The organism is Nocardia sp. NPDC005998 (assembly GCF_040614395.1).
Lineage (GTDB): Bacteria > Actinomycetota > Actinomycetes > Mycobacteriales > Mycobacteriaceae > Nocardia.
In genome coordinates this window covers 1-112833 of sequence record NZ_JBEXUI010000005.1, presented here as the reverse complement: position 1 = coordinate 112833, position 112833 = coordinate 1, and the positions used below count along the sequence as shown (strand labels likewise).

Annotated in this window: 111 protein-coding genes, 1 pseudogene and 1 riboswitch (1 of these 113 only partly in view); of the genes and pseudogenes, 60 read left to right on the top strand and 52 right to left on the bottom strand. The window is 65.7% G+C overall.

Annotated features, from left to right (window positions below; all coding sequences use genetic code 11):
* The 6 genes from urtA to ABZ293_RS10550 form a co-directional block, all read left to right on the top strand.
* A protein-coding gene (urtA, locus tag ABZ293_RS10575) for an urea ABC transporter substrate-binding protein (protein ID WP_354958811.1) crosses the window boundary here: on the top strand, positions 1 to 805 show its 3' portion. The gene continues 476 nt to the left of window position 1, outside the view; only the last 805 of its 1281 coding nucleotides appear in the window; its start codon lies beyond the left edge, outside the window; it ends in the stop codon at positions 803 to 805.
* Positions 806 to 874: 69 nt separating this feature from the next.
* Complete coding sequence (urtB, locus tag ABZ293_RS10570) at positions 875 to 1759, top strand: urea ABC transporter permease subunit UrtB (RefSeq protein ID WP_355179319.1); 885 nt, start codon at positions 875 to 877, stop codon at positions 1757 to 1759.
* Positions 1756 to 2910, top strand: a complete 1155-nt coding sequence (gene urtC, locus ABZ293_RS10565) for an urea ABC transporter permease subunit UrtC (protein WP_355179317.1) — start codon at positions 1756 to 1758, stop codon at positions 2908 to 2910. Before urtB ends, urtC begins: the two co-directional genes overlap by 4 nt.
* Entirely contained in the window at positions 2907 to 3761 is an 855-nt protein-coding gene (gene urtD, locus ABZ293_RS10560) for an urea ABC transporter ATP-binding protein UrtD (RefSeq protein ID WP_355179315.1), read from the top strand. Before urtC ends, urtD begins: the two co-directional genes overlap by 4 nt.
* Positions 3754 to 4446, top strand: a complete 693-nt coding sequence (gene urtE / locus ABZ293_RS10555) for an urea ABC transporter ATP-binding subunit UrtE (RefSeq protein ID WP_354958807.1) — start codon at positions 3754 to 3756, stop codon at positions 4444 to 4446. Before urtD ends, urtE begins: the two co-directional genes overlap by 8 nt.
* Before the next feature lie 10 nt (positions 4447 to 4456).
* Entirely contained in the window at positions 4457 to 5161 is a 705-nt protein-coding gene (locus ABZ293_RS10550; protein ID WP_355179313.1) for a GntR family transcriptional regulator, read from the top strand.
* A gap of 156 nt (positions 5162 to 5317) precedes the next feature.
* Here ABZ293_RS10550 and ABZ293_RS10545 read toward each other — a convergent pair whose 3' ends face one another.
* A complete protein-coding gene (locus ABZ293_RS10545; protein ID WP_355179311.1) occupies positions 5318 to 6199 on the bottom strand; it encodes a nuclease-related domain-containing protein in 882 nt (293 codons plus the stop codon).
* 388 nt (positions 6200 to 6587) lie between these two features.
* Here ABZ293_RS10545 and ABZ293_RS10540 point away from each other — a divergent pair, with 388 nt between their 5' ends.
* Together ABZ293_RS10540 and ABZ293_RS10535 are read left to right on the top strand one after the other, a co-directional pair.
* Positions 6588 to 7121 (top strand): carboxymuconolactone decarboxylase family protein, encoded by a 534-nt coding sequence (locus ABZ293_RS10540; RefSeq protein WP_355179616.1) that lies wholly within the window; start codon positions 6588 to 6590, stop codon positions 7119 to 7121.
* Between the two features lie 295 nt (positions 7122 to 7416).
* Positions 7417 to 7554, top strand: coding sequence for a hypothetical protein (locus tag ABZ293_RS10535; RefSeq protein WP_355179309.1), 138 nt, complete (start codon positions 7417 to 7419; stop codon positions 7552 to 7554).
* A 17-nt stretch (positions 7555 to 7571) separates the two neighbouring features.
* On the opposite strand, the gene ABZ293_RS10530 is transcribed toward ABZ293_RS10535, so the two are convergent.
* The gene (locus ABZ293_RS10530) at positions 7572 to 8345 is read right to left on the bottom strand and encodes a TetR/AcrR family transcriptional regulator C-terminal domain-containing protein (protein ID WP_355179307.1); all 774 of its coding nucleotides are present in this window, start codon (positions 8343 to 8345) and stop codon (positions 7572 to 7574) included.
* Between the two features lie 154 nt (positions 8346 to 8499).
* On the opposite strand from ABZ293_RS10530, the gene ABZ293_RS10525 reads away from it, so the two are divergent.
* Positions 8500 to 8877, top strand: coding sequence for a VOC family protein (locus ABZ293_RS10525; RefSeq protein ID WP_355179305.1), 378 nt, complete (start codon positions 8500 to 8502; stop codon positions 8875 to 8877).
* Positions 8878 to 9049: 172 nt separating this feature from the next.
* On the opposite strand, the gene ABZ293_RS10520 is transcribed toward ABZ293_RS10525, so the two are convergent.
* Positions 9050 to 9901 (bottom strand): SDR family oxidoreductase, encoded by an 852-nt coding sequence (locus ABZ293_RS10520; protein ID WP_355179303.1) that lies wholly within the window; start codon positions 9899 to 9901, stop codon positions 9050 to 9052.
* A 99-nt stretch (positions 9902 to 10000) separates the two neighbouring features.
* On the opposite strand from ABZ293_RS10520, the gene ABZ293_RS10515 reads away from it, so the two are divergent.
* From ABZ293_RS10515 to ABZ293_RS10505, 3 genes are all read left to right on the top strand, one after another.
* Positions 10001 to 10399 carry a helix-turn-helix domain-containing protein gene (locus tag ABZ293_RS10515; RefSeq protein WP_355179301.1) on the top strand — a complete coding sequence of 133 codons (399 nt, stop codon included), beginning with the start codon at positions 10001 to 10003 and terminating at the stop codon, positions 10397 to 10399.
* A 605-nt stretch (positions 10400 to 11004) separates the two neighbouring features.
* Entirely contained in the window at positions 11005 to 12159 is a 1155-nt protein-coding gene (locus ABZ293_RS10510) for a heparan-alpha-glucosaminide N-acetyltransferase domain-containing protein (RefSeq protein ID WP_355179299.1), read from the top strand.
* 113 nt (positions 12160 to 12272) lie between these two features.
* Positions 12273 to 12689 (top strand): PPOX class F420-dependent oxidoreductase, encoded by a 417-nt coding sequence (locus ABZ293_RS10505; RefSeq protein WP_355179297.1) that lies wholly within the window; start codon positions 12273 to 12275, stop codon positions 12687 to 12689.
* 145 nt (positions 12690 to 12834) lie between these two features.
* Here the strand turns inward: ABZ293_RS10505 and ABZ293_RS10500 are convergent, their stop codons facing one another.
* The 4 genes from ABZ293_RS10500 to ABZ293_RS10485 form a co-directional block, all read right to left on the bottom strand.
* A complete protein-coding gene (locus tag ABZ293_RS10500) occupies positions 12835 to 14205 on the bottom strand; it encodes a HEAT repeat domain-containing protein (protein WP_355179295.1) in 1371 nt (456 codons plus the stop codon).
* Positions 14206 to 14288: 83 nt separating this feature from the next.
* On the bottom strand, positions 14289 to 14993 hold the full coding sequence (locus ABZ293_RS10495) for a polysaccharide deacetylase family protein (protein WP_355179293.1): 705 nt from the start codon (positions 14991 to 14993) through the stop codon (positions 14289 to 14291).
* Between the two features lie 96 nt (positions 14994 to 15089).
* On the bottom strand, positions 15090 to 16490 hold the full coding sequence (gene lpdA, locus ABZ293_RS10490) for a dihydrolipoyl dehydrogenase (protein WP_355179291.1): 1401 nt from the start codon (positions 16488 to 16490) through the stop codon (positions 15090 to 15092).
* 622 nt (positions 16491 to 17112) lie between these two features.
* Positions 17113 to 18087 (bottom strand): membrane dipeptidase, encoded by a 975-nt coding sequence (locus ABZ293_RS10485; protein WP_355179290.1) that lies wholly within the window; start codon positions 18085 to 18087, stop codon positions 17113 to 17115.
* 169 nt (positions 18088 to 18256) lie between these two features.
* Between ABZ293_RS10485 and ABZ293_RS10480 the strand changes: the two genes are divergently transcribed.
* Entirely contained in the window at positions 18257 to 20314 is a 2058-nt protein-coding gene (locus ABZ293_RS10480) for a prolyl oligopeptidase family serine peptidase (RefSeq protein WP_355179288.1), read from the top strand.
* Between the two features lie 160 nt (positions 20315 to 20474).
* Here the strand turns inward: ABZ293_RS10480 and ABZ293_RS10475 are convergent, their stop codons facing one another.
* Positions 20475 to 20906: a nitroreductase family deazaflavin-dependent oxidoreductase gene (locus tag ABZ293_RS10475; RefSeq protein WP_355179286.1), complete on the bottom strand. Its 432-nt coding sequence runs from the start codon at positions 20904 to 20906 to the stop codon at positions 20475 to 20477.
* Positions 20907 to 20915: 9 nt separating this feature from the next.
* Complete coding sequence (locus ABZ293_RS10470) at positions 20916 to 21350, bottom strand: helix-turn-helix domain-containing protein (protein WP_355179284.1); 435 nt, start codon at positions 21348 to 21350, stop codon at positions 20916 to 20918.
* A 67-nt stretch (positions 21351 to 21417) separates the two neighbouring features.
* Here ABZ293_RS10470 and ABZ293_RS10465 point away from each other — a divergent pair, with 67 nt between their 5' ends.
* Together ABZ293_RS10465 and ABZ293_RS10460 are read left to right on the top strand one after the other, a co-directional pair.
* Positions 21418 to 21900, top strand: coding sequence for a luciferase family protein (locus tag ABZ293_RS10465; protein ID WP_355179282.1), 483 nt, complete (start codon positions 21418 to 21420; stop codon positions 21898 to 21900).
* Between the two features lie 16 nt (positions 21901 to 21916).
* On the top strand, positions 21917 to 22843 hold the full coding sequence (locus ABZ293_RS10460) for a zinc-binding dehydrogenase (RefSeq protein ID WP_355179280.1): 927 nt from the start codon (positions 21917 to 21919) through the stop codon (positions 22841 to 22843).
* Between the two features lie 5 nt (positions 22844 to 22848).
* Here the strand turns inward: ABZ293_RS10460 and ABZ293_RS10455 are convergent, their stop codons facing one another.
* The 4 genes from ABZ293_RS10455 to ABZ293_RS10440 all read right to left on the bottom strand — a co-directional run bounded on the left by ABZ293_RS10455 (position 22849) and on the right by ABZ293_RS10440 (position 25877).
* Positions 22849 to 23709, bottom strand: a complete 861-nt coding sequence (locus ABZ293_RS10455; RefSeq protein WP_355179278.1) for an alpha/beta fold hydrolase — start codon at positions 23707 to 23709, stop codon at positions 22849 to 22851.
* Positions 23710 to 23759: 50 nt separating this feature from the next.
* A complete protein-coding gene (locus tag ABZ293_RS10450; protein ID WP_354958787.1) occupies positions 23760 to 24392 on the bottom strand; it encodes a TetR/AcrR family transcriptional regulator in 633 nt (210 codons plus the stop codon).
* Between the two features lie 233 nt (positions 24393 to 24625).
* Positions 24626 to 25426 (bottom strand): HAD-IIA family hydrolase, encoded by an 801-nt coding sequence (locus tag ABZ293_RS10445; protein WP_355179276.1) that lies wholly within the window; start codon positions 25424 to 25426, stop codon positions 24626 to 24628.
* A 58-nt stretch (positions 25427 to 25484) separates the two neighbouring features.
* Complete coding sequence (locus tag ABZ293_RS10440; RefSeq protein ID WP_355179274.1) at positions 25485 to 25877, bottom strand: DUF2867 domain-containing protein; 393 nt, start codon at positions 25875 to 25877, stop codon at positions 25485 to 25487.
* 60 nt (positions 25878 to 25937) lie between these two features.
* On the opposite strand from ABZ293_RS10440, the gene ABZ293_RS10435 reads away from it, so the two are divergent.
* The gene (locus ABZ293_RS10435; RefSeq protein ID WP_355179272.1) at positions 25938 to 26546 is read left to right on the top strand and encodes a TetR/AcrR family transcriptional regulator; all 609 of its coding nucleotides are present in this window, start codon (positions 25938 to 25940) and stop codon (positions 26544 to 26546) included.
* Between the two features lie 479 nt (positions 26547 to 27025).
* Here ABZ293_RS10435 and ABZ293_RS10430 read toward each other — a convergent pair whose 3' ends face one another.
* Positions 27026 to 27346, bottom strand: a complete 321-nt coding sequence (locus ABZ293_RS10430) for a helix-turn-helix domain-containing protein (protein WP_355179270.1) — start codon at positions 27344 to 27346, stop codon at positions 27026 to 27028.
* A 46-nt stretch (positions 27347 to 27392) separates the two neighbouring features.
* Between ABZ293_RS10430 and ABZ293_RS10425 the strand changes: the two genes are divergently transcribed.
* Positions 27393 to 28574: an MFS transporter gene (locus ABZ293_RS10425; protein ID WP_355179268.1), complete on the top strand. Its 1182-nt coding sequence runs from the start codon at positions 27393 to 27395 to the stop codon at positions 28572 to 28574.
* 44 nt (positions 28575 to 28618) lie between these two features.
* On the opposite strand, the gene ABZ293_RS10420 is transcribed toward ABZ293_RS10425, so the two are convergent.
* Entirely contained in the window at positions 28619 to 29077 is a 459-nt protein-coding gene (locus tag ABZ293_RS10420) for a MarR family transcriptional regulator (protein WP_355179266.1), read from the bottom strand.
* 126 nt (positions 29078 to 29203) lie between these two features.
* Between ABZ293_RS10420 and ABZ293_RS10415 the strand changes: the two genes are divergently transcribed.
* Both ABZ293_RS10415 and ABZ293_RS10410 read left to right on the top strand, forming a co-directional pair.
* Positions 29204 to 30217: an SMP-30/gluconolactonase/LRE family protein gene (locus ABZ293_RS10415; protein ID WP_355179264.1), complete on the top strand. Its 1014-nt coding sequence runs from the start codon at positions 29204 to 29206 to the stop codon at positions 30215 to 30217.
* A 190-nt stretch (positions 30218 to 30407) separates the two neighbouring features.
* Positions 30408 to 31457: a DUF6585 family protein gene (locus ABZ293_RS10410; protein WP_355179262.1), complete on the top strand. Its 1050-nt coding sequence runs from the start codon at positions 30408 to 30410 to the stop codon at positions 31455 to 31457.
* A gap of 434 nt (positions 31458 to 31891) precedes the next feature.
* On the opposite strand, the gene ABZ293_RS10405 is transcribed toward ABZ293_RS10410, so the two are convergent.
* Positions 31892 to 32203 (bottom strand): hypothetical protein, encoded by a 312-nt coding sequence (locus tag ABZ293_RS10405; RefSeq protein WP_355179260.1) that lies wholly within the window; start codon positions 32201 to 32203, stop codon positions 31892 to 31894.
* A 468-nt stretch (positions 32204 to 32671) separates the two neighbouring features.
* On the opposite strand from ABZ293_RS10405, the gene ABZ293_RS10400 reads away from it, so the two are divergent.
* Both ABZ293_RS10400 and ABZ293_RS10395 read left to right on the top strand, forming a co-directional pair.
* Complete coding sequence (locus ABZ293_RS10400) at positions 32672 to 33676, top strand: hypothetical protein (RefSeq protein ID WP_355179258.1); 1005 nt, start codon at positions 32672 to 32674, stop codon at positions 33674 to 33676.
* A gap of 23 nt (positions 33677 to 33699) precedes the next feature.
* Positions 33700 to 34641, top strand: coding sequence for an inositol monophosphatase family protein (locus ABZ293_RS10395; protein WP_355179256.1), 942 nt, complete (start codon positions 33700 to 33702; stop codon positions 34639 to 34641).
* A 124-nt stretch (positions 34642 to 34765) separates the two neighbouring features.
* Here ABZ293_RS10395 and groL read toward each other — a convergent pair whose 3' ends face one another.
* Complete coding sequence (gene groL / locus ABZ293_RS10390; RefSeq protein ID WP_354955562.1) at positions 34766 to 36391, bottom strand: chaperonin GroEL; 1626 nt, start codon at positions 36389 to 36391, stop codon at positions 34766 to 34768.
* 209 nt (positions 36392 to 36600) lie between these two features.
* Positions 36601 to 36900 carry a DUF222 domain-containing protein gene (locus tag ABZ293_RS10385; RefSeq protein WP_355179254.1) on the bottom strand — a complete coding sequence of 100 codons (300 nt, stop codon included), beginning with the start codon at positions 36898 to 36900 and terminating at the stop codon, positions 36601 to 36603.
* A gap of 198 nt (positions 36901 to 37098) precedes the next feature.
* Between ABZ293_RS10385 and ABZ293_RS10380 the strand changes: the two genes are divergently transcribed.
* Positions 37099 to 37773: a suppressor of fused domain protein gene (locus ABZ293_RS10380; RefSeq protein ID WP_355179252.1), complete on the top strand. Its 675-nt coding sequence runs from the start codon at positions 37099 to 37101 to the stop codon at positions 37771 to 37773.
* Positions 37774 to 37814: 41 nt separating this feature from the next.
* Positions 37815 to 39872: an NAD(+) synthase gene (locus tag ABZ293_RS10375; RefSeq protein WP_355179250.1), complete on the top strand. Its 2058-nt coding sequence runs from the start codon at positions 37815 to 37817 to the stop codon at positions 39870 to 39872.
* 181 nt (positions 39873 to 40053) lie between these two features.
* Here ABZ293_RS10375 and ABZ293_RS10370 read toward each other — a convergent pair whose 3' ends face one another.
* The 6 genes from ABZ293_RS10370 to ABZ293_RS10345 form a co-directional block, all read right to left on the bottom strand.
* The gene (locus ABZ293_RS10370) at positions 40054 to 40791 is read right to left on the bottom strand and encodes a Clp protease N-terminal domain-containing protein (RefSeq protein ID WP_355179248.1); all 738 of its coding nucleotides are present in this window, start codon (positions 40789 to 40791) and stop codon (positions 40054 to 40056) included.
* A gap of 120 nt (positions 40792 to 40911) precedes the next feature.
* Entirely contained in the window at positions 40912 to 42003 is a 1092-nt protein-coding gene (locus ABZ293_RS10365) for an FAD-dependent oxidoreductase (RefSeq protein WP_355179246.1), read from the bottom strand.
* Between the two features lie 82 nt (positions 42004 to 42085).
* On the bottom strand, positions 42086 to 43144 hold the full coding sequence (locus tag ABZ293_RS10360) for an RNA polymerase sigma-70 factor (protein ID WP_355179244.1): 1059 nt from the start codon (positions 43142 to 43144) through the stop codon (positions 42086 to 42088).
* Between the two features lie 71 nt (positions 43145 to 43215).
* Positions 43216 to 44133 carry a phosphatidylcholine/phosphatidylserine synthase gene (locus ABZ293_RS10355; protein ID WP_354955550.1) on the bottom strand — a complete coding sequence of 306 codons (918 nt, stop codon included), beginning with the start codon at positions 44131 to 44133 and terminating at the stop codon, positions 43216 to 43218.
* On the bottom strand, positions 44130 to 44852 hold the full coding sequence (locus ABZ293_RS10350; RefSeq protein WP_354955548.1) for a phosphatidylserine decarboxylase: 723 nt from the start codon (positions 44850 to 44852) through the stop codon (positions 44130 to 44132). The genes ABZ293_RS10355 and ABZ293_RS10350 overlap by 4 nt, the downstream gene beginning before the upstream one ends.
* 101 nt (positions 44853 to 44953) lie before the next feature.
* Entirely contained in the window at positions 44954 to 45226 is a 273-nt protein-coding gene (locus ABZ293_RS10345) for a GlsB/YeaQ/YmgE family stress response membrane protein (RefSeq protein WP_354955546.1), read from the bottom strand.
* Positions 45227 to 45449: 223 nt separating this feature from the next.
* Between ABZ293_RS10345 and ABZ293_RS10340 the strand changes: the two genes are divergently transcribed.
* The gene (locus tag ABZ293_RS10340; protein WP_355179242.1) at positions 45450 to 46478 is read left to right on the top strand and encodes a beta-ketoacyl-ACP synthase III; all 1029 of its coding nucleotides are present in this window, start codon (positions 45450 to 45452) and stop codon (positions 46476 to 46478) included.
* An 18-nt stretch (positions 46479 to 46496) separates the two neighbouring features.
* Here ABZ293_RS10340 and ABZ293_RS10335 read toward each other — a convergent pair whose 3' ends face one another.
* Both ABZ293_RS10335 and ABZ293_RS10330 read right to left on the bottom strand, forming a co-directional pair.
* A complete protein-coding gene (locus tag ABZ293_RS10335; protein WP_355179240.1) occupies positions 46497 to 47189 on the bottom strand; it encodes an SIMPL domain-containing protein in 693 nt (230 codons plus the stop codon).
* 54 nt (positions 47190 to 47243) lie between these two features.
* Complete coding sequence (locus tag ABZ293_RS10330) at positions 47244 to 47699, bottom strand: SRPBCC family protein (RefSeq protein ID WP_355179238.1); 456 nt, start codon at positions 47697 to 47699, stop codon at positions 47244 to 47246.
* A 190-nt stretch (positions 47700 to 47889) separates the two neighbouring features.
* Here ABZ293_RS10330 and ABZ293_RS10325 point away from each other — a divergent pair, with 190 nt between their 5' ends.
* From ABZ293_RS10325 to mnhG, 13 genes are all read left to right on the top strand, one after another.
* Positions 47890 to 48081: a hypothetical protein gene (locus ABZ293_RS10325; protein ID WP_354955537.1), complete on the top strand. Its 192-nt coding sequence runs from the start codon at positions 47890 to 47892 to the stop codon at positions 48079 to 48081.
* Between the two features lie 21 nt (positions 48082 to 48102).
* Entirely contained in the window at positions 48103 to 49770 is a 1668-nt protein-coding gene (locus tag ABZ293_RS10320) for an FAD-dependent oxidoreductase (protein WP_355179236.1), read from the top strand.
* A 14-nt stretch (positions 49771 to 49784) separates the two neighbouring features.
* Positions 49785 to 51290, top strand: a complete 1506-nt coding sequence (locus ABZ293_RS10315; RefSeq protein ID WP_355179234.1) for an ATP-binding protein — start codon at positions 49785 to 49787, stop codon at positions 51288 to 51290.
* On the top strand, positions 51287 to 51640 hold the full coding sequence (locus tag ABZ293_RS10310) for a UBP-type zinc finger domain-containing protein (RefSeq protein ID WP_355179232.1): 354 nt from the start codon (positions 51287 to 51289) through the stop codon (positions 51638 to 51640). Before ABZ293_RS10315 ends, ABZ293_RS10310 begins: the two co-directional genes overlap by 4 nt.
* A gap of 132 nt (positions 51641 to 51772) precedes the next feature.
* Positions 51773 to 52219 carry a hypothetical protein gene (locus tag ABZ293_RS10305; RefSeq protein WP_355179230.1) on the top strand — a complete coding sequence of 149 codons (447 nt, stop codon included), beginning with the start codon at positions 51773 to 51775 and terminating at the stop codon, positions 52217 to 52219.
* 133 nt (positions 52220 to 52352) lie between these two features.
* Positions 52353 to 54620, top strand: a complete 2268-nt coding sequence (locus ABZ293_RS10300; protein ID WP_355179228.1) for an AAA family ATPase — start codon at positions 52353 to 52355, stop codon at positions 54618 to 54620.
* A 100-nt stretch (positions 54621 to 54720) separates the two neighbouring features.
* Complete coding sequence (locus ABZ293_RS10295) at positions 54721 to 56052, top strand: hypothetical protein (RefSeq protein WP_355179226.1); 1332 nt, start codon at positions 54721 to 54723, stop codon at positions 56050 to 56052.
* A 110-nt stretch (positions 56053 to 56162) separates the two neighbouring features.
* Positions 56163 to 59015 carry a Na+/H+ antiporter subunit A gene (locus ABZ293_RS10290; protein ID WP_355179224.1) on the top strand — a complete coding sequence of 951 codons (2853 nt, stop codon included), beginning with the start codon at positions 56163 to 56165 and terminating at the stop codon, positions 59013 to 59015.
* Positions 59012 to 59395, top strand: a complete 384-nt coding sequence (locus ABZ293_RS10285; RefSeq protein WP_355179222.1) for a Na(+)/H(+) antiporter subunit C — start codon at positions 59012 to 59014, stop codon at positions 59393 to 59395. The genes ABZ293_RS10290 and ABZ293_RS10285 overlap by 4 nt, the downstream gene beginning before the upstream one ends.
* The gene (locus ABZ293_RS10280; protein ID WP_355179220.1) at positions 59392 to 61008 is read left to right on the top strand and encodes a Na+/H+ antiporter subunit D; all 1617 of its coding nucleotides are present in this window, start codon (positions 59392 to 59394) and stop codon (positions 61006 to 61008) included. The genes ABZ293_RS10285 and ABZ293_RS10280 overlap by 4 nt, the downstream gene beginning before the upstream one ends.
* Before the next feature lie 28 nt (positions 61009 to 61036).
* A complete protein-coding gene (locus ABZ293_RS10275) occupies positions 61037 to 61612 on the top strand; it encodes a Na+/H+ antiporter subunit E (protein ID WP_355179218.1) in 576 nt (191 codons plus the stop codon).
* Positions 61609 to 61869: a monovalent cation/H+ antiporter complex subunit F gene (locus ABZ293_RS10270; protein WP_355179216.1), complete on the top strand. Its 261-nt coding sequence runs from the start codon at positions 61609 to 61611 to the stop codon at positions 61867 to 61869. The genes ABZ293_RS10275 and ABZ293_RS10270 overlap by 4 nt, the downstream gene beginning before the upstream one ends.
* Positions 61866 to 62198, top strand: coding sequence for a monovalent cation/H(+) antiporter subunit G (mnhG, locus tag ABZ293_RS10265; protein WP_354955513.1), 333 nt, complete (start codon positions 61866 to 61868; stop codon positions 62196 to 62198). Before ABZ293_RS10270 ends, mnhG begins: the two co-directional genes overlap by 4 nt.
* Positions 62199 to 62204: 6 nt before the next feature.
* Here the strand turns inward: mnhG and ABZ293_RS10260 are convergent, their stop codons facing one another.
* The 5 genes from ABZ293_RS10260 to ABZ293_RS10240 all read right to left on the bottom strand — a co-directional run bounded on the left by ABZ293_RS10260 (position 62205) and on the right by ABZ293_RS10240 (position 66721).
* Entirely contained in the window at positions 62205 to 63509 is a 1305-nt protein-coding gene (locus tag ABZ293_RS10260) for a DUF5933 domain-containing protein (protein ID WP_355179614.1), read from the bottom strand.
* A 161-nt stretch (positions 63510 to 63670) separates the two neighbouring features.
* A complete protein-coding gene (locus ABZ293_RS10255; protein ID WP_355179214.1) occupies positions 63671 to 64816 on the bottom strand; it encodes a glutamate--cysteine ligase in 1146 nt (381 codons plus the stop codon).
* A gap of 14 nt (positions 64817 to 64830) precedes the next feature.
* A complete protein-coding gene (locus tag ABZ293_RS10250; RefSeq protein ID WP_355179212.1) occupies positions 64831 to 65517 on the bottom strand; it encodes a superoxide dismutase family protein in 687 nt (228 codons plus the stop codon).
* Positions 65518 to 65724: 207 nt separating this feature from the next.
* Positions 65725 to 66258: a LytR C-terminal domain-containing protein gene (locus ABZ293_RS10245; protein ID WP_355179612.1), complete on the bottom strand. Its 534-nt coding sequence runs from the start codon at positions 66256 to 66258 to the stop codon at positions 65725 to 65727.
* Between the two features lie 118 nt (positions 66259 to 66376).
* The gene (locus tag ABZ293_RS10240) at positions 66377 to 66721 is read right to left on the bottom strand and encodes a DUF3263 domain-containing protein (RefSeq protein ID WP_355179210.1); all 345 of its coding nucleotides are present in this window, start codon (positions 66719 to 66721) and stop codon (positions 66377 to 66379) included.
* 179 nt (positions 66722 to 66900) lie between these two features.
* Here ABZ293_RS10240 and ABZ293_RS10235 point away from each other — a divergent pair, with 179 nt between their 5' ends.
* From ABZ293_RS10235 to ABZ293_RS10225, 3 genes are read left to right on the top strand one after another with little or no spacing between them, the layout of a single operon-like run.
* Positions 66901 to 67491, top strand: a complete 591-nt coding sequence (locus ABZ293_RS10235; RefSeq protein ID WP_355179208.1) for a peptide deformylase — start codon at positions 66901 to 66903, stop codon at positions 67489 to 67491.
* Entirely contained in the window at positions 67484 to 68515 is a 1032-nt protein-coding gene (locus ABZ293_RS10230; protein WP_355179206.1) for a GNAT family N-acetyltransferase, read from the top strand. The genes ABZ293_RS10235 and ABZ293_RS10230 overlap by 8 nt, the downstream gene beginning before the upstream one ends.
* Before the next feature lie 54 nt (positions 68516 to 68569).
* Positions 68570 to 69385, top strand: a complete 816-nt coding sequence (locus ABZ293_RS10225) for an exodeoxyribonuclease III (protein WP_354955501.1) — start codon at positions 68570 to 68572, stop codon at positions 69383 to 69385.
* A gap of 156 nt (positions 69386 to 69541) precedes the next feature.
* On the opposite strand, the gene ABZ293_RS10220 is transcribed toward ABZ293_RS10225, so the two are convergent.
* On the bottom strand, positions 69542 to 70123 hold the full coding sequence (locus ABZ293_RS10220; protein ID WP_355179204.1) for a Uma2 family endonuclease: 582 nt from the start codon (positions 70121 to 70123) through the stop codon (positions 69542 to 69544).
* 343 nt (positions 70124 to 70466) lie between these two features.
* Here ABZ293_RS10220 and ABZ293_RS10215 point away from each other — a divergent pair, with 343 nt between their 5' ends.
* The 3 genes from ABZ293_RS10215 to fahA all read left to right on the top strand — a co-directional run bounded on the left by ABZ293_RS10215 (position 70467) and on the right by fahA (position 73719).
* Entirely contained in the window at positions 70467 to 71093 is a 627-nt protein-coding gene (locus ABZ293_RS10215; RefSeq protein ID WP_355179202.1) for a TetR/AcrR family transcriptional regulator, read from the top strand.
* 191 nt (positions 71094 to 71284) lie between these two features.
* Entirely contained in the window at positions 71285 to 72541 is a 1257-nt protein-coding gene (locus ABZ293_RS10210; RefSeq protein WP_355179200.1) for a homogentisate 1,2-dioxygenase domain-containing protein, read from the top strand.
* The gene (gene fahA / locus ABZ293_RS10205; RefSeq protein ID WP_355179198.1) at positions 72538 to 73719 is read left to right on the top strand and encodes a fumarylacetoacetase; all 1182 of its coding nucleotides are present in this window, start codon (positions 72538 to 72540) and stop codon (positions 73717 to 73719) included. The genes ABZ293_RS10210 and fahA overlap by 4 nt, the downstream gene beginning before the upstream one ends.
* Positions 73720 to 74144: 425 nt before the next feature.
* Here fahA and ABZ293_RS10200 read toward each other — a convergent pair whose 3' ends face one another.
* Together ABZ293_RS10200 and thiC are read right to left on the bottom strand one after the other, a co-directional pair.
* Positions 74145 to 74579 carry a VOC family protein gene (locus ABZ293_RS10200; RefSeq protein ID WP_355179196.1) on the bottom strand — a complete coding sequence of 145 codons (435 nt, stop codon included), beginning with the start codon at positions 74577 to 74579 and terminating at the stop codon, positions 74145 to 74147.
* A gap of 165 nt (positions 74580 to 74744) precedes the next feature.
* Positions 74745 to 76403, bottom strand: a complete 1659-nt coding sequence (gene thiC, locus ABZ293_RS10195) for a phosphomethylpyrimidine synthase ThiC (RefSeq protein ID WP_355179194.1) — start codon at positions 76401 to 76403, stop codon at positions 74745 to 74747.
* Positions 76396 to 76522: riboswitch (TPP riboswitch) on the bottom strand. (Overlaps the previous gene by 8 nt.)
* A 107-nt stretch (positions 76523 to 76629) precedes the next feature.
* Between thiC and ABZ293_RS10190 the strand changes: the two genes are divergently transcribed.
* Positions 76630 to 76824, top strand: coding sequence for a hypothetical protein (locus ABZ293_RS10190; protein ID WP_355179192.1), 195 nt, complete (start codon positions 76630 to 76632; stop codon positions 76822 to 76824).
* Positions 76825 to 76827: 3 nt separating this feature from the next.
* Here the strand turns inward: ABZ293_RS10190 and ABZ293_RS10185 are convergent, their stop codons facing one another.
* Positions 76828 to 77235 (bottom strand): VOC family protein, encoded by a 408-nt coding sequence (locus tag ABZ293_RS10185; RefSeq protein ID WP_354955488.1) that lies wholly within the window; start codon positions 77233 to 77235, stop codon positions 76828 to 76830.
* A gap of 58 nt (positions 77236 to 77293) precedes the next feature.
* On the opposite strand from ABZ293_RS10185, the gene ABZ293_RS10180 reads away from it, so the two are divergent.
* Positions 77294 to 77755 (top strand): MarR family transcriptional regulator, encoded by a 462-nt coding sequence (locus ABZ293_RS10180; protein WP_355179190.1) that lies wholly within the window; start codon positions 77294 to 77296, stop codon positions 77753 to 77755.
* Between the two features lie 162 nt (positions 77756 to 77917).
* Here the strand turns inward: ABZ293_RS10180 and ABZ293_RS10175 are convergent, their stop codons facing one another.
* Positions 77918 to 79408 carry an MDR family MFS transporter gene (locus tag ABZ293_RS10175; protein WP_355179189.1) on the bottom strand — a complete coding sequence of 497 codons (1491 nt, stop codon included), beginning with the start codon at positions 79406 to 79408 and terminating at the stop codon, positions 77918 to 77920.
* Between the two features lie 130 nt (positions 79409 to 79538).
* Here ABZ293_RS10175 and ABZ293_RS10170 point away from each other — a divergent pair, with 130 nt between their 5' ends.
* Positions 79539 to 80123 (top strand): helix-turn-helix domain-containing protein, encoded by a 585-nt coding sequence (locus tag ABZ293_RS10170; protein WP_355179188.1) that lies wholly within the window; start codon positions 79539 to 79541, stop codon positions 80121 to 80123.
* 522 nt (positions 80124 to 80645) lie between these two features.
* The gene (locus ABZ293_RS10165) at positions 80646 to 81122 is read left to right on the top strand and encodes a DUF1772 domain-containing protein (protein WP_355179187.1); all 477 of its coding nucleotides are present in this window, start codon (positions 80646 to 80648) and stop codon (positions 81120 to 81122) included.
* Positions 81123 to 81213: 91 nt separating this feature from the next.
* Here the strand turns inward: ABZ293_RS10165 and ABZ293_RS10160 are convergent, their stop codons facing one another.
* Positions 81214 to 81774 (bottom strand): TetR/AcrR family transcriptional regulator, encoded by a 561-nt coding sequence (locus ABZ293_RS10160; protein WP_355179186.1) that lies wholly within the window; start codon positions 81772 to 81774, stop codon positions 81214 to 81216.
* Between the two features lie 39 nt (positions 81775 to 81813).
* Between ABZ293_RS10160 and ABZ293_RS10155 the strand changes: the two genes are divergently transcribed.
* The 3 genes from ABZ293_RS10155 (at position 81814) to ABZ293_RS10145 (ending at position 85864) form a co-directional block, all read left to right on the top strand.
* Positions 81814 to 83058, top strand: a complete 1245-nt coding sequence (locus ABZ293_RS10155; protein WP_355179185.1) for a KasA/KasB family beta-ketoacyl-ACP synthase — start codon at positions 81814 to 81816, stop codon at positions 83056 to 83058.
* 90 nt (positions 83059 to 83148) lie between these two features.
* Complete coding sequence (locus tag ABZ293_RS10150) at positions 83149 to 83940, top strand: thioesterase family protein (protein ID WP_355179183.1); 792 nt, start codon at positions 83149 to 83151, stop codon at positions 83938 to 83940.
* Positions 83941 to 84352: 412 nt separating this feature from the next.
* Positions 84353 to 85864: an SH3 domain-containing protein gene (locus ABZ293_RS10145; protein WP_355179181.1), complete on the top strand. Its 1512-nt coding sequence runs from the start codon at positions 84353 to 84355 to the stop codon at positions 85862 to 85864.
* Between the two features lie 50 nt (positions 85865 to 85914).
* On the opposite strand, the gene ABZ293_RS10140 is transcribed toward ABZ293_RS10145, so the two are convergent.
* Positions 85915 to 86322, bottom strand: a complete 408-nt coding sequence (locus tag ABZ293_RS10140; RefSeq protein ID WP_355179179.1) for a VOC family protein — start codon at positions 86320 to 86322, stop codon at positions 85915 to 85917.
* 76 nt (positions 86323 to 86398) lie between these two features.
* The gene (locus ABZ293_RS10135; RefSeq protein ID WP_355179177.1) at positions 86399 to 87046 is read right to left on the bottom strand and encodes a TetR/AcrR family transcriptional regulator; all 648 of its coding nucleotides are present in this window, start codon (positions 87044 to 87046) and stop codon (positions 86399 to 86401) included.
* A gap of 85 nt (positions 87047 to 87131) precedes the next feature.
* Here ABZ293_RS10135 and ABZ293_RS10130 point away from each other — a divergent pair, with 85 nt between their 5' ends.
* Both ABZ293_RS10130 and ABZ293_RS10125 read left to right on the top strand, forming a co-directional pair.
* Positions 87132 to 88217 carry an epoxide hydrolase family protein gene (locus tag ABZ293_RS10130; RefSeq protein ID WP_355179175.1) on the top strand — a complete coding sequence of 362 codons (1086 nt, stop codon included), beginning with the start codon at positions 87132 to 87134 and terminating at the stop codon, positions 88215 to 88217.
* 288 nt (positions 88218 to 88505) lie between these two features.
* A complete protein-coding gene (locus tag ABZ293_RS10125; protein WP_355179173.1) occupies positions 88506 to 89129 on the top strand; it encodes an SDR family oxidoreductase in 624 nt (207 codons plus the stop codon).
* 82 nt (positions 89130 to 89211) lie between these two features.
* On the opposite strand, the gene ABZ293_RS10120 is transcribed toward ABZ293_RS10125, so the two are convergent.
* Both ABZ293_RS10120 and ABZ293_RS10115 read right to left on the bottom strand, forming a co-directional pair.
* Positions 89212 to 90360, bottom strand: coding sequence for a GTP-binding protein (locus tag ABZ293_RS10120; protein ID WP_355179171.1), 1149 nt, complete (start codon positions 90358 to 90360; stop codon positions 89212 to 89214).
* Positions 90361 to 90414: 54 nt separating this feature from the next.
* Positions 90415 to 91557 (bottom strand): LLM class flavin-dependent oxidoreductase, encoded by a 1143-nt coding sequence (locus tag ABZ293_RS10115; RefSeq protein ID WP_355179169.1) that lies wholly within the window; start codon positions 91555 to 91557, stop codon positions 90415 to 90417.
* Positions 91558 to 91760: 203 nt separating this feature from the next.
* On the opposite strand from ABZ293_RS10115, the gene thiD reads away from it, so the two are divergent.
* Complete coding sequence (gene thiD, locus ABZ293_RS10110) at positions 91761 to 92603, top strand: bifunctional hydroxymethylpyrimidine kinase/phosphomethylpyrimidine kinase (protein WP_355179167.1); 843 nt, start codon at positions 91761 to 91763, stop codon at positions 92601 to 92603.
* A 156-nt stretch (positions 92604 to 92759) separates the two neighbouring features.
* On the opposite strand, the gene ABZ293_RS10105 is transcribed toward thiD, so the two are convergent.
* The gene (locus tag ABZ293_RS10105) at positions 92760 to 93482 is read right to left on the bottom strand and encodes a TetR/AcrR family transcriptional regulator (RefSeq protein ID WP_355179610.1); all 723 of its coding nucleotides are present in this window, start codon (positions 93480 to 93482) and stop codon (positions 92760 to 92762) included.
* A 437-nt stretch (positions 93483 to 93919) separates the two neighbouring features.
* Between ABZ293_RS10105 and ABZ293_RS10100 the strand changes: the two genes are divergently transcribed.
* From ABZ293_RS10100 to ABZ293_RS10090, 3 genes are all read left to right on the top strand, one after another.
* On the top strand, positions 93920 to 94561 hold the full coding sequence (locus ABZ293_RS10100; RefSeq protein WP_355179165.1) for a class I SAM-dependent methyltransferase: 642 nt from the start codon (positions 93920 to 93922) through the stop codon (positions 94559 to 94561).
* A gap of 70 nt (positions 94562 to 94631) precedes the next feature.
* The gene (locus ABZ293_RS10095; RefSeq protein ID WP_355179163.1) at positions 94632 to 95939 is read left to right on the top strand and encodes a bifunctional glycosyltransferase family 2/GtrA family protein; all 1308 of its coding nucleotides are present in this window, start codon (positions 94632 to 94634) and stop codon (positions 95937 to 95939) included.
* Positions 95936 to 98005 (top strand): glycosyltransferase family 39 protein, encoded by a 2070-nt coding sequence (locus tag ABZ293_RS10090; protein ID WP_355179162.1) that lies wholly within the window; start codon positions 95936 to 95938, stop codon positions 98003 to 98005. The genes ABZ293_RS10095 and ABZ293_RS10090 overlap by 4 nt, the downstream gene beginning before the upstream one ends.
* Before the next feature lie 92 nt (positions 98006 to 98097).
* Here the strand turns inward: ABZ293_RS10090 and ABZ293_RS10085 are convergent, their stop codons facing one another.
* A complete protein-coding gene (locus ABZ293_RS10085; RefSeq protein WP_355179160.1) occupies positions 98098 to 98880 on the bottom strand; it encodes an NAD(P)H-binding protein in 783 nt (260 codons plus the stop codon).
* A 232-nt stretch (positions 98881 to 99112) separates the two neighbouring features.
* Here ABZ293_RS10085 and ABZ293_RS10080 point away from each other — a divergent pair, with 232 nt between their 5' ends.
* The 3 genes from ABZ293_RS10080 to ABZ293_RS10070 all read left to right on the top strand — a co-directional run bounded on the left by ABZ293_RS10080 (position 99113) and on the right by ABZ293_RS10070 (position 101362).
* The gene (locus tag ABZ293_RS10080; RefSeq protein ID WP_355179158.1) at positions 99113 to 99505 is read left to right on the top strand and encodes a hypothetical protein; all 393 of its coding nucleotides are present in this window, start codon (positions 99113 to 99115) and stop codon (positions 99503 to 99505) included.
* A 40-nt stretch (positions 99506 to 99545) separates the two neighbouring features.
* Positions 99546 to 100577, top strand: coding sequence for a hypothetical protein (locus ABZ293_RS10075; RefSeq protein WP_355179156.1), 1032 nt, complete (start codon positions 99546 to 99548; stop codon positions 100575 to 100577).
* A gap of 146 nt (positions 100578 to 100723) precedes the next feature.
* Complete coding sequence (locus tag ABZ293_RS10070; RefSeq protein ID WP_355179154.1) at positions 100724 to 101362, top strand: Uma2 family endonuclease; 639 nt, start codon at positions 100724 to 100726, stop codon at positions 101360 to 101362.
* 105 nt (positions 101363 to 101467) lie between these two features.
* On the opposite strand, the gene ABZ293_RS10065 is transcribed toward ABZ293_RS10070, so the two are convergent.
* From ABZ293_RS10065 to ABZ293_RS10035, 7 genes are all read right to left on the bottom strand, one after another.
* Positions 101468 to 102085 carry a TetR/AcrR family transcriptional regulator gene (locus ABZ293_RS10065; protein WP_355179152.1) on the bottom strand — a complete coding sequence of 206 codons (618 nt, stop codon included), beginning with the start codon at positions 102083 to 102085 and terminating at the stop codon, positions 101468 to 101470.
* A 4-nt stretch (positions 102086 to 102089) separates the two neighbouring features.
* Entirely contained in the window at positions 102090 to 102872 is a 783-nt protein-coding gene (locus tag ABZ293_RS10060; protein WP_355179150.1) for an enoyl-CoA hydratase family protein, read from the bottom strand.
* Positions 102873 to 102939: 67 nt separating this feature from the next.
* Complete coding sequence (locus tag ABZ293_RS10055) at positions 102940 to 104100, bottom strand: acyl-CoA dehydrogenase family protein (protein ID WP_355179148.1); 1161 nt, start codon at positions 104098 to 104100, stop codon at positions 102940 to 102942.
* The gene (locus ABZ293_RS10050; RefSeq protein WP_355179146.1) at positions 104097 to 106247 is read right to left on the bottom strand and encodes a biotin carboxylase N-terminal domain-containing protein; all 2151 of its coding nucleotides are present in this window, start codon (positions 106245 to 106247) and stop codon (positions 104097 to 104099) included. The genes ABZ293_RS10055 and ABZ293_RS10050 overlap by 4 nt, the downstream gene beginning before the upstream one ends.
* A 10-nt stretch (positions 106248 to 106257) precedes the next feature.
* Positions 106258 to 107856, bottom strand: a complete 1599-nt coding sequence (locus ABZ293_RS10045; protein ID WP_355179144.1) for a carboxyl transferase domain-containing protein — start codon at positions 107854 to 107856, stop codon at positions 106258 to 106260.
* Complete coding sequence (locus ABZ293_RS10040) at positions 107853 to 109031, bottom strand: acyl-CoA dehydrogenase family protein (protein ID WP_355179142.1); 1179 nt, start codon at positions 109029 to 109031, stop codon at positions 107853 to 107855. Before ABZ293_RS10040 ends, ABZ293_RS10045 begins: the two co-directional genes overlap by 4 nt.
* Positions 109028 to 110740, bottom strand: a complete 1713-nt coding sequence (locus tag ABZ293_RS10035; protein WP_355179140.1) for an acyclic terpene utilization AtuA family protein — start codon at positions 110738 to 110740, stop codon at positions 109028 to 109030. The genes ABZ293_RS10040 and ABZ293_RS10035 overlap by 4 nt, the downstream gene beginning before the upstream one ends.
* Before the next feature lie 470 nt (positions 110741 to 111210).
* Between ABZ293_RS10035 and ABZ293_RS10030 the strand changes: the two genes are divergently transcribed.
* Positions 111211 to 111354: a hypothetical protein gene (locus ABZ293_RS10030; RefSeq protein ID WP_355179138.1), complete on the top strand. Its 144-nt coding sequence runs from the start codon at positions 111211 to 111213 to the stop codon at positions 111352 to 111354.
* A 1-nt stretch (position 111355) separates the two neighbouring features.
* Here the strand turns inward: ABZ293_RS10030 and ABZ293_RS10025 are convergent, their stop codons facing one another.
* The gene (locus ABZ293_RS10025; protein WP_354957455.1) at positions 111356 to 112120 is read right to left on the bottom strand and encodes an adenylate/guanylate cyclase domain-containing protein; all 765 of its coding nucleotides are present in this window, start codon (positions 112118 to 112120) and stop codon (positions 111356 to 111358) included.
* 528 nt (positions 112121 to 112648) lie between these two features.
* Positions 112649 to 112833: pseudogene (locus tag ABZ293_RS10020) on the bottom strand (ABC transporter permease); the annotation flags it as partial.

Sequence of the window (112833 nt, the reverse complement as noted above, 5' to 3'; positions counted from 1 at the left end):
CGAGGGCCTGGAGGACAGCAAGAACATCTTCTACACCGGCGCGACCACCAACCAGCAGATCCTGCCCGCGCTGGACTATCTGAAGCAGAAGGGCATCAAATCCCTCTACCTGGTCGGCTCCGACTACGTCTTCCCACAGACCGCCAACCGCGAGATCAAGGCCTACGCCGCGGCGAACGGCATCGAGATCAAGGGTGAGGACTACACCCCGCTCGGCTCCACCGACTTCTCCACCATTGTGAACAAGGTCCGCAATGCCAAGGCGGGAGCGGTATTCAACACCCTCAATGGCGACTCGAATGTGGCCTTCTTCCGCGAGTACACCAATGCGGGCCTGAAAGCCGCCGATATGCCGGTGGTTTCGGTGTCCATCGCCGAGGAAGAGGTCGCGGGCATCGGCGCGCAGAACATCGCGGGCCAGCTCACCGCGTGGAACTACTACCAGACCGTGGACACCCCGGTGAACAAGAAGTTCGTCGCGGACTACAAGGCCGCATTCGGCGCCGACAAGCCGACCTCGGATCCGATGGAGGCCGCCTACGCCTCGGTCTTCCTGTGGAAGAACACCGTCGAGAAGGCAAAGTCGTTCAAGGTGGCCGATATTCAGGCCGCGGCCGACGGTGTGACCTTCGAGGCTCCCGAAGGGCTGGTGACCGTCGACGGCAGCAACCACCACATCACCAAGACCGCCCGCATCGGCGAGATCCGGCCGGACGGACTGATCTACACGGTGTGGGACTCGGGCAAGGCCGTGACGCCGGACCCGTACCTGAAGTCCTACGAGTGGGCCAAGGGCCTCAAGTAGTCGACTGGCGCCGGGTGCGGGCTTTGTGAGAGGGAGCCCGCACCCGGCCGACCCCGTTAGGAATCCAATATGGACGTGTTGATCGGCCAGCTCTTCACCGGGCTGAGTCTGGGATCCATTCTTCTGCTTGCGGCGCTGGGCCTTTCGCTGACCTTCGGTCAGATGGGCGTGATCAACATGGCGCACGGCGAATTCATCATGGCCGGGTGTTACACGACTTATGTTGTGCAGAAGGTCATCTCGTCGACCGGAGTATCGCTGGTGGTTTCGCTGCTGGTCGGCTTCCTGGTCGGCGGACTACTCGGCGCGGCCCTGGAAATGGGCCTGATCCGCTGGATGTACGACCGGCCGCTGGACACCCTGCTGGTTACCTTCGGTGTGGGACTGGTGCTGCAACAGGCGGCCCGTGACATCTTCGGCGCACCCGCCAAGAATGTGCTCGCCCCCGAATGGCTCAGTGGCGGTGTCACCATCCTCGGCGCGGTGGTGCCCAAGACCCGCATCTTCATTCTGGTACTCGCACTCGTCGCGGTGACCACGCTCGCCACCGTGCTAAAGACGACCTCGCTGGGTCGGCGCATCCGCGCGGTCGTACAGAACCGCGGGCTGGCCGAGACCAGCGGCGTTTCCAGCCGCATCACCGATATCAGCACGTTCTTCATCGGCTCCGGGCTGGCCGGGGTCGCTGGCGTCGCGCTCACCCTGATCGGTTCGACCAGCCCCACCATCGGGCAGAGCTATCTGATCGATGCCTTCCTGGTGGTCGTGATCGGCGGACTCGGCCAGATCAGGGGCACGGTGATCGCGGCCTTCGCACTCGGGCTGCTGAATTCCTATATCGAGTATTCGACGACGGCCTCGATCGCGAAGGTGATCGTCTTCGTCATCATCGTCATCTTCCTGCAGGTCCGTCCGCAGGGGCTGTTCACCGTTCGAACGAGGAGTTTGGCATGACCACACTCGGACAGCGTTGGCGCGCACATCCTTCGGTGACCGCATGGGGCGGCTTCATCCTCGCCGCGATCCTGCTGTTCGCGGTCGCACCCGCCGTGCTCAGCGATTTCCGGCTCAACCTGCTCGCCAAATTCCTGTGCTTCGCGATCGTGGCCGCTGGCATCGGATTGGCCTGGGGCCGTGGCGGCATGCTCACCCTCGGACAGGGCGTGTTCTTCGGCATCGGCGCCTACATCATGGCCATGCATATGCAGATGGCCGATGCGGCCCGGCTGCACAATGACGTGCCGGAGTTCATGGAGATCGCCGGTATCCGCGAATTGCCCTCGTTCTGGCGGCCTTTCGCCTCCGCGCCGGTCGCCCTGATCGGCATTCTGGTGCTGCCGGCGCTGGTGGCCGCGGCACTCGGCTACGGCGTCTTCAAGCGCCGGGTCAAGGGCACGTATTTCGCGATTCTGAGCCAGGCGCTGGCCGCGGCGCTGGCGATTCTGCTGACCGGTCAGCAGAAGATCGGCGGATTCACCGGACTGTCGGACTTCCGCGCCTTCTTCGGCTTCAAACTCTCGGATCCAGCGAACCGGCAGATGCTGTTCTTCATCGCGGCGGGCACCCTGCTGCTGGTGGTCGCGGCGGTGCGCCAACTCATGCGCAGCCGGTACGGCGAATTGCTCGTGGCCGTACGCGATCAGGAGGAGCGGGTGCGCTTCCTGGGCTACGATCCGGCCAATATCAAGATCGTGGCCTATGTCGTCGCAGCCTTCTTCGCTGGCATCGCCGGTGCGCTTTTCACACCGATCGTCGGCATTATTTCCCCTGCCGATATCGGTGTGGTGCCGTCCATCGCATTCATTATCGGTGTCGCGATCGGCGGACGAACCACCCTGCTCGGGCCGGTACTCGGCGCGATCGGCGTCGCCTGGGCGCAGACCGCACTATCGGAGGAGTTCCCGTCCAGCTGGACCTATCTGCAGGGTGTGCTGTTCATTGTGGTGGTCGGGTTCATTCCGGCGGGTCTGGCCGGGGTGTGGCCGATGCTGAAGGGGTTGCTGGACAGCAGGTTCGGCAAGACGGTCGAGCCGGTGCCGGTCGTCGTCGCCGAACTGCTGCCCGAGGTCGTACCGGTTGCCGAGGATAAGGTGGAATCCCTATGAATACGGTTGCGCCAGCGCATGATCCGAAAGCCGGTGGCAATGCGGGCATGTCGAGTGAGTACCTCGAAATTCGCGGCCTTTCGGTGAGTTTCGATGGCTTCAAGGCCGTCTCGGATGTGGATCTCACCGTGCTGCAGGGCGATCTGCGCTTCCTGATCGGCCCCAATGGCGCGGGTAAGACCACGCTCATCGATGCGATCACCGGTCTGGTGCCCGCCAGCGGATCGGCGCAGAAGTCCGGCGTGGAATTCCTCGGTAAGAAGGTGCATCAGATCGCCCGGCTCGGTATCGGCCGAACCTTCCAGACGGCAAGTGTTTTCGAGCAGTTGAGCGTTCTGCAGAACCTGGATATCGCGGCCGGGGCTGGTCGATCGGCATGGACGCTGCTGCGCGGCCGCAAGTCGGTATTGCCGAGTATCGAAGAGGCACTGGAGATCACCGGCCTCGGCGAGCTGCGCGATAAGCCCGCGGGCGTATTGGCGCACGGACAGAAGCAATGGCTGGAGATCGGCATGCTGCTGGTGCAGAACGCCTCGGTGCTCCTGCTCGACGAGCCGGTGGCGGGCATGAGTGCCGAAGAGCGTGAGGAGACCGGAAAGCTTTTGCGCCGCATCGGCGGTGAACGCATTGTCGTGGTGGTCGAGCACGATATGGACTTCATGCGATCGTTCGCGACCTCGGTCACCGTGCTGGCCGCGGGCAAGGTGCTCAGCGAGGGCACCGTCGAACAGGTACAGGCCGATCCCAAGGTGCAGGAGGTCTACCTCGGCACCGCCGCGGCCATCGGCACCGAACTCGAAGACGCGCAGACCGCGCAGGAGCTGACCGCGAAGGAGTCCGCCGATGCTTGAGCTCATCGACATTCATTCCGGTTACGGCCGGACCGAGGTGATCCACGGCGTCTCGATCACCGTTCCGGACGACAGCGTGGTGGCGATCATGGGACACAATGGCGCGGGCAAGACCACCCTGCTGCGCACCGCAGTCGGTCTGATCGGCACGAAATCCGGCCAGATCACCTTCAATGGTGAATCGATCACGAAGCTGTCACCGTCGCGCCGGGTCAAGCGCGGCATCGCCTATGTGCCACAGGGACAGCAGAGTTTCCCGCAGCTGACCACCGCCGAGAATCTGCAAGTGGTGGCCGATGGCCGCAAGCGCGGCAAGGCGCTGATCGATGAATCGCTCGATCTGTTTCCGGCGCTGCGGGAACTGCTGACGCGCAAGGCGGGCTTGCTCTCCGGCGGTCAGCGCCAGCAGCTGGCGATCGCGCGGGCGCTGATCACCGAGCCGAAGCTGCTCATTCTCGACGAACCCACCGAGGGCATTCAGCCCTCCGTTGTCGCCGAAATCGAGCGCACCATCATCGATCTGACCGGTCGCGGCGGACTCAGTGTGCTGCTGGTGGAACAGCACATCGGCTTCGCTTTACAAGCGGCACAACGCTATTACATCCTGCAGTCCGGACGGGTGACGTCCACGGGCGAGGGCGGTGCGGGCGCGGAGACCTCGGTCCGCTCGGCCATGGCGATCTGAGCTGGCCGCCATGACGCGCAGGGGGCGGGTTCCGCTCAGCGAGCGGGTGTACGAATCGCTGCGGCGGGACCTGGCCACCGGAGCGATCGTGCCCACCGAACGGCTCGGCGAGGAACGCCTGGCCGAGATATACGGGGTCTCACGCACCCCCGTGCGGGAGGCGCTGGCCCGGCTGCGGGCCGACGGGTTGGTGGAGCGCCACGCCGATGGGCTGTATCCGTTCCGGCCACGATTGGCTGAGCTGGACAATCTGTACGAGTTGCGGATTGTGCTGGAGGCCAGGGGATTTCAGCGGGTGATCGGTATCGTGGGCGAGCCAGCGCCCGCACACGATCTGGCGCTGGTGCGCGCGGAACTCGACACCTGGCGCGGCTTTCGCGACGATCCACCCGAACCCGGCCCCGCGCTGGTCGCCGCGGACGAGCAGTTCCATACGACGCTGCTCGCCGCGGCGGGCAATGCGGCGCTGGCGGATGCGCTCACCGGCGTGTACGTCCGGGTGCGCCCGGTCCGCACCCTCGACCTGCCGACGCCCGAGCGGATCGCCACCATGACCGCCGAGCACATCGCGATCGCCGAACAACTGCTCGACGGTGATCCCGATGCGGCACTGCGCACCCTCACCACACATATCGGCCGCTCCCGCACTCACGTGCTGGCTCGCGCGCAGCAGGCCATCGAATTCACGAAACTCTCACGCGCAGTGCGCGATTGACAGATGACCCGGTTCGACCGAACCGGGATCAGTCGGCCATCCATCGACCGTTCTCGAGGATGCCACGATAAACCGTCGGACACCGGGATTCCGTGGCCCACCCAGCGCGACTTCGACCCACCATGTGGGCGAACAAGACGGCACAGACCTTCGGAATCAGCACTTGGTCTGGAACGGCCAGCATTCGATCGGACGGTACGGCGGCGGCGACGGTGTCACGCTCGTTGTCGTCGTATCCGACTCGCGGGCCGGATGAGCCGAATCATGTGCGAGCGAATTCGCGATCACGATCAGCACGACCACCATGCCGAGCAGCGCAACGGCGAAGATCGCCCACCCTGTCGTCGTCTGCCGCCTACTCGGCGGCAGCGGTGTGGGGATGACGTGCTGTCGGAGGTCCCGCGCCGACGGCGTCGGCGCCTCGGGCTGCACCGCATCGAAGCCATCGGCGAGCAGTTCGGCGCGCGATGGCTTTTCGGCACCGAGCGCAGCGCAGGCGGCGGCGACCCGATCGGCGGTCCAGCTGCGCGGTCCGGCGGAAAAGCCGTCGAGGTAGATGCGCAGTTCGGCCGCGTCGCGGGCATTCGCAACGAGCACATCCATGCCGGGGCGCAGGTTGGTGCGCGCGGGCCGCACCGCGACCCCGCGGAACGGCACCAGCACGACGACGCCGCAGATATGACCCGGATCGATCAGCGCCCGCTCGAGGGTGATCTTCACGGCCTGCACGCTGTGTTCCAAGTGGTCGACGGGGTCGCCCGAGATCTCCTCATCGAATTCGGCGGGCTCCGCGCTGATCGTCCACGGACCGTCGCCCGGAAGGCTCAGTATCCCGTTCTGGCGGCGCCGGAAGCCCTTGACATCGGCCGTCGTAATGCCGCGCGGGGTCAGGATGACCGCATCGACCCGCCGGGACCCGTGGTCACCGACCGTCAGGTCGAGCAATGCGACACCGGTCGTCGGATACGACCGCAGGCATTCCACGAACTCCTGCTCCGCCCCGGAGAGATTCGCTCCGGTCTTGATCTTCACCAGCATCGCGTTTTCCCTGCCTCATCCGGTTCGCCCCGGCGTCCCGCATCCACCGCGCCGGTACTGATGATGACCCGCGGTCGCCGCGAAGACCACCGGAAAGCCAAGAAGGCCAGCACAATTGAGCCATAGAAAACCGGCCAGTCGGATTTAACTGGACCGGTAGGCCGGCACGGAGTCCCCCAGCAGCACCCCCATTGATGAGGTCACAAATTGCGCCCAACCGGGATACCGCGAGGTCCAGGAACCGCGCGCCGCGCAATAGAGTGCCGCCGACCCACCGATTGCCGACCTACCCGCTAGTACGCTCGGATTCGGTCCGACACCACGGACCCCGCGACGAGACTCCTCCGGTGCACACCGGAGAGCAGGAGGAAAAGGCATGGTTTCGGCGTTGCAACCACGCATTTCACCCGGACGGCTCCGCGAGCTCGGTCCGATCAACTGGGTTGTCTGGCAAATGCTTTCGCGCGCGGCGGGAACAGATGACGCACATCTGTTCAGCACACTCGGCCGGACAAAGGGCCTGTTCCGCGGCTGGCTGCACTTCTCGGGACGATTGATGCCGGGCGGCCGACTGCCCCGGCACGAATCCGAACTGGTCATCCTGCGCGTCGCCCGCCTGCGCGACTGCGCCTATGAAATGGACCATCACATCCGCCTCGGCAGGCGTGCCGGTGTCACGCCGGAAATCCTGGAGCGCTTGCGGACCGGCCCCTCCGCCGACGGGTGGTCGGATAAACACCGCGCCCTGCTCGCCGCCGTCGACGAATTGGTCGAAACCCGCGATATCGGCAATGCCACCTGGGCCGCCCTTGCCGAGCACTACGACGAGCGCAGCCTGATCGAAATCGTCCTGCTCATCAATCAATACGAGGGGTTGGCCGCGACGATTACCGCATTGCGGATCCAGCGCGACGGGCTCTGACGCTCGGGGCATTATCCAGGCGGCGCGCGGGCGATTCAATGGCCTGCGCGCCGCTTTCTCTATTTTGTAGCAACTCCAGGGCGATCATTGCCGAAGGCCGTCCAACTGGATAACAACTGCGGCGGGTCACTCACAGAATGATCACTTCCCGCCCACCAAATCCGCGCAAGCACCTATTCTGAAGCGCGTATCCGAACTGTGTCACACGCCATAGTGTGACGACACGACCATGGGAAACCCCTCCATCAAGCTTGCCGACAATTAGCTGTCAGCTCGACAGGAGAAAGGGGGCGTCATGACCGTCAGCCTCGTGTTGATCGTGGCGGGATTCATCCTTCTGGCAATCGTGATCACAAGTTTCATGCTGCCCGCCAATGCGGACTCCGCGCAGCATCAGGACCCACACAACGAAATCGGCCCCGGCGATCAGTAGCCGATACCGCATGCGACTCAACGGTTTTCGATGAGCCCCGCCAGGCCGTCGAGGACTCGCGCCAGGCCGAATTCATAGGCATGGTCGGCGCTATACGCGGAGTCGTGAGCCTGACCGGCGGCCGCCCCGACGCGGGCGGCCAGCGGATAGCGCTCGGCGTCGAAAACCTGGGCCAGCAGCGGAGCGGCGCGCTCCCACCACTGATGGTCGGACATCGCGCTGTCGGCGGCGGCGCGCTCGGTATCGATGGCGATGCGGGCGACCGAGGTGACGAAGCCGAGGACGAAGGTGAGGGCCGCGTCGATATCGATATCGTCGAGGCCGAGGCCGTCGAAGGCGCGCAATTCGTGTTCATATTTGGCCGCGATGCCGGGGCCGAGTGGCGGACGCGTGGTCGGCAGATAGGCGACCCACGGATGGCGGATCAGCATGGCGCGGTTCTCGGCGGCGATTGTCGCGACCCGATCGCGCCAGGGCAGCTCGCTCAGATCGGAGCGTGACATCTCCCGGTAGACCGCATCCAGCATGAGGTCTACCAGTTCGGCCTTGCCCGGCACATAGGTGTAGGTGGCCATGGGGGTCAGGCCGAGTTCGGTGGCTACGGCGCGCATAGTGAGCGCGCCGATCCCCTGCGCGTCCGCGATCTCGATTGCCGCCGCGACCACGGCATCCACACTGCTGCGCTGCTTCGGTCCGCGCTGTCGCTCGGATGCGCCGGGCACGCGCCACAGCAATTCCAAGGTGCGCACGGGATCACCCGCACTACTGCGATCCCGCGACTGCTCGGCCACGCCACCTCCTCACCTTGCGGGCCATCCCCGCTCGAACCATGCTCGAGCCGATCGTATCGGGGTGATTCACGTCACAGTGCGGCCGATCGGAAATTTCTGTACAAAGTACAGCGTACTTAGTACAGAGTTTATGGCTGCTCCAGAGGAGGACCCTTTGAACATCACCGCTTCCGCAATCTCCCTCAATGTCGCCAATCCGCAGGCCTCGGCCGAATTCGCCATCGATCATCTCGGCTTCACCGAGCAGAACTCGGCCGACGGCTTCGTCGCCATTGCCCGCCCCGACGCCGGTTTCAGCATCTGCTACCTGCGCACCGGCCTGGACAGCTTCAAACCGAAGAACAAAGCGGGCAGCGCAGGCGAGGGTCTACTGGTCGCCTTCGTCGTAGACGACATCGATGCCGAATACGACCGCCTCCAGCAGGCAGGCGTCCCAATCGTCACGCCGATCGAAACCGAGCCCTGGGGCGAACGCTACTTCCAGATCACCGACCCGAACGGCATCATCCTGCAACTGGTGCAATGGGTTTAGCCGCCGGGCCGGTTCCGAGGTTGTCGACCGCCGCATAGCTAGCGCGAACACGGCGGACAAAGCCAACTCATTCCGTTGACGCACAACGGGCTTGCACGCCGCATGGGCGGCGCGGATAGCGCGACCGCGAAATACGGTGTGCAAGCCCGTGGCTCGGATGACGGGGATGCGGTCAGGCGAGGGCGGCGCGGAAGATTTCGATGGCGGGGGTGGAGGGGCGGCCGATCAGTTTCTGGAGGTCGCCCGAGTCGACATCGAGGATGCCGTTGCCGATTCCGGCATCCGCGTCGGCGAGTGCCGCGGCGTAAGGGGCGGGGAGTCCGGCCTGTTCGAGCGCGGCGTTGTAGTCCTCCGTGGACAGGTTCTCGTAGCGCACCGGCTTACCCGATGCCTGCGAAATCACCTCGGCGAGTTCGGCATAGGTGAGGCTTTCGTTGCCGCCGAGCTCATAGACGCGACCCTCGTGTCCATCAGTGGTCAGCACCTTGGCGGCCGCCTCGGCGTAGTCGGCGCGCGCCGCGCCAGCGACACGGCCATCGCTCGCGGCCCCGTGCAGCACCCCGGTCTCGACGGCGTGGCCGAGTCCGCCCAGGTAGTTCTCCCAGTACCAGCCATTGCGCAGGATCGCGTACGGGACAGTGGATTCCGCGAGCACCGCCTCGGTGCCGATATGTTCCTGCGCCAGCATCAGCGGGTTCTCGGTGGCGCGCGGAATGCTGGTGTAGGCGAGCAGTTTCACACCTGCCCGCTCGGCGGCGCGAATCACATTGGTGTGCTGCGCGACTCGCGCACCGAACTCATTGCCGGAGACGAGCAGCACCCGGTCGACGCCAGCGAGCGCGCGGTCGAGCGCGTCCGGGTCATCGTAGGCGGCCTGGCGAACCTCGACACCCCGCTCGGCCAGATCGGCGACCTTCTGCGGATCACGCACGATCGCGACTACCGGCGTAGTGCCCTCGCGCAAAAGCGCCTCCACAACGAGACGACCCAACTGCCCACCGGCTGCGGTTACGGCGACGGTCATGACTACCTCCTAAGGTATGTACGGTTCATCAAGTACTAACTAATAGTAAGCACTATGCATTCCGTAGACACTTTGGTCAAGTTAGGTACCATCGACTGCATGACCATTCAGCGCCCGCCGTCGGCGAGCACCGACGATCCGACGCTGGAAGCCGACGTATTCGCTCGAAACTGCACGTCACGACCGGTGCTGCAGAATGTGGTCAGCCGCTGGGGCACCCTCGCCCTGGTGGCGCTGCGCGAGGGCCCGTATCGTTTCAGCGCCCTGCGCCGCCGCGTCGACGGCGTCAGCGAGCGCATGCTCTCCCAGACCCTGCAGGCCCTCGAACGCGACGGCATGGTGCACCGCGAAGTGCACGAAACCATCCCACCCCGAGTGGAATACACCCTGACCGACCTCGGCGCCGAGGTCGCCGAGCGCCTGGAAAGCCTCATCGTGGTCCTGGAAACGAATATGCCCCAAGTCCACGCAGCCCAAGCCGCATACCGCCGCGACTAACGGCCCCGCCCCGTATCTCCCCCACGCCCGCACAACACCGCAACTCGCGTACCACCATGATCGAGGCCCGCGCCCATATCCAGCCGCAACCCGACGGCCTACTCCGCGTACCACCGTGACCGACAAGCCGCGCCCCTATCCCCAGCTCACACGCACCCACCGCCACTAACAGCTCACACCCTGCATTCCCGGCCGACGCCCGCGCAACACCGCGATTTGGTGACAGCCGCATCCCCGCTCGCGCCGCGTACCACTGCCGCTAACGGCCCGCGCTCGCTTCTCGCCGCAATCGACGCCCCGGCTCGCATATCACCGCAACTCACAGCTCGCGCCCGCAGGTCGCCGAAGAACTCAGGGTCGCGGCCGAATTCACGATCGCATGGCCCAGCCCCTAGATTGCCGCCCACGTCCTCGGGGCCACACAGCGCTGCCCCGCCGAGCTACGGCTGTCGCATAAGCACGGGGCATCGCGCACAGGCTGCGACCTGCGAACTAACCACTGCCTATGCGACAGCTGGCCTTCCGGTTGCGCAACGATGCACAAGTGCCTGTTCACTCATGGTTTCTTAACGAAGCGTGCGGGAGGGTGGGCGCATGAAAAGCGATTGCCCGAATGTCAGGGCGAGGTCATGATCGGCGCGGGAAAGTTCGACCGCAATCGGATCGGTGCGGTGGATACTGCGCGGGGGCTGGCCGTGGTCGGCATGATCGCGGCACATACGCTGGCGTACGGCGAGCTGACCTGGTCGGATCCGGCACATTGGACCAACATCGCGTCGGGGCGGTCCTCGATTCTGTTCGCGGTGCTCGGCGGCGTCTCGCTGGCATTGATGACCGGGCGCGCGCATCCGTCGACCGGTTCGGACCTGGTCACGGCCCGGCTGCGCGTCATGGTGCGCGCCGCACTGCTCTTCCTGATCGGCGGGATATTGCAGGCCACCGGAACGACGGCTGCGGTGATCCTGGAGTACTACGCGGTCATGTTCGTCCTGGCCGTACCGTTCCTGGCCTGGCGACCGCGGCGACTGCTGATCACCGCCGCGGTTTGGGCGGTGATCACGCCCGTGCTGGTGTGGTGTCTGGTGTCGGTGCTGCCGACCAGCACGCTCGGCACCGGTGGGATCGTCACCCTGGCCATCTCCGGTTCCTATCCGGCGCTGATCTGGGTCGCGTTCGTCCTCATCGGACTCGCCATCGGCCGTAGCGATTTCACGGCCATCAGGACCCGTCTGCTGGGCTGGGGCTTCGCCGCCGCGGTGCTCGGTTACGGCATCGCCTGGGTCTGCACCAGGGTATTCGGTTCCGGTGCACCCGATCTCGGCGATCTCGATACGAAAGACGTTGATCCGGATACCATCCCCCGCCCTGGCTTCGTATCACTGCTGACCGCGCAACCGCATTCGGGCACTTTCTTCGAAATCCTGGCTTCCGGCGGACTGGCGGTCGCGCTGCTCGGACTGCTCCTGAGCTGCCCGCCGGTGCTCATGCGAATCCTGACCCCGCTCACGGCCATCGGCTACCTTCCGCTGACCGTATATGCCGCACATGTCATTTCGCTGGCATTCGTCGACGAGCGCGCCGACGGAAATCCGTCCTTCTTCCTCTGGTCGGTCGCCGTCGCCGCGGTCGGCTCGCTGCTATGGACCCGCTTCCTCGGTCGCGGCCCACTCGAACGGCTCGTCACCTGGATAACCCGAGCCGCCGTCCGCACCCGACACCCCGCGCCGGAACCCACTCCACGCCCGCAACCAGTCGCCTGAACCGGCACCCAACCAGTCCCGCTCAGCACAAACCGTCGGTCCTGGGGAATCGAAAGGCGGCCAGGTTGATGCCGCGCGGGAAGGGCCGAAGGCGGCGACCCGTTGACCTGGGTATGGAACTTTCCTCCGCGCTCGACTTCGCTCGCGCCCACCGGCGGTCGGTGCTGACCACGATTCGGCGCAATGGGCGGCCGCAACTGTCCAATGTGCTGCACGTCATCGGCGATGACGGGATCATTCGCATCTCCATCACCGCCGATCGGGCGAAATACCACAACCTGGTGCGTGACCCGTGGGCCGCGATCCATGTGACCCAGGATGATTTCTGGGCGTACGCCGTCCTCGAAGGGAACGTCGAAGTGACTCCCGTCGCCGCCGCTCCCGACGATGCCACGGTCGACGAACTAGTCGACTACTACCGCGCGGCCTCCGGCGAACACCCCGATTGGACCGAATACCGCGCGGCGATGGTCAAGGACCGCCGCGCGCTGGTCCGCATCACCCCCACCTACGCGTACGGAATGCTCTGATCGGCGACGATTCAGATCGGAATCGGCCGCGCTGCCCCTGCGCGGAATCCGCAGAGGTGGCGGAGCAGTTCGTCGTGGGCTGCATTCGTCCACTCAACGTCCATGCGCTGAATCCACGGGATCCCGAATTGCGCGCCGCGGCCGATCACACCCCGGGGGCGCACCCGAAGGCGCCACGGTGCCCGAGTCGTCGCCCGCAACCGGTTAGTGCCAGCACACCATGCCCCTGGATAGGGGTGTTCGCGCCGATCCGCGACGGATCGACCGAGGCCCGTGCGGCAATGAGCATCGGTGTCACGGTATCGGCAATCCCGTCCTGCTGCCGGAACCCGTTGCGGTCCACCGGATTCTCGATCTCGGTCGAATCGAACAGCAGGCCGGCCTCTGCCGCATGTCCCGACCCGACCCGAATCGGCTCGGCATACTCGCACCAGTCCCGGTAGTAGTAGCGCTGCACTTTTCCGTCGGCTGCCAGGCACCAGCCCCACCAGTCGTCACAGCCGCTTTCGTAGTTCTGGCCGTACCAGTGCGCCTGCCCGAACCGCTCGCTCAGTACCGCGCAGCGGGCCTGCCGTTCCTGGTGTTCGCGTCCGTCCGAGGTGTAGTCGTCATCGATGTCGAGCATCCGGCTCAACTCATGATCGTGGCGATCCAGTTCCCCAGCGGCGACGGGTGTGCCGAACACCAGGGTCCAACCGTCGAGTACGGGACTCACATACATCCGGGCGCAATCGGCATGCTCGCCGTAGGCGGTGCGGCTGTGTCCGGAGTCGTGGCCCCGCCAGATGTCGGTGCCCGTAGACCAGGTCACCGCGACCGGGTCGGACAGGTCGAACGCCTCGAGTACGGCGGCCCGGTCAGTGGTTCGGATGGCATACCAGCCATCTTGCGGGACAAAGGGTTCGGGAACATCGGCCGCGATCTTGGCCTGCATCCACCGGGCCAGCACCGCCAGGTCGCGTGGTTCGGGTGTGTCCCAGCCGATCTGAGCGAGCGCCGCCAGCGCATACCGCCGCTCTGGCGCCCGAGAAGCTCGGACCTGGCGCAGCAACGGCACCGCGGAACGACCAAGGCGGCCGAACGCGGCGATCACCTCCACACGCACCCGCTGCACCGGATCCGCCAACAGCGGCACCAGCAAGGGCGCGTACTCACGCCGGCGACGGTAACCGAGCACGAAAGCGCTGCCCGCCCGTACCTCGGGATCCTCGCTGCACATCTCGAGCGCATAATCCGCGGTATCCGAAGCCGGCTCGATACCCAGTGCCTGACAGCACAACTCGACGGCGTCCGAGGTCTCCGCGATCGCGAGTTGCACGATCAACGCGCGATAGGCGACAGGTCCGAACCGCCGCAGCACCGCAATACCGCCCGAACGGTCGATCCACGAATCCGGATCGACCAACTCGTCCAGCAACAGCTCGATCACATCAACACCCGCGGCCACTATCACCTCAACCGCCTCGTCTCGCAGAGACTCATCGGCCAGCGCGGCTGCCGCGGTGCGTAACTCCATGGATCCGTTCCTACCATCCGCCGCGACCAGGCTCGACAATCCAACCGCCCCGTAGCAGTGGTCGAACCACTTCGAAACAAGGCCTAATGGCCGATCAAATTCGAAACAGTGACGAAACTGTACCCCCTGGAACGCAATTCGCTGACGATCCGCGGTATCGCTGCCAGCGAAGCCGCCCCTTGATCGCTCCAGACATGCAGCAGCACAATGGAACCCGGCCGCACCTGGGCCACCGTTTCCGCGACGATCCCATCGGTGCTCGCCACCTTGCCGGAGTCGGGCTCCACATCCCAGGTCACCGTGGTCCGATCGTGATCCGACAGATACTTCGGCAATGCCCACAGCTTCTTGCCGAACGGCGGGCGGAAGGTGATCGGCCCCTGATAGCCGGTTTTGCGGATCTCGGCATCCGTGCGTTCCAGCTCGTCCCGAACGGTATCGGCCGAGACGAACACCATCCGCTGGTGGGTATAGCTGTGGTTGCCGAGTTCGTGCCCGGCCTGCGCGATCGCACGCCCGGCCTCCGGCCGCGCGGCCAGATTCTCGCCGATCAGATAGAACGTCACCGGAATCTGCACGTCCGCAAGGACTTTCAACACTTCGGGGTATTGCGCGGACGGCCCGTCATCGATGGTCAGCGCAACCATCTTGTCGTCCGTATCGACGTGGTGCACGATGCGTCCCGCGAGTTGATAGGTCCGCGAATTCATCAGGTAATAGGTGCCGACCCCGAGCAGCACCACGACGGCAACGAACAGCGCACCGGCGATCAGCAACCTACGCAGCATCAATCCGTGTATACCAGACCGCCTTCGACGACCGCGCCCACGAAAAACGCTGGCGCCCGGCCCTTCCGGACCGGACGCCACCGTCTCGTCGAATGATCAGAAGTTGATCATGTGGCCCGCGAGGCCGTGGAACGCTTCCTGCAGCGCTTCGCTCAACGTCGGGTGGGTGTGGACGTTGCGGATCAGCTCGTTGACGGTCAGGTCCCACTTCTGGGCCAGGGTCATCTCCGGCAGCAGTTCGGAGACGTCCGGACCGATGAGGTGGCCGCCGAGCAGTTCGCCGTACTTGGCGTCGGCGACCAGCTTGACGAAACCGGTCGGATCGCCGAGGCCGTGCGCCTTGCCGTTGGCGGTGAACGGGAAGGTGGCGACCTTCACGTCGTAGCCTTCGTCGCGGGCCTGCTGCTCGGTGAGGCCGAAGCTGGCGACCTGCGGCTGGCAGAAGGTGGCGCGCGGCATCATCCGGTAGTCGCCGAGGGTCACCGTCGGCGCACCGGCGATGGTTTCCGCGGCCACCACGCCCTGGGCCTCCGCGACGTGGGCGAGCTGCAGCTTCGCGGTCACATCGCCGATGGCGTAGATGTGCGGCACATTGGTGCGCATATTGTCGTCGATGACAATGGCGCCGCGCTCGAGCGCGACACCGGTGTTCTCCAGGCCGTAGCCCTCGACCCGGGGCGCGAAGCCGACGGCCTGCAGCACCTTGTCGACGGTCACCGTCTCCAGGTTGCCGGTCTTGTTGTCCTTGATCGACACGGTGACCTTCGAACCGTCGTCGTCGATCGTCTGCACGGCCGCACTGGTGGTGATGGTGATGCCGAGCTTCTTGTACTGCTTGGTGATCTCCTTGGAGACGTCGACGTCCTCGTTCGGCAGCGCGCGATCCAGGAACTCCACGATGCGCACGTCGACGCCGTAGTTCTTCAGGACGTAGCCGAACTCCATGCCGATTGCGCCGGCGCCGACGATGAGGATCGAGCCGGGCAGGTCGCGGGTGAGGATCTGCTCCTCGTAGGTCACCACATTCGCGCTGAGCGAGGTGCCCGGCAGCAGCTTGGTGACGGTGCCGGTGGCGATGATGACATTCGAGAAGGTGATCGTCTCGGTGCCGCCGCTGGAGAGCGCGACCGAGAGGGTGTTCGCGTCGGTGAAGGTGCCCGTGCCGTCGAACTCGTCGATCTTGTTCTTCTTCATCAGGAAGTGGACGCCCTTGACCCGGCCGTCGGCGACCTTGCGGCTGCGGTCGAATGCGGCGCCGAAGTCGAAGCTCACATCGCCCGAGATGCCGAAGGTCTTGGCTTCCTTGGTGAAGATGTGCGCCAGTTCCGCATTGCGCAGCAGCGCCTTGGAAGGGATGCAGCCCACATTGAGGCAGACACCACCCCAATACTTCTGCTCGACGATCGCGGTACGGAGGCCAAGTTGTGCCGCGCGGATGGCGGCGACATAACCGCCAGGACCGGCACCGAGAACGACAACGTCGTAATGGGAAGTCACGTGGTCGAGCCTAACTCCGTCGTGCACACTTCACCCACCTTCCCCCTGCAACTATGAGACGTGCGCCACATACCGCAGCCGCTTTTCGGTGCGCAGGCCGACATGGAGGCGCAATGCCACCCTGGCTGTCTGCTGCGCCACACTGCGGCGGTGAACTAAATCAGCTCGCACCGCCAGCAGGTTCGATAGCCGATAACTATTAGCTATCGAGTACGCCGATCGGCGTTCGCGGCGCATTACAAGCGGACTTCCGTGAACATTATTTACTCGACGCCGCGCACCGCCGGACATCCACGATCGGCCCTTTCGCCGGTGCCGATCGACCGGGACGAACCGAGGTTGGAGATACATCGGTCCCACTCACCTTTGATCCCGTTCAACAACCCCGCATCACCCCGCCTATCCGCCCAGTGCTCGGCGCGGTGGATGGACGGACGGACGTCGGCGCAGACCACACCCACCCCACCCCGGCAACACGGCGAACAGCCCTCAGCATGCTGGACAGACGAGCATCGGCGCAGACCACACCCACTCGCCCCGGCAGCGCGACACTGTCCAGCAAGCTCGATCGAATAACCCGACTCCCCGATCCGATCGTGGCGGACCGGTCGAGGGGCCGCTATCAGTCCCGCCAGACCTCCCGTGCGATCCGGGCGAAGTTGCCACCGAATACCGCCGCCCGGTCGGCCGCACTGAATCCACGCTCGGCGAGTGCCGCAGCCAACCCGGGCAACTCGTTCAGCCCCAATAGATCCTCCGGCGGAACCCATTGCAGCGGACCCCATTTCGTATACGCGTCGGAAAACGCGCTCGGATCCTGCATGAGCATGTCATTGAAATCCTCGGCGTCGAAGGAGTAATCGGAGCCGACGCCGATATGTTCGATGCCGACGAGCTCGGCACCATATTCGATATGCGCGGCCATGGCCCGCACCCGCGCGGCCCGACCATCGATCGCATTCTGCCCAAGGAAGATTCCCACCCCATTGATACCGATGACCCCACCGGTCGCCGCACAGGCCATTGCCTGCGCATCGGTGATATTGCGCGGATGCTCCCACAATGCCGCGAAATTGGAATGGCTGTAGATCATCGGGACCTCGGTGCACTCGGCCAGATCCAGTCCGGTCCGTGGCGAGCAGTGCGAACCATCGACGAATACGCCGACCTCGTTCTGCTTGCGCACCAGATCGCGGCCGTAGGCGGTCAGCCCGGTGTCGTCGGTGTCCAGGCAACCGCAACCGGCCGCATTGGCATGATTATAGGTCGGCAGCAGTGAGCGAACACCCAACTCGTAGAACATCTCGACGTTATCCAGATCACCACCGAGCGGCCCCGAATCCTCCAGATCGAAGGCCAACGCAATCGAATCGGACGCACCGATATCGGCAAATCGCTCGACCAGCCGGAATCGACCGTCGCCGAGCGCATCCCGACGGAACTTGTGCAGCAAGGCCAGCGAATCCTCGGTCGACTGCCGCGAATATCCCACGTTCACCGATAAATACGATCCGAGCGGATACCGCGCAAGGTCCGCGATCCGCGCCGAATGCAGTAGCGGCAGGCAGCAGTGCTGCTCCCAGAGAAACTGTGGCAAACCGGCCACCTCCCGGTCGGATCGGTCTCGGAGCAGCGATCCTACTGAGCCGACCGGTAGGTACGACAACCCCGGACCCGATGTCGAGCAATCCGTAACAGCGTGCCCGATATGCCCGATTTAGCGAGTGAAATCTCACCTTCCGAGGACCCTCGGCAACAATCTGGACATGACGGGCGTTGAGCTAACTGTGACCGATCCCTACCTGTGGCTCGAAGAAGTAACCGATGAACGGGCCCTCGACTTCGCCCGCGCGCACAACGACGTGGTCGTCGAGCGTTTTGCCAGTTCCGATCGGTTCACCGAACTCGAGCACCGCATCCTCGACATGCTCGATACCGATACCAAGATCGCCTACCCGGGCCGGCGCGGCCGGTGGCTCTACAACTTCTGGCGCGATGCCGACCATCCGCGCGGGTTGTGGCGGCGCACCACCTTCGCCGAATACGCCAAGGAGTCGCCGGACTGGGATGTCCTGATCGACCTGGACGCGCTCGGCACCGCGGAGCACGAGAATTGGGTATGGGGCGGCGCCGCGGTGCTGCGGCCGGAACAGTCGCGCGCGCTGATCAGCCTGTCCCGCGGCGGCGCCGATGCCAAGGTGGTGCGCGAATTCGATATCGAAACAAGGGAATTCATCGATCCGGCCGACGGCGGTTACTTCCTGCCCGAGGCGAAGTCAGAGATCCGCTGGATCGATATCGACTCGGTCTATGTCGGTACCGATTTCGGTCCCGGCTCGCTCACCGATTCCGGATATCCGCGCATTGCCAAGCGCTGGCGGCGCGGCACCCCGCTCACCGAGGCGGAGACGGTATTCGAGGGTGCGCCCGGCGATGTCGCGGTCTCCGCGGGCTACGACCGGACACCCGGCTACGAACGGCATTTCGTCGGCCGGGCCACCGACTTCTTCAATGAAGAGGTGTACCTGCTCGAAGGCGACGGCAGCCTGCGGCAGCTCGAGGTGCCGACCGATGCCAGCGAATCCTGGTACAAGGACTGGTTCCTGGTGCGCCTGAAGACGCCATGGACGATCGCCGACACCACCTACCCCGCCGGTGCGCTACTGGCCATCGACTTCGAGAAATTCCTCTCCGGTGCAAGGGAATTCGAGGTGGTCTTCACCCCGGACGCGCACACCTCGCTGCACGGCTACGGCTGGACCGAAAACCATCTGCTGCTCATCACCCTGGAGGATGTGCAGACCAAGCTCTACGTCCTCACCCCCGGACCGGACGGCTGGCACCGGGCACCGCTGGCCGACACCCCGCCGATGGCGACCACCAGTGTGATGAATCTGGACCCACTCGAGGGTGGCGACGAATTCATGCTGACCACAAGCGGATTCACCACTCCGGCCACCCTGCTCGCGAGCGCGGTCGGCGGCCGGACCGAACAACTCAAACAGGAACCGGGCTTCTTCGACGCCGATGGCGTCGAGACCGAGCAGTTCTTCGCCCGGTCCGATGACGGAACCATGGTGCCGTACTTCGTGATCCGGCATCGCGATCACAAGGGCACCCCCGGGCCGACGGTGATGTCGGGCTACGGCGGCTTCGAGGTTTCGCGCACCCCTGCCTACAGCGGCGCCTCCGGGATGGGCTGGCTGGAACGCGGCGGCACCTGGGTGATGACCAATATCCGCGGCGGCGGCGAATACGGCCCGCAGTGGCACACCTCGGTGCAGAAGGCCAACCGGCACAAGGTCTATGAGGACTTCTCCTCGATCGCCAAGGATCTGGTGGCCCGCGGCATCACCACTGCGGATCAACTCGGTGCCGTGGGCGGCAGCAATGGCGGCCTGCTCATGGGCGTCATGCTGACCCGCTACCCGGAACTGTTCGGCGCCATCGTCTGCCAGGTCCCGCTGCTCGATATGCAGCGCTACCACCTGCTGCTGGCCGGTGCGTCGTGGACGGCCGAATACGGCGATCCGGATAAGCCCGAGGAGTGGGAGTACATCAGCAAGTACTCGCCGTACCAGAATGTCCGCGCCGATGCGGCCTACCCGCCGATCCTGCTCACCACCTCCACCCGCGACGACCGAGTACACCCCGGTCACGCCCGCAAGATGGCCGCACTGCTCGAGGAACAGGGCCACACCGTCTGGTACCACGAGAATATCGAGGGCGGCCACGGCGGCGCGGCCGACAACAAACAGTCCGCATTCCAGGCCGGACTGATCTACGAATTCTTCACCCAGATGCTGATAGAACGGTCCGCCTGAGCCGATCCCCCGGCCCGGTGCAGCGTGCACCGGGCCGACTTTCTGCGCCGTCGGGCGCATCCTGAGCCATATGGGTGGCCGCCGTCGCGGCACAGCGCAGCCGCAAGCCCATGCCGGACGCACCGAACTACAGACATCGGGGCGAAAAGCCGAGCCGCGCTCAGGAAGTGCCGTTCGACCGGGTGAGCATCACGATCGGGATCTCCCAGGACACCTTGGCCTGAAAGTCGGCCAGGAACGGCGAGACCACCAACTGACGCTCCCAAAGCCGTTGCCGCTCGGCCCCTTCCGCAACCGATGCGACCACGGGCCACGACTCGTTCCCGACCTCGACGACGGCTTCGGGATGTGCGATCAGATTGTGATACCACCCCGGACGGTTCTCTCGACCGCCATTGGCGGCGAACACCACCACTCGGTCGCCGTCACGCTGATAGGCCAGCGGCCAGGTGAATACCGCGCCGGTGCGCGCACCGGTCGTGGTGAGGAGCAGCAGGGGTATGTTCGCGAACTGCCCGCCGACCACCCCCGCATTGGCGCGGAACTCCGCGACGATCTCCTGATTCAATTGCCGCCGTTGCTCATTCGACACGACACCAGCCTATGACGACTTGCCCGATTGCGCCTCGTCGTAGCGCAGGCGCGCGCTCGACACATATTCGCGATGCCCCTGCGCCCAATCGATGAGCGCGTTGACCTGCGTCGACAGCGTCGCGCCGACGGAGGTCAGCTGGTAATCCACCCGCGGCGGTGAGGTCGGCGTCACCGTGCGCGCGACCAGGCCGTCACGTTCGAGGCTGCGCAACGTGAGGGTGAGCATGCGCTGCGAGATCCCCTCGATCGAGCGCTGCAACTGCGAATACCGTTGCGGCCCATCGGTCAGCAAGGCCATGACCAGCACACTCCACTTGTCGCCGACCCGATCCAACACATCGCGGAGCTGACACAGCGCGGCCCCCTCGCCGATCGGTTCATCGCCGGTCGCCGCACGCACATCGGTGTTCGGTACGCAGGTCAAAGTGCCTTCTTCCGTCATCAGCCCATTGTCGACAGGATTTCAGTTGCACACAAGAAGTAACCAACGAACAGAAAGTGTGGTGAACGTGAATGTCGATCTAGCGGCCCCGCCGCGCCGGTCCGGCCCCCGGCCGACCACGACCGGCCGGGAGATACCGCACGACCAGCTCGACGGCTTCTCCCCGGCTGAGATCCGGGCCGCCCTGGTCGAATACGCCCAGGCGCTACCGGATGTATTCACCGGGCCGAGCCAGGTTTCGGAACCGAGTTCGCTCGCTCTCCGGTTGCGCGATGCACGCGGACCGTGGGAAGCCTTCCTGCACCCGAGCCGCGACGAATTCGGCCACATCCACCGGAGCGGATTTCTCCACCTCACCCTGCCCCGCGAGGTCATACCGCCGCTGACCGAGGCGGGCTGGATCGAACCGCATCCGATCAGCAGGCGGCCGGAATGGCCGGACACGATCGTGATGCTCTACGCGCCCCGCGATGAATCCGAACTCGACCTGGCCATCGCCGCACTGCACGCCTCATGGCAACAGGCTGCCAACCGCACCCCCACGAAATAGGAAGCGAGACATAGCAATGCGCGCAATCGCGTTCACCGGCTTCGACCAGCCCGCGACCATCACCGAATTGCCCGTGCCCGTGCCCGAACCCGACGAAGTACTGGTCCGGGTGCGGCACACCTCGATCAACGGCTTCGACCTCGGCGTGCTCGGCGGCTATATGCGCGGGGTGTTCGAGCACGAGTTCCCGGTCGTGCTCGGCAAGGATTTCGCGGGCACCATCGCCGCCATCGGCGCGCAGGTCACCGACCTGGCCGTGAACGAAAAGGTTTTCGGTGTCGTCATGCGGACAACGCTGGGTCAGGGCAGCCTCGCCGAATATGTGGCGGTGCCAGCGGGTTACGGCATTGCGCGGATCCCGTCCGGTCTCGACGACGCCGCGGCGGGCGCACTCGGCCTCGCCGGTACGGCCGCACTGACCGCACTCGACGCGCTCGAACCGAAACCCGATACACCCCTCTTGATTTCGGGTGCGACCGGCGGTGTCGGTGGCTATGCCATCCAACTGGCGACGGCGCGCGGCGCCGTCGTCATCGCCACGGCACGGCCCGGCGCGGAAACCGAGTTCGTCTCGGCACTCGGCGCCCACCATGCCGTCGACCCCGCGGACCTGGTGGACCGAGTTCGCGAGCTGGCCCCCGATGGCGTGCCAGCCGCACTACATCTGGCCGGGGACGGCGCGACCGTCGCCGGATTGGTCACGCGCGGTGGCCGATTCGCCTCCACGGTGCATTTCGTGCCGGTCGATGCCGCCGATCGCGATCTGGCCACCGTCGATGTCATGGCCGATCCGAGCCGAACCAAACTGGATCGCCTGGCCGCGGATGCCGCGGCGGGCAGACTGCGAATCCCGATCACCAGACGCTACGAACTGGCCGACGCCACAACCGCGATCGCCGATTTCACCGGAGGCACCCTCGGCAAGCTGGCGGTCACCCTCTAGCAGTGTCACCGGTCCCGCAGCCACTTCTCGATCTGGTCGACGGTACTGCTGTACTTGCGGATCCAGCCGTTGTGTCCCAGGGGTTCCGGCTGTACCCAGGTAGTCACGTCGGCCTTGGGCATCTTCGCCAGCAGATGCGCCGCCGAACTGCCGGGCACGAGATCGTCGTCGGTCATGGTGATGGACAGCACCGGCAGCTTCAGCCTGCCGATCCGCTCCTCATAGTCGATATCCGCGCCGACCGGCTGGAAGCGACCGGTGCGGGCCAGCCGGGCCCAGTCGGAGATCAGCACTTTCGACTGGCGCCCGAACCCGCCCACCGAGATCCGGTCACCGGGCCAGAAGCCCGCCAGGTTGGCCGTCATCGAGATGGCCGCACTGCCGACCAGCATGCCGGGGCCCGAAATCCCGCGGAAGCCACGGTGATACGGAGTACCGGAGGCGATCAGGATCAGTCCGCCGAGTCGGCCGCGGATGCGCGAGGCGTACAGCACGGCGAGCTGGCCGCCCATGCTGTGGCCGAGCAGGTACGGGGTGCTGTCCGGGAACCGGTCGCGCACCACCGAGAAGATCGCCGGGAAGTCGACCGAAACCAATTCGTGGTAACCGTAGGTGCTCGCGGCGCTCGGGCGCGGCCTACTGTCACCGGCACCGCGCAGTTCGCCGACGGCCGCGTCGAAACCACGGGCGGCCAATGCGGTGGCGAACAGTTCGTAGTACCCGGCCGGAACACCGAGACCGGGCACCAGCACCACCACCGGGCGGGGCGCGTCCGGCGTCACCGGGTGACGGTGCGTTCCGCTCGCCGGGAACAGCCGCACCGGCACGGTGCTGCCATCCGGCATCTGGATCGGAACCTTCTCCATGATGCGCACCGTACCGCGCGATGACCACCGGTCGTCCGGAGCGACCCGTGCTACGCGCCGACCGCACCCATGATCACTCGGCTCAGCACCCGGATCACATCGTCCAGTGGCGGCCGCGGATCCGAACCACTCCAGGAGTCGACCACATAGTTGACCGCGCCGATGATGGCGAGTACCCGCATCTCGTAGTCGCCCGTGGGGATTTCGCCGTGCATCGCCGCATCCTCGGCGGCGCTGGCTAGTAGCGAACCCCACACCCTGCGCAGTTCCAGCCGGAACTTCTCCACCTTCGGCCCGGCGCCGACGACCTCTACCAACGCCACGCGCGCCTTGCGCGGATCGGCGCCGATCGATTCGACGTAAGCGCGCACGGACGCGTCGATGATCTCCAGGGCGGTCGCATCCGACTTCTTGTCGAGGGCGGCGGTTACCGCTTCGCGCGATTCCCTATCGATCTGCTCGTAGAGCTCGAGTAGGAGAGACTCGCGGCCGGTGAACTCCTCATAGAACTGCCGTGAGGAGAGTCCGGCGTCCTTACAGATCGCGCCGACCGAACTATTTGCGTAGCCATCGCGCGCAAAGACCGTAAGGCCCGATTCCAGAAAACGCGCACGCCGTTGTCGTTGCCGGTCCTCTACGGGTTGCCCGGCATACATTCGTCCCGTATTCGCATCCTGTGACATTGGGGCAGACAATACCTAAGCGCCCGATGCCGTCGTCATGGATCGGCATGTTCGTCTCAACCTACGGCCGAGTTCGCGTTAGCCGAAAGTTGGCCGCGCGGTTGCTATTGCGCCGTAATCTCGCTTCTATACGATCTAGCTACGGCCACACACCTCGTCACTGGCAGTTTGCCGATGCGGACGATACCGAGAGGTTCGGCACACCGAAAGTGTTTTATAGGAGTTTTTTAGAATTATTTTCCGCGGTTCCGGAGACCTTTCAACAACGCGGGCAGATCCGCCACGGAATCAATGACGTGATCCGGCGCCGATGCCATCCCAGCTAACACTGCGGACCGGAATTTCCCGGTGCGCACCAGAACTCCGGTCATGCCGACCCGCTGGGCAGCGAGCACATCGGAGTGCAGATCGTCGCCGATCATCAACACCTCGGTCGGATCCAGGCCCATCAGGTCCGCACAAGTCCGAAATCCCGCCGGCTCGGGCTTGCCGATCACCGCGATCTCGGCATTGCCCGCGGCCGCCAAGCCCGGCAGATATGCGCCAGCATCGATGCGAAGTCCGTCATCGGTGGCCCAGGTCAGGCCGCTGTGCATGGCGACGACCGGCACACCGTCCAGCATCAGCTCGGCCACCCGGCTCAGCGCACGATGGGTGAATTCCGCACCGGCACCGCCGATTACGACGACATCGGGATGTTCGTCATCGAGGGTGAGAGCGGCGAGGTCGGGCCGGATATCGCCGTGGTTGAGCACCCAGACCCGCCCATCCGGATAGCGACGGCTCACATACTCGCCGGTGAGCCGGGCGGCGGTGACGATCTCGTCGGCGTCGACATCGAATCCGGCGCTCCGCAGCCGCTCGGCGATCTCGTCACAGGTGCGCGAGGTCGTATTGGTGAGAAACGCTCGGCACAAACCACTTTCGCGGATCCGGCGCACGGCGTCGGCGGCGCCTTCCAGCTCGCGCCATGAGGTCACCAGCACGCCGTCGATGTCGTAGAGGACACCGCCGATCCGAGTGTCGCCGGACATGGATTCAGCCTACGGCCGATGGCCCGGAGTCGTCGCGGCAACCGCTCGGCATGGCGTGTCAGCGGCCACCGCGGGCGAATTCACGGGCGGCACGTGCCAGCATCCACGGCACGAGCCGACGGTGGAATGGACGGACAACGGCGAAATACCGTCGGCCCCAATCATTTCGGTATTCGACCAAAGAGGTGACGGTGACCGCGTCATCGTCGATCAGAACCGAGACGACAAAATCGAGGACCGGCATCGCATCGGCGGTGACATGCTCGCGCTCGCCGCTTTCGCGATCGGGAAAGGGCCTGCCGAAGAATATCTTTCGGGTCCATTCGCGTGGATCGGTGGGAGCGCCCGGCGGCAATGCGATTTCGTAGGAATCGATGTAGTCCCAATTCGACCCGGATGCGCGAGCTAGGGCCGCCCGTTCGGGAATCTCGACTCGTCCATGAGTAGGCATCACATTCCTCCAGTAGCCCATACGGGAGCGTATGGAATGACCATACGATAGCGTATGGGCATGGCACAAGAGGGCAGGAGTGTGACCGCCAAAACGTCGGCGCCGCGGCGGCTCAGCGCCGACGACTGGGCCCAGGCCGCACTGGACGCACTGGCCGCGGGCGGCCTCGCGGCGGTCGCGGTGGAACCCATCGCCAAGCGGCTCGGCACCACCAAGGGCAGCTTCTATTGGCACTTCAAGGATCGCGCGGCTCTCATCGATGCGGTACTGGCCCGCTGGGAACAGCACAGCACCGACGATGTGATCACCGAGATCGGTGTCGAGACCGATCCGGCCGAGCGGTTGCATCGACTGTTCGCCCATGTCATCGATTACGCGGCCACCGGACGCATCGAATTGGCGCTCTTGGCCTCCGCGGACCAGGCCGCGGTCGCCGCGACATTGCGCCGAGTCGCGGACCGGCGCATCGAATACATTGCCGAATTGCTGCGCGAATTGGGTCTGACCGCTGCGCAGGCGCGGACCAGAGCGGTTGTCGCCGTGAGCATCTACCACGGCTTCAACCAACTGGCCCGCGTCTCCCCCGACGCACTCCCGAGCACCGATGCCCAGCGAAGGACATTGGTGGATACGGCATTTCAGAGTCTGCTGCCACCGAAACGGCACTGACGCAGCGGATCAGCTGCCGCCACCACCACAACCACCGCCTCCTCCACAGCCGGACCCGCCACCGCAACTCGAGCCACCGCCACAGCTTGACCCACCACCGCAACTCGAGCCACCGCCACAGCTTGACCCGCCGCCACCGCCACAGCCGTAGCTGGACCTGCTACCAATGTCGCCACCGCTGCCGCCCGCGCTCCATCGGTTGCTCCTGCGGCGATTTCGACTCCGCCGACCCGCAAGACTGATGAACGCGATCGTGCCGTACAGCAGCAGACCGGCGATGACCTGCACCCAGATTGTGTCCATCGTCGCCACCCCCCGAGTGACTTGCGAGGCTTACCCTCGTAACAAGTGCACCAGCTGCGGCCCCGGCAGTAAAGCCACTACTTTTGGGGCGTTTGAACAGGTCAACGGCATGCGTTCAGGCCGAGGAAGTTCCGATCGCTGAAACCGCCACTGTCGGAACCCAATTCGAAACCGAGTCAGCGTTGCGAGGCATTGATGATCGCGTCGAGCAGGCCGGGAAAGCGTTCCTCCAGAGCGTCACGACGCAGCTCGACGAGCCGGTTGCGGCCAGAGGCGTAGGTGGTCGTGACGCCCGCATCACGCAGCACCTTCCAATGATGCGATGCCGTCGCGGCGGTGATCTCCACATCGAACCCATCGATGCCGCAGCTGAGCGGCTCACGCACCCCGGCGAGCGCGCGGATCAGTTCCAGCCGAATGGGATCGGCGATGGCGCTGAGCACCCGGATCAGGTCCAGGTCACCGGTGCTCGGCTGCGGTAGCTGACGCACGTTCATCCTCCGATTGTTTGACAACCATCGAATTATATCGCAGCATCGTAAGATGCTTCGACAACCATCGAACAATCTCTATCGATCCTTGATTCCACTCGCCATCGGCACTTTCGTACTGGGCACCGACGGTTTCGTACTGAACGGCATGCTCCCGCTCATCGCCCGCGATCTGAATGTTTCGATAGCCACCGCGGGCCAGCTCACCACCACGTTCGCCTGGACCTACGCCATCGCCTCACCGGTCATCGCCGCCGCGACCGGACCGTGGGATCGGCGCTGGGTATTGGGCAGCGGTGCAGTACTTTTCGTCCTCGGCATGATCGGACAGGCTGCGGCTGAGGACTTTTCGGTAATGGCCGGAGCGCGTATCGTGGCCGCGATCGGCGCGGCGGCATTCCAGGCCAATGCCTTTGCCGTGGCCGGGGTCGTCGCCGATGATGCGCACCGGGGGCGGGCACTGTCGGTTGTCACCGCCGGGATCACGCTGTCCGCGGTCGCTGGCGTGCCGATCGGCATCTTCGTCGAGCGCTGGATCGGCTGGCGCGGAGTGCTCTGGGCGATCGCCGCGGGCGGTGCCATCGCGGCGGCGCTGGTGCTGCTGCTGCCGCGGGTCACCCTGCCGAGCAGCGGATTGCGTGATCGCGTCGGCGTACTCGCGCGGCCCGCGGTGCTGCGGGTACTGCTGGTGACGACGCTGCAGATGACCGCGGCCTACACCACCATCGTCTACCTGCCGGTCGTCGTCGCCCCATCGGTGCCGCAGGGACAGCTCGCCTGGCTGCTGCTGGTCATGGGCATGGGTCAGGTCATCGGCAATGCACAGGCGGGCCGGGCCGTCGACCGCTTCGGCCCGGCGCGCACGCTGACCGTCGGACTCGTCGGCAGCCTCATCGGACTGCTCCTGCTCGGCCCGGCCACCCACACCACCTGGGCCGTCTTCGCGGTACTCGGCCTGACCGGCCTCTTCGGGTCCGCGATCCTGATCCCGCAGCAATTCCGGCTCTTCGCCATTGCCCACGACGCGCCGACCGTCGCACTCGGCCTCAATGGCTCGGCGATCTACCTCGGCAGCGGCATCGGCTCGCTGCTCGGCGGCACGGTGCTGGATTCCTCGGGTGCGGGCTGGCTCCCCTGGACCTCGGCCGCGGTCGGCTTCGTCGCCCTCGCACTCGGCGTCGCCACCCTGCGCCGACCGGTACACACCGAAACGGCGGTAGTCGCTCCGGCGTGAAAATCCCCCCGCCCCAATGGTTCCCGGTCCGATCGGACCGGGAGCTACTTCTTTGGTGCGGATTCGGGGCGGATCGAGTCGAGCAGGTCGGCGCAGCGGGTGAGCAGTCCACACAGGGCGGCGTGCTCGGCTTCGGTGAATTCGGCGGCCAATGCGCGCTCCACGCGTACGGCGGCCGCATCCGCCTCCTTCGCGAGCGCCGCGCCTGCTTCGGTGAGCCGGGTCTCCAAGACGTTCTTATGCCAGGCGTGGGGCGTCCGCTCGATGAGGCCGCGGTCCTGGAGATTCGTCAGGATCGTATTCATGGTCGGCGGGGTCACCCCGCACAGGCGGGCCAGCGCCGCGGCGTTGATGCCCGGGTTTTCGATGAGGAACAGCAGGGCCCCGTACTGGGGAACGGTGAGGCCCGCCGGTTTGAGCGCCGCACTCTTCGCCGAGTTGAGAGCCTGTTCGGCGCGCTTGATGTAGGAGCCGAGGCGCTCGGAGGAGTGCATGGACGTCATGTCCGCATGGTATCTGCCCAACTTCTCATTAACCCCTTGACGTTAATTAGAGTTCTAATATAACTTCGTGCTCATTCCAAGATGTGAATGCATTCGGATGTTCGACCTCACTCAGGAGCTATGAGCATGTTCCGCACCATCTCGACCATCGCCACCGCCGTTGCCTGCACCGCCGTCGCGGCCTGCGCAGCGACGACGGAGGCACCGAAGGCCACGACCGTCAGCCAACCGGCCACGCGCATCAGCACCGCATACGAACTGCCCGGCGATCGCGTCTACCCCGAAGGCATAGCCGCCGACCCCCGCACCGGCGATATCTATGTCGGCTCCTACGCGAACGGCGCCATCTACCGAGCCGCCCCTGGCGCGAAGCGCGCCGAGACCTTCCTGCCCGAGGGGGCCGACGGCCGCAAGACCGCCAATGGGTTGAAAGTCGATGCGGCGGGGCGGCTGTGGGTGATCGACTCGACGGCCGGGGTCGCGGTCTACGACACCACCAGCCGTGCACTGATCGCCCGCTTCGATGTCACCGGCACCGGGCCGCGCATGGTGAACGATCTGGCCATCACGCCGGACGGCACCGCCTACCTCACCGACAGCCTGCGCCCGCTGGTCTACCGGATCACGCCGAACCAGGTCACCGACGCGGCGGCACATGGCGGGCGGGCTGATCTGACAACACAATTCGACCTGAGCAGCACCATCAGCGCGCACGCACCGGACGCGTTCACCTTGAACGGCATAGTCTCCGATGATTCCGGTCGCTATCTGCTGATCGTCGATATGAATTCCGGCGAGCTGTATCGCGTTGCAACCGCGCCGAATTCGCCGGATCCGATCCGCAAGGTCACCATGCGCGGCGCCGACCTGAAACATGGGGACGGACTAGAATTGCACGGGAATACGCTGTGGGCGGCCCAGAACGTCAGCAATACGATTACCCGCTGGAAGATCAGCGACGATGGGGCGAGCGTCGAACTGGAGCGCACGGTCACCGATGAATCCCTGCGCATCCCCACCACCCTGATCCGCAGCAATGATCGGACCCTGGTCGTGTCCTCCCAATTCGACAGGGGCGGGCCGATGGGACCCGGCACCCCGGTCACTCCGTTCGCCGTACTGAGCGTCGACGGCATCTGATCCGGCCGCACGGCCGGTTCGCCGAACGGACCGGCCGTCGGGTTTCCCGGCGAAACGCCCGTGCGGTCCGCGGCTGCGCCACCGCCATGACGTAAGCTCGATCGACCGTACGCGAGCGGACTGGGGTGGCGGCCTCCGGTCGAGTGACATACGCTTCGCCGCGGAGAAAAACCGCCTCATGGAGGGACAATTGACCACTCCGAGCCATGGCGATGTCGGAACCGGCGGGCCACAAAAGGTTCCACTGTCGCAGCTGATCCACCTGATGTCCGAATATCAGAAGCTCGGCCCACACCGGCAGACGTTTCTACCGGCGCCTGCGAGTGACACTTTTGTGCGCGGCTGCGGGATCGTCGCGGGCGGATTCGCGGCAGTTGGTGTCATCTGCGCAACGGTCGGCGCATATTCCGGTGCACTCGCGGTCGGTCTGCTCGCCCTGATCCCCGCCTCGCTGGCCTTCTTCCGCGGACGCCGCAATCGTCGGCACCGCGCCGCGCGGCTCGACCTGTTCGACTACGGCATGACCGTGTACCGCTCCGGTGAACAGATCGCCGGATTCCGATGGGACAGCGCCGAAGTGCGCCAGCAGGTCATCCCGTTCCAGAATTCCGGGCCCACCGAATATTCATTCCACATGACCGGTCCCGACGGCGCCGAGGCCGCATTCGACGACACCCTGTTCGCGGATGGTCGCGATTGGGGCAAGGCCATCCAGTCGGCCATCACCCTGGCCCAGCTCCCCCGCGCCGTCACCGCCATCGACGACTGCGCGACCGTCTATTTCGGCGAGATCGCCCTCGATCTGACCGCACTCTATTTCCGCAGCAAGGCCTTCGCCTGGGAACAGATCCAATTGATCGACGCCCGAAGCGGATTGGTTCGCATGAAGGTGGACGGCCACTGGGTATCCCTCACCCCCGTCGGCCAGATCCCCAATTTCTACATCTTCAACGAACTCGCCGAACGGCTGCGCGTCGCCGCTGCCGCGGAACTCGAACCGAACACCGACGCGCCGTTCGCCGAACTCGAACCCGACTCGACTTCGGTCGAAACGCCGGTTGCCGAGACCGAAATCGAACCGCCCACAGTCACGGCGACGGTTGTCGACGCCGAACCCGGAACATCCATTATCGCGCCGACGGCAGAAGACGCCGAAGCCGAAGCGCCGGTTGCGAAGGTCGGCCCGAACGGCCAACCTACCGAACGCACAGCGGACAACCTGACCATCGCGTCGAATTAGCCCACACCCCAACACCTTCCGACCGGATCAATAGCTACCGAGCTAGACCCACTCGCTCGGCCCACGAGCTCGGCGAACGGAATCTCCATACAAAAGGCTGAAGGCCGGTCCACCTGGTAGGTGGACCGGCCTTCAGCTGCGCGTTGCGACGTCACCAGAAGCCCGGCCTAGTGCCGCGTTCAGCCCTGGGGCCGGGGTCTGTCGAACGTAGCCGAACGGTGGCCGCGCAGGGCATATTCGACCGCCACATGACTACGCTCGGCGAGCAGTCGGAGTGGGTAGTGCAGCAATTTGTCTGGGCGGGGCACTAGCTCCCAGCGGCACGGTCGACACGTGGGCGGCTGAGCATGGGGGCGGAGCATTATTGGGGCGGTCAGGGACTTCGGTGGTGCCATCCCCCGCGCATCCGAGTGGGCTACCGTGGACGAAAGTCATCAGTACTCCCGCGAAGCGTCCGGCTTCATCCGGCCCGCGTTGATCAGGGTCTGCCGTGCCGCCGCCTTACGCGGACATTGATCGGTACGACATGCCTTGTGCCGCTGCATGGTCGAGTGCGCTTCGATAATGCTGAGCGCGTGGTCCGGTGCCTCATGCGGCCACCCGCCGGGCCACAATCCGGCGTCGGGCTGGGGAGCACCAACCCGGTCGCTCCGGTGCGCGGCCCGCCATTCGTCCTGTACGCGGTCGATGATCGCTTGTACCGACGTGTCGTCGGGCTCGGCCTCTCGCCACCAGTTGAACCCCATCGCGTCTCACCCCTGCCGTTTATGCCTGTTGTTGGTTGCACGCCACCCGGCGAGGCGATGAACACCGCGAACCGCCCACTGCTGGTGAAGCATCCGCATCGGAAGAGGTTTTCGGAGCGCGCCCGCCGGGTGGGTGCTGGGTCTCAGCGTCGCACCCGAACAAGCTCGTGACACCTGTGTGACAGTTCAACCTTCGTCAGGTTTGTGGGTGCGCTGACCTGCGGTTTCCGTCATAAATCCGCCTATTACCCATTGGAATGGGTAAGTTCCAACTGCCGCAGTGGTTCCTGAACACAAAGGGGGATACACATGGGAGTCTCATCAGGGGCGCCGAGGGCGAGACTCGGGAAACAACCGTTGAGCCCGCAGGCACGCGGTCGCGAGATGGCTGCTGCGGGTAGGAAGTTGTGGGCGGAGTTGGGGTCGGTGAGGACCGCGGCTACAGAACTTTTGGCCCAGTACCCAGACGTGCCGAGCCTGCAGGCATACCGGTATGCAGCTGGTTTGTCCCAAGATCTTGCAGCTGAGCGCTACAACGAAGTCACGGGCAATCAGACAAGTCTGGGCGGCACCTCTATCAACGCCTGGGAAACATGGGCGCGAGGACGTGGCCAAGGATCGCCGCCGTCGTTCTCCAGCGTTCTGATCTTGTGTGCCGCCTATGGCCGCGGACCGCTTGGAGTATCGGAAGAGTGCGTGTCGCCAACCGAGTTGATAGCCGAGGCTTACGAGCGCCTGCCGATCGAGGATCAGCTGTCGCTCAAGCAGTACACAGCAAACAATCGAGCTCAATTGGGAACCGTGCGTGAGCAGACGCCTGCCAAATCATCAAAAGACGGCGTCGATTCGGTTTCGGACAGAACGACAAGCCAGGTGGGCGGCGAGTTCACTCTTTCGGTGCCGACGATTGAATACGGCAATTCCGACATCGTCGTATGCTCGCTGCCGAATCCGCAACCAGGCCAGCTGCTGGATTTGACGTGGGAAACATTCGGGTGCGGCATCGAACGCCTGTCACGGCAGATCAAGAACCTCGGCAAACGCTTGGATGTCGACGCATGCTTCGGCGTGAACGAAGCCGGACTTGTAATGGCAACTTTCCTTGCTTCATCTCGCTTCTCCCGCTGCAAGATCGGCTACCTCCGGTGCAATAAGATCCGGGACGGGATCAATCTGGACGATGCGTCGCATTTCCCCGAAACCAGACCAGCGCCTACCATCTTTATCTGCGACTTCGAAGTCAAGCACGCCGACGTGGTCGGTTATCTCGCCAGCCGGGTTCGAGAGCAGTATCCGAAAGCCGAGCTGTATTTCGCCGTATTCGGCGCAATGACCAAAGGCCGTGACCTGGAAGCAGACAGCTTCGATGATCTGACCGGAGCCAAAATCATGCGCGCGGCAGGCTTCGAAGCTATCTTTATCGCAGCCACGATGAGCCCACCCGGAATCGAACCTCCGCTGGAGTTGCGATGACACCCACAAGAGGCGATAGCTCGATGAAAAGCTCGAGCACGGCCCCCGAACTCGCGCGACGCATCGCTGCGGCAGTGCACCAGATGATCGAAGAGATCCGTCCACAACTAATCGATGCTGCACTTACCGGCCACCGCGCAGAAAATGAGAACCTACGTCATAGAGACAACTTCCTGTCCGACTATGACCTGTGGATGCATGAACGGTACAAAGAGGTGCTGGTCGAACATATCTCCTCGTTTGTTTACGCATCAGAGGAAGCCGATCCGGAAGTCATCGGAAAAGAATCCGATCCAGATCTATGCGTGCTGATCGATCCTCTGGATACCAGCGAACTGGCAGTACGTGGACTGTGCGGTTATACGCATATCATGGTTTACTCGCGCACCCTGGCTCGCCCGATTATTGCGGTGGTGGGAGATATTTTCCATCATATCCAGATATATTTGGCGGCCCGACAGGACAAAGGCGATGATCGAGCGCTCATGATAACCGCCGACGGCCGCGAACACATTCTTGACCGCCCCTCGGGCACGAGCCTTTCCGAGGCATTGGTCACAAATTATATGATGCGTCCCGAACAGCGATTCCAACCGCTCGCTAGAGAACATCGACTTATAGAGGCACTCAGCGAACCATCTCGCGATGGAAAAGCGAGAGGTCGCATTGGTGTCGATTTCGGCTCGATTGGACTGTGTCACGTTGCCGCCGGATTCTCTGACGCCATGGTGGAATTTGCCAAGGGATTCGCAATCTGGGACCTGTCCCCTGGCCACTATATTCTGCACGCCGCAGGAGGCAGCGTGGTAGATCTGCATGGAGCACCAATCCCGCTGAACTATGATCTGGGTTCGTTATCTGACATCAAGAGCGCAATGAACCGGCGTCAAAAGTTCATTGCCGCCGGAAATCTCGACCTAGCAAACGAAATCCGCGCGACTCTCCGCACCGAAGACCGCCGGTAGCCGCAAAGCCGGTGAGTCACTGTGTGTCTCGACTGACCGCCGGTCATCGCAAAAAAGGCCGAAGGCCGGTCCACCAGGTGGTGGACCGGCCTTCGGGGCTAAAGGTGTTGCTGGGGAGCGGGACTCAGAAGTCCATGCCGCCCATGCCACCGGTCGGGTCGCCCGCGGGAGCGGCGGCCTTCTCCGGCTTGTCGGCGACAACGGCCTCGGTGGTCAGGAACAGGGCCGCGATGGAGGCCGCGTTCTGCAGGGCCGAACGGGTGACCTTGACCGGGTCGGCGACACCGGCGGCCAGCAGGTCCTGGTACTCGCCCGAGTCGGCGTTCAGACCGTGGCCCGCCGGAAGGTTGGAGACCTTCTCGGCGACAACGCCGGGCTCGAGGCCCGCGTTGAACGCGATCTGCTTCAGCGGAGCCGACAGCGCGACACGCACGATGTTCGCACCGGTCGCCTCGTCACCGGTCAGCTTCAGGTCGTCCAGAGCCGGAGCCGACTGCAGCAGGGCCACGCCACCACCGGCGACGATGCCCTCCTCGACGGCGGCCTTGGCGTTGCGCACGGCATCCTCGATGCGGTGCTTGCGCTCCTTGAGCTCGACCTCGGTCGCGGCACCGGCCTTGATCACCGCAACACCGCCGGCCAGCTTGGCCAGGCGCTCCTGCAGCTTCTCGCGGTCGTAGTCGGAGTCCGAGTTCTCGATCTCGGTGCGGATCTGCGCAACGCGGCCCTTGATGGCCTCCGCGTCGCCCGCGCCCTCGACGATGGTGGTCTCGTCCTTGGTGATGACGACCTTGCGGGCCTGGCCGAGCAGCTCGATGCCAGCGGTCTCCAGGGAGAGGCCGACCTCTTCGCTGATGACCTCGCCACCGGTCAGGATGGCGATATCGGCGAGCTGCGCCTTGCGACGGTCACCGAAGCCCGGCGCCTTGACGGCAACGGACTTGAAGGTGCCGCGGATCTTGTTCACGACCAGGGTCGACAGGGCCTCGCCCTCGACGTCCTCGGCGATGATCAGCAGCGGCTTACCGGCCTGGATGACCTTCTCCAGCAGCGGCAGCAGGTCCTTGACGGTGGAAACCTTGGAACCGACGAGCAGGATGTACGGATCCTCGAGGACCGCTTCCTGACGCTCCGGGTCGGTCACGAAGTAGCCGGAGATGTAGCCCTTGTCGAAGCGCATACCCTCGGTGAGCTCCAGCTGGAGCCCGAAGGTGTTGCTCTCCTCGACGGTGATGACGCCTTCCTTGCCGACCTTGTCCATGGCCTCGGCGATCAGCTCACCGATGGACGAGTCGCCAGCCGAGATACCGGCGGTGGCAGCGATCTGCTCCTTGGTCTCGACCTCCTTGGCGGTGTCGAGCAGCTTGGTGGTGACGGCCTCGACGGCCTTCTCGATACCGCGCTTCAGGCCGAGGGGGTTGGCGCCAGCGGCGACATTGCGCAGGCCCTCACGTACGAGCGCCTGGGCCAGCACGGTGGCGGTGGTGGTGCCGTCACCAGCGACGTCGTCGGTCTTCTTGGCGACTTCCTTGACCAGCTCGGCGCCGATCTTCTCGTACGGGTCCTCCAGGTCGATCTCCTTGGCGATGGAAACACCATCGTTGGTGATCGTGGGGGCGCCCCACTTCTTCTCCAGGACAACGTTGCGACCCTTCGGGCCCAGCGTCACCTTGACCGCGTCGGCGAGGGCGTTCAAGCCCCGCTCGAGGCCGCGACGGGCCTCTTCGTCGTACGCAATTGTCTTGGCCATTGCGTTGAGATCCTCCACATGTATATGGCTGACACACAGGACGACCGCAGGTTGGATCGCCCCATTTACGCTGGCCAGGTTCGGTGCCCGCGACGGACGACCGAGGGTGTCGATGGAACCCGGTCTCACCGTCCCGACCTGGCACTCACACGTCGAGAGTGCCAAAGCCCTTTTTAGCACTCAGGGGTATCGAGTGCAAGGTCCGCCCCTCAGGCGGAGCGGCGGTCGTCCACCCGGAGTATCAACGCGACGAACGCGTCCGCCCGCCGCTGCTCGGGCGTGCGTGGTTCTCCATCATCGACCGTTACGAGTTCCGCATCGTTGAGCAGCAGCTCAGCCTCCACCCGCATGATCGCCCGAATGAACGGCGGCGCGACATCCGGCGGCAGGTCGCCGTTGATGATGTAGCTGCCATCGGGCTGCGATTCGGTGGACACATAGGTCAGCGCGCGCTCGAGATCAGCGCGTCGTTCCCCCGCAACTAGGTCGGAATCCGCGACGTCCGCCATTGCTATAGCTTACCGGTGCGCCGGATCAGGCCTTTTTCGACAGGCCGAGCAGTATCGGATCGGCACCGGCACCGCCGCCGTGCCACCAGCAAACCGCTGTCCGCCAACCATTTCCGATGCACCCGCACCGGCGCGGGTCCGCGGACGCCCGGAATCGGGTGGCGCGCCGGGCGGCTCTTGCCGACCTAAAGTAGCCGAGTGAGTGAAAGTCCCGGCTGGAGCGCTATCGACGCCGCGTTGGCACAGCTGTACCACGACATCGAACCCAGTCATTGGGGGACGCAGCTGCCCTGGTCACTGGGCGGTCCCGATCCGCTGGACGGCATCAGCGCCTATCCGCGCACCGAACCGGTTCCGCACTGGCATTACGTCAGCTATGGCATGACCGAGCTGCACGAAAAGGAATGGGACAATCCGGACGAATCGGGCTGGGGATTCGAGTTCACCTTCCGGCTGGTCCGACAGCCGCACGACCGGCAACCGCCGGTCTGGCCCGCCGACTTCCTGCAGAATCTGGCCCGCTACGTATTCCAGTCCGGGAATGGGTTCGCGCCCGGCCACACCATCAAGGCCAATGGTCCGATCGCCGCCGAGCGCGCGGATTCGGATATCCACGCCGTCGCCTTCACCGTTGATCCGGAACTGGGCGTCATCGACACGCCGCACGGACGCGTCCAGTTCCTGCAGATCGTCGGGCTGACCATGCCGGAGTACCGGGCCGCACAGGGCGGGCACACCCTCGCGGTGCTCGACGAACTGGCGGCGCAGCTACCGCTGCTCGTCACCGATATCGACCGCGGACCGCTGATCGAGGAGCCGAAGGCCAAGGCGATATGGCCGCGCTGGGGCGGGGGTCTGCGCGGGCGGGCGTAGATTTCGCAGCGGAAGATCAACGATCCCGAAGGGGGACGACCGTGCCCGAATTGCCGTTCGACTCGCTCTACCGGCACGGGTTCGCGCGGGTTGCGGTCGCGGTGCCGCGGGTCCGGGTCGCCGATCCCGCGTACAACGCCGAGCAGACGCTGGAGCTGGCGCGGCGGGCGGCCGCCGACGGTGTGGTTCTGACCGTGTTCCCCGAACTCGGCCTGTCCAGCTACACCGCCGACGATCTGTTCCACCAGGACGCGCTGGACGATGCGGTGGACGCGGCGCTCGAACGCGTCGTGGCCGCGAGCACGGAGATCGATACGGTGCTGGTGGTCGGCGCTCCGGTGCGGGCGCAGGGGCGGCTGTTCAACTGCGCGATCGCGATCTGCCGCGGCACCGTGCTCGGCGCGGCACCGAAGAGCTATCTGCCGAACTATCGCGAGTTCTACGAGAAGCGTCAGTTCGCAGCGGCCCGGGAGACCCTGGACGACCACATCACGATCGCGGGGCAGCGGGTGCCGTTCGGCGCCGACCTGCTGCTCACCGCGACCAACGTCGACGGCTTCGTATTCCATCTGGAGATCTGTGAGGACGGCTGGGTTCCACTGCCGCCCAGTGGATATGCGGCGCTGGCCGGTGCGACGGTGCTGGTCAATCTGTCGGCCAGCAATATCGTCATCGGCAAGGCCGACTACCGGCGCGCGCTGTGCACATCGCACTCCGCGCGCTATCTGGCCGCCTATCTGTATTCGGCTGCCGGACATGGTGAATCGACCACCGATATGGCCTGGGATGGGCAGGCGCTGGTGTGCGAGAACGGCGAATTGCTCGCCGAAGGCGAGCGCTTCGGCGACCATCCCCAGCTGGTCACCGCGGATCTCGATCTACAGCGCCTGGCCGCGGACCGCATCCGTACCACCAGCTTCGCCGACAATGTGCACGATCACCGCGACCGGCTGATCCGGCTGCGGCGCATCGCGGTGGAGCTGCCGGTCCCGACCGGCACGCTGCCGCTGCGGCGCGAAATCCCGCGCTTCCCTTACGTTCCCAGCGATCCGAAGGCGCGCAATGAGCGCTGCGCCGAAGTGCACCACATCCAAGTCGAGGGGCTGAGCACCCGGCTGCGCGCCACCGGCAGCCAGCGCGTTGTCATCGGCGTCTCCGGCGGACTCGACTCCACCCAGGCACTGATCGTCGCGGCCAAGACCATGGACCGGCTCGGACTGCCGCGGACGAATGTGCTCGCCTACACCATGCCCGGCTTCGCGACCAGCACCCGGACTCGGACCGACGCACACGCGCTGATGGCCGCGCTCGGGGTCACCGCCCAGGAAATCGATATCCGCCCGTCCGCCACCCAGATGTTGCGCGACCTGAATCACCCGGCCGCCGAGGGTGTTCCGCAGTACGACATCACCTATGAGAATGTGCAGGCGGGCGAGCGCACCGCACACCTGTTCCGACTTGCCAACCAGCACCACGGACTCGTTGTCGGCACCGGCGACCTCAGTGAACTCGCCTTGGGCTGGTGCACTTTCGGCGTCGGCGACCAGATGGCGCACTACAGCGTGAACGCCTCGGTGCCGAAGACGCTGATCAAATACCTGATCGCGTGGGCCGTAGACACCGACCAGTTCGGCGATGAGGCGGGCAAGGTGCTGTCATCGATTCTGCAGACCGAGATCTCGCCGGAATTGGTGCCCAGCGACGACGCCACCGCGCCGGGCCAGAGCTCCGAGGCCACCGTCGGGCCCTACGAACTGCAGGACTTCCACCTCTACTACCTGCTGCGCTTCGGCTACCGCCCGAGCCGCGTCGCCTACTTGGCCCGCCATGCCTGGTCCGAGCGCGAGCGCGGCGGCTGGCCGGACCTCATCCCGGCCGACCAGCGCAATACCTACGACCTACCGACGATCAAATACTGGCTGGCCGAATTCCTGCGCCGCTTCGTCCAGACCAGCCAGTTCAAGCGGTCCACCCTGCCCAATGCCCCGAAAGTCGGTTCGGGCGGCTCACTCTCACCGCGCGGCGACTGGCGCGCCCCCAGCGACGCCTCCGCCGCGGCCTGGTTGGACGAACTCGCCCGCAACGTGCCCGAGCACTGAGTTCAGGCAGCGACGGGCGGGCGGTATCGCACCGAAACCGACATCCGGGAGCCGCGCCGCACCGATACCCCGCGCGAGCGAACGGCGCGCCGCTGCCGCACCCTGGCCGCGTGCGCGCACCGAATGCCGATGACTACCCAGCCAATTCGACGACGTCCGGCGGCGAACACGGCCCGGCCGTTCATGACTTCTCGGCGACGATCACCGAAAGCAATTCGGCCAGATCGGCTTCGGCCTTTGCCTTATCGATGCCGAGATCGGACAGAATTCCGGAACCGTTCTCCTGTTCGAGCAGTGCGAGCAGGACATGTTCGGTGCCGATGTAGTTGTGTCCCAACCGAAGTGCCTCACGGAAGGTCAGCTCCAGCACCTTCTTGGCCTCGGCTCCGAACGGAATGAGCGCGGGCACCTTCGCCGGATCGGCGGGCTGTTGGGCGATGGCTGCCGTCGCCGCATCCCGGACGACGTCGAGTTCTACCCCTTGCGCCGCGATCTCCCGGGCGCCGAGGCCTTCCGGTTGCGACAGCAGAGCCAGCACCAGATGTCCGACGCCGATCTCGAGATTACTGGAGGCGCGAGCCGCCTCCTGGGAGGCCACCACCATCTTCCGCGCCCGCGGAGTGAACTTCGCGAAGCCCGCATTGGGATCCATGGCCGCGGCCTCGGCCGGATCACCCGGCCCCTTCGGCACGAACCGCTTCTGCGCCGCCTGTTTGGTGACGCCCATGCTGGCGCCGATATCGGTCCACGATGCGCCGGAGCGGCGGGCCTGATCCACGAAGTGGCCGATCAGATGATCGGCCACTTCGCCGAGATGTCCGGCCGCGACTACCGCATCGGAGAGTTGGTCGAGCACATTGTCCGGACGTGCCTTTTTGATGCCCTCGATCAGATCGTCGAGTCGTACGTTGATTGTCATGCGTCAACCATAGGTTGACGATTCGACATCGTCAACCACTAGTTGACGATCGGCCCGAAAGGTCGGGCGCCCATCGGAACACAGCTGGGCACAAGGCGATTCAACGACTGTCGAGCACAGTCAGGGACGCGCCGCGCGCCCCGCGCCTTGGACGATCTGCTCCTTGAACCAGGCCGCCGTCCGACCGGTCAGCACGGTCCGCGTCGGGGCGTCATCGCGGTGCAGGAACTGGACGACCCCATCACGACGGCCCAGGCTGATGCACTGGAAGTAGTACCGGAACCGCAGTTCACGGGGCTCACGACCGGCCAGGCGCGCGACCGCGGCATCGGCCGCGTACTTACCGGTCGGCAGCGCGGTCGCGCAGGCCATCCGCAGCTCCCGGCCGCCGGGACCGGCGACCACCGCGGCGTCACCGGCCGCATACACGTCGGGATGGGATACCGAGCGCAATGTCTCATCGGTCAGCACCCGGCCATGTCCGTCCACCGCGAGCCCCGCTCGCTGTGCCAGATCCGGCACGCCGAACCCCGCGGTCCACACCGTTGCCGCGGCCGTGAGCACGGAGCCGTCGGCCAATCGCACACCATCCGGCGTCACCTCGATGACCTTTGCCTCCGAACGGATCTCGACGCCGAGCCGCTCGAGCACCCGTCGCACATGCTGCTGCGCCCGCAGCGAAAGCCAGGATGCCGGCGCATCCGAGCCGAGCAGCACGACCTGCGAATCCAGTTGGCACTCGGCCAGTTCGGCGGCCAATTCGATGCCCGTCGCACCGCAGCCGACCACCGCGATCCGCCCCGTCGGGATGCCGGTCCGCAGCCACTGCGAATCCTCCTGCGTCGCAACCGAATACGCGTGCTCGGCCACTCCCGGCACAGCAGTGTCGTTCGTGCTGCCCAACGTGTAGATGAGCGAGTCGTAGTCGAGGGCCCGCGCGTCGTCGAGGATCACCTGCTTGTTCACGGTATCGATACCGTTCGCCCGGGCGCGTACGAACTGGATCCGCTCGGGCTCGAGCAACTCTCGAAGATCCCACTCCTGGATCGACTGTCCGACAGCGTATTGGTGCAGTCGCACCCGTTCGATGAAGCTCGCGCGGGCGTCGACGACGGTGATGTGGGCCGCGCGCGCGGTGCGCGCCAGCCTGCGGGCCGCCGCCAATCCCGCGTATCCGGCGCCGAGGATGACGATTCGATGCTGTCCGGTCATGATGTGGCTCCCTTTCGATCGGCCGACACCCCTCAGACTGGGCAGCCCTCCGATCCCTGACAGCTACCGAACATGACCCGCATCACTGCGCGGCTACCCCGTCGACGCGACCGATGTAGGACAGCTTCTCCGGATTGACGATCAAACGCAGCGCGGTCACCACCTCATCGAGGATGTCGACCGCGACGACCAACACCGGCTCGCCCGCCAACCGGACGACCACCGCGAGCGCACCGTTGATCTCCTCCAGCGTGATCACCATGCCCGGCACTGCCCAGCGGAACAGACCGGCCAGGTAGCGCGCAACCGCGGCCGCGCCCACGACCGGCCGACGGGCCGCATTGACCAGCCCACCGCCGTCCGCGGTCGAGGTGGCATCGGCGGCGAGCAGGCGCTCGAGCCCCTGCACATCGCCGATGCGCGCCGCCTTCAGGAAGCGCTCGATCAGCTCACGGGCCTGATCGGGCAGAACATCGAAGCGCGGTCGCCCCTCGCGCACCCGCACACTCGCCCGACGGAAGATCTGCTGGGAATTGGCCTCGGATACCGCGAGCATGTCCGCGATCTCCCGATGGGCATAGCCGAATGCCTCGCGCAATACGAAGACGGCCCGTTCGATCGGGTTCAACCGCTCCAGCGCCGTCAGCAGCGCCAGCGATACCAGCTCGCGCTCCTCCACCGACTCCAATGGCCCGAGCTCACCGCGCGCGGTTGGCACCGGCTCCGGCAGCCACGGCCCGACATAGGTCTCCCGGCGGGCCCGCGCCGAAACCAGCCAGGTCCGGCACAGATTCACGATCGCGGTGCTCAGCCAGGCCTCGGCCGAGCGAATCGTGGCGCGGTCGGTGCCGTCCCAGCGCAGGTAGGTCTCCTGCACCGCGTCCTCGGCTTCGGTCGCGGATCCGAGCATCCGATAGGCGAGCGCGAACAGGCGCGGGCGATGCGCCTGGAATTCGCGCAATCCATCCGGTTCCACCGCCACCTTCTTCCGTGCTGAGCCACCGAAGATGACCGTACCGGTCGGGATCGCCGCGGCCCCGCGGAGTTGGGCGGGCGACCCGATGGTCCAGCCACGACCGAAAGCCCGACCAAGATCGAACCCCCAGGACCCGAAACCCCCAAGCGCCGCAAGAGTGCTCATGACTGCGCCTCGCTCATAGCCGTAGCATTCCCGCCCGGTCTTGCTGATTCCTAAAGAAATGTCAGACGAGCTCAGTCGGCCAGATCGTCCTGGCGCTCCTTACCGGGGCTGCGTAGCCGCAGCCGACTCGCCCCGCGGATCGCCGCCCCGCGGATCGCCGGACGCGGAATCGCGGGCCGCCGCCGCTGCGCCCGGCGCTGGGCCCGGCGCTCGGACGGCTTGTGCTGCCAGGTCTCCGGGCGTGCGGCGACCCAGCGTTGCGAATGCCAGGCGAACGGGATATGCCCGAGATACACCGCGACCAGCACCAACAGCAAGACGATCGGATAGGTGACCAGCGCCGCCGCCGCGAGCGCGGTCAGCACCAGCAGTCCGGCCGCGGCCTGTGGTGCCACCGATACCGACTTCATCGCCAGCGTCGGAATCGTGCTGACCGCCAACGCCGCCGCGAAGATCGTCCAGGCCGCGACCTCATAGAAGCCGACCCACCAACCGTCGCCGAACTGCACATACAGTCCGATCGGCACCAGCGCGATCAGCGCCGCCGCCGGAGCGGGCACGCCGACGAAATACTCCCGCGACCACTCCGGTCGAGTGTCATCGTCGAGCAGCGTATTGAACCTGGCCAGCCGCAACACAATGCTCACCGTGAACACCAGCGCGATAATCCAGCCCGCGCTGTTGCTGTCGAGCAATGCGATATAGAGCACCAGACCGGGCGCGACACCGAAGGAGATGGCGTCGGAGAGCGAATCGAGCTCCGCGCCCATCTTGGTGGTGGCGGCCAGCATCCGGGCCAGCCGACCGTCGAGCGTGTCCAGCACCGCGGCCGCGCCGACCATCGCCAGGGCGATATCGAGTTTGTCGTCCAGGGCGAACTTCACCGCGGACAGTCCGGCGCACAGCGCCAGGATTGTCACAATGCTCGGCAACAGCCGGATGGTCCGGCGCCTTCGCTGCGGTGTTGTTGGCAGGGCCTGCTCCATCATGAGTCGGTGGCAAGTACGGCCAGCACGGTCTCGCCCCCGATCGTGCGCTGTCCGGGTTCGACGAGCAGTTCGGTGCCCGCCGGGAAGTAGGTGTCGACACGGGAGCCGAAACGGATCAGGCCGTAGGTATCGCCAATGGTCAGTTTGTCACCGACCTGGGCGTCGCACACGATGCGCCGCGCCAGCAGACCCGCGATCTGGACGACCACGATCTGCGCGCCGCCCGCGGTGTCGATGACCATGCTGTTGCGCTCGTTCACCGCACTGGCCTCGGGCAGATCGGCGGAACGGAAGTGACCGGACTGGTGCAGTACCGTGCGCACGATGCCGGAGATCGGCGTGCGCTGCACATGCACATCCAGTACCGAAAGGAAGATGCTCACCCGCGGCAGCGGCGCATCGCCGAGGCCGAGTTCCGCGGGCGGTGCCGCGGTATCGACGAGGGCGATCTCACCGTCGGCCGGAGCGACGACCACGCCGGCCCGGTTCGGCGGCACCCGGTTCGGATGCCGGAAGAAGGTCGCACAGGCCGCGGCGGCCAGCAGACCCGTGCGCCGCACCCACTTGCGCTTACCGCCGAGCACCGCCACCGCGAGCGGCGCCGCGACAAACGGCAGCCCGGCGGGGTGTAGCGGGGGGATCGCGGCCCGGACCAGATCGACGACATGGCCGACTCCGGTCGTTTCGGGCGTGCCGGGCGGGGTGGGACGGCGTGCCACAGGCTCCTCTTTCGTACTCGATGCAGACGTATTGCGCCCTCAACGATAGGTCCGGCGCAAGCGTTCACACCTTACGGGAACGGAGCCCGCGGCACCCGCGCTCAGCGCAGGGCTTTACGGCCGGTGAACAGCTTGACCAGGAACAGCAGAATCACCGCGCCACCGAGGCAGGTGAAGAAGCTGAACCAGAGTCCGCCGCCTTCGACATCGACACCTAGCAGCTTCAATAGAAATCCACCGAGCAGGCCTCCGACGACACCGACCACGACATTGAGGAGGATGCCCTGTTGCGCATCCGTCTTCATGATCTTGCTGGCGATCCAGCCAGCGAGACCGCCGATTATGATCCACCCGATAATCCCGAGTCCGAGCATGGTGTCCTCGAATCACTAGTTGGGCGCAGCGCCGCAGCACAGGGCGTGCTTCGAGGGTATACCCGCCGAATGTGAGAATACGCACGCCCATTCCGCGCACCTCGGGCTAATATGAGGGGGCCTCATGTCTATGCGGACGTAGGCAGTGGGCCGATGAGGGACTCATTTCGATGCTTCGGGGTACAACCCGGCGGCGCCGCCGCAGGTACATAGGAGACGCACAATGGCCGCTCGAATCGCCCAGACAACGGGGTCAGAGCACACGGCGATCCTCGGGCTCGGCGTATACCGCCCCGCCCGAATCGTCACGAACGACGAAGTGGCCGGGCCGATCAACTCGAGTGACGAGTGGATCCGCACCAGGTCCGGCATCAAGACCCGGCGGTTCGCCTCAGAAGAGGAGACCATCCAGTCCATGAGTGTCGCCGCCGCGCGCGGTGCGCTCGAATCCGCAGGCGTCGAGGTCGACCAGGTCGATTGCGTCATTGTGGCCACCTCCACCCACCTGCTGCTCACCCCGGCCGCCGGACCGCGGATCGCGACCGAGCTCGGGATGAACGGGGCAGCGGCCTTCGACGTCTCGGCGGGCTGCGCCGGCTTCTGCCACGCACTCGCGATGGCCTCGGATCTGGTGCGCTGCGGGACCGCCCAGCATGTGCTGGTGATCGGGGTCGAGAAGTTGACCGACACCGTGAATCCGACCGATCGCTCCACCGCATTCCTGTTCGCCGACGGCGCGGGGGCGGTAGTCGTCGGCCCATCGGAGGAGCAGGGCATCGGCCCGACGGTATGGGGTTCGGACGGCACCCAGCACCACGCGATCCGCCAGGACAAGGACTGGATGGAGTACTTCCGGGAAATCGACGAGAAGGGCCTGGACGCGGTGCGTCCCTATCTCGCGATGGAAGGAACGGCGGTATTCCGCTGGGCCGCACATTCACTGGAGAAGGTGTGCCGCGACGCCATCGATCGCGCGGGCCTGTCCACCGATGACCTGGACGCGATGATCCCGCACCAGGCCAATGGCCGGATCATCGAGATCATGGCTCGGGTGCTGAAACTGCCCGAGCACTGCGCGCTGGCCAACGATATCGAGGAGACCGGAAATACCTCGGCCGCCTCGATTCCGCTGGCCATGGAGGCGCTGCTGCGCAATGGCGAGTCCAAGCCCGGCGATACCGCGCTGCTGATCGCCTTCGGCGCGGGCCTGTCCTATGCCGCACAGGTTGTCACGCTGCCGAACTGGCAGTAGCAACCTCGCGGTAGGAACTCAGCCCAGGCCCCAGGTGACCTTCACGGTGAAGGTCACCGTCTGGGTGCCGGGTTCCAATTGAAACGACTCGGCGGCACCGGCCTTCGGGTTGGTGTCTTCGCGGCTGCTGGCCTCGTTGATGGTGATGACATCGGTCAGCTTCATCCCGGCCAGCACCGCATACTGATCGGCCCTGGACTTGGCGTCGGCGAAGGCGCGCGAGCGCGCGTCGGCGACCAGCTTCGAATCGTCCTCGATCGCGAAAGATACCCCGCGCATGCGGGTTTCATTGCCGCCCGCCTTGGTTCCGGCGTCCAGGATCGCCGAACCCTTGGACAGATCGCGGATCACGATATGCACCGAGTTGGTGGCGCGGTAGCCGGAGATGACGTGCCCGTCCGGACCGTACTGCGGCTGGATGGAGACGTCCTTGGTCTGCACATCCTCGCGGGCGAGTCCGGCGGCGACCATGGCATCGGTCATCGCCTTGGACTTTTCATTGGCGCGGGAGATGGCCGCGGAGACATTGTCGGCGTTCACCTCGACACCGAGATCGGCGTTCAGGGTGTCCGGGGCACCACGGACCTGACCGGTGCCGACCACCGTGACCTCACGCTCGGGCGCCGAATCGGATTTACCGCATCCGGTGAGCAGCAGGGCCGAACCGACTACGGCGACAATGACTACCGGATAACGCGTATTGGGTCGCATAGTCGCAACCTACGCATTCGGCGCGGCCGAGCGCGGGAAAACACACTCCGCTGACTAGACCGACGCCTCGACCACGGTCTTGATCTTGTCGAGCGTTTCCCGCATTCCGCGCTCGAGCAGTTCCTCGAACGGCGCCTCGCCGCCGAGCGCGGCATCGATGGCCCGGCGGGAGAACCAGCTGGTGCCATTGGGCACATCGCGGCGTTCGATCAGTCGGGTGCCGGTGGCGGTCGGCTCCAGCGTGTAGCTCCAGATGCTGTAGTTCTCGTTGATGCGAAATGCGAAGGCCTGGTTGGGCTCATAGCGCACGATGCGCGCGGTGGTCGGCCAGTACTTCTTGCCGTCGGTGTTGAGGTTGATCGTCCAAGTGCCCGCCTTCGGCGTGCCGAGCGCGACCATCCGCACACACTGTGGGCTGAACTCCGGCATCCGCTTCAGATCGGACACAACTGCCCACACCCGTTCCGGCGGAGCCGCGATGTCGATGGCGGCTTCGATATTTTTCGGCAACGCTGCCTCCGGGAACCTCTAGCACGACTTGACGATTAGGCAACATCGTAGATGGCGGCTGTTGGAAGACAAATGGGTCACTTTTTCGCGATATGTTTACCGACCCTTGTAATAGCGCGCGCACAATATCTGATAGACGAAGCAACAGACACTGCCACAGGCTTTTCCGTCCAGCGTGAGGTGATCGGCCGTGAAACTGCGCTCGCTCTTACATCGTCGACATGCGGACCAGGTCCCGCTGCTTCCCGCTAACGAACCCGAACGCACAACCGCCAAGGGCATCGCCGCGCCGCGCGGCAGGCGCAAGATCGTGCAGGAAGAACGACTGGAGCGCCTGCTCACCCCCACCGAACTCGACTTGGTGCGCGAACATCGAGTTTGACGAACGTTCCATACTCAATAGGTGACTTCACCCGCTGCTACGAAGCCGGCCATCCTCAGTGTCGACGACGATCCGGGGGTCTCCCGCGCGGTCGTGCGCGACCTGCGCCGCCGTTATGGGGCCGATTACCGGATTCTGCGCGCGGAATCGGGCGCGGAAGCGCTCGACGCCCTGCGTGAGATGAAACTGCGCGGCCAGCCGGTCGCGGTACTCATCGCCGATTTCCGGATGCCGGGCATGGACGGCATCGAATTCCTCGAGCAGGCCATGGATCTGCACCCGTTCGCACGTCGGGTGCTGCTGACCGCCTATGCCGATACCAGCGCCGCGATCGATGCGATCAATGTCGTCGACCTGGACCACTACCTGCTCAAGCCGTGGGATCCGCCGGAGGAGAAGCTGTATCCGGTGCTGGACGGCCTGCTGGAGGCCTGGCGCAGCAATGACCACAAACCCGTCACCGAGACCAAGGTGGTCGGCAATCGATGGTCACCGCGGTCATCGGAGGTGCGCGAGTTCCTGGCGCGCAATCAGCTGCCCTACCGCTGGTATCTGGCCGAGGAGCCGGAGGGCGCGCGGCTGCTGGAGGCGGCGGGCGCCGACCCCAATATCTGTCCGGTGGTGATCACTCCGGCCGGGCAGGCGCTGGTGCAGCCGAGCGACGGCGAACTCGCCGAAAGTGTCGGTCTCAATACCAATCCGACCGGCGACTTCTATGACCTGATCGTGGTCGGCGGCGGACCGGCCGGACTCGGCGCCGCGGTGTACGGCGCGTCCGAGGGACTGCGCACCGTGCTGGTGGAGCGCACCGCGACCGGCGGACAGGCCGGACAGAGTTCGCGCATCGAGAACTACCTCGGCTTCCCGGACGGTCTGTCCGGTGCGCAGCTGGCCGACCGGGCGCGGCGCCAGGCCGCCAAATTCGGCGCCGAGGTGATCACCACGCGCGAGGTGGTCGGGCTCGAGGTGAACGGATCCGCGCGCACCGTGCGCTTCGCCGACGGCGGGCGGCTCTGCGCGCATACGGTCATCATCGCCACGGGTGTGGACTACCGGCGCCATCCCGCGCCGGGCGTGGACGACTTCACCGGGCGCGGGGTCTACTACGGATCGGCCATGACGGAGGCCTCCGAATGCGCCGACCACGATGTCTACATCGTCGGCGGGGCAAATTCGGCGGGGCAGGCGGCGGTGTTCCTGTCTCGCAATGCGCGCGCGGTGCATCTGGTGGTCCGCGCGGATTCGCTGGACAAGTCCATGTCGCACTATCTGATCCAGCAGATCGCCGCGATACCGAATATTCACGTGCACACCAATACCGAGGTGACCGCCGCCGACGGCGAGGATCACCTGCAGTGGATCGTGCTGCGCAATAACGCGACCGGTGCGGAAGAAAAAGCCGAGGCCGAACGGTTGTTCCTGTTCATCGGCGCCGCACCGCAGACCGACTGGCTCGACGGGGTGATCAAGCGGGACGAGGCGGGCTATGTGCTCGCCGGTCCCGATCTGCTCATCGACGGAGCCAGACCGACGGGCTGGGAGCTACCCAGACCGCCCCACCATCTGGAGACCAACGTGCCAGGGGTTTTCGTGGCGGGTGACGTACATGCCGACTCGGCAAAGCGAGTGGCATCGGCGGTCGGTGAGGGTGCGATGGCGGTCATGCTCGTGCACCGGTACCTGGCGTGATAGGAGGCTGGACCATGAATTCGAGGGAGACGGCGGATCGCAGCACCCATTTGGTTTGCGATCCCGACGAACTGCGCAGTCTCTTTCTGTTCGAGAAGCTCACCGATGCACAGCTGGACCTGCTGTGTACCGACGGACGCATCGAGATCGTCGAGCCGGGCCTGGTCTTCCGCGAGGGCGATCCGGCCACCTGCTTCTACGTCATGATCGACGGCGAGGTACAGCTGACCAAGCTCTCCGGCGGTGCGGAGATCGAGATGTCGCGCACCGACTATCGCGGTGCGTACGCGGGTGCGTGGACCGCCTACCTCGGCGACAAGGCCGACCAGAACTACACCGCCTCGATGTATGTGACCCGTCGGTCGCGGTTCTTCGTACTCGACGCTGGCTCCTTCTCGCGGATGATGCACGAGTGGTTCCCGATGGCGGTGCATCTGCTCGAGGGCGCGTTCTTCGGTAACCGCAACAATCTCGAGCGGATCAACCAGCGCGAGCGGCTGCTCGCCCTGGGCTCGCTGTCGGCGGGCCTGACCCATGAGCTGAACAATCCCGCGGCCGCCGCGGTGCGCGCCACCTCCGGACTGCGCGATCGGATCGCTGGCATGCGGCACAAGTTGGCGATGATGGCCCAGGGCAAATTCGACACCACATCCCTGGAGGCGCTGGTGCGCCTGCAGGAGGAGGCCGCGGCCCAGGTCGCGAAGGCACCGGAGCTGACGACCCTGGAGGCCGCCGAGCGCGAGGACATCCTCAGCGAATGGCTCGAGGACCACGGGATCGACGACGGCTGGAATCTGGCGCCGAATTTCGTGCAGGCAGGCTTCGATGTGGACTGGCTGGAACGGGTTTCGGCCACCTTGGAGGGCTCCCCGAACCAGGTGTTCCAGGGTGCGATCCGTTGGCTGAACTACACCATCGAGACCGAACTGCTGATGAACGAGATCGCCGACTCGACCACCCGCATCTCCACCTTGATCGGTGCGGCCAAACAGTATTCGCAGATGGACCGGGCGCCGTTCCAGGTGGTCGACATCCATGACCTACTCGACAGCACACTGGTGATGCTCAGCCGCAAGATCGGCGACGGTGTCAAGGTGGTCAAGGAGTACGACCGCACGCTGCCGGAAGTGCCCTGCTACGCGGCGGAATTGAATCAGGTGTGGACCAACCTGATCGATAACGCGGTGTACGCGATGAACGGTAACGGAAAGCTGACCATCCGCACCCGGCACGAAAACGATTGCGCCGTCATAGAAATCGGCGATACCGGGCCCGGCGTGCCCCCGGAGGCGCGCAGCCGTATCTTCGAACCGTTCTTTACCACCAAGCCGGTGGGCGAGGGCACCGGTCTCGGCCTGGATATTTCGTTCCGGATCGTGGTGAACAAACACCACGGCGATATTCAGCTCGACTCCGAGCCGGGCAACACCAGATTCACCGTGTGGCTCCCGCTGCACCGCCCGGAGGAAACCGACGACATCGAGGCGCAGTCCGTAGCCGATACAGGAGGTCAGCGATGACGCAGGAACTGGATGGCATCGACCCGACGATCGCGCCCAGCGGTCCCGGCTGTATGGAATGTGAAGCGGCCAATGGCTGGTGGGTGCACCTGCGCCGGTGCGCGCAGTGCGGGCACATCGGCTGCTGTGACACTTCACCGGAGCAGCACGCCTCCAAGCACGCCAAGGACACCGGGCACCCGTTCATCCAGAGCTATGAGCCGGGCGAGGATTGGTTCTTCGACTTCCGCTCCGACGAGATGTACAGCGGCGGACCGGAGCTCGCGCCGCCGACGCATCATCCGGTGAACCAGCCGGTACCGGGCCCGCGCGGCCGGGTACCCGACGACTGGCAGGAGCATATCCACTGACATCAGGGATCGTTTAGCGGACCGCAGGGGGCACACCGCACTGTGGGCTCCATGACACCGAACCGATCCAACCCGGTACCCTGCACCGGACGCGCCGGAGACTCCGGTGCCGCGAGTTACCGGGGAACGCACGTGATCAAGCGAGTTACCGCCATCGCCCTGGCCACCGGGGCGGTGGTCTTCGCGCTGGCCGGATGTGGCAGTTCGGACGATTCCAGTACCGACGCAAACGGTCTGCGCAAGGGCACGACGGGTACGAGTACGCCCGCGAGCACCACGGCCGCGCACCCGACCGGTACCGCACCGACCGCGAGCGCCGACGCACCGACCACCACCAAGACCACGGCGAGCAATTCCTCGCTCGGCCCGGCGTCCAGCACGAGCTGCGGTGAGTTCAAGAAGTTGGACAGCACCGAGGAAAAGACGCTGATCGAGAAGGTGCTCGCGGAGAATCCGGGCAGTGCGTTCGAGGGCAGCCCGAATGTCGCCCTCGGCACCGCCAAACTCGTGTGCCTGGCCCCCACCTACGCTGACACCCCGGTCGCGGTGGCCGCCGGGATCGTCGAAAAGGACAAGTAGGAGAACATTCACAAAGGTTGATTGCCGGGCGAAATCAGCGGACCGAGGCACTCGGCCGCCGACTTTCCGCACGTCCAGCCATCGATCCGACAGTCCGGCGCCAACCGCACGCGCGCGCGGGCAGAATGGCACGGTGGCAGAACTGGCGCTCACCGCGCGACTGAACCCCTCCGCCGCCGATGCCAGGCGCGGGGTGGTCCGACTGCATCCGGAGGCGCTGACCGCGCTCGGGCTGCGGGAGTGGGACGGGATCGCGCTGGTCGGGTCGCGGCGCACCGCGGCGGTGGTCGGGGTGGCCCCGGCCGGCACACCGGCCGGGGTGGCGCTGCTGGATGACGTCACGCTGTCCAATGCCGGACTGCGCGAGGACGCGAATGTGGTGGTGTCACCCGCGACGGTCTACGGCGCCAGACAGATCTCGGTGAGCGGTTCGGTCCATGCCACCAGGACCATTCCGGCGGCGACGCTGCGGCAGGCACTGCTCGGCAAGGTGGTGACCGTCGGCGACGCGGTATCGCTGCTCCCCCGCGATCTCGGCCCCGATATCAGCTCTTCGGCTGCCACCCAGGCACTTTCGCGCACCTTCGGCATTGCGTGGACCACCGAACTGCTGACCGTCACCGCGACCGATCCCGGACGCGCTCCGGTGAGCGTGCAGCCGAATACCGCGGTCGTATGGGGTGCGGGTGCGGTGGCGGCCCGGGATTCCGCCGATCGGGCAGCGGCCGGGATACCGAGCCCGACCGGTGAGACCGCCCGCGGCGTCACCGAGGCCGCGGCCATGCAGACCATGGCCGCGACCGACGGCGCGGGCGCGGGCTGGGGTACGACGATCGGTGCATCCGCCATCCCGGTCGAGGATCTGGCAGGGGCGCACGGGCAGGCCGCGAAACTACAGGAATGGCTCAGCCTCGCACTCGATGAACCGGAGCTGCTGAAGGCCCTCGGCGCCACCCCCCATCTCGGGGTATTGATCACCGGTCCGGCCGGGGTCGGCAAGGCCACCGTGGCACGCGCGGTGGCCGCGCCACGGCGCATCGTCGAACTGGACGGCCCGACGGTCGGCGCGGCCGAGAGCGGCGCGCGGTTGCGCGAGGTCGCCGCCGCGGTGGCCGAAATCTGTTCCGGACGTGGCGGAATCCTGCTCATCACCGATATCGACGCCCTATTGCCCGCACCGGCCGAACCGGTCGCCACCCTCATCCTGGATCAGCTGCGCGCGGCCGTCGCCGCACCCGTCGTCGCCTTCCTCGCCACCACGGCGCATCCGGCCGGTATCGATCCGCGACTGCGGGCGCCGGATCTCTGCGATCGCGAGCTCGCACTCACGCTGCCGACCGCGGCGGTGCGCAAGGCGCTGCTGGAGCAGTTGCTGCGCAAGGTGCCGACCACGGATCTGAAGCTCGACGAAATATCAGCGCGCACACCGGGATTCGTGGTCTCGGATTTGGCCGCGCTGTGCCGGGAGGCGGCGCTGCGGGCGGCATCGCGAGCCAGTAAACAGCATTCGGAGCCGGAGCTGACGCAGGCGGATCTGCTCGGCGCCACCGAGGTGATCCGGCCGCTATCGCGTTCCGGCACAGAGGAACTCGCGATCGGCAGCCTCGGTCTCGATGACGTCGGCGATATGGTCGAGACCAAAGCGGCACTGACCGAAACGGTGCTGTGGCCGCTGCGTCACCCGGATTCGTTCGCGCGCCTCGGCATCCATCCACCGCGCGGCGTACTGCTCTACGGCCCGCCCGGCTGCGGCAAAACGTTCCTGGTGCGCGCGCTTGCGGGTACCGGCCAGCTCAGCGTGCACGCGGTCAAGGGTGCGGAGTTGATGGACAAATGGGTCGGCGCATCCGAACGCGCGGTGCGCGAATTGTTCCAGCGCGCACGCGATTCCGCACCATCGCTGATCTTCTTGGACGAGGTGGACGCGCTCGCGCCGCGCCGCGGTCAGAGCAGTGATTCCGGTGTCGGCGATCGCGTGGTCGCGGCACTGCTCACCGAACTCGACGGTGTGGAACCGCTGCGTGATGTGGTGGTCCTCGGCGCGACAAATCGCCCAGAACTGATCGATCCGGCACTGCTGCGGCCCGGTCGCCTGGAACGCCTGATCTTCGTGCCGCCGCCGGATGCCGACGCCCGACTGGAAATCCTGCGAGCCGCCGGAAAGTCGGTGCCGCTGGCCGCCGATGTCGACCTCGCCGCGCTCGCCGCCGACTTGGACGGCTATTCCGCGGCCGATTGCAGTGCCCTGCTGCGCGAGGCCGCATTGGCCGCCATGCGCCGCGATGTGGCGGCCGCCGATGTCACCGCCGCGGATATCGCCGCCGCCGCGGCGGTGGTGCGGCCGTCACTCGATGCCGATCAGGTCGAGTCACTGCGCCGGTACGCCGATAGCCGGCGATAGCCGTTATCGATGGACACAAACCCCGGTAATCGGCATCTTCCTGGGGTTTCAGCAAATCCGACATGTCCATGCGATGTGGGCGTAATCACAAGATCCCGGGTTGAGCGCGAGTAAGTTCGACGAGGTGCACAAGATCGGCAATGCGGTCGACACGATCACGGCCTGCCTCGGGGCTGCGGTCGCGGGCGTCGCGATGTTCCTGCCGATCAACTTCAGCTGGACCGTGGAGACCTCGCCGTATCGGCTCGCCAGCCTCAACAACAGCGTTCCGCGCGGGGCCGCGATCGGGGTGATCGTGGCGGTCGTCGTCGCGGTGCTGGTGACCACCTACAGCAAGCCGATGGTGGCGTGGGCGGTGGCGCTCGGCGCCGCGTTCAGCATGGATATCAACCACTTTGTCGGACGCCATGTTTCCTCGGCCGACACGCTGACCACGCAGAACTATCTGGATTCGATCCTGGCCGGAGTGCTGCTCGGCGCACTGGGCGCCGCGGTACTCCGACGACCGGGTCCGGCAGCCGGATTCGCGATCGGCGGCGCGGGATTCTTCGTCTACGGCGATTTGGCCGAATTATTGGAGACCACCGACGGCGATCCGTATTCGGTGCTGGAGACACCGCCGCGCTGGCTGCTCGGGGTGGCGGTGGTGTTGCTCATCTTCAGTACGCTGCGCAACCGATCCCAGCCCAAGCATCCGAGTTCACTGACGACGGTTATCGAACTTCCGGTGACGCCGATCCTGGCCTCGATGGTGCTGGCACTGGTGATCCTGGCGGTTACCGAATGGCTGGCGCGGCAGTATCAGCACGCACCCGATGTCGGTCACGCGGTCGAGATCGGGATGGCGGTGGCCGCGACCCTCATCGCCGCCACTGCCGCGGCCATGCTGCTGCCCGGCCGGGACGGGTCCGGGGTGTATCTCGCGGTGAGTCTGGTCGCCGCCGCCGACGCGGTCGGCGGTGACTCGAGGCCCGGTTGGAGTATCGCCGCGCTACTCGTGCTCACTGCGCTCGGGCTGCTGGTAGGGCGCCGCCTGCCCTCGATGTTCATCGCCATCTCGCTGATCGCCGGGCTCGCGGTATTCGCGATGGTGAAATCGGCCAACAACCAGGGCTTTGTGATCGCGGCCAGCAGCGCCATTGTCGCCCTTGCGGCCGGTTACTGTTGCGGCGCCGCCTGGCCCCGCTACGCGCCGAGCGGCGTACTCGCGATCGCGGCGCTGTATCTGCCCTCGATAATCACCGCACTGCCGCACGACTCCGCCGAATGGCCACCGGCCGGGAGTGCCAACCACCAAACGCTGGCGGGCCGGACTGCGCTCGCCATCGTCTGTGGCTCGGCCCTCGGTCTGGTGGTACTGCGCCGAATCCGGCCGCGCAGCCGACCGAAACCGGACCACCCCGTTGCAGGCGAATCAGTAGCGGACATATAGCCCAATCGCGCGGAGATGGCATACGCCATACCCGCTCGGCCGATGAAAGTCCCAGGTCCTGGGTAACATCATTCGCATCACGCCGCCGCACCTACCCGCCGGAGTGCAGTTTGCTCGCAATCCTGCTCGCGCTCGCGATGGCCGCACTGGCCGCTCCCATGTGCGTGCGAATGTTGGGACGCAACGGTTTCTATGTACTCGCACTGGTGCCGTTCGGCTGCCTCGGCTGGGTGATCGCGAATTGGGGTAGTACGCAGCGGGTTCGGGTCGGCTGGGCGCCGAGTATCGAGATGAACATCGATCTGCGCTTCGACACGCTGGCCGCGATCATGTCCGCGCTGGTACTCGGCATCGGAGCGCTGATTCTGGTCTATTGCGCCCGGTATTTCGAGGACGACGAACCCCGGCTCGGGGTATTCGCCGCACAGCTGGTCGCCTTCGCCGCGGCCATGTTCGGGCTGGTCACCAGCGATAATATGTTGCTGCTCTTCGTCTTCTGGGAAATGACGACGGTGCTGTCTTTCCTATTGGTCGGCCACAACGCCGAACAGGCCGTCAGTCGACGGGCGGCGATTCAGGCGCTGTTGGTGACCGGCGCGGGTGGGCTGGCGATGCTGGTCGGGATCGTCATCCTGGGGCAGGTCGGCGGCAGTTATCTGCTGTCGGATCTGCTGGCCGGGCCGCCGACGGGCGGCGCGGCGACGGTCGCGGTGGTGCTGCTGCTGGTCGGGGCGTTGAGCAAATCGGCCATCGTGCCGCTGCACTTCTGGCTGCCGGGCGCGATGGCGGCACCGACACCGGTCAGCGCGTATCTGCATGCGGCGGCCATGGTGAAGGCGGGTGTGTATCTGGTTGCCAGGCTCGCACCGGCGTTCGCCGGTAGCCCGGCCTGGCATCCGCTGATCCTCACCCTCGGCGTGGCGTCGATGGTGCTCGCGGGGTTGCGGTCGCTGCAGGTGACCGATCTGAAGCTGGTGCTCGCCTTCGGGACGGTGAGCCAGTTGGGGTTGCTGATCCTGTTGGTCGGGATCGGCACACCCGATGCGGCCTTGGCCGGAGCGGCATTGATCGTGGCGCACGCGCTTTTCAAGGCGTGTTTGTTCATGGTGGTCGGGATCATCGACCACGGGGCCGGGACGCGCGATCTGCGGGAGTTGTCGGGGCTGGGTCGTCGGGCTCCGGTGCTGCGCGCGGTCGCCGTGCTCGCCGCGCTCAGCATGGCCGGAATACCGCCACTGCTCGGATTCGTCGGCAAGGAGAGCGCGCTCGGCGCGCTCCTGGACGCGGATATCCTCGCCGAACCCGCCAGGTTGGTGCTGACCGCCGGCGTGGTGCTCGGATCCATATTGACGGTCGGCTACAGCATCCGATTCATCTGGGGCGCCTTCGCGGACAAGGGGCTACCGCCCCTGGCGCCGGATGCCGATAGCGGTTCGCACGGGCGCGGTCACTGGCATGCGCCGGGCGCGACATTGCTGGGCGCGCCCGCGTTGCTCGCGGTCGGCAGCCTGGTCGCCGGCCTTGTCGCACCATGGCTGGATCGGCTGCTGAACCCCTATGCGAAAACCCTTCCCGGCGTGCTCAACTCGCATCTAGCACTCTGGCACGGGTTCAATACCCCACTGGCACTGACAATTCTGGTCATCTGCGCGGGCATCGTGTTGTTCCGCATGCGCGGTCGCATCGGCGAATCCGCGACTCTGCTCGGTAATGCCGACCGCGCCTACGACGCCACCCTGCGGGGCATGGACCGGCTGTCGCTGCGGATGACCGGTGCCGTACAGCGCGGTTCGCTGCCGCTGAGTCAGGCGGCGATCCTGGTGACGCTGATCCTGCTGCCTGCGGTGCTGCTCGCGGTCGGTACCCGCACCGGTATTCGCCTGCGCCCGTGGGATTCGCCGTTCCAGGCGGCAATCGCCGCGATCATGGTCGCCATGGCGTTGTGCGCGACCGTGCTGCGCAACCGATTGGCCAGCGTGTTGGTTGTCGGTGTCACCGGCTACGGCTGCGGTGTGATCTTCGCGCTGCACGGTGCGCCCGATCTGGCGCTCACCCAATTCCTGGTCGAAACACTGACTCTGGTGTTCTTCGTGCTGGTACTGCGCGCGTTTCCTGCCGAGATCGAAGCGAGCCGGACAGCCGCATTCAAAGTGCGCAGGGCCATCCTGTCCGTGCTGGTCGGTGCGACGGTGGCGGTGCTGGCCGCCTTCGCCATCGCCGCGCGCTCGACCGAACCCATCTGGCACCTGATCCCCGATGCCGCATACACATTCGGGGGCGGCAAGAACGCGGTCAATGTCCTGCTGGTCGATATCCGGGCCTGGGACACCCTGGGCGAGATCTCGGTGCTCGTCGTGGCGGCGACCGGTGTCGCGTCGCTGGTATTCCGCCATCGGCGCTTCGGCAGCGCCCCGCGCGCGGTGGATGCCCCGAACTACGATCCGGACCTGGTGAGCTGGCTCCCCGCGGGCCGGTTGGTGGATCGGCGCTACCGATCGATGGTCCTGCAGATCACCACCCGGTTGGTCTTTCCGACCATCATGGTGCTGTCGGTGTACTTCTTCTTCTCCGGCCACAATGCCCCCGGCGGCGGTTTCGCGGGCGGGCTCACCGCCGGACTCGCGCTGACGCTGCGCTATCTCGCGGGTGGCCGCTATGAACTCGGCGAGGCACTACCCGTCGACGCGGGACATCTGCTCGGCGCCGGACTTGCGCTGGCCGCCGGAACCGCGGCCGCCTCGCTGCTGGTCGGCGCGCCGCCGCTGTCCTCGGCGCTGCTGCAGGTGACGCTGCCGGTGATCGGGCACGTCAAGGTGGTGACCGCACTGCTGTTCGATCTCGGTGTCTATTTGATCGTGGTCGGCCTGGTCCTGGACGTGCTGCGCAGCCTGGGCGCCCGGCTGGACAGCGAACTTGCCAGCGCCGAGGACGAATCCGCCTCGCCGCGAGGAGGTTTCCAGTGAGCGTGAATCTGACCCTGCTGATCCTGATCGGGATTCTCGTCGCGTGCGGGGTCTACCTGATCCTCGAACGTGCGGTGTCGAAAATGCTGCTGGGCATGATCCTGTTCGGCAATGCGGTGAATCTGCTGATCCTCACCGTCGGCGGGCCGCACGGGCGACCACCCATCCGCGGCGAGGCCGACCAGGCTGGCCAGGAGATGGCCGATCCGCTGGCGCAAGCGATGATGCTCACCGCCATCGTGATCACCATGGGCCTGGCGGCCTTCGTGCTCGCGCTCGCCTATCGCTCCTACATCCTCACCACCACCGAGAACGTGCAGAACGAACCGGCGGACGTCGAGGTCGCCGCCCGGCGCGAGGGCGAGGATCCGGAGCATTGAGCGATCCGCTGACCACGCTCGCACCGCTGCCGGTCCTGGTGCCATTGCTCGGGGCCGCGGGCACATTGGTGTTCGGACGACGGCCCCACATCCAGCGCACGCTGATGTTGGGCGCGCTCGCCGCCGTGGTCGTCATCTGCGCGATGCTGTTGTATCTGGTCGACCGCGATGGCACCACCGCCCTACAGGTCGGCGGCTGGGCCACGCCGATCGGCATTACGCTGGTGGTCGACCGGCTCTCCGCGGCAATGCTGCTCGTCTCCGCGATCGTCTTGCTCGCGGTCTCGACCTACGCTGCGGGCCAGAATATTCGCGACGGTGACGAGCGGCAGCCGACCTCGATCTATCGGCCCACCTATCTCGTACTCACCGCGGGTGTTTCGGCCGCCTTCCTGGCCGGCGATCTGTTCAACCTGTTCGTCGGCTTCGAAATCCTGCTCGCCGCATCCTTTGTGCTGCTCACCGTCGGCGCGACCGCGGACCGGATCCGGGCGGGTATCGCATACGTGATGGTCTCGATGGTGTCGTCGCTGATCTTCCTGACCGGTATCGCGCTGGCCTACGCGACCACCGGAACACTGAATCTGGCCCAGCTGGCCGTGCGAATGGGCGAGGCGCCCAATGGCATTCGGATGGCCGTCTACGCGGTGCTGCTGGTCGCCTTCGGCATCAAGGCGGCGGTCTTCCCGCTGTCGAACTGGCTGCCCGACTCCTATCCCGCCGCTCCCGCCCCGGTAACCGCCGTATTCGCGGGCCTGCTGACAAAAGTCGGCGTGTACGCGATCATCCGGACCCACACGCTATTGTTCCCCGACGGCGGCTTCGACGACATACTGCTCGTCTGCGGCCTGCTCACCATGCTGATCGGCATATTGGGCGCGATCGCGCAGAGCGATATCCGACGGCTGCTGTCGTTCACGCTGGTGAGCCATATCGGGTACATGGTGTTCGGCATCGGACTTTCCACCGCCGCCGGACTGTCCGGCGCGGTGTTCTATGTGGCGCACCACATTCTGGTGCAGACCGCACTGTTCCTGGTGGTCGGCCTGATCGAGCGGCAGGCGGGCTCGGTATCGCTGCGCCGACTCGGTGGTTTGGCGACGGCGAGTCCGCTGCTGGCCATCCTGTTCCTGGTGCCCGCCTTGAATCTCGGTGGCATACCGCCGTTTTCGGGATTCATCGGCAAGGTCGCCCTATTGCAGGCGGGCGCGGCGGATGGCAGCGTACTGGCCTGGGTGCTGGTCGGGGGTTCGGTGGTGACCAGTCTGCTCACGCTGTATGCCGTCGCGCGGGTGTGGAGCAAGGCGTTCTGGCGGCCGCGCGCCGAGGCACCCGAGGGGCATCTCACCGCGGCGAAACCGCCGACCCTGGTGGAGGATTCGACCGATGTGCGCTATGACGAGCGCACCGATCCCGGACGGATGCCGCTGCTGATGGTGCTGTCGACGACAGCACTCGTGGTGGCCGGTCTCTGTCTGACCATATTCGCCGGTCCGGTCCTGCGCATTGCCGATCGAGCGGCAACGGACCTGAGCGATCCCACGGTGTATGTCGGTGCGGTGCTCGGCAGTTCGTCCGAACACGGCAAAGTGATCAAGGGGCCGATCCGATGAGCGAGCGAAGCCTATGCGTGGTGCGGTTATGAGTACCGGCGCGGCACGCTTGCTGCCCAGCCGGGCGACGGCGGTGCGGATCGGCGTGCTGCTGTGGCTGACGATCGTCTGGTTGATGCTCTGGGGCGATCTCAGTGTCGGCAACGTCTTGGCCGGACTCGGCGTCGGCGCATTGATCATGCTGACCTTGCCGCTGCCCCGGGTCCCGGTATCCGGGCGGTTGCATCCGGTGTCGCTGGCCGAATTGATCATTGTCAGTGCGTATTACGCGCTGGAATCCAGCCTGCAGGTGGCCTGGTTCGCGGTGCGTCCGGCGCCACCGCCGGTCTCCGGCGTGCTCCGGGTGAATTTGAGTATGCGATCGGATCTGGTGCTGGTGTTGTGCGCCGACGTGCTCAATCTGATCCCCGGCACGATGGTGCTGGAGATCGACCGTCAGCGCTGTGCCATCTACGTGCATGTGCTGGATGTGAGCAGCGAGGCGGCGGTCGATACGTTCTACCGGACCACCCGGCGGCTGGAGCGGCTGCTCATCTCGTCGTTCGAGCGCCCCGCCGAATGGCGTTCGGCCAGTAGAACTTCCGATCCGGAGGTGGAATCGTGATCGTTGTCGCCATGGTGGCGGGCATCATGCTGACGGTCGCCGCCGTACTCGTCAGCTACCGCATACTCGCCGGACCGGACACCCTGGACCGGGTCGTCGGCATCGACGCGCTGATGGCCATCGCCGCCTCCGGACTCGCGGTCTGGGCCGCATACACCGACGACACCACGGTCGTGCCGGCGATCGTGGCGCTGGCCCTGGTCGGCTTCCTCGGCTCGGCCGCGGTCTCCCGATTCCGGGTCAGGGATGACGTATGAACCTGTGGCACTTGGCCGCCGGAGCCCTCATCCTGACCGGCGCGACACTCGCACTGACCGCATCCATTGCCATCGTGCGCTTCCCCGACACCCTCTCGCGCATGCACGCCGCCACCAAACCTCAGGTGGTCGGTCTGGTCCTGGTGCTGGCGGGCACGGCGATCCAATTGCGCGGCCACGGCAATATCGGGCTGCTGGTGCTGGTCGGCCTGTTCACCCTGCTCACCGCCCCGGTGATCGCCCACTTGATCGGCCGCACCGCCTACCGGGAACAGCGCTACCGTGACGGGCTGCGGCGCGTCAATGAACTGCCCGACGACACCCGCTGAGCCGCATCAGGATCGGACCGGAATCGGCTCCTCGGCCGCGCTCACCGGCACCACGGCGAACCAGGTCGCGTGGAATGCGGCGGCCATGGCGGCCAGCAGCGCGAGTACGACAGTCCCGGCCAGCACGGGATATTCGGCCATCGAGACCGCGAGATAGCGGAAGGCCAGCAGCAGTGTGCCGAGGATCGCCGCGCCGAACAGGACCAGCCGCACGCGGAACCAGCCCCAACCGCGTTCGGGATCGCGCAGCACGGAGTCGACGGTCAGGCACAGCACCGCGCCCGCGACCAGGTCGACGCCGTAGTGGTAGCCGAAGCCGAGGGTCGCGGTCAATGTCGCGAGCAGCCAGAACGCGCCGAGGCAGCGCAACCACAGCGGAGCGCGGGAACCGTCGGTGTCGCGGCGGGTGTGCAGAAAAACCGACAGCGCCCATGCGGTGTGCATGGAGGGCATGCAGTTGCGCGGTGTGAAGGCGTCGAAGGGCATCGGCGCCGGATTGCGGTCGACCGGTGGGATGACACCGGGCCAGAAGTTGCCCACCTGCAGGCCGTGGCCGTCCGCGCCGAAGGCGAACATCGGACCGACCACCGGGAAGATCACATAGATGACCGGGCCGAGCAGTCCGAGCACCAGGAAGGTGCGCACCAGATAGTGACTCGGCCAAATACCGGTCGAAACCACCCGGCGCAGCTGCCACACCGCGACAACGATCGCTGCCACCGGAAGTTCGATATAGACCCAGTGCAGTACCGCGTAGACGGCCGGTCCGAGTGCGTCCACCACCCGACCCATCACCCAGGACGGATCACCGAGCGCGTGGTCGGCGAGCGCCACATAGACGTCGTAGACCTGTGGGCGGCTGACCACCGTAACGTGCAGCCACACATCACCGACCTTGGTGGCCAGGACCAGCAGTGCGCCGAGGGCGGCGGCGTGCAGCGCATTGCGCCGCTCGACCCCGCGCCAGCGCAATCCCGCGACCAGCGCCAGACCGGTCAGCACAATGGTCGGACCATTGCCGATGGCGAACGATGCACCGCTGAGCAGTCGAATACCCGCCCACACCGCATCGATACCCGCCGCGATGCCGACCGCGATCATCCTGCGGCGCTGGGAGATTCCGACCAGGGCCAGGATCAGTCCGGCCCACGGCACCGACATGGACTTGGGCGTACCGACGTAGTCGTGCCACAGACTGCCGAGCGGACCCTCGAAATCGTGCCCGATCGAACCCAGCTGCAGGGCGATGAGCAGCACCGGCACCGCCGCGATCGCGGCCACCACCCAGATCCGCGAGCGTAGCGCGCGCACCCGCTCGATGCGGCTGCCACGGCTGTCCTTTTCGAGCGCTTTGCGAGCTATCGCTACGCGTTGACCCGGATCTTCGACAAGCACATCGACCATAGTAAACGGGGGATGAACGCCATCCCCCTGGCCAACTGAACGTCAGCCGACCGTTCACCCCGGCCGAACTACTGGTCCAGCTCCTTGACCAGGGCATCGACGACCGCGACCAGATCACCCTGTGTGCTCGCGGCCACTTTGCGCTGGCGCTGATAGGACGCACCGCGCTGCGGGATCTCCGCCACGAGCGCGAGTTCGTCCGCACATCCCAGCCGCTTGGCGGTCGGCTCCAGCCGGTGCAGCAGATCCGTCAGATCGTCGGTGACCAATCGCTCGTTGCTGTCGTCATCGACAATGACGATCGCGTCCAGGCCGTAGCGGGCGGCCCGCCACTTGTTCTCCTGGACATGCCACGGCGGAATGGACGGCAGCACTTCACCGTTCTCGAGACGCTGATCGAGGTCGACGATCAGGCAGTGGATCAGCGCGGCCATGGCCGCCAGCTCCGCGCGGGTCGAAATCCCATCGCAGACCCGCACCTCGATGGTGCCCCATTTCGGCGCCGGCCGGATATCCCAGTGCATGCCGCCGAGCTGCTCGAAGACCCCGGTCTTCATCTGGTCGTGCACGAAATGCTCGAACTGCGTCCAGTTTTCGAATTGGAACGGCAGACCGGCGGTCGGCAGCTGCTGGAACATCAGCGTCCGGTTGCTCGCATAACCGGTATCCGCACCGGCCCACATCGGCGAGGACGCGGACAGCGACAGCAGGTGCGGATACGACAGCAGCAGCGAGTTCAGAATCGGAAAGACCTTCTCGCGGTGCGAGACTCCGACGTGCACATGCACGCCCCAGATCATCATCTGGCGGCCCCACCACTGGGTGCGATCGATCAGCTCGTCGTAATGCGCTGAGCGCGTGAGCTGTTGGGCCGACCACTGGGCAAACGGATGGGTGCCCGCACAGAACAGATCGACGCCGAGCGGATCGGCGGCACGGCGCACGGTATCCATGGTGCCGCGCAGATCATCGACCGCCTCGCCGACCGAGTTGTGCACACCGGTGACGAGTTCGACCGTATTGCGCAGCAATTCCTTGGTGACCTGCGGTGTGCCGTCATAGGCACGCAGCTCGCCGAGCGAATCGAATACGGCCGCAGCGGTATTCGACAGATCGCGGGTCACCTTGTCGACGAGTGCGATCTCCCATTCGATACCGATAGTGGGCCGGGGCGAGCCTGGGAAGGGAACCCGCGCGATTGCTGTCCCGGCCATATCGGTGAACCTTGCTACTGGATGACGCCGCAAGCGACGCGGCCACCCGCGTCGCCGGTCGCAAGAGTGGTCTCGTCCGGACCCGCGACACCGTCGGCGCGGACATAACGATTGGGGATATTGCCGAAGTTGTCGGCGTCGGCGTGGATCATCAGGGCCTTGCCCTTGATGTCGTCCAGGGTCACCGCATCAGTGGTGGTGACCAGCTTGGCCGAACCGTCCGCACGGACCTCGAGCGAGGTCAAATCGCCGCTGGCCGGATGCGCATTGGCACTGCCGACCTGCAGGTGGCCACCGGCGGAGAGGAAGTCACCCGCGGGACCGCCGGTGGGCGCGACCGAATTCGGCTCGCACTTGCCGACCTGGTGGATGTGCAGGCCGTGAAAGCCCGGACGCAAACCATGCGCCTCGACGCTGACCTGCAGGTGGTTACCGTCCTTGGTGATATTCGCGACGGCGACCGAGGCGCCAGCGGGGTCTTTCAGGTCGACCTTCACCCCCGGGTTCGCGTTCGGGGCGCCCGTCTCAGTGCCGAACTCGCCCGCGGGCGGGGCGGAAGCACCCGTCCACACCGGGGGCGTTGTTCCCTTGACTTCGCTCGATTCCTGACTGTTCGAACAGGCGGCAAGGCCGAAGACCGCGACAGCGAGCACCGGGGTCACAGTCCGCCAGGACGGGCGACGAGTTGTGTACGGGGCCATCGGGGGAACTCCTTTACGAGTACCGAGTTTACGAGTAAAGCTGGGTGGACACGTTCGTTACCGGACAAGATGATGCCACGCCCGCCGTGTCGTACCGTGACAGGGCCGTGTCGCGGCGAGGCGGTATTCATTTCGCGACGCTCCTGGGACCTCATGGTCACGCTCGGGCTACCGCCTCCCGGCCCATCACTCGGGCCGAGATACACCTCAGTTGCCCGTGACAACCACCGTGACACCCGAACCCGAACCGGCGGCTCGCGGCTCGGCGGTCACGCCCAGTTCGTCGGCAATGGCCAGTGCGGCCTCTTTCTCACCGGGGCTATTGCCGTAGTACACAGTCGTATTCGAGATATTCGGGCCGGGATAGTTGCCGACCTCGGCGACCGTCCAGCCGTTTGCGGTGAGCTCATTCGCCGTGCGCCCGGCCAATCCGGCGACCGTGCTGTTGTTCAGAACCCGCACCGGCACCGCGCGATTCGCCGTTGTGGTCGACGGGGTCGTCGTCGGCGTTGTGGTCGACGACGTAGCGGCCGGTTTTGTGGTCGACGCCATCGGAGTGGTCGTCGCGGCCGCCGTGGTTGCCGCGACCGTCGTGGTTGCCGCGGCCTGACCCGTGGTTGCGGTGGTCTGCCCCATTGCCGCGGTCGAGGATTCACCCGCCCCCGAGGTATCGGAGTCCGAACTCGATAACGACATCGCGCCGAGTCCGGCGAACACGATGGCCAGCGCGATCAACACCATCGCCAGCGCGCGCAACGGCGGCCCGCCGGGGGTGGGATTCGAGTTGCTCACGTAAAAGACCCTATCCGCAAACCGAGCCCTGTGGTCGTTGCGCGGGGCCCGCTCTTACGGCGGCGCGTCATACCTGGAAGCCGAGCCTCCGGGCGGCTCGGGCCTTCTGCCTGCTCGCCCGCAGTCGCCGCAGCCGCTTCACCAGCATGGGATCGGCGGCCAGCGCCTCCGGCCGGTCCACCACCGCGTTGAGCACCTGGTAGTACCTGGTCGGCGACATGCCGAACAGCTCACGAATGGCCTCTTCCTTGGCACCGGCGTACTTCCACCATTGCCGTTCGAAGGCCAGAATGTCGTGCTCGCGACGGCTGAGACCGTCACTGCCATCGCCGACCTGCGCGGCCGTGACATCTTCGCTCGCAGAAGGGCCGTCCTGGATCGCGGACAGATTCCGAGCCGCTGCGCCGTCCATCTTGCTCCCTCGCCGAGTAAGAACCACCAGACGAAAAATGATGCTCATACGTCGCGGATCATTCAACCACGGGCTCGAGGGATTGCCCCACCTTCGGTGCGGCGTGTCCATACCGGCCGGTAGCGAGTCGCAACGACGCGTTGTCGGGCGCGCGAACGCCATCGGCAATAATTGACGCCATGGCTATCCTCCCCATCGTGATCGTCGGTGATCCCGTACTGCACAATCCGACCGAACCGGTCACCCAGACGCCGGAGGAGCTGGCCGAGCTGATCGCGGATATGCACGACACGCTCGATGCCGCCAATGGCGTCGGGCTGGCCGCCAACCAGGTCGGCGTGCCGTTGCGGCTGTTCATCTACGACTGCCCCGATATCGATGAGAAGGGTGCGACCGTACGGCGCAAGGGTGCGGTGATCAACCCGGTGCTGGAGACCTCGGAGATTCCGGAGACCATGCCGGACCCCGACGATAACGACGAGGGCTGCCTGTCGGTGCCCGGCGAGCAGTTCCCCACCGGCCGCGCCGACTGGGCGCGCGTCACCGGAACCGATGAGCACGGCAATCCGGTCGATATCGAGGGCAAGGGTTTCTTCGCCCGCATGCTGCAGCACGAGGTCGGACATCTCGACGGCTATCTCTATGTGGATGTGCTGATCGGCCGCAACGCCCGCGCGGCGAAGAAGGCGATCAAGCGGAACGGTTGGGGCACACCGGGACTCAGCTGGATTCCCGGTACGGTGCCCGATCCGTTCGGACACGATGACTGATCCTTCGGCAGCGGAGTCGGCGCAGCGACCAGATCGGGCGGGCCAACCGGGCGATTCGCCATTGCCCGATATCCAACTGGGTCGGCGCGTTGTACTGCGGTATCGGTTGCCGGCGGGTTATCCACAACCACTCACCGATGTGATCGGCGAATTGGTTTCACTGGATCCGCCGACGGTGCGCGGCGCGGACGGACAGGTCGTCGCGGTTGCCCCCGATCGCGTGGTGGCGATGAAAGCGTTGGGGCCCAGGCCGATTCGCACCAGGGAGATTCGCGCGCTGGAGGCCGCCGCGGCATATGGCTGGCCCGGAATCGAGCAGGCATGGATCGACGGGTGGCTGTTGCGTGCCGGGCACGGATACACCAACCGCGCCAATTCCGCTGTGCCGCTCGGCAGTTCGGACGGTCCGGCGGCGCTCGGTGTGGATACGCTGCAGCGGATCGGCGAGTGGTACACCGCGCACGGGCTACCGGTCCAACTCGCACTGCCCGATCGACTCGCCCCACTGCCGCCGGGCTGGCGCAGTCTGCGGGAGACCCGGCTGCTCGCCATCGATATCGAGAATTTCGTACTGCCGCAAGGACCGCCGATGGTGCGCATCGCACCCGCGCCCGATGCCGCGTGGCTATCGATGCACCGGCACGGCGGCGAAGACCCTGCGGCACAGGCGGTTTCCACACCGCCGGTGGTCGAGGTATTGACGGCGGTGCACGACGGCGAGGTGGGATTCGCCTCGCTCGGCCTGCCCCGGCCCATCGCGATCGGCCGCGGCGCGCTCACCACCGCGCCGGATGGCCGCCGCTGGATCGGTCTGACCTGCGTCGCGGTGGCGGCCGAGCACCGCAGACACGGACTGGGGTCGCTGTTGTGCGCGGAGCTGATCCGCTGGGGGGCCGACCGCGGCGCCACCCACGCCTACCTCCAGGTCGAGGCCGAGAACACCGTGGCCATCGCGGTGTACCACGAATTGGGTTTCCTCGACCACCACACCTACCGCTACGCCACGCCGGACGGGCCTCGCTGAACCAGTGGTCCTGCGGTAGAACAGAGCTATAACCCATTGTGAAGGAAGGCATCCGTGCGTCTCGCGACCTGGAACGTCAATTCGATCCGCTCCCGCCTCGACCGGGTCGCGGACTTCCTCGATCGCCAGGACATCGATGTGCTCGCGATGCAGGAAACCAAATGCCGTGATGACCAGTTCCCGTTCGAGCGCTTCGACGAACTCGGCTACGAGGTCGCCCATATCGGGCTGAACCAGTGGAACGGCGTGGCCATCGCCTCCCGCATCGGCCTGGACGATGTGGCCGACGCCTTCCCGAATCAGCCCGGCTTCGATAAGGACGCGGGCGAATCGCTGATCAGCGCGCCGATCGTGGAATCGCGCGCACTCGGGGCGACCTGCGGCGGGGTCCGAGTCTGGAGCCTCTACGTCCCCAATGGCCGCACCCTCGACGACCCGCACTACACCTACAAACTGGAATGGCTTGCCGCCCTGCGCGATAACGGCGCCCAATGGCTCGCCGACAATCCACAGGCCCAGATAGCCCTGGTCGGCGACTGGAATATCGCGCCGACCGACGACGATGTCTGGTCCGTCGAATACTTCGCCGATAAAACCCACACCTCCCAGCCCGAACGCGACGCCTTCAACGCCATTGTCGAAACCGGCTTCGCCGACATCATGCGCCCCTTCGCCCCCGGCCCTGGCGTCTACACCTACTGGGACTACACCCAGCTGCGCTTCCCCCGAAAAGAAGGCATGCGCATCGACTTCATCCTCGGCTCCCCCGCCCTCACCGCCCGCGCCAAGGACGCCCTGGTCGACCGCGAGGAACGAAAAGGCAAGGGCGCCAGCGACCACGCCCCGGTAATCGCCGAATTCACCGACTAGGGGGCGTCGCCGGATTCCACGAGGTCGTGGCACGCGGTATCTCCGGCCCGAGCTGTCCGACAGATCGCTCCAGGTGACAAGCGTTGGCCGGTGACCCGATCAGATATGCGGTCTCCAGTGGTTACCCGTCGTCATTCGGTGAGGTGGATCGCGTGATCAGCGGACCCAGTCCTTCAGCGGTTCGGTGTCCAACTTGATATCGAGCGGCTTCGGGAGGTTCACCATTGCGCCGAATGACACGGTCTCCACGCGCTTGTAACGGTCGTCCACGGGCTCACTGTGGACGACTACCGCGCACAACTCGCGGTCGATCAGCAAGTAGATCGGTATGCCGGTGCTCGCATAGGCTTTCGGCTTCTCCTGTCGATCCCGGCGCTCGGTGTCCTGATCGTGTGAAGTCACTTCGACCACCATCACCACAGGACTCGGATCAGCCCATTCTGGTTGTCCGGCGAATACGCCACTCGGCGCCAATGCACCATCCGGCCTAGCCCTTCCGGCTCGATAGGCGTCGACCTTCAGCCCCTGTTCTTGGAACAGCCACAAGTCGGGTCGCAAAAGTAGGCAGGCCCGGATCAACCACTCGATAATGCAGCCATGGTCGCCGTCCGGCACTGCTTTGACCCCCAGCTTCCCGTTGATGAACTCGAGCCGCACACCCTCAGCGATATGATCCGCCGCCCGGGCGAGTTCCTCGAACTCCTCGGTCGTCATGAGCGACTCTTGCACGGCGGTCATGTCCTAACGATATGGGGCGCGACGGACAACAGGAGGTCAAACCCAATACAACGCCAGGATATCGCTGTCGGAGCGGCGAGTCGCTCTCCGATAACGATTTGTGTCGTCAACAGGGTTTGGAAGGCGCGGGCCTGCTCCGGGAAGACCGCGACATTCGGCACATGGTCGAACTTTTCGAAGACCGGTCGCAGTCGCGGAAGCGAATTCGGCCGAGTCCACTGCTCGGGCGCTCGGACGCGACTTCATTCGCAAATGTAGAATTATTGTTCTCCGATGTAGGAACCCGATCCTCAGGCTCGGGACCAGCGTGAACGCACGGTACAGCGCTGATATCTTGGTCCGCATGGGTAGCGAGACGGCGGTGCGGCCACGGCAGCGGGCTCAGCATTTGGGCCCCGAGCGTCGCCGACCCCAGGTGCTCGACACCGCACTGGCGATCGCCGTCGAACACGGCATCGCGGCGGTCACCATGGCCGCGATCGCCGAACGGATGAATGTGACCCGGCCCGTGGTGTACGCCTGCTTTCCGGATCGCGTCGAACTGATCGAGGCACTGATCCAGCGCGAGGAGAGCTTTCTCATCGGCGGACTGCTCGAGGTGCTGCCGCCCCGCGATGTCGATGCGGGTGAGACCGTATTCATCGACGGCTTCTGCGCACTGCTGGAGAAGGCGGCCGATCGGCCCGATGCGTGGCGACTGCTGTACGGCAATCCCGATCCCGCCGTTGCGGATTCATTCGGGCGCGGCCGCCAACTCGCCGTCGAGCGCTGCACCACACTGCTGCGACCGACACTGCGCGCATGGGGCACCGCGGACGCCGACCACAAACTGCCGGTGCTGGTGGAACTGTGGGTGTCCGCGGGCGAGGGCGCGGTGCGCACCCTGCTCACCGGCGAGGGCGACTGGGATCCGCAGCGCCTCGGGGCATTCGTCGGCTCGGCCGTATACCGCGCGCTGCGCCACGCCTGAGCAAAACGCCACCGATTGCGCCAGACTGGCCCGACTGGTGGTCGACAATTGTTCAGCAGTTAGCCCTATCACTAGACGGAATGCCGCAGAAGGCGGCCCTGGACCGGCAAAATGTCCACCGATCCGGCCCTGTACCCCACCACCGGGCACTACGATGGGGGCATATCCAGCGGTCCGGCGGAGGTGCGGTCATGGCGTTTTATCGGCAGGTGGGAGCGGTGCCGCCGAAGCGGCACACGCAGCATCGAGACGACCAGGGACAGCTCTATTACGAAGAGCTGATGGGCGAGGAAGGCTTCTCCGGCGATTCCTCGCTGCTCTATCACCGCGGTCTGCCGCCTGCCATCGTCGACTCGACGGTCTGGGAGCTGCCGGACCAGTCCCTGACCCCGAATCATCCACTGCGCCATCGCCATCTGCGGCTGCACCAGCTGTTCCCCGGCGATACTCCGGCCGAAACCGATCCGGTCACCGGCCGACGGGTGCTGCTCGGGAATGCGGATGTGCGGATCTCCTATGTCGCGGCCAAGGGCGCCTCACCGCTGTACCGCAATGCGATCGGCGACGAGCTGGTGTACGTGGAATCCGGTGCCGCCGTTGTCGAAACGGTCTTCGGTACCATCCCCGCCCGACAGGGCGACCAGGTCCTGATTCCGCGGGCGACCACGCACCGCTGGTTACCGACCGGCCCGGAACCGCTGCGCGCGTATGTCATCGAGGCGGCCGGCCACATCACGCCACCCAAGCGCTATCTATCGAAATTCGGTCAGCTGCTGGAACATTCGCCGTACTGCGAGCGCGATCTACACGGCCCGTCGCAGCCGTTGATGGCCACCGGAACCGATATCGAGGTGCTGGTGAAACACCGTCCCGGCGGTCGCGTGGTCGGCACTCGGATGATCTACGCGACGCATCCCTTCGATGTGGTCGGCTGGGACGGCTGCCTGTATCCGCTCACCTTCAATATCTCCGATTTCGAACCGCTCACCGGCCGGGTGCACCAGCCGCCGCCCGCCCATCAGGCCTTCGAGGGCGTCAACTTCGTGGTGTGCAATTTTGTACCGCGCAAGGTCGACTACCACCCGCTGTCGATTCCGGTGCCGTACTACCACTCCAATGTCGACAGCGACGAAATCATGTTCTACTGCGGCGGAAACTATGAGGCGCGTAGGGGTTCGGGCATCGGCCAGGGATCGGTGTCGGTGCATCCCGGCGGCTATGCGCATGGTCCGCAGCCGGGCGCGTACGAGCGCAGTATCGGCATCGACTTCTTCGACGAACTCGCGGTCATGGTCGACACGTTCCGGCCGCTCGAACTCGGTGAGGGCGCGCTGGCCTGCGAGGATCCCGGATATGCGTGGACCTGGTCGGGTCGCGGACCACAGTCCGACGGACACCGGCGATCCGATCAGCGCCCGCACGCGGACCAGCGTCGTGGGCCCGCATGAAGACCCGCCTCGAAGTAGCCGACGACGACCTCTTCGGCCCCCGCAATCTCCCCTACGGGGTCTTCGCACCCGAGGGCGAGGATTTTCGTGTCGGCGTCCGGATCAGCGAGTACGTCATCGATCTGGCTGCGGCACTGGAGGATCCGATATTCGCCGAGCCGAGCCTCAATGCCTTCATGGCGCAGGGACCGCGTCGTTGGCGCGAGGTGCGCAACCGAATCCGCGAGCTGATCGATACCGAATTGCCCACGGCCGCCGTGCACCTACTGCATGATGTGCGGACCGAGCTGCCGGTGCAGATCGGCGATTACGTCGACTTCTACGCCAGCATCGACCATGCGACGAACCTCGGCAGACTGTTCCGTCCCGATTCCGAACCGCTGCTGCCCAATTGGCGATATCTGCCGGTCGGATATCACGGACGCGCCGGCACCGTGGTGGTCTCCGGCACCGATATCGTGCGCCCGCGCGGCCAACGCCGAACACAATCCGGCACACCGGATTTCGGACCGACACAGCGTCTCGATATCGAGGCGGAGCTCGGCTTCCTGGTCGGGGTCGGTTCCGAACTGGGCACCCCCATCGATATCGACGAGTTCGCCGAGCACGTCTTCGGCGTCGCGCTGGTTAACGATTGGTCCGCACGTGATATCCAGGCCTGGGAGTATCAGCCGCTCGGCCCCTTCCTCGGCAAATCCTTCGCGACGTCAATGTCGGCCTGGGTCACCCCGCTGGCCGCATTGGAGGAGGCCCGCATACCGCTGCCGGAGCAAGTGCCCCAGCCGCTGCCCTATCTGCGGGGCAGCCAGCCATGGGGATTCGATATCGATCTGGCCGTGCGCTGGAACGGCCAAACCGTCGCGCACCCACCGTATGCCCGGATGTACTGGTCACCGGCGCAGATGCTGGCGCATCTCACCGCGAATGGCGCCGCCACCCGCACCGGCGACCTCTACGCCTCGGGCACCATCTCCGGACCTGTCCCCGACCAGCGCGGTTCGTTCATCGAATTGTCCTGGGGCGGAGCCGAACCCCTCACGGTGAACGGCCTGCACCGCACCTTCCTCGAGGATGGCGACGAGGTGGTCATCACCGCCTCGGCCCCGGGTCCGAATTCGCATCGCATCGGCCTCGGCGAGGTCCGCGGTCGCATCTGGCATGCCCGCAACGCACCATAACGCGATCCCACGCGCGCGATCGTCGGGTACCGCGAGGGCAGGTCGAGTGGCGCATAGCTCGTGGCTACCTCGTACGCGGTACGGCCTACGAGGTAGCCAATGGTTATGCGGCAAAGTACCGAGGTGGCGGCGTGCGGGACTGCGTGGGTTTGCGGAGTGATGCGGTGGCCGGGTGGCTGCGTCGACTCGGACGCCAGCATCGACTACGGCGATGAAACGCCGCAGATCTTCGGTGAGTGTCTCGATCATATCGGGAGTGCCGCCGTCGTCGTGATGGTGTAGCCAGTCCGCGACGAGTTCGAAGATGCCGCCAATGGTGGCTAGCGCCAATGCGATTCGCCTGTGCTGTACCTCCCGGCGCCGCTCGTCCCCGACCGGATACCGGACCGGTCGGGGAGGAGCTCACACCCAGTGCTCATCGTGTTTCAGTCCAGGCAGAACTCGTTGCCCTCCGGGTCGGCGAGCACGATGTGACCAGCGTCCAAGCCGCCCGGCTCGATACGGCTGAGTCGCGTTGCACCGATCGTGACGAGCCGGGTTGCCTCGGCTTCCAACGCGGTCATCCGTTCGTCGCCGGTCAGACCGGGCGCGGCGCGGATATCCAGGTGTACACGGTTCTTCGCGGTCTTCGGTTCGGGCACCTTCTGGAAGAACAGCCGCGGCCCCGAGCCATCGGGATCGAGGATGGCCGACCGGTCGTTGTGATGCTCCGGCGGTACGCCCCAGGCAGTCAGCGCGGTCGTCCAATCCGGAAAGCCCGCGGGCGGCGGCTGCAGGTGATAGCCCAATGCCTCCGCCCAGAACGTCGCCTGCGCACCGGGATCGGCACAGTCGTACGTCACCTGGAACTCCTTGCCCATCACGGCTCCAATCTGTCGGCGATCTGTTCGGCCTGGATACAACCGGCATCTTCGCACCCACCACTGACAAACTCCGCGCGAGCGAATAAGTCGGGCCCGATCCGCACCTTCGGATCGGGCCCGCTCACGTCCATGAGTGCGGCAAGGTCACCGCCGCGGACGAAACTACGAGACCACGGGCAGGTACACCTGGGCGCCGTGGTCGGCGAACTCGGCGGACTTCTCCGCCATCCCCGCCTCGATTGCTTCGGTCTCCGAAAGTCCCTGGCGCGCGGCATATTCCCGGACGTCCGCGGAAATGCGCATGGAGCAGAACTTCGGTCCGCACATGGAGCAGAAGTGGGCGGTCTTGGCGGGTTCGGCGGGCAGGGTTTCGTCGTGGTACTCGCGGGCGGTATCCGGGTCCAGCGACAGCGCGAATTGGTCGCGCCAGCGGAATTCGAAGCGCGCCTTGGACAATTCGTTGTCCCGGTCCTGGGCGTGCGGGTGGCCCTTGGCGAGGTCGGCGGCGTGGGCGGCGATCTTGTAGGTGATCACGCCGACCTTGACATCGTCCCGGTTGGGCAGACCCAGATGCTCCTTGGGGGTGACATAGCAGAGCATCGCGGTACCGGCCTGGGCGATGATCGCGGCACCGATGGCCGAGGTGATGTGGTCGTAGGCGGGCGCAATATCGGTGGCGAGCGGGCCGAGGGTGTAGAACGGCGCCTCCTCGCACAACTCCTCTTCCAGCCGAACGTTCTCCACGATCTTGTGCATCGGCACGTGCCCCGGACCCTCGATCATCACCTGCACGCCATGGGATTTCGCGATCTTGGTCAGCTCGCCGAGGGTGCGCAGCTCGGCGAACTGCGCCTCGTCATTGGCGTCGGCGATGGAGCCGGGGCGCAGGCCGTCACCGAGGGAGAAGGTCACGTCGTAGCGCGCCAGGATCTCGCAGAGTTCGGCGAAGTTGGTGTACAGGAACGATTCCTGGTGGTGCGCCAAACACCATGCGGCCATGATGGATCCGCCGCGCGAGACGATGCCGGTGACCCGCTTGGCGGTCAGCGGCACATAGCGCAGCAGCACACCGGCGTGCACGGTCATATAATCGACGCCCTGCTCGCACTGCTCGATCACGGTGTCGCGGTAGATCTCCCAGGTGAGTGCGGTCGGATCGCCGTTCACCTTCTCCAGCGCCTGATAGATCGGCACGGTGCCGACCGGGACCGGGGAGTTGCGCAGAATCCACTCGCGAGTCTCGTGGATGTTCTTGCCGGTGGACAGATCCATAATGGTGTCCGCGCCCCAGCGGGTGGCCCACACCATCTTCTCCACCTCCTCCGCGATCGAGGAGGAGACGGCCGAGTTGCCGATATTGGCATTGATCTTCACCAGGAACTTCTTGCCGATAATGGTCGGCTCCAGCTCCGGATGCTTGTGGTTGGCCGGGATGACGGCGCGGCCAGCGGCCACCTCGTCGCGCACGAGCTCGGCGCGCACGCCCTCGCGCGCGGCGATGAAACGCATCTCGGGGGTGATGATGCCCCGACGTGCCCAGGCCAGCTGGGTCGGCGGACCGTCGACCTCGGGCTTGGCCCAGCTGTCGCGCAGCTTGGGCAGCCCCGCGTCCAGGTCGATGGTCGCCGCCTCGTCGGTGTACGGGCCCGAGGTGTCATAGACGTCGAAGTGCTCGCCATTGGTCAGATTGATCCGACGCACCGGAATGCGCAGGTCATCGACCTGCTGGTAGTGCTTGACGCTGCCTTCGATCGGACCGGTGGTCACGGAGTCGACAGGAGCGGAGCCTGCGGAACGACCCGCGGACGCAGTTGTGCCCATTCGATTTCCTCCCTACGCCAGCATTACCTGGTCAGGTTCATACGGTCGACGGCCCTGAACGCCCGGATTGGGCTAGCCGTCCTCTCAGCCCGCTGGTGCGAGCCCCCGTTGGGTGTGAAATTTTCCCGCCCGACGATACCTTTCCACGTCCGCATCCCGCCCGGCGATCGGAGGAACATACAGCGAAGCGCGGGACGGGCAAGGGCGCGCCGGTAGATTCGACAAGGTGAAATTCACCCTGGAGGTAGATCTGGATGTCCTGCCCGAGGGCGTCCCAGCACCTGCCGATCTCGCCGATGAGCTCGGTCGCATCCTGCGCTACTGGGGCGGCAACGTAAAGCACTACCAGCTGATCGAGGGCGACGGTTCGGCCATCTACAACTCCGGATACCGCGAGGTCGGCTCCTGGCAGATCAGCTGATTCTCAGTAGGACTGGAGTTCGATAAGTGCGCCTTCCGGATCGCGCAGATGCGCGGTCCGCAGATTCGGCCCCCACTCCGGACGATCCACCGCCCCGGCAACCAGCGTCGCGCCGTTGCGCAGACATAGCGCGACACCGGCATCGACATCGGCCACCCGGCACACGAACATCACCGCGTCCTGCGCGGGCGCCGGGGTGACCGGCAGATCGGTGGTGCCAGCGACCTGGGCCATGGCAGCGCGGTCGAAGAGCACCAGGACTGCCTGGTCGTCCACATCCCAGTTCGCGTACGGGCCCGCCGCGGTGCCCTTGATCAGCTTCGCGCCGACCAGCTCCGGGAGGACGGCGCGGTAGAACTCGAAGCATTCGGCGAAGCGGGTGACGAGCAGTCTCGGGTACAGGGCGTCCACGATATCTCCTATTTAGTAGGTGCTCACCTATCGTAGGACCGGCCCTATAATTTGTCGCATGGAATCCGCGCGGGCCCTGCCGCCGAGCCTGCTCGGGCTCGACACCTACCTGCTGTCACGTGTCGGCAAGGTCGCGCGCGGCCGATTCGCCGAGCGGCTCGCGGCGCGCGGACTTCGGTTGTGGCATATGGCCGTACTCGCCGCGCTGGCCGATTTCGGCACGCATGTGCAGCGTGATCTGGGGATCCGGCTCGATATCCACCCCAGCGATGTGGCGAAGATCGTCGATGAGTTGGCCAGTGCCGGTCACGTCGAACGCACCCGCGATCCCGCCGATCGCCGCAGAATGTCGGTGCGGATCACCAGGTCCGGCCGGACGGCACTGCGGGCGCTGGACAAGGAGGCCGGGCAAGTGCGCGAGGAAATCCTCGCACCGCTCAGCCGGGACGAACGAATCATGTTGTCGGACATGATGCGTCGGCTGTTCGAGCACACCCACCCGGACGCCGTCGCGGATTGACACCGGGCACCGTTACGCGCGGGCCCGGCCACAGTGGTTTCAACCGGGATCGCGCCCCGGCACACGCGCCACCGCGGCCGATGGGCACTACGCCCACACCACAGCCCCACAAGGCACAACGCCCGCCCGATCCCGGTGTGATCGAGCGGGCGTCGCACCGCATCAGACCGCGGTCTGCTTCTCTGACGCAACCGGTGCCGACCCGCCTTGCGCAGCCGGTTCAACAGCCTTGCCGCGCAGCGGAACTTCCTCGATGAACCAGGAGATCACGAAGCCGAGCGCACAGATCACCGAGGCGGCCAGGAAGACATTCCCGACACCGGAGGCGAAGGCTGCCAGATATCCGGGACCGTCGGCGGGCGCATGCCCCTGAAGTGCCCTGGTGAACAGGGATCCGAAGGCCGCGACACCGATTGATCCGCCGAGGGTGCGGAACAGGGTGACCGCGCCGGATGCCGCGCCGATATGCGTTATCTCCACGCTGTTCTGCGCGACGGCGGTGGACAGCTGCATCGAGAAGCCGAGTCCGGCTCCCATCAGCGCCATCGCGAATCCCGTTGCCAGCCGCCCGGTTTCGGCATCGACGGCGGCCAGCAGTACGGCACCCGCGGTGAGAAACACCCCGCCGAGAATGAAGAAGATCTTGTACTTTCCGGTGGCGGTCATCCGCTTGCCGATGATCTGGGACACGATGAGCAAGGGGATCATCATCGGCAGCAGCAGCAATCCGGAGTTGGCCGCCGAGGCACCCTGTACCGTCTGCTGGAACAGCGGCAGATACAGCACCGATCCGAACATGATCACGCCACCGACCAGAGCCGTCAGCGCCGCCAGGGTCAGATTGCGGGCACGGAAGATCTCCAGCGGAATCACCGGATCGGCGACCCGGCGCTCGATGACGAAGAATGCGGCAAGAGCGGCCACCGCGAGCACGGCGAGCCCGATGATCCGGGCCGAGAGCCAGGCGTAGTCGACACCACCCCAGGTCGCGATCAGCACCAGCGCGGCGATCGCGCTGGCGAGCGTGCAGATGCCCGCGTAGTCGATGGTCACCTTCCTGCGCGCGACCGGAAGCTCGAGCCGCCACCACGACCAGGCGAAGGCCACCAGGCCCAGCGGGATATTGATGTAGAAGGCCCACCGCCAGTCGAGTCCGTCGGTGATAACACCGCCGAGCAGCGGTCCGCCGATGGTGCCGATGGCCATCGTGGTGGCGGTCATGCCCTGGTACTTCCCGCGTTCGCGCGGCGGGACCAGCGCGCCGATGACGGCGAACGCGGTGACGGCGATACCACCCGCGCCGAGCCCCTGCAGTGCGCGGAATCCGATCAGCGCCGACATCGACCACGATGCGCCCGCCAGCACCGAACCGATCAGGAATACGCCGATAGCACTGAGGAATACGGTCTTTCGGCGGTAGAGGTCGCCGAGCTTCGCCCATACCGGCGTCGAGATCGCCGATAGCAGGGTGTACGCGGTCACCACCCAGGCGACCTGGGACAGTCCGCCCAATTCACGCACGATCGTCGGCATCGCGGTGCCGACGATCGCGTTGTCCAGCATTGCCAGCAGCATTGCCAGCAGCACCCCGGCCAGCACCAATCGGATCGATCGCGTTGGCGCGGTTCTCATTTCGGTCATTTCTGCGGACATGACCGCTCACCTCCTTCGGACTTGTCATCGGCAATCCGGACCGCCGACCGATCCAGAAAAGCATAGCCGCTACAAAAGTACAACTGCTCCGATTTTGGCGCAGATAGCCAAATCCAGTAAGGTCGGCAATATGACCGCGACGACCGGACGCCGTGAGCGCAAGAAGGCCCAGACGCGCCAGGCCCTGGCCGACGCCGCGATGCAGCTGTTCACCGAACGCGGCTATGACAATGTCGGCGTCCGGGAGGTCGCCGAGGCGGCAGACGTATCACTGAGCACGCTGTTCAAACATTTCCCCAGCAAGGAATCGTTGGTCTTCGACCTGGACGCGGATGTCGAGGCCGACCTGGTCGCGTCCGTCCGCGATCGCCCCTCGGGACAACCGGTCATGCACGCGCTGCGCGACTATCTGATGCGCAGTCGCACCGCGCGCAGTGATGATCCCGGCATCGTCGCCTTCCATCGCCTCATCGACTCGACGCCGGCACTACGCGAATATGCACACCAGATGCTGCTGCGGCACGAGTCCGCGCTGGCGGCCGCGATCGCCGAGGCGACCGGCAAACCGGATGGCGATCTCACCGCCGCAGGATTGGCCCATTTCGCCCTGGAAAGCTCCAAAGTCGCCAGTACACGGGAGGATCCGCCGCGCGCGCTCCGGGAGCTGTTCGACCTGCTCGAACACGGCTGGGGCACGGACGCCGCGGGTCAGTGACTTCCGGTGACCCGAAATCCTTTGGGCACCAACCACATCGCAAGCACAGTCACTTCGCGACAATGCACGCCGAAAAGCATGGCGTAGTAGCCGGTGCCACATCGAAGGCGTGTCGCGCGCTGATACGCCGTTACGGAATGACCAACTTCGAGCAGCGAGTCGGGCGAGGCGAGCTGATGGCGCCCAGCCGGAGCGCTCAACCGCGGAACCGCCGACGATCGGGCCCGACCCAGCCGGTGCGGACCAGGTAGGCGCAGACCGGCCCGCACGTTCCGACTCCACACCGACATGCCATGAGCCAACGCACCTCCGCGCTTGCCGCAGCAACCCCGCAGACATCGCGCGCTTGGATCACCCATCGGCGTCCAGCCAGCATTCATCACATCTCAGCCAACGGAAGGCTACCGAAGCGAACCGGGCGGCCACCGAGGGAAATCCACGCATCGACAGCAACCGGTTGACGCATAAATCTAGCGCTGCTAGATTCTCTATCGACGCTAAACACGAAGAACGGAAGCCATCATGATCACCACCGCCATTCAGGTCATCGCCATCGCCTCGGTCCTCGCGAACGCCGTCGTCTACGGCACCGACGCCTGTTTCGCGCTGATCACGCGTTCGGTGTACGACAAGCTGGACGACCGGACCGTGACCATCTCGGCGGGATGGGGCCATTACTACGGCGATCGCCGGATGCCGATCGTCGGCATCGGCGGCGTGGTGACCGCCGTCGCGGCAACGCTGCTCGCCGCCATCGGCGGTCACGTCTCGGCGGCGATCGCGGCGGGTATCGCCGTCATCGCGCTGGTGACCTGGCTCGGAATCTATGTTCGGGTCGCGAAGCCGGTGAACACCCAGCAGACGGCCGCCGCGAAGTCCGGCATCATCCCGTCGAATGCGCGTGCGCTGCAGGATAAGTGGAACAGCGTCATCATTGGCCGGGTCGCCCTTCAGTTCATCGCCGTCGGCGCACTCTGCGCCGCTATCGCCCTTGCCTGACGCTCCTCATCGAAACCCTGTGTCGAACGCACATCGGATGTGCGGTCGACACAGGGTTTCGCTGGTATGTGGCCATCTCGAAATATGTTGTCTAGCGGATGATCTGGTCGATCAGCAGGCGCGCGGCCCGGTCGGTGCGTTCGACGTCGCCGGTGATCAGCCGATCCTGAATGATGCCGCGCAGACCCGAAATCAATAGCGTGGCAACGGCTTCCGGATCGTCAATGGTGGTCTCGATCCGGCACAGCGCATCGGTGAGTGTGCCGATGAAGGTCGCGATCGCGGCATTCGCGTATTCGCCATAGGGACTCCCCGGCGCACACGCCGCGCCCAGTACTTGCAGCAGCACACGCACACTCGTCGTGGCCTCCCCCGCGATATTCACCGAGCAGAATGCGGCGAGCCGCTCGCGCAGCGCCGCCGCATCGGTGACATCGGCGAAGATGGCGGGGATATCCGGGCGCTGCGTGGTGAGCGCCTGGACCAGCAGCTCCTCCTTGGTTTTGAAGTAGTGGATCAGCATGCGGGAGCTGGTGCCGAGTTCGGCGGCGAGCGGGCGCAGCGACAGATCGCCGAGGCCGTGTTCGGCGATGTATTCGACAACACCGGCCAGCAGATCGGCGCGTTTCGCGTGGTCGAGGGGGCGGGCCATGAGTTGACTGTAGCGATTGGTACAGGTATCCATGACATCGTGACTGTAACAATCGCTTCAGAAACTCGGCCGTCGGTCGTGGTCACCGCGGTGGCCGCGACCACATCGATTGCCGATGACATCGACGCGACCTGGTCCGGCCTGCTCGCCGGACGCAGTGGTATCGGCAGGCTCACCGACGATTTCGTCGCCGAATACGATCTGCCGGTCCGCATCGGCGGCAAGTTGACCGCACATCCGGGCGCCGAACTCACCCGCGTCGAACAGCGACGCCACTCCTATGTCGAGCAGATGGCCCTGGTGCTCGGCCGCCAGGTGTGGCGCAATGCGGGCACACCCGAGGTCGAGGGCGAACGGCTCGCGGTGGTCATCGGCACCGGCCTCGGCGGTGGCGATGCGCTGATCAATGCCGTCGACTCGATGCGCGACGGCGGCTACCGCAAGGTGTCGCCGATGTCGGTGCCGATGGTGATGCCGAACGGCCCGGCCGCCACGGTCGGCCTCGAAATCGGCGCAAAGGCCGGGGTCTTCGCGCCGGTCTCGGCCTGTTCGTCCGGTTCGGAGGCGATCGCGCACGCGTGGCGGCTGATCAGCACCGGCGAGGCCGACGTCGTGGTCGCGGGCGGCGTCGAGGGTCATATCGATGCGGTGCCGATCGCGAGTTTCGCGATGATGCGTGCGATGAGCACCCGCAATGACGAACCGGAGCGGGCGTCGCGGCCATTCGATCGGGATCGGGACGGCTTCGTTTTCGGCGAGGCCGGTGCATTGCTGGTGCTGGAATCCGAGCGGCATGCGCGGGCGCGCGGCGCGCGGATCCATGGGCGCGTACTCGGCGCGGGGATCACCTCCGACGCCTACCACATCGTCGCCTCGGAGCCGGACGGCATCGGTGCGGCCCGTGCCATGCGCAAGGCGATAAGCACTGCCGGACTTCAGGTTTCGGATATTCAGCACGTCAATGCGCATGCCACCTCGACATCGATCGGCGATGCGTCGGAGGCCAATGCCATCACCGCCGTCACACCCGAGGCATCGGTCTACGCACCCAAATCCGCACTCGGCCATTCGATCGGCGCGGTCGGGGCGCTCGAATCCATCCTCACCATGCTGACGCTGCGCGACCAGATCGTCCCGCCCACGCTGAATCTCGACAATCGCGATCTGGAGATCGACCTCGATATCGTCGCGGGCGCGCCCCGCGAGCAGCACATCGACTTCGCCCTCAATAACTCCTTCGGCTTCGGCGGCCACAATGTCGCCCTCGCCTTCGGTCGGGTGTAGTGACGCCCAGCCGGTTACCGGGGAGTAGCGTCGGAGCAGAATCGTTAACCGGACGAACAATTCGCCGGGCAGCTTTGATGGGACAACGACGTGGCCGACGCTTTCTACACACCGGATCCGACGAATCCGAATCGGTTCGTCTCGACCGAGCTCACCCGCGGTCCGTGGTCACCGGACGCCCAGCACGCCGGACCGCCCTCCGCGCTGCTCGGGTATGCGATCGAGCGCTGTGAGCCGCGGGCCGGATTCCAGGTCGGGCGGGTCGCGGTGGAGATTCTCGGCCCGATTCCGCTGGAGCCGCTGACGGTGGCGGCGCGGGTGGCCCGCCCCGGCCGCAGCGTCGAATTGATCGAGGCGACCCTGTCCACGGATCGCGGGCCGGTGCTGCGGGCGAATGCCTGGCGCTTCAAACTCGCCGAGCCGGAACTCGAACTGCCCGAACAAATTCTGCCGACCGGTGCGCGCCCGGGGCCCGATCAGGGCGCGCCGTCCCCGTTTCCCTCGGATCAGCCGGTCGGCTTCCACACCGGCATCGACTACCGCTTCGTCACCGGCTCATTCGGCGAACCCGGCCCGGCGATCTGCTGGATCCGGCTGCGGTATCCGATCGTCGCCGGAACCACCCCCAGTCCACTGGAACGCACACTCGCGGCGGCGGATTCGGGCAATGGCGTCAGCTCGGTGCTGGACTGGTCCCGATACCTGTTCATCAATACCGATCTCACGGTCACCCTGCACCGGCAGCCGGTCGGCGAATGGGTCTGCCTGGACGCCGTCACCTATCCGCAACCACACGGCATCGGCCTGGCGGAGTCGGCACTGTTCGATGAAAAGGGCCCACTCGGTCGTAGCACCCAAACTCTGTTCCTCGGACCGCGCTAGCGTCCGCGCGGGCCGAAGTTCGCGGCCTGCGCAGATGCTCGGCGCACGCCGTCGAATCGGATTGCGCGGCAGCTGAGACTGCGGCCACACGGCACAAACTTCGCAGGTAGCGACCACCGGTCGCCCTGTTGCTGAGCAATCGCCGCATGTGAAACCATAAAAGTGATTCGGTCGACCCAAGAACTCTGATGACTGGACACCCGGCAGCAAACCGCGCACCGCGGACACCGGGCCCGGCGACCGACACCACTCGCGCAATGGTTTCCGGTCCGGGTCTTGCTGGTTTATGTGCCCTGCTCGGGCTGCTTCCGGTCGCGCCGCTGCTGGCTTGGGCGTACGCGCCGGGACCTTTCCGAATCTGGTTCCGGACGCCTGCGTGCAGCGCCCCGGACGCGGGAAGGAGTTGAATCCGATGCGTTTCCGACTGAACCCGGACCAACTCGCCGCGGCCCTGTCCATCGCTGAGGTGCAGCCGGGCCCGCGCTCCACGCTGCCGATGCAGACCCCGCCGACCGACCCCGCGGCGGCGCTGCAGGACACCGGACTGCTCGAAGATGACGGCCGACTCATCGGACCGACGATGCGAGCGTTGCGAATCGCCGCCGATCCCGCCCGCACCGTCGTCATCACCGCCAACCGCGCCGGACAGGCCAACTGGAAGTCGGCGCTGCTGCTGCACGGGGACGAAAACGACACCTTCGTCATGCAGGCCGGGACCGGCGATGACGGCTTCGATTTCGCCGTCGTGCCCACGCTCGCGCAGGCCACCGTGCTGGTGGACGAACTGCTCGATCTCACCTCCTACGGCCCCGGAGCCTCATCGCCCCCCATCGACCTCGATCTCATCGCATTCGCCGCCCTGCTCGCCGCCACCGACACGGCGCAAGAGGCCCGCCTAGCCGGGGTCCTGGGTCGGAAGGTCACACCCGGACCGCCCGAACTGCGGGCGCTCGAACTGGAGGAGCAACTCGCCAAGGGGCTCGCCAGCGGCGACACCCGTTGGGCCCTACCCGCCGCCCAGGGGGCCGCACCGGTGTCACTCGCGGCCGCGGCCGGTCGGATGACCGAGGGGCTGGCCAGGCTGGCCCTGCTGGGCCTGGTCCGACTGGAGGCGCTCGGCAGCTACCGATTCACCCATGCCGGGACCGCGGTGGCGCGGACGTTCGGTCAGCTATTGACGACGGGCAGCATTGCCGTGTTCACCGGCGCGGCAGCGGAACGGACCGCACTCGCCCATTTCACGGTGTTCCGATCGACGTTCACGACGCAGTTCGCGTTCTGGAGCGAGCTGGCGGCGCGAAACCCGCGCGTGGAATTGTTCGAGACCACAGCGGAAGTCGCACTGCGTCTGGTGCACGACGTGCTCGATCCTGCCGTGGTCAGTTTCGCCGGTGGCACAGCGGCATTCGACGCGACCGCCGCGCCCACGGAGGCCGTACCGGTGGTCGAGCGCGGCGGCGCAGCGGCGTGGTATCCGACCCACCAGGTGCCCGATGACGGCATGCCCGCCTGGGCCACACCCGACCCGTCCCAACCACCCGTCGCCAACATCGATCCCGGCGTCGAACTCCAGATCCTCGAACGCGCCGGCGACTGGGCACATATCGCCTGCAACAACGGCTGGACCGGCTGGGTCGACGGCCGCGCCGTCGAACCTCTCGCGGCCCCCGCCGCAGCACCCTGGTACCCCACCCACCGGGTACCCGAGGGCGGAATCGCCGCGTGGGCTTCGCCGGATCCGAGATTCGGACCCATCACCAGCATTGATCCCGGCGTCGAACTCCAGATCCTCCAACGCGCCGGGGACTGGGCACATATCGCCTGCAACAACGGCTGGACCGCATGGGTTGACGGCCGCGCGATCCAACCCCTGACACTGCCCCCCACCGCGCCAACGACATCCACCGACAACAGGCGCGTCTGATGTCTCGGCACGAGGCGGACAGGGCGTGAAATGGCAAGGGGCCGAACGCATCAGGAGCGGGTCGAGATCTGCTGAACCGCCCAGCCGTTGCCGTCCGGATCGCTGAAGAAGCAGAAGCCGACATTGTCGAGCGGGTCGGGCATCGGGGTCGGGTTCGTGCCGAGGACCTGGACATCGCTGACCTCGACACCGCGTTCGACCAATTCGGCGTGGGCCTTGTGGATATCGGGGACGACGAGCTGCAGGCCCTGTATCGAGCCCGGTTCCATCTTCGGGACCGCGCCCTTGCCGATCACGATGGAGCAGCCGGAACCGGGCGGGGTCAGCTGGACGATACGCATATCGTCGCCGACCGCGGTGTCGTGGTCGAGAACGAAACCCAGTTTGTTCGAGTAGAAGTCCTTGGCCAGGTCGATATCGGATACCGGCACGATCACGACCTCGAGCGTCCAGTTCATTGCACATCCCTTCGCTGCGGCGGACAGGGCCATTCGTAACAGTGCAGACGGTGCGCCGCGGCCGAATTCATCGGCGCTACGCGCGCGGCTGCCAGCGCCAGGCGAATTCGCCCGGCTGCGGCGCCGGACCCGGCAGCTCGCCCTTTCCCGAAAGACCCGCGACCAGCACGGCCAGCACCCGCCTGCGCAGCTGCGCGGTGCGGACCTGATCCGGCATGGCAATGGCCGCGCACGATTCCAGGATGAGACCGAGATCGTTGGCATTGACATCCGCGCGCAGCCGACCGGAGGCGTGCGCCCGCCGCACCAGTTCCTCGGTGACCTCACCCGAATGCGTGATGTCCGGAAGCATCGAGTCCTCCGGGGTGAAGGTACCCGCCAGATGCACGGCCAGCGAGTGCACGTCGGCGTCGACCACCCGTTCCAGGAATCCGACCAAACCGCGCCAGCCATCCGAATCCTCCAGTGCGGCATCGGCTTCCGCGTTGTAGCGGCGCAGGCCCTCATGGCAGAGAGTGCGCAACAGCACCTCCTTGCTCGGATAGCGGCGATAGAGGGCGCTGATCCCGACACCCGCGCGTTCGGCGACGGCAGCGATCGGCGCATTGGCATCGGCCAGGAAGACCGCACGGGCGGCCTCCAGGATGAGTCCGTCATTGCGGGCGGCCTGGGCCTTGCGACCCGGCAGACCCTTCTGAGCTGGGGCGTCGGATGTTTTCGGCATGGGTTCAGATTAGCACTTGAAACGGAAGGATCCGTTCTGTTACTGTTCAAACAGAACGAAGCATTCCGTTTCACAAGGAGTAGAGATGACCGCCATCACCCCCTTCACCATCAAGATCGACCAGGCCGAGCTGGACGACCTGCAGGACCGGCTGGCCCGCACCCGCTGGGCGGATCAGATCCTCGGGTCGGATGACACCTACGGGGTGAGCGTCGAGCGCGTGCGGCATCTGGTGAACTACTGGCGCGACGGATTCGACTGGCGCGAGGTCGAGGCGAAGCTCAATGCGTACCCGCAGTTCACCACCGAGATCGACGGGCAGAACATCCACTTCCTGCACATCGAGTCCCAGCGGGACAACAGCTTTCCGCTGATCCTGACCCACGGCTGGCCGGGTACCTTCGTCGAATTCCTCGGTGTCATCGAGCCGTTGACCGCGGCCGGATTCGATCTGGTGATCCCGTCGGTGCCGGGCTACGGATTCTCCGGTCCGACAACCGAATCCGGCTGGAACGATCAGCGCATCGCCAAGGCTTGGGCCGAACTCATGCGGCGGCTCGGGTACACCAAGTACGGTGCGGTCGGCAATGACGGCGGCGCGCAGATCTCGCCCGAACTCGGTCGAGTCGCCCCGGACAGTGTTGTCGCCATTCAGGTTTCGCAGGTGTACTCGTTCCCGTCGGGTGATCCGTCGGAACTGGCCGATCTGACCGAGGACGAGCAGCAGTCACTGGCGACGCTGGATTGGTTCGTCAAGAACAAGATGGGCTTCAATATTCTGCAGTCGCAGCAGCCGCAGACGCTGGCGCACGCGCTGATGGATTCGCCGACCGGCCTGGTCGGCTGGAACAGCCAACTGCTTGGCCCGGATCTGGACGATGACTTCGTGCTGACCAATATCGCGATCCACTGGCTCACCGGCACCGCGGGTTCGGCCATCCGGCACTACTTCGAGAAGGCCAGGGCGCAGCAGCCGACCGAGCCGACCACGGTGCCGCTCGCGCTGTCCGGATCCAATGGCGACTTCCACGGAATCCGCCGGTTCGCCGACCGCGATCACACCAACATCGTGTCGTGGCGCACCCACGACGTGTACACCCACTACCTGCACCACGTCGCCCCCGCGCTGATGGCCGCTGAGATCACCGAATTCTTCGCGCAGTACCGCTGACGCCCGATGCCGGTTCCGTGCGGTACCTCGCATCGCCGTGAGGTGCCGCACGGACACCGGCCGAAACCGCTGCTCACCGCCCCGCGTTGCCACTCGCGAACGCGGGGCCGATGCGCGTAGACCCACTCTTATGTCCGCGAGACTCACGGCCATGGTTCGTCTCGCTCTCCGTTGATGTACTGGATTCACCAACAGCTCAACAGCTTTCAGACCCCCCCGATGCGAGCGTCAGGGCCTGCGTGACCACGTAGGGCCCGGGAGCATCGCACATTCAACAAGGAGAGAACAATGCGGATCGCAGTCTTCGGAGCAACCAGCACCGTCGGTCGTCTGGTCGTCGAGCAGGCGCTCGAACAGGGGCATGAGGTCACCGCCTTCACCCGCAATGCGGCCAGCGTCGAGCAGCGGCACGAGCGGCTGCACATTGTCGAGGGCAATGTGCTGGATACGAATTCGGTCGAGCGGGCGGTCGTCGGTCAGGACGCGGTGCTGATCTCGCTCGGCGCAGGCCGCAAGGGCGTCATCCGGGCCGAGGGCACCCGCGCGGTCATCGAGGCGATGAACCGGACCGGCGTCAAGCGCCTGATCTGCCAGACCACCCTCGGTGTCGGCGACAGCGAGGGCAACCTGAACTTCCTCTGGAAGTATGTGATGTTCGGGATGCTGCTGCGCCAGGCCTATGCCGACCATGTCGCGCAGGAGGAATACGTCCGCGCCAGCAAACTGGACTGGACCATCGTCCGCCCGAGCGCCTTCACCGACGGCCCACGCACCGACGGCTTCCGTCGCGGCTTCGGCACCGAGGAAAAGGGCCTGTCGCTGAAGATCGCCCGTGCCGATATCGCGGCGTTCATGCTCGAACAACTCACCGACGCCACCTACACCCACCGGGCCCCCGGCATCTCCAACTGAGCCACGATGCCGCTCGAACTCGGCAGGTTTCCCCAATCGACCAGAAACCCACGCCCCGATCCGGTGCGTGGGTTTCTGGCGCTCAGTGGTGGTTGTGGAGCTCGCCCCAGGTGGGGAACGGGTCGGGGTAAGTGGACCAGGCGGTCGGGCCAGCGGCGAATTCGGCGTCGGTCAAGACCGCGGCATCGAGGAGTCGACGAATCTGGTCGAGGTCGAGTTTCACACCGATGAACACGATTTCCTGGCCCGCGGGGACTTCGAGGGCAGACCACCAGGTGGCGGGCTCGAAGGTCAGGTTGGGACCGGCCTGGGACCAGATGGCGGCGAGCTCGGGACGGGTGGCCAACCAGCAGAAACCCTTGCTGCGCAAGATGCCGCGGAGTCGGGCGAGGGCATCGGCCAGGCGTTCGGGATGGAAGGGCCGCTCGGCAGTGTAGGTGAGGCTGCGGATGCCGTATTCCTCGGTTTCGGGGATGTGGCCGCCGGCGAGTTCCTCGGCCCAGCCCTCGGATTCGGCGGCGACGACCGGGTTGTAGCGGCCGGTAGCGAGGACTTCCGCGAGATCCACCACACCCTTTTCGGTGCGCAGCACATGGGCGCGCGGATTGAGCCGCCGCACCGTCGCTTCCACGGTTCCGACGGCATTCGCGCTGACCAGGTCGGTCTTGTTGATCAGCAGCACGTCCGCGAATTCCACCTGATCGACCAGCAAATCGGCAATGGTGCGCGTATCCCCCTCGCCCGCTTGCAGATTCCGTTCGGCGAGTGCCTGGCCGCGGGCGATCTCGACGAGGAAGGTCGAGGCGTCCACCACCGTGACCATGGTGTCGAGGCGGGCAATATCACCGAGTTTGAAGCCGTCCTCGAACTCCCAGTCGAAGGTCGCGGCCACCGGCATCGGTTCGGAGATCCCGGTGGATTCGATGACCAGTTGATCGAAGCGACCAGCCCTGGCGAGCCTGCCGACCGCTTCGATCAGATCTTCGCGCAGGGTGCAACAGATACAGCCGTTGGTCAGCTCGACCAACTTCTCCTCGGTGCGGTCGAGCTGGCCCTGCCCCGCGACGAGCGCGGCATCGATATTGACCTCGCTCATGTCATTGACGATGACCGCGACGCGGCGGCCGTCCCGATTGGCCAGGATGTGGTTGAGCAGGGTCGTCTTGCCCGCGCCGAGGAAGCCGGAGAGCACGGTCACGGGCAGCAGATCAGGAGACGATGCAATGGTCACGCATTAATGATAATGGTTTTCATTTAGATGTGGTCGGGTGGGTCGTCCGGGACATCAGGACGACGCGACTTCGAGACCGCGCTGCGCCGCCACCGGCGCATCCGGATGCCGCCACAGCCCGCGCGCGGCCAGCCGCGGCAGCACGCCCTCACCGAACCAGTACGCCTCCTCCAGATGCGGATATCCGGAGAGCACGAACTCATCGATGCCGAGGTCGTGGTATTCGAGAATGCGCTCGGCCACCTCCTCGTGACTGCCGACCAGCGCCGTGCCCGCGCCGCCGCGCACCAGTCCGATGCCCGCCCACAGATTCGGGTAGATCTCCAGCGCGTCGCTGGCGCCCGCGTGCAGCGCGAGCATTCGGCGCTGCCCCTCGGATTCGCTGCGCGCCAACGATTTCTGGATATCGGCGACGGCCGCCGGATCGAAACCGGCCAGCAGCCGGTTCGCCTCGGCCCAGGCCAGTTCCGAGGTGTCGCGGGTGATCACATGCAGTCGGATACCGAAACGCACGGTGCGGCCAGCACGTTGGGCCAGTTTGGTGATCCAGGCGATCTTCTCGGCGACCTGCGCGGGCGGCTCACCCCAGGTCAGGTAGACATCGGAGTGCGCGGCCGCGACGGTGCCGGCGATCGGCGAGGAACCGCCGAAGTACACCTCGGGCACCGGATTCGGCACCCGAGCCAGTTTCGCGTCGGCGATGTGGATGTGCTCGCCGGTCAGGCTTACCATGTCGCCCGCCCAGAGTTTGCGCACCACCTCGAGGAATTCGCCGGTGCGCACATAGCGGGCGTCCTTGTCGAGGAAGTCGCCATAGGCGCGCTGCTCGGCGGACTCACCGCCGGTCACCACATTGATCAGCAGGCGGCCACCGGTCTGGCGCTGGAAGGTGCTGGCCATCTGCGCGGCCAGCGTCGGCGAGATGAATCCGGGCCGCAGGGCCACCAGGAACTTCAACCGCTCGGTGGCCTGGCTGACCATGGCGGTGGTCAGCCAGGCATCCTCGCACCACGCGCCGGTCGGCGTCAGGACCGCCTCGAATCCGAGCGATTCGGCGGCCGCCGCGATCTGGCCGAGGTAGGCCACGCTGGGCGGACGGTCACCGGCGGAGTGCGTTGCGGTCGCACCGTGACCGCCGCCGACGACATTGCGGCTGTCGCCGTTGGTCGGCAGAAACCAGTGGAAGGTGAGGGGCATTCGAATGATCCAACCCAAGGTGTCGCGGGCCCACCAGGGATGCGATCGGTCAGATCGGAATGCCCGGGACCAGTGCGCTTTCCTGCCGAATCTGGCCGATTCCTGCCACATTCGCACCCTCGGCATTGGCCGCGCACCGCAACGCTTGGGCGGCCCGCACCGGAATGGCGAGGTCGGTGCGGCCGCTGAGTAGGGTCTGGGGTGTGAAATTGCTGCCGCTTGTGCCCGACGGGCAGACTCCGGTTCGTGTCCTCACCATTGCCGGAACCGACTCCGGGGGCGGCGCGGGTATTCAGGCCGATTCGCGGACCATGGCCCTGTGCGGCGTGCACGCGTGTGTGGCGGTGGCCGCGGTGACGGTGCAGAACTCGGTCGGGGTGAGCGGGTTCCATGAGATTCCGCCGCAGATCGTGGCCGATCAGGTGCGTTCGGTGGTCGGGGATATCGGGGTCGGGGCGGCAAAGACCGGGATGTTGGCCTCGACGGCCATTATCGAATCCGTCGCGGCGGTCTGCCAGGAGGTGGGGATCGGGCGGGACCGCACGCCCCTGGTGGTCGATCCCGTCGCGGCGTCCATGCACGGTGATGCGCTGCTGCACGCGGAGGCGCTGGATGCGGTGCGGCATACGCTGATTCCGCTGGCCACGGTGGTGACACCGAATCTCGACGAGGTGCGGCTGATCACCGGCATCGAGGTCACCGATGACGCCTCGGCGCGGCGGGCCGCGCGGGCACTGCACGACCTCGGGGCGCAATGGGCGGTCGTCAAGGGCGGACATCTGCGATCCTCCGAGGTCAGCACCGATCTACTCTTCGATGGCGATCAATTCCTGGAGTTCACCGCGCCGCGGATCAGCACCGGGAACGACCACGGCGGCGGGGACACCCTGGCCGCCGCCATTGCGTGCGCACTCGCCAATGGCTACTCGGTGCCCGACGCGGTCGCGTTCGCCAAGGACTGGACCTACCGGTGTCTGGCCGCGTCCTACGATCTCGGTGCAGGTCACGGGCCTGTTTCCCCGCTCTGGCGGCTGTCGGCGAGCTAGCGCCGAAACTTGTCGGTGGGTGGGTACATACTCGAGGTATCGCAGCCACCGTGGGCCGCAACGGAGCGGTTCAGTGAGAACAATGGGGTTCGATGTGGCTGTGGAAGCCGACCGCCACTGGCGCGCCCGCGGTCGGCGCCACCGGTGGCGCGAACATCACTCGCTGGAAAACGCAAGGTGCAGTGGCAGATCCGCGTCCATGCTAATGCCGTTCAATCGCGCGTTGGCCTCGGTCAATGCGGAGATGATCTCGGCCAGATAGGCGACGAACTTCTCGATCGGCATCCCATGCGCCTGTAGTCGGTTCGCGCCGAGCCACCAGTCGGTGGCCGAGGCCACCGCGCCGAAAATGGAATAGTTGACCAGTTCGACGCTGGACACCTCGACGGAACTGTCCGCGAGCAATCCGGTGAACAGATCGGCCGCCCGCCTGGCCGACTGGCGAGCCGACTGCAGCGCGCGCTCGGAATCATCGGCGCGCCGGGTGAAGTGGCTGTGCAGCATGAAGCGGAAGACATTCGGATGCTCGGTCACCACGAGCACATATTCGGCCGCGCCACGCCGGATCACCTCGCGCGCCGAATCATTGGTCAGGTCGACACCGGCGACGATCCGCTCCCACAGCATGTCACCGACCCGGTCGACAATGGCGTTGTAGAGGTCGGTCTTATCCTCGAAGTGCCGATACAGCTTGGGTTTGGCCGCACCGGCCTCCTTCGCGATATCGCCCATGCTGACCTCGGGCCCGAACCTGTCGAGCGCCCGAAACGCCGCATCGACGAAATCCGCCCGAACCTTGCGCCGATGCTCCCGCCACCGCTCGGTCCGAGCATCCACCCGCTCAGGCGGCACCTCACCCACGCCCCGCCCACTACGCATCACACCCCCGACGGTACCAACACCCCACCCGACCTCGGCCAACTCGGTCGAACCCCAACCGCACCAGCCTCCTTCAGAGTTCGACAAGCGCCGGGAGACGCTCGGCGAATGCCGGGGCGGCCGCCATGATGTCGCGCAAAAACCGACCCTGTGCGCATTCCCACGGAGTCGATCCCCCACATACCGCCCTCGCGGGCCAGCAGCAGCATCCCCCGACGTAATCCACCAGCGCGCCCCCGCCACCACAGCAATCCTGGACCGATGATCACCATGCGCTCACGCAGGCAAACGTCGAGAGCACACCTGCACCAGCGCATTCTCGAGGCCGGGTGGGGGTTTGCTGGAGTGGCAAGAAAGTTGGTGTTGGGGGTGGTGGGGGGGAGATTATGCGGTCGGGGGGGATATGGCATGGGGCGAAATGGATGGGAGATCGACGGATGGGCGACGGGGCTGGATTGCAGGCTGGGCGGGAATTTTGGGAGGAGTTTTATCAGGGTCGGGATCGGGTTTGGACTGGGAATCCCAATCCGTTGTTGGTGCGGGAGGTCGGCGGGCTTGCGGTGGGGAGTGCACTGGATCTCGGGTGTGGTGAGGGGGGTGACGCTGTGTGGTTGGCGCGGAATGGGTGGCGGGTTACGGCGGTTGATGTGTCTGCGACGGCGTTGCGGCGGGCGGGGGCGCATGCCGCTGAGGAGGGGGTCGCGGATCGGATCTTGTTCGCGGAACATGATCTGGCGCAGTCGTTTCCGGAGGGGGAGTTCGATTTGGTTTCGGCGCAGTTCTTTCATTCGCCGGTTGCACGGGAGGACGAGCGGGCGAAGGTTTTGCGGCGGGCCGCTGAGGCGGTGGCCGTTGGCGGGGTGCTGTTGATTGCGGGGCATGCGGGGTGGCCTTCGTTTATGGAGCATCGGCATGACGTGCACTTTCCGACGATGGATGAGGTACTGGATGGACTCGCATTCGACGGAGACGAGTGGCGGGTGGAGACCGCGGATGAGGTCGAGCGGGTGGTGACCGGGCCGGAGGGGCAGGTCGGCACCCGCTCCGACACGATCTTGCGGATCCGCAGGCTCCGGTAGGCAACAGTCCCCAGGAACCTCACAGCCAGGGCCCAGCTGGGCTCCAGCGCGGTTGGCGAGGGTGGTCACCATGACCGAATCGACGACCGCCGCGCACCGGGCGGATATGACCGAAACGGTGATCACGCCCGTGCTGGACGTCGTGATCCCCGTCTACAACGAAGAGGCCGACCTGGGCATTTGCGTGCGGCGGCTGCACGCCTACCTGCGAGACGGGTTTCCGTTCCCGACCCGGATCACCGTTGCCGACAATGCGAGCACCGATGACACCATGCAGGTCGCGCAGCTGCTCGCCGATGAGCTCGACGATGTGCGGGTGGTGCATCTGGACGCGAAGGGCCGGGGCCGCGCACTGCGCGCGGTGTGGGAGCACTCCGACGCGCAGGTCGTCGCCTACATGGATGTGGATCTGTCCACGGATCTGAATGCGCTGCTGCCCCTGGTGGCTCCGCTGATCTCGAGACATTCGGATCTGGCGATCGGCACCCGGCTCGACGCGTCGTCCCGGGTGGTTCGCGGTCCCAAGCGGGAGTTCATCTCGCGGTGCTACAACCTGATCCTGAAAGCCTCACTGCAGGCGCGGTTTTCGGATGCGCAGTGCGGGTTCAAGGCGATGCGCACCGATGTCGCGCGCCAGCTGCTGCCGCTGGTGCAGGACGGTGAATGGTTCTTCGATACCGAGCTCTTGGTGCTCGCCGAGCGGGCGGGCCTGCGCATTCACGAGGTGCCGGTCGACTGGATCGATGATCCGGACAGCCGCGTGGATATCGTCGATACGGCACGCAAGGACCTGCTCGGGGTGTGGCGGCTGCTGCGCGGACTGACGACAGGTGCGCTGCCGCTGGAGGAACTGCGGCGCGCGGTCGGACGCGAACCACTGGTTCCCGGTGTGCCTTTGGGGATGGTCGGGCAGGTCGTTCGGTTCGCGATAGTCGGCGTGATTTCCACGCTCGCCTATATGCTGCTTTACCTGGTGTTGCAGCCGATGACCGGTGCCCAGGTCGCGAACTTCCTCGCACTGCTCATTACCGCGATCGGCAATACCGCCGCCAATCGCGCCTTCACCTTCGGAGTGCGTGGGTCGACCGGCGTGGTGTCGCATCAATTCCAAGGGCTGCTGATATTCGGCTTCGGCCTGCTGGTCACCAGCGGATCGCTGTTCGCCCTGCATCGCTGGGCCCCGGATGCGGCCGTTCACCTGGAGCTGTTCGTCCTGGTGGTGGCCAATCTGATCGCAACCCTCATCCGATTCGTCGGTCTGCGTTGGGTATTCCGAAACCCCACCGGCGGGGTCGAAACCCGAACGACCGCACCGGATGCGGTCACCCAGCCGATGCTGCGCGCTACGAAGACGACCATTGATGGAGTTCGCCGATGACAGCGACGCTGACCCCACCGACTGCGGCGACCCGGCCCGAACCACAACCGAAGCAGCAGATCCGCTGGGAATACCCGGCATTGGCCGCACTCCTGATCGGCACCGGTATCGCCTACCTGTGCAACCTCAGCGCCAACGGCTATGCGAACTCCTTCTATTCCGCTGCGGTGCAGGCGGGTTCGAAGTCCTGGAAGGCCTTCTTCTTCGGCTCTTCGGACGCGGCCAACTCGATCACCGTCGACAAACCACCGGCCTCGCTCTGGCTGATGGAGCTGTCGGTACGGGTGTTCGGGCTGAATTCCTGGAGCATCCTGGTCCCGGAGGTGCTGCTCGCCATCGCCTCGGTGGCACTGGTGTGGGCGACGGTGCGCAGGCCCTTCGGCCCGGCGGCCGGGCTCATCGCCGGACTCGTGCTCGCGCTGACTCCCGTCGCGGTGCTGATGTTCCGGTTCAACAACCCGGATGCGCTGCTGGTATTCCTGATGGTCGCGGCGGCCTGGGCGATGACGAGGGCGGTCGAGGACGGGCGCCTCCGCTGGCTGGCGCTCACCGGTGTCTTCATCGGATTCGGGTTCCTCACCAAGCAATTGCAGGTGCTGCTGGTGGTGCCCGCGCTGGCGCTGACCTATCTCATCGCCGGTCCGCCCAAACTCGGCAAACGCATTCTGCACCTGCTCGCGGCGGGCGCGGCCATGCTGGTCTCGGCCGGCTGGTGGCTGCTCGCGGTCGAGCTGTGGCCGGCATCGTCGCGGCCGTGGATCGGTGGGTCGCAGCATAATTCGATCCTCGAACTCACCCTCGGCTACAACGGGCTCGGCCGGTTGAACGGCAATGAGCACGGCAGCGTCACCCCCGGCCGGGGCGATATGCCGCCCGGTGGCGGTGGCGGTGGCGGGGGCATGTGGGGCAGCACCGGGATCACCCGGCTGTTCGAACCCGCACAGGGCGGTCAGATCGCCTGGCTGATCCCGGCCGCGCTGGTCGCACTCGTTGCGGGAATCCTGCTGCGCGGCAAGGCCACTCGCACCGATGGGCAGCGCGCGTCGCTGATCCTGTGGGGCGGCTGGGTGCTGGTGACCGGACTGACCTTCAGCTTCATGGCGGGCATCTTCCACCAGTACTACACGGTGGCGCTGGCCCCGGCGGTCGCGGCATTGGTCGGCATCGGCGCGGTCCAGCTGTGGCAGCAGCGGCATCGGCTGTGGGTCCGGTTGTTCGCGGCACTCGCGGTCGGCCTGACCACCGCGACCTCCTGGATGTTGCTGTCGCGCGACTCGCACTTCGTACCGTGGCTGCGCTGGACGATGCTGGTGGTCGGCGTGCTCGCGACCATCGCGGTGCTGTTGCCCGCACCGCGCAAGCTGGCTCTGGTTGCGGCACTGGCCGCTGCCTTCGCCGGATTGTCCGGGCCCGTCGCGTATTCCGCCCAGACCATTGCGACCTCGCACGAGGGCGCCATCCCGTCGGCGGGACCGAATGTCGGGATGTTCGGTCATCGACCCGGCGAAGGCGGCTTCGGCGGGCCGGGTGGTATGCCGGATGGACGAAATGGCAACGGACGCAATATGAATGGTGCGCGGGGCATGAATGGTGCAATGGGAGCAGCGCCCGGTGGCGCCGACCTGCTGCCCGGCGGCACCAATGGCCCTGCGGGCCAGGGTGGTCCGATGATGGGCGGTCCCGCCGGTGGGCTGCTCGGCGCGAGCAAGCCGAGCGATAAGGTCGTCGCACTGCTGGAAAACCATGGCACCGACTACACCTGGGTCGCCGCCGCCATCGGCTCCAATAGCGCCGCCGGATTCCAGCTGGCCACCCAACTGCCCGTCATGCCGGTCGGCGGCTTCAATGGCAGCGATCCCTCGCCGACGCTGGATCAGTTCAAAGCGTTTGTGGCCGACGGGAAGATCCACTACTTCATCGGCAGCGGCAACCGCGGCGGCGAAGACGGCGGCTTCGGTCCCGGTCGCTCCGGCACCAGCGCCGAGATCAGCAAGTGGGTGGAAGAGCATTTCACCGCAACGGAGGTCGACGGCGTCACCCTCTACGACCTGACCACCGCCCACTGATCCACTGCGTAAGGTGATCCGCCCGGTGCGTGTGCACCGGGCGGATCGTTTTCGGCGGCTCGGACACCACATCGGAGTCGCCGAAGCTCGGGCTACTTCGCCGCGGGCTCGGTCGCATCGAGCCATTCCGCGAAGGTCGGGCCCGCGAGGACCGCGTGCGGACCGGCGAGCAGGGTGCCGTCCTCGAAGATCTCGCGGTCGGCGTTGTCCGGGTCGCTCACCTCGCGGACCTCGGCCGGAGTGCCGCGGCGAGCGGCCACCAGCGCAGCCGCACCCGCCATGGTCTCCGCACGCGGACCCGCGATTTCCGGGAACGGGCCGGCCGAGGACTCCGGCAGCGGATTCACCGCGAGATCCACCAGCGCCTCCGCGACCGAACGAGCAGCAACCAGTTGGGTTTTCATATTCGCGACGTAGGAAACGTCGCCCTGGGTGCCCCACTGCATCATCACCTCGACCAGTTCATGGAACTGGGCGGCGCGCAGGATCTGTACCGGCAGTGGACCTTCGAGCAGCACCTTCTCGTGGACCAGCTTGGCGGCGTTGTAACCGGCGACGGTGTTGTCGATGCCGATGATGGAGACCACGACCAAGCGCTCGACACCGGCCTTCTGGCCCGCCTCGTGCAGGTTCTTCGCCGAAGCGGTGAAGAATTCGCTGGCGATGTCCTTATCCGCGGACGGCGTGCTGGATGCGTCGATGACAACCTGCACCCCTTCGAGCGCTTCCACGAGTCCTGCACCGGTTTCGATATCGACACCGTTGGCCCGGGAGAAGGCGACCACCTCGTGTCCCTGCTCGTTCAGCACATCCACCACGTGGCGGCCCAGCCGTCCGGTTGCTCCGGCCACTGCGATCTTCTTGGTGTTCGACATGATTGCCGCTCCTGGTTCGTTGCGTTGTTTCGCGTTCACAGAGACGACGGAGCAGGATAGGCGAGTGTGACATGCCCTCGCGGACAGGCTTCCTCGAAATCCTCTTAATGAGGCTTTCACGCGAAACTCTTTCGCACGCCGCGAACTCCGGCAATGATGAAGTCCCGCGCGGGACTCCCCAGTCGGAATCCGCCATCAGGTCACGCGCCAACTCCGAGCCATCAGGACAACTGTGAGAAGCATTTCGAGATTCGCCTTAACCGTCATCGGCGCACTGGTCGCCATCGCGCTCACCGTCGGATTCGCCGCCAACGCATCGGCGGAACCGGTCGAATCGCCAGCGCCCGCCGCACCGGTGGCCTCGTCGGAGCCGATCGCCGCGGCATCCGAACCGACCCCGCAGGTGAACCTGATCAACGGCTGCCTGGCGCCCGGCGACAGCATCGAGCTCAGGACAGCACTCGGCGGCCTGCTCGGCGCCACCATCGGCGGCATCGCGGGCCTGCCCGTCTTCCTTTTCGGCGCGATTCCCGGACTGATCATCGGCGGCCTGCTCGGCGTCCTCATCGGTTCCTCCTCCTATGCGCTCGATGAGGGGCACGCGCAGCAGCAAGGTCTGTGCTAGTCACGAAACTCGTTGTGTGACAGCGTGTTAGCGTGCAGGCATGAGCTCGACCACCGATCGATTCATTGACGCCGTCTTCGATTTCGAGCGGGCGGTGCACGCGCTGGACCCGCTGGAGCAGCAACAGGCTCATATGGAGATGCACCGCCTGTACCAATCGGCGACTCCACAAGAGCTCGCACAGGGCGGAAAGCGGCTCGCCGACCTGTTGACCGATGTGCAGCTGGGACCGCGGTCGAGTATCGCGGTCCTCATCGGCGCGTGCGTCGAGGGTGGTGCGGATCCGGTGCCATGTGCACCCCAGGTACTCGGCAACCTCGCGAAAACGCTCGACAGCGCCAAGGAATTCGCCGAAATGTGGGCGGCGGCCGATGTCGGCGACGCACCCGACCCGGAACAGGTCGAGCTGGACCCGGAGCTGTTCGAGGTCTTCGGATTCGAACAGACGCTGTCGTGGTGGACGCTGGACGACTGGAACCGCGCGGGTCTGGCCATGTTGCAGCACAAGTCGGTGCGGCAGAAGTTCGGGCAGGCGGGTCGCGACATCATCCGCGAGCGTCACGATGCGCTGGGCGAGATCTCCGCCCGGTGGGACAAATGCCTCGGATACGCGCTGATCGTGCTGGACGACGAGGCGCTCATCGCGCTGCACCGCGAGACCGGCACCGGTTACGCGATGCGGATTACCGGCATTGGTGACAACTTCCAACTGCACACCCTGCTCGCCGATGCGCTCATCGGCGGTGGGCATATTCCCGGGGAAGCACCGACGGCGGAGGCGGTCGCCATGTGCCGCGATATGCCCGGCATGGTGCACACCACCGGATCATTCAATCTGGTCGCGCCGGACGGCTCCTGGATCTGGAACGAGGGCACGCCCTCCGATATCCCGGTGATCGACGGCACCCGCCTGCTGGTCCTGGATCCGCCGCCGTACCAGCGCAATTGGCCAGCGGGCCGGTTCTTCCCGAATATGCTGGGCGATCTGACGCTGGAGCGGGTACTGACTCCCGAGGAGGCGGCCAGCTGGTTCCGGCACGTATCACCGGACAAGGGCCCAGTCGAGGATTAGCTCGACTGGGCCCCACCGATAAACGCTCGAGCCGTCGCTCGACGCACCTCGCGGCTCTGCGCCGGTTCGATCAACCCACATGCGGGCGTATGTCCGCCTGTGCCGATGCCTCGGACCGGGTACCGCCGAGACGTTAGGCTCGCGGCATGAGCGAGGCTGTCGACTGGTCATGGCTGCGTACGCCGATCCCGATTGTCGACATGGCCATGTACCTGGACATGCCCGAGGACATAGCCCGCACCCTCGAGATTCGCGATGGCATGATCGTGCATTGCGAATCCCCGTCGCCGAACCACGTCGCGATCAGCGACAATATCAAGGGAGCACTGCGCGAGGCGGTATCCAAGCGTTCCCGTGACATGCCTTGTTTGCGGGCCAGTGGTGAACTCGACATGTTGGTTTCCGAGGTTCCTTTTCATTACAAGCGGCCGGATGCGATTGTGTACCGCGGTATCGATGAGCCGCGGGGCAAGTGGAAGACGAAGCCGACAGCGTCGGACACGCTGTTGGTTGTCGAGGTCGTGTCCCCAAATACGGTGACTGCCGATCTGGTCGAAAAGCGCGCGGAGTACGCGCGGCTGGGAATCCCCTGCTACTGGATCGTGCGCATGGTGCAGGACGACGGGCCCGCGACATCGATCGAGATGCTGAGACTCACCACCGATGGCAGCTACGTCCGGGAGAACATGTCGCTGCGGGCTCGCGGTGACGCGGTAGCGGTCGATGTTGCCGACCCACTCGACGTGGCGATCAGCTGGAATCAGCTCGATGTCGGCCTGGACTGATATCGGATAGTCATTCCCGACGGCGGCCCACGGTGGCCGGTGTTCGTCGAGTGCGGTATTGCCGCAGCCATATCCGCGTACCCGAGGGTGGGTGTCCGGATCGACCTAGCAACGCGGTGCGGTCAATGCGGTGTGCAGCGTGGCCGCCCACTGCGAAATGATCTGCTTGCGGCGGGCCGAGTCATCGGTCAGCACATCGGCCAGGCCGAGCCCGCGGGCCAGATCGAGGGTGGCCTGGACGAGGTGGTGGGCAACGGGGTCGGAGTCGTCCACCCCGAGCGCCTCCACCGCACGCCGATGCGAGATGCGACCGAATTTGGCTTCCAGCGGCACGATTCGCTCCCGCAGCGCCGGATCGGCCGCCGCATGCGTCCATACCTGCAGCGCCGCCTTGAACAGCGGACTGGTGTAGGACTCGACCAGCCCGGCCACCACCGCCTCGGTGCGGCCGATCCCTTCGTCCATGGCGATCACCACCCTGCCCTCGTCCACGGCGTGCTGGGTGCGGCTGTCGAACATGTACTCGAGTGCGGCGGTGATCAGATCTTCCCTGGTCGGAAAGTGATGCTGAGCCGCACCACGCGACACCCCTGCCCGTTCCGCGACGACCGCGACCGTGGCCGCCGCCCAGCCCATTTCGGCCAGGCAGTCGATGGTCGCCTCGAGCAGGCGCTGCCGGGTGGCTCGGCTGCGGTCCTGCTTGGGTTCGTGGGGTGTCACCATGGCGCTATTCTGCCCAGCTCGGAGGACGGCGCTGCAAGAAGGCCGCCATGCCCTCGTGCACCTCAGGAGTGCCGAAGAAGCTCGCCGAGCGGGTGGCCAGCTCCTCCGCGGAGCTGTCGAACTCGGCCAGGATGGCCGTGTTGACCAGTCGCTTGGCCTCGGCGAGGCCCTGCGGTGAACCCTTGCGCAGCTCCGCGCACAGCCGGGTCACCTCCGCCACCGGATCGTCGGCGGTGACCGTGACCAGACCGATCTGCTCGGCGATATCCGCGCCGAACTTCTCACCGGTCAAGTAGTACCGGCTGGCCGCGCGCGAGCTGAGCCGCGGCAGCAGGGTCAGCGAAATCATGAACGGCGCCAACCCGATTCGCACCTCGGTGAGGGCGAAACTGCTGCCGGGACCGGCCACAACGATGTCGCACGCGGCGACGATACCCATACCGCCTGCACGCACATTGCCGTCGATTCGGGCAATGACCGGCTTGGGTGTTTCGACGATTCTGCGCAGTACGCCGATCATCACGCGGGTGCGCTCATCGGCGGCCACCGCCGGATCGGCATTGCTGGCTTCGCTGAGGTCGGCGCCCGCGCAGAAGGTATTGCCGGTGTGCGCGAGCACGATACCGCGCACGGCGGGGTCGGCCGCGGCGTCGTCGAGACCTTGCAGCAGCTCGGTCACCAACCGCGAGGAGAGCGCATTGCGGTTGTGCGGTGAGTCGAGTGTGAGCGTCGCGAAGCCATTGGCGACCTCGTACCGCACATACGGCGCGGTGGATGTCTCGGGCATCGAACCTCCTATAGAGTGGCCGCCCCTGCCCTCGTCGCCCGGAGCCGGGACGACGAGGGCGAGAGTGTCAGTAGGACTTGGGCAGGCCCAGCGAGTACTGGGCGACGAAATTCAGCACCATCTCGCGGCTGACCGGGGCGATGCGACCGATGCGGGCGGCGGCGAGCATGGCGGCCAGGCCGTACTCCTTGGTGAGGCCAGCGCCGCCATGAGTCTGGATCGCCTGATCGAGCGCCTTGATACTGGCTTCCGCCGCAGCGTATTTCGCCATATTCGCGGCCTCGGCGGCACCCATCTCATCGCCAGCGTCGTACAGGGTCGCGGCCTTCTGCATCATCAGCCTGGCCAACTCCACCTCGACCTTCACCGCCGCGAGCGGATGCGAAATGCCCTGGTGCGCACCGATCGGCGTCTTCCACACCGTGCGTTCCCTGGCGTACTCGACGGCGCGTTCGATGGCATAGCGGCCCAGGCCGACGGCCATCGCCGCACCCATGATCCGCTCCGGGTTGAGACCGGCGAACAGTTGCATCAGCGCGGCATCTTCCTTGCCGACCAACGCATCCGACGGCAGCCGCACGTCATCGAGGAACAGGGTGAACTGGTGGTCCGGCTCGATAATGTCCATTTCCTGCGGCGTCTTGACGAAGCCGGGGGCATCGGTCGGCACGATGAACAGCGCGGGCTTGAGCTTGCCGGTCTTGTGATCCTCGGTGCGGGAGACGATCAGCACCGCCTCGGCCTGGTCGACGCCGGAAATGAAGATCTTGCGGCCGTTGAGGATCCAGTCCTCGCCGTCACGGCGCGCGGTGGTGGTGATCTGATGTGAATTCGAGCCGGCGTCCGGCTCGGTAATGCCGAAGACCATCTTGCCGCTGCCGTCGGCGAGTTTGGGCAGCCACTGCTGCTTCTGCTCGTCGGTGCCGTATTTGGTGATGATGGTGCCGCAGATGGCCGGTGAGACCACCATCAACAGCAGGCCCGCGCCCTGGGCGGACAGCTCCTCCATGACCAGCGAGAGCTCGTACATGCCCGCGCCACCGCCGCCGTACTCCTCGGGCAGATTCACCCCGAGGAAGCCGAGTTTGCCTGCCTCATCCCATAATTCGGTGAGCGGTTCGTGCTTGCGCGCCTTTGGCAGCACATAATCGCGGTAGCTGTACTTCGCGGCGAGCGCGGCCACCGCGGCCCGCAGCGCCTTCTGCTCGTCGGTTTCGATGAAGCTCATTGGTTCTCCTGGATTTCGGTGGGATCGACGACGGCGAGTAGGGCGCCGACATCGACCTGCTGGCCGACAGTGACATTGAGGGCACTGAGCACACCTGCGGCGGGCGCGGAGATGGTGTGCTCCATCTTCATCGCCTCCAGCCACAGAATCGGCTGGCCCTGTTCGACGGCGCTGCCGACCTCGGCGCCGATCCGGATCACGCTGCCCGGCATGGGCGCGAGCAGCGAACCGTATGCGACCTGATCGGCCGGATCGCTGAAGCGCGGCTGCCTGTGCACCGAGACCGGTCCGAGCGGCGAATCGACGCAGACCAGATCCCCATAGCGGGCGATATCGAATTGCCGACGCACCAGTCCGCGTTCGCCCGGAACCGCGAGCACAACCCGGTCGGGTCCGGCTGCTACCAGTTCGAGGCCGTCGTGACCGTCCACCGTGACGCCGGTGCGGGTGAAACGGTAGCCGATGTCATGTGTTCCGCTGGTACGACTTTCATACGACTTGTGCAGCGACTGCGACGGCAGGTTCCGCCAGCCCGCGGGCAATCCCCCGCCGACCCGGGCCGCCTTGCGATTCGCTGCGGCATCCGCGAGTGCGGCGGCCACGATCGACAGCGATTCATCGGCCGCCGAGACCAGCGGTGCGGACAGCGCGTCCAATCCGTGGGTGTCGAAGAAGGCCGTATCGGTGTCTCCGGCGAGGAATGCGGGGTGGCGCAGCACACGGACCAGCAGATCGCGATTGGTGACCAGACCGTGAATCTTGGCGCGCTGCAATGCTGTTGCCAGCAGGCGTGCGGCCTCGGCGCGCGTCTCGGCGTAGGAGATGACCTTCGCGAGCATCGGGTCGTAGTGCACCCCGACAACCGAACCGTCGACCACACCGGTGTCCAGTCGCACCCCCGGCCGGTCGAGTATGTCGAATTCGGTGAGCACCGACGGGATTTCGAGCCGATGCACCGTGCCGCTCTGCGGCTGCCACTCGTGCGCCGGATCCTCGGCATAGAGCCGGACCTCGATCGAGTGTCCATGCAGCGGCGGCGGGACGGCGGCCAGGGCACCGCCCGCCGCGACCTCCAGCTGCGCGCGCACCAGATCCAGTCCGGTGGTGCATTCGGTGACCGGATGTTCCACCTGCAGACGGGTATTCATCTCCAGGAAGAAGAATTCGCCCGCCTCGTCGGCGAGGAATTCCACGGTTCCGGCACCGGTGTAACCGATCGCACCGGCGGCCAGCTTGGCAGCCTCGAAAAGCCGCTCCCGCATGCTCTGTCCATCGGCCATGCGCGCGGCCCCTGCGTGCGCGTGTACACCTCGCGGGGTACCGCTTTGACGGCCCCCACCGCGTGCCTCCGGGCCTGACGCGCGCATGGCGTCGATCCGCTCCACCAGCGGCGACGGCGCCTCCTCTAGCACCTTCTGATGGCGGCGCTGGATCGAGCACTCACGCTCGCCGACCGCCCAGATGGTGCCGTGAGTATCGGCCATGACCTGGACCTCGATATGTCTGCCGGTCTCCAGGTACCGCTCGCAGAACACCGTCGGATCGCCGAAGGCGGATTCGGCTTCCCGGCGCGCGGCCGCGATCTGGGATTCCAGATCGGCGAGGTCGCGCACCACGCGCATGCCGCGACCGCCACCACCGGCGGAGGCCTTGATCAGCACCGGCAGATGCGCGGGGGTGACCTCGGCCGGATCGAGTTCGGCGAGCACCGGAACACCGGCGGCGTCCATCATCTTCTTCGAGGCGACCTTCGAGCCCATCTGCTCGATGGCCTCCACCGGCGGGCCGATCCACACCAGTCCGGCCGCCTGCACCGAACGTGCGAATTCGGCATTCTCGGAAAGGAATCCGTAACCCGGGTGGATGGCATCGGCACCGGTGGCCAGGGCCGCCTCGATGATCAGCTCGCCGCGCAGATATGTCTCCGCCGGAGTGCTTCCCGGCAGGCGCACCGCCGCATCGGCCTCCGCGACGTGCGGTGCCGCGGCATCCGCGTCGGAGTAGACCGCGACCGTGCCGATACCCATGCGGCGGCAGGTGGCGAATACCCGGCGGGCGATCTCACCCCGGTTGGCGACCAGAACATTGCTGAGCCCACCCGTCACCCGGCCACCGCCCCTCACCGAATCGCTACGCGATGCTGTCATGTTCGGCCCTTCACATCCGGAAGACGCCGAAGCCCTCGGCGCCCTTGACTGGGGCATTGTGGATGGCGGACAAGGCCATTCCCAATACCGTGCGGGTATCGCGGGGATCGATCACGCCGTCGTCGTAGAGCCGCCCCGACATGAACATCGGCAGCGATTCGGCCTCGATCTGCGCCTCCACCATCGCGCGCATCCCGGCATCGGCCTCCTCGTTGAACGCAATGCCCTTGGCCTCCGCGGCTGCCCGGCCCACGATCGAGATCACTCCGGCCAGCTGCGCACCGCCCATAACGGCGGATTTCGCACTGGGCCAGGCAAAAACGAACCGCGGGTCGTAGGCGCGACCGCACATGCCGTAGTGCCCCGCACCGTAGGACGCGCCCATCAGCAGCGAAATATGCGGCACCTTCGAGTTCGAGACCGCATTGATCATCATCGCGCCGTGCTTGATTATGCCCTTCTGCTCGAATTCCTTACCGACCATGTAACCGGTGGTGTTGTGCAGGAACAGCAGTGGCGTATTCGACTGGTTGGCGAGCTGGATGAACTGGGTCGCCTTCTGCGACTCCTCCGAGAACAGCACACCGCGCGCATTGGCGAGAATGCCGACCGGATAGCCGTGCAGTTCCGCCCATCCGGTGACCAGACTGCCGCCGTAGAGCGGTTTGAACTCGTCGAAATCCGAACCGTCGACAACGCGGGCGATCACCTCACGCGGGTCGAACGGAATCTTCAGATCGGACGGAACGATGCCGAGCAGCTCTTCCTGATCGTAGCGCGGTTCGATCACCTCGGCGCGGGGCGCGGGCCCCTGCTTCTTCCAGTTCAGCCGCTTGATGATCGAGCGGCCGATGCGGATCGCGTCCTGTTCGTCGACCGCCAGGTAATCGGCCAGACCCGAGACGCGCGCATGCATATCCGCGCCGCCCAGCGATTCGTCATCGGACTCCTCGCCGGTGGCCATCTTGACCAGCGGCGGTCCACCGAGGAATACCTTGGAGCGCTCCTTGATCATGACCGTGTAGTCCGACATACCCGGGACATATGCGCCACCGGCGGTGGAGTTGCCGAAAACCAAGGCGATGGTGGGGATTCCAGCCGCGGACGCCCGGGTGAGATCCCGGAACATCCGCCCGCCGGGCACGAAGACTTCCTTCTGCGTCGGCAGATCCGCGCCGCCGGATTCGACCAGGCCGATCACCGGTAGCCGGTTCTGCATGACGATATCGTTCATGCGCAGGTTTTTGCGCAGTGTCCACGGATTCGAGGTACCGCCGCGCACGGTCGGATCCGGTGCGACGATCATGCATTCGACGCCCTCGACAATGCCGATTCCGCACACCACGCTGGCACCGACATGAAAGTCGCTGCCCCATGCGGCCAGTGGGCACAGCTCCAGGAACGGCGAATCCTCGTCGATGAGCAATTCGATGCGTTCGCGCGCGGTCAGCTTGCCGCGCTTGCGGTGCCGGGCCAGCTTATCCGGGCCGCCGCCCGCGATGGCCTTGGCGAATTCGACCTCGACCTCACCGAGTTTGGCGGTCATGGCCGCGGCCGCGGCCGCGTATTCCGGCGACGCGGTATCGAGCGTGGTTCGTAATGTCGTCAAGACTGGTACCCCAATCGTTTCGCGGCCAAGCCAGTAAGGATTTCCGTAGTGCCGCCGCCGATGCCGAGAATGCGGATATCGCGGTACTGCCGCTCGACCTCGGATTCGCTCATATAGCCGAGGCCGCCGAAGAGCTGCACGGCCTGGTTGACCACCCATTCGCCCGCCTCGACGGCGGTGTTCTTGGCGAAGCACACCTCGGCGATCAGATCGGTTTCCCCATCTGCACTGCGCCGCACCACATCTCGGGTATAGACCCGGGCCACATCGATGCGGCGGGCCATTTCGGTCACCGTATTCTGCACGGCCTGCCTGCTGATCAGCGGGCGGCCGAAGGTCTGTCGATTGCGCACCCATTCCAGGGTCAGATCCAGACAGCGCTGCGCTTGCGAATACGCCTGCACCGCGAGGCCGACGCGTTCGCTGACGAAGGCGCCCGCGATCTGATAGAAACCGGAATTCTCGGCGCCGACCAGATTCTCCACCGGCACCCGGACATCCACATAGGACAGTTCGGCGGTATCAGAGGCGCGCCAGCCCATCTTGTCGAGCTTGCGGCTGACGGTGAATCCCGGCGTGCCCTTCTCCACCACCAGCAGCGAAATCCCGCCGGAGCCAGGGCCACCCGTGCGCACCGCGGTCACCACGAAATCTGCCCGCACACCCGAGGTGATGTAGGTCTTGGCGCCATTGACGATGTAGTGGTCGCCATCGCGGCGCGCGGTCGTGGTGAGATGGCCGACATCGGAACCGCCACCCGGTTCGGTAATGGCGAGCGAACCGATCTTTTCCCCGGCCAGGGTCGGGCGCGCGAAGCGTTCGATCAGATCCGCATTGCCCGAGGCGACAATGTGCGGCACCGCGATACCGCAGGTGAACAGGGAGGCGAACAGACCACCGGAACAACCGGCCTGGTGCATCTCTTCGCAGACGATCATGGCGTCGATGCCGTCACCGCCGGAACCGCCCGCGGATTCCGGGAATTGGATGCCGAGCAGTCCGAGCGCTCCGGCCTTCTTGTGCAGTTCGCGCGGAATCTCGCCATCGCGCTCCCAGTCGTCGAGATACGGGAGGACTTCCCGCTCGGCGAAACCTCGTACAGTCGAGCGCAATTCGCGACGCTCCGGCGTATTCCACGGGTTCCCACCCGAATCGCTTCGCGGTACTGAATTCATAACAACTCCAACGGGATATCGATATGACGCGAGCGCAGCCATTCGCCGAGCCCCTTGGCCTGCGGATCGAATCGGGCCTGATAGGCCACCCCCTGCCCGAGCAGACCTTCGATAATGAAGTTCACGGCACGCAGATTCGGCAGCACATGCCGGGTGACGGTCAGCGGCGCGGCCTCGGGCAGCAATTGCTCGAGCCGCTCGACCGTGAGCGCATGCACCAGCCAGCGCCACTGTTCATCGGTGCGCACCCACACGCCGATATTGGCATTGCCGCCCTTGTCGCCACTGCGCGCCAGTGCGATCGTGCCGAGCGGGACGCGGCGAGTTTCGCTGGCGGGCAACGGTTCCGGCAGCTCGGGTGCGGCGACCTCGGCCAATTCCCTGGTATCCGACGCTGGCTCGATATCGACGCGGGTGCCCTGCGGCAGCACCGCCGCATGCGGCACCTCGGCGGCGTCGACGAATCCCGGCGTGTACACACCGTACGGCGATCCATTGCCGGGCAGACTGGTGAAGTTGGTCCCCGGATAACTGGCCAACGCCAACTCGACCGCGACATTGGAGAAGCCACGACCGACCTTGTTCGGATCCGGATCGCGAACCACACAGCGCAGCAGGGCACTGGCCTGCTCCTCGGTTTCGGCATCCGGCCGGTCCAGTCGCGCCAGCGTCCAGGTCAGCTCGGCGGGCCGCACGGGCAGCCAAGACTCCAGCTGTCGTTGTGCGAGTGCGGCTTTCGCCTCGATATCGAGTCCGGTGAGGACGAACTCCATTTCATTGCGGAAGCCGCCGAGCGTATTGAGGGAGACCTTCAGCTGCGGCGGCGGCGCTTCGCCGGTCGCACCGCCGATCCGCACCCGATCGGGGCCGTCCGAACTCAGCTCGATGCTGTCCAGCCGCGCCGTGACATCGGGCCCCGCGTAACGCGCGCCCTGGATCTCGTACATCAGCTGCGCCGCAACGGTATCCACGGTGACCGCACCGCCGGTGCCCTGATGTTTGGTGATGACACTGCTGCCATCCCTGCGCACCTCGGCGATCGGGAAGCCGGGGCGGCCCAGATCGGCCAATTCGGTGAAGAATGCGAAATTGCCGCCAGTGGCCTGGGTGCCGCATTCGATGACATGTCCGGCCACCACCGCACCGGCCAACTGGTTGTAATCGGTTCGCCCCCAACCGAAATGGGCGGCGGCGGGGCCGACGATCACCGAGGCGTCGGTGACCCGTCCGGTGACCACGATATCCGCGCCCGCGTTCAAACATTCGACAATGCCCCAGGCACCGAGGTAGGCATTGGCGGTCAGCGGCGCACCGAGGCCGAGTTCGCCTGCCCGGCCGAGCAGGTCGTCCCCCTCGACATGGGCGATCTTGGCGTCCAAGCCGAGATCCGCGGCGACCTTGCGCAGCTTCTCCGCCAACCCGGCCGGATTGAGTCCACCGGCATTGGTGACGATCTGGACATTGCGTTCCAGCGCCAGCCCGAGGCAGTCCTCGATCTGCCGGACGAAGGTCTTGGCATAGCCGAGGCTCGGATCCTTCATCCGGTCGCGGCCGAGGATCAGCATGGTCAACTCGGCGAGATAGTCCCCGGTGAGCACATCGAGCTGCCCGCCATCGAGCATCTCCCGCATGGCGCTGAGCCGATCACCGTAGAACCCGGAACAGTTGCCGATTCGGATCAGCTCCGGATCGGCGGCCAGCATACTCATCAGCTGGAAGGCCCTCCTGTGCGGCGAACCGTCCCAGCGCGCCGCGTTGCGCCGCCGGTGGAGTCCGCGTTCCCGGGTCCAGCATCACACTCGATCCAGAAAAAAGCAAGCACGCGTGCTTGTTAATTGCTTAAACTGGACACCACGCTTCGATGCGGCAGCCATACCCGACAACCGACCACCACGGAGCGAGTCTTACGAGCGACCGTTCGCGGCCCATCTCACGTCCGAGTCATCGAAGCGCACGCGCAGCAAGCACGAACCTCGACCACCGGGCGGCACACCTCAGGCGCCGAACTACCCGCTCGAGGCGACCACAAGGGAGCGAGTCTTACGAGCGACCGTTCGCGGCCCGTCTCGCCCACCCGTCGCCCGACCACCACCCCTCATCGAATCGCTACGCGATGCTGACATTTCGGGGCCGCGAACCCGCCGCGCCGAAGGCGCGGCCATAGATACAGAATGGGCGAATGCCCTCCGTCATCCTGTTCGCCCTGGCCGGATTCCTCCTCGGCGGGGCCTACACCACCTGGAAGACCACCCGGCCGCTTGCCATCGCCCTCGCGGTACTCGGCGTACTCGCGGCCGCCGGCGCGGCCCTGTGGTTGATGTAGATCAGCCTTTCGACAGCCGGAAGATCCGCAGGTCCTCGGGTACACCGCTCAACGGCGCCGCGAAGAAGCTGCGGCGGTACGGCTTGACCACGAATCCGAGCTCCCCCAACGTCTCCGGCGCCAGCGACTGCAACGTGGCCTCCGACAGCATGGTGTTGCCATTGCCTCCGGCCTCCATCACCCGCGCGGCGATGGTGACATCGACTCCGAGCCAGTCGCCGCCGATCTCGCGCGGCGTGCCGGTGTGCAGGCCGATCCGCATCTGCGGCCGATAGCCGCGCACGTCGACCTCGGCCAGATTGCGCTTGGCCTGTACGGCGGCGCGCAATGCGCGATCGGCCGAGGTGAATACGGCCATCACACCGTCGCCCATACGCTTGACCACCTGACCGCCGCGATCGGCGATGGGCGGTTCGATGGCCTTGGCTACCACCCGCAACAGTTCGAGGGTCGCCTCATCGCCCGCTGAGAGCGACCAACTCGAGAACGCCACCAGATCGGTGAACATCACAGTTATTTCTTCGCTACCATGTCCGCGGCCAACGCGCTCCAGCACGGCCTGCCAGACCTGCAATGCGCCGAAGCCGATTTCCCTGGCCGCACTCGGCGCATCTCCGACCAACTTGTCCGCCGCACGCGCAACTGCACGCGCACCGCCCGGACCCGAAACCGACAGTGGGTCACCGAAAGACGGGTCACCGGGCAGCTGTTCGCGCGCCTTGCGCAGGGCACCGATGAGGTCCGGCCGCTGGTTCGCGGCATTCATCAGTGCGGAGAGCTGCCCGCGAGGAAATCCCGAACCGGAACGCCGCGGTGTGTCGTCCTCATCGGCGGGCACCAAGGGGATGGACACCTCGGGCGCAACACCGCCCTCGTCCTCCGGCTCCGACGCGGGCGCTGCACCGCCGGAAGGTGTTTCGGTCACGCCCCGAGCGTATCTCAGCCGACCAACCGTCGGCGGGCTACTTATTACCGCCATCTGCCACCCCTAGATCAGACTCAGCGGGCACTTCAGCGGGTCCACCGATAGATAACTCACTGGTTGCTGTTCCCGAGCGTAACGAGCATCGCCTCCCGATGGAAGCGACGCAAATCACAGTTTTCTGGATATTCACAAATGTCGCCCGGATTATCCCGAAATACGCATCGGCCCGGTGTGGAAGGGGATTCACACACCGGGCCGATGACACCGTCCGCCGGGCAGTGGCGAACGGTGCACCGGGCGCGCGGACCTCCCGACAAGGTCGGCGCCCATCACCCGAGTGGCGAGGGAGGGCAACTCGGGTAGCCGATATCAGGCGTCGCGCTGGTTGACCACGAACAGCGCGGCGCCGAAGACGATCGCGACGAAGGCGGCGAAGTAGAGCAGGCTGCCCCACGGTCCCCAGTGCCAGTTCGCCGTCGATTCGGTGGCGCTGTAGAAGTGGCTCGCGTTCGCGAAGGGCAGGAACGGCTGCACATTGCGCCCGAAGCTGCCGA

What these genes read in the sequence shown, in the direction of transcription:
- ABZ293_RS10535 (WP_355179309.1), top strand. Translation starts at nt 7,417, where the DNA reads ATGACCGTCAGCCTCGTGTTGATCGTGGCGGGATTCATCCTTCTGGCA.
- ABZ293_RS10505 (WP_355179297.1), top strand. Translation starts at nt 12,273, where the DNA reads ATGGAACTTTCCTCCGCGCTCGACTTCGCTCGCGCCCACCGGCGGTCG.
- ABZ293_RS10050 (WP_355179146.1), bottom strand. Translation starts at nt 106,247, where the DNA reads ATGACAGCATCGCGTAGCGATTCGGTGAGGGGCGGTGGCCGGGTGACG.
- urtC (WP_355179317.1), top strand. Translation starts at nt 1,756, where the DNA reads ATGACCACACTCGGACAGCGTTGGCGCGCACATCCTTCGGTGACCGCA.
- ABZ293_RS10160 (WP_355179186.1), bottom strand. Translation starts at nt 81,774, where the DNA reads ATGGCCCGCCCCCTCGACCACGCGAAACGCGCCGATCTGCTGGCCGGT.
- ABZ293_RS10245 (WP_355179612.1), bottom strand. Translation starts at nt 66,258, where the DNA reads ATGGTGTTGATCGCGCTGGCCATCGTGTTCGCCGGACTCGGCGCGATG.
- ABZ293_RS10470 (WP_355179284.1), bottom strand. Translation starts at nt 21,350, where the DNA reads ATGACGGAAGAAGGCACTTTGACCTGCGTACCGAACACCGATGTGCGT.
- ABZ293_RS10025 (WP_354957455.1), bottom strand. Translation starts at nt 112,120, where the DNA reads ATGAATGCCGCGAACCAGCGGCCGGACCTCATCGGTGCCCTGCGCAAG.
- ABZ293_RS10360 (WP_355179244.1), bottom strand. Translation starts at nt 43,144, where the DNA reads ATGAGCACTCTTGCGGCGCTTGGGGGTTTCGGGTCCTGGGGGTTCGAT.
- ABZ293_RS10065 (WP_355179152.1), bottom strand. Translation starts at nt 102,085, where the DNA reads ATGGTGACACCCCACGAACCCAAGCAGGACCGCAGCCGAGCCACCCGG.
- fahA (WP_355179198.1), top strand. Translation starts at nt 72,538, where the DNA reads ATGAAGACCCGCCTCGAAGTAGCCGACGACGACCTCTTCGGCCCCCGC.
- ABZ293_RS10200 (WP_355179196.1), bottom strand. Translation starts at nt 74,579, where the DNA reads ATGGGCAAGGAGTTCCAGGTGACGTACGACTGTGCCGATCCCGGTGCG.
- ABZ293_RS10335 (WP_355179240.1), bottom strand. Translation starts at nt 47,189, where the DNA reads ATGCGACCCAATACGCGTTATCCGGTAGTCATTGTCGCCGTAGTCGGT.
- ABZ293_RS10385 (WP_355179254.1), bottom strand. Translation starts at nt 36,900, where the DNA reads ATGGCGGACGTCGCGGATTCCGACCTAGTTGCGGGGGAACGACGCGCT.
- ABZ293_RS10445 (WP_355179276.1), bottom strand. Translation starts at nt 25,426, where the DNA reads ATGTCCGGCGACACTCGGATCGGCGGTGTCCTCTACGACATCGACGGC.
- ABZ293_RS10240 (WP_355179210.1), bottom strand. Translation starts at nt 66,721, where the DNA reads ATGGACGGCGCAGCGGCTCGGAATCTGTCCGCGATCCAGGACGGCCCT.
- urtD (WP_355179315.1), top strand. Translation starts at nt 2,907, where the DNA reads ATGAATACGGTTGCGCCAGCGCATGATCCGAAAGCCGGTGGCAATGCG.
- mnhG (WP_354955513.1), top strand. Translation starts at nt 61,866, where the DNA reads ATGAACCTGTGGCACTTGGCCGCCGGAGCCCTCATCCTGACCGGCGCG.
- ABZ293_RS10340 (WP_355179242.1), top strand. Translation starts at nt 45,450, where the DNA reads ATGGCCGCTCGAATCGCCCAGACAACGGGGTCAGAGCACACGGCGATC.
- ABZ293_RS10370 (WP_355179248.1), bottom strand. Translation starts at nt 40,791, where the DNA reads ATGACAATCAACGTACGACTCGACGATCTGATCGAGGGCATCAAAAAG.
- urtE (WP_354958807.1), top strand. Translation starts at nt 3,754, where the DNA reads ATGCTTGAGCTCATCGACATTCATTCCGGTTACGGCCGGACCGAGGTG.
- ABZ293_RS10415 (WP_355179264.1), top strand. Translation starts at nt 29,204, where the DNA reads ATGTTCCGCACCATCTCGACCATCGCCACCGCCGTTGCCTGCACCGCC.
- ABZ293_RS10315 (WP_355179234.1), top strand. Translation starts at nt 49,785, where the DNA reads ATGAATTCGAGGGAGACGGCGGATCGCAGCACCCATTTGGTTTGCGAT.
- groL (WP_354955562.1), bottom strand. Translation starts at nt 36,391, where the DNA reads ATGGCCAAGACAATTGCGTACGACGAAGAGGCCCGTCGCGGCCTCGAG.
- ABZ293_RS10430 (WP_355179270.1), bottom strand. Translation starts at nt 27,346, where the DNA reads ATGAACGTGCGTCAGCTACCGCAGCCGAGCACCGGTGACCTGGACCTG.
- ABZ293_RS10435 (WP_355179272.1), top strand. Translation starts at nt 25,938, where the DNA reads ATGGCACAAGAGGGCAGGAGTGTGACCGCCAAAACGTCGGCGCCGCGG.
- ABZ293_RS10255 (WP_355179214.1), bottom strand. Translation starts at nt 64,816, where the DNA reads ATGGCCGGGACAGCAATCGCGCGGGTTCCCTTCCCAGGCTCGCCCCGG.
- ABZ293_RS10095 (WP_355179163.1), top strand. Translation starts at nt 94,632, where the DNA reads ATGACCGAATCGACGACCGCCGCGCACCGGGCGGATATGACCGAAACG.
- ABZ293_RS10085 (WP_355179160.1), bottom strand. Translation starts at nt 98,880, where the DNA reads ATGTCGAACACCAAGAAGATCGCAGTGGCCGGAGCAACCGGACGGCTG.
- ABZ293_RS10250 (WP_355179212.1), bottom strand. Translation starts at nt 65,517, where the DNA reads ATGGCCCCGTACACAACTCGTCGCCCGTCCTGGCGGACTGTGACCCCG.
- ABZ293_RS10480 (WP_355179288.1), top strand. Translation starts at nt 18,257, where the DNA reads ATGACGGGCGTTGAGCTAACTGTGACCGATCCCTACCTGTGGCTCGAA.
- ABZ293_RS10230 (WP_355179206.1), top strand. Translation starts at nt 67,484, where the DNA reads ATGACTGATCCTTCGGCAGCGGAGTCGGCGCAGCGACCAGATCGGGCG.
- ABZ293_RS10515 (WP_355179301.1), top strand. Translation starts at nt 10,001, where the DNA reads ATGACCATTCAGCGCCCGCCGTCGGCGAGCACCGACGATCCGACGCTG.
- ABZ293_RS10520 (WP_355179303.1), bottom strand. Translation starts at nt 9,901, where the DNA reads ATGACCGTCGCCGTAACCGCAGCCGGTGGGCAGTTGGGTCGTCTCGTT.
- ABZ293_RS10420 (WP_355179266.1), bottom strand. Translation starts at nt 29,077, where the DNA reads ATGACGTCCATGCACTCCTCCGAGCGCCTCGGCTCCTACATCAAGCGC.
- ABZ293_RS10135 (WP_355179177.1), bottom strand. Translation starts at nt 87,046, where the DNA reads ATGCCGAAAACATCCGACGCCCCAGCTCAGAAGGGTCTGCCGGGTCGC.
- ABZ293_RS10040 (WP_355179142.1), bottom strand. Translation starts at nt 109,031, where the DNA reads ATGAATTCAGTACCGCGAAGCGATTCGGGTGGGAACCCGTGGAATACG.
- ABZ293_RS10405 (WP_355179260.1), bottom strand. Translation starts at nt 32,203, where the DNA reads ATGGGGTTCAACTGGTGGCGAGAGGCCGAGCCCGACGACACGTCGGTA.
- ABZ293_RS10455 (WP_355179278.1), bottom strand. Translation starts at nt 23,709, where the DNA reads ATGGAGAAGGTTCCGATCCAGATGCCGGATGGCAGCACCGTGCCGGTG.
- ABZ293_RS10440 (WP_355179274.1), bottom strand. Translation starts at nt 25,877, where the DNA reads ATGCCTACTCATGGACGAGTCGAGATTCCCGAACGGGCGGCCCTAGCT.
- ABZ293_RS10345 (WP_354955546.1), bottom strand. Translation starts at nt 45,226, where the DNA reads ATGCTCGGACTCGGGATTATCGGGTGGATCATAATCGGCGGTCTCGCT.
- thiC (WP_355179194.1), bottom strand. Translation starts at nt 76,403, where the DNA reads ATGGGCACAACTGCGTCCGCGGGTCGTTCCGCAGGCTCCGCTCCTGTC.
- urtB (WP_355179319.1), top strand. Translation starts at nt 875, where the DNA reads ATGGACGTGTTGATCGGCCAGCTCTTCACCGGGCTGAGTCTGGGATCC.
- ABZ293_RS10035 (WP_355179140.1), bottom strand. Translation starts at nt 110,740, where the DNA reads ATGAGTATGCTGGCCGCCGATCCGGAGCTGATCCGAATCGGCAACTGT.
- ABZ293_RS10145 (WP_355179181.1), top strand. Translation starts at nt 84,353, where the DNA reads ATGCGTTTCCGACTGAACCCGGACCAACTCGCCGCGGCCCTGTCCATC.
- ABZ293_RS10310 (WP_355179232.1), top strand. Translation starts at nt 51,287, where the DNA reads ATGACGCAGGAACTGGATGGCATCGACCCGACGATCGCGCCCAGCGGT.
- ABZ293_RS10450 (WP_354958787.1), bottom strand. Translation starts at nt 24,392, where the DNA reads ATGTCACAGGATGCGAATACGGGACGAATGTATGCCGGGCAACCCGTA.
- ABZ293_RS10075 (WP_355179156.1), top strand. Translation starts at nt 99,546, where the DNA reads ATGAGCTCGACCACCGATCGATTCATTGACGCCGTCTTCGATTTCGAG.
- ABZ293_RS10055 (WP_355179148.1), bottom strand. Translation starts at nt 104,100, where the DNA reads ATGAGCTTCATCGAAACCGACGAGCAGAAGGCGCTGCGGGCCGCGGTG.
- ABZ293_RS10070 (WP_355179154.1), top strand. Translation starts at nt 100,724, where the DNA reads ATGAGCGAGGCTGTCGACTGGTCATGGCTGCGTACGCCGATCCCGATT.
- ABZ293_RS10125 (WP_355179173.1), top strand. Translation starts at nt 88,506, where the DNA reads ATGCGGATCGCAGTCTTCGGAGCAACCAGCACCGTCGGTCGTCTGGTC.
- ABZ293_RS10060 (WP_355179150.1), bottom strand. Translation starts at nt 102,872, where the DNA reads ATGCCCGAGACATCCACCGCGCCGTATGTGCGGTACGAGGTCGCCAAT.
- ABZ293_RS10500 (WP_355179295.1), bottom strand. Translation starts at nt 14,205, where the DNA reads ATGGAGTTACGCACCGCGGCAGCCGCGCTGGCCGATGAGTCTCTGCGA.
- ABZ293_RS10545 (WP_355179311.1), bottom strand. Translation starts at nt 6,199, where the DNA reads ATGCTGGTGAAGATCAAGACCGGAGCGAATCTCTCCGGGGCGGAGCAG.
- ABZ293_RS10170 (WP_355179188.1), top strand. Translation starts at nt 79,539, where the DNA reads ATGACCGCGACGACCGGACGCCGTGAGCGCAAGAAGGCCCAGACGCGC.
- ABZ293_RS10130 (WP_355179175.1), top strand. Translation starts at nt 87,132, where the DNA reads ATGACCGCCATCACCCCCTTCACCATCAAGATCGACCAGGCCGAGCTG.
- ABZ293_RS10275 (WP_355179218.1), top strand. Translation starts at nt 61,037, where the DNA reads ATGAGTACCGGCGCGGCACGCTTGCTGCCCAGCCGGGCGACGGCGGTG.
- ABZ293_RS10235 (WP_355179208.1), top strand. Translation starts at nt 66,901, where the DNA reads ATGGCTATCCTCCCCATCGTGATCGTCGGTGATCCCGTACTGCACAAT.
- ABZ293_RS10495 (WP_355179293.1), bottom strand. Translation starts at nt 14,993, where the DNA reads ATGCTGCGTAGGTTGCTGATCGCCGGTGCGCTGTTCGTTGCCGTCGTG.
- ABZ293_RS10030 (WP_355179138.1), top strand. Translation starts at nt 111,211, where the DNA reads ATGCCCTCCGTCATCCTGTTCGCCCTGGCCGGATTCCTCCTCGGCGGG.
- ABZ293_RS10215 (WP_355179202.1), top strand. Translation starts at nt 70,467, where the DNA reads ATGGGTAGCGAGACGGCGGTGCGGCCACGGCAGCGGGCTCAGCATTTG.
- ABZ293_RS10140 (WP_355179179.1), bottom strand. Translation starts at nt 86,322, where the DNA reads ATGAACTGGACGCTCGAGGTCGTGATCGTGCCGGTATCCGATATCGAC.
- ABZ293_RS10100 (WP_355179165.1), top strand. Translation starts at nt 93,920, where the DNA reads ATGGGCGACGGGGCTGGATTGCAGGCTGGGCGGGAATTTTGGGAGGAG.
- ABZ293_RS10165 (WP_355179187.1), top strand. Translation starts at nt 80,646, where the DNA reads ATGATCACCACCGCCATTCAGGTCATCGCCATCGCCTCGGTCCTCGCG.
- ABZ293_RS10115 (WP_355179169.1), bottom strand. Translation starts at nt 91,557, where the DNA reads ATGCCCCTCACCTTCCACTGGTTTCTGCCGACCAACGGCGACAGCCGC.
- ABZ293_RS10180 (WP_355179190.1), top strand. Translation starts at nt 77,294, where the DNA reads ATGGAATCCGCGCGGGCCCTGCCGCCGAGCCTGCTCGGGCTCGACACC.
- ABZ293_RS10355 (WP_354955550.1), bottom strand. Translation starts at nt 44,133, where the DNA reads ATGATGGAGCAGGCCCTGCCAACAACACCGCAGCGAAGGCGCCGGACC.
- ABZ293_RS10090 (WP_355179162.1), top strand. Translation starts at nt 95,936, where the DNA reads ATGACAGCGACGCTGACCCCACCGACTGCGGCGACCCGGCCCGAACCA.
- ABZ293_RS10460 (WP_355179280.1), top strand. Translation starts at nt 21,917, where the DNA reads ATGCGCGCAATCGCGTTCACCGGCTTCGACCAGCCCGCGACCATCACC.
- ABZ293_RS10175 (WP_355179189.1), bottom strand. Translation starts at nt 79,408, where the DNA reads ATGTCCGCAGAAATGACCGAAATGAGAACCGCGCCAACGCGATCGATC.
- ABZ293_RS10395 (WP_355179256.1), top strand. Translation starts at nt 33,700, where the DNA reads ATGAAAAGCTCGAGCACGGCCCCCGAACTCGCGCGACGCATCGCTGCG.
- ABZ293_RS10210 (WP_355179200.1), top strand. Translation starts at nt 71,285, where the DNA reads ATGGCGTTTTATCGGCAGGTGGGAGCGGTGCCGCCGAAGCGGCACACG.
- ABZ293_RS10365 (WP_355179246.1), bottom strand. Translation starts at nt 42,003, where the DNA reads ATGACCGGACAGCATCGAATCGTCATCCTCGGCGCCGGATACGCGGGA.
- ABZ293_RS10105 (WP_355179610.1), bottom strand. Translation starts at nt 93,482, where the DNA reads ATGCGTAGTGGGCGGGGCGTGGGTGAGGTGCCGCCTGAGCGGGTGGAT.
- ABZ293_RS10220 (WP_355179204.1), bottom strand. Translation starts at nt 70,123, where the DNA reads ATGACCGCCGTGCAAGAGTCGCTCATGACGACCGAGGAGTTCGAGGAA.
- ABZ293_RS10550 (WP_355179313.1), top strand. Translation starts at nt 4,457, where the DNA reads ATGACGCGCAGGGGGCGGGTTCCGCTCAGCGAGCGGGTGTACGAATCG.
- ABZ293_RS10425 (WP_355179268.1), top strand. Translation starts at nt 27,393, where the DNA reads ATGCTTCGACAACCATCGAACAATCTCTATCGATCCTTGATTCCACTC.